This window comes from Streptomyces sp. NPDC002573 (assembly GCF_042889625.1).
In the GTDB taxonomy this organism is placed as follows: Bacteria; Actinomycetota; Actinomycetes; order Streptomycetales; family Streptomycetaceae; genus Streptomyces; species Streptomyces gibsoniae.
In genome coordinates this window covers 57,672-153,264 of sequence record NZ_JBIARC010000016.1, presented here as the reverse complement: position 1 = coordinate 153,264, position 95,593 = coordinate 57,672, and the positions used below count along the sequence as shown (strand labels likewise).

The window sequence follows — 95,593 nt, the reverse complement described above, 5'->3', positions numbered from 1 at the left end:
TCAGCGACCTGCTGAGGGTGGCCTCGGCCCCCGACTACACCCGCTGGGAAGACCAGATCCGCCGCACCGGCGGCTGCGCCGACCCCATCCACCTGACCGGCTGGACCCTCCACAAAGACAAGACCACCGGCCAGACCCTGCACCACTACACCACCGAGAACGAGCCCGGCGGACGCCTCCGCGTCGCCTGCGGCAATCGCCGCGCCTCCCGCTGCCCGGCCTGCGCCTTCACCTACGCAGGCGACACCTACCACCTCATCCGCGCCGGACTCGCGGGCGACGACCGCCGGGACATCCCCGCCACCGTCCGCGATCACCCGCGCATCTTCGCCACCCTCACCGCCCCGTCCTTCGGCCCCGTCCACAACCGCCCCGACCGTGGCACCTGCCGCTGCGGCACCAGCCATTCCGCTGACGATCCCGCCCTCGGCACCGCCCTGGACCCGACCACCTACGACTACGCGGGCGCCGTCCTGTTCAACAACCACGCCGGACAGCTCTGGCAGCGCTTCACCAACCGGCTCCGCCGCGAGATCGCCGCCCGCGCCGGCCTTTCCCAACGGGAGTTGAAGGAGTGCGCGCGGCTGTCGTACGGCAAGGTCGCCGAGTTCCAGAAACGCGGCGCCGTGCACTTCCATGCAGTGATCCGCATCGACGGCCCGGACGGACCCGATACCCAGCCCCCGTCCTGGGCAACGGTCGGCCTCCTCACCGACGCGATCCGTGCCGCCGCCGCCCACTCGTACACCTCGGTCTCCGTCCCGGCCGCCGGGGACCAACCGGGCCGCACGTTCCGCTGGGGTATCCAGCTCGACGTCCGGCCCGTGAAGGCCTTCGGCGACGGCTCCGAGATCACCGAACAGGCCGTGGCCTCCTACGTCGCCAAGTACGCCACCAAGGCCGCGGAGAACACCGGCACCCTGGACCGCCGCATCGGCGAACTCGCCGAACTCGACCGCCACCAGGTCCCCGACCACACCCGCCGACTCATCGAGGCCTGCAAGAAGCTCGACCCCCTCTACCCGGACCGCCGTCTGTGGGCCTGGGCCCACATGCTCGGCTTCCGCGGCCACTTCTCCACCAAGTCCCGCCAGTACTCGACCACCCTCGGCGCCTTACGCCAAGAACGCGCCGACTACCGCGCCACCCAGGAACGCGCCGCCCTCGGCCTGGACGACGTCGAGCCGGACACCGTCCTGGTCCTCGTTGACTGGCAGTACGCCGGCCACGGCCACACCCCCGGCGAATCCGCCCTCGCCGCCACCATCGCCCGCGACCTCCAACTCAACCGCGAAACCGCCCGCCAAGCCCTACGCGACCAACTCGACGACGAGAGGGAGTGCTGACCATGGCCTCACAGCTGCCGAACCGGTTCCTGACTCCGGAGGACCTGGTCGAGATGTTCGAGCTTCCTAGCGTCGAGACGGTCTACCAGTGGCGCCGGAAGCACACCGGTCCCCGCGGCTTCCGGGTCGGCCGTCACCTGCGCTTCGACCCTAGTGACGTGCGGGCCTGGGTGGACTCCCAGCTTGGTGAGGCTGCCTGATGGCTGGCCACGTCCAAGACCGCTGGTACAAGACCGAGACCCGACCGAACGGCAAGCCGGTCAAGGTCAAGAGCGAGCGCTTTGGCACTGGCATGCGCTATCGCGCTCGGTATATCGGGCCCGACGGCACCGAGAAGTCCAAGAGCTTCCCGGATCGGCAGAAACGCCTCGCTGAGCAGTGGCTGACCGACATTGCGTCGGACATGTCGCGCGGTCGGTACATCGACCCGCACGCGGCTCGGATCACCTTCAAGAGCTACGCCGAGAAGTGGCTCAAGACGCATGGCATCGACCCGGCTAGTCAGGTCGTGGTCGAGCAGCGGTTGCGCCTGCACGCATTTCGGCTGATCGGCTCTCGGCCGCTGGACTCGTTCCGCCCGGAGCACATCCGGGGCCTGGTGAGCGCGCTGGAGAACGACCCGGCCGTGAGCGGTGGCTATGCGCGGAACATCTACGGTGACGTGCGGGCCGTACTCAGTGCGGCGGTTGACGACGGGCTGTTGCCTCGCAACCCGTGCTCCGCGAAGTCTGTCCGCCCGCCGGCCGCCGAGCAGCGCCGTGTTGTGCCGTGGCTGCCTGCCCAGGTTCAGGCGGTCCGGGCAGCACTCCCCCAGCGCTATCAGCCCATGGTGGACGTGGGTGCTGGGTGCGGGCTCCGTCAGGGCGAGATCGTGGGACTGGCTGAGGATGCGCTCGACTACGACAGCGGCATCATTCGGGTGGTCCGGCAGGTGAAGCTGATCCGGGGCAAGGCCGTGTTCGCTCCTCCGAAGTGCAACAAGGAGCGGGACGTACCGTTGCCGCCGTCGGTGGCTGAGGCCCTGCGGGTCCACATGGACGCCTTCAAGCCGGTTGAGATCACGTTGCCTTGGCGCAAGCCGGACGGCCCGAAGGTGTCGGCCCGCCTCCTGTTCACGAACAGGGCGAGCGGTCTCGTCTGGCGCAGCAACTTCAACATCCAGGACTGGAAGCCCGCCCTGGCGGCGGCTGGCCTGATCGCGGAAGCCGGTGACGACGGTAAGTACGAGTCGGCTCGTGAGCACGGCATGCACGCGCTGAGGCACTTCTACGCCTCGGTGTTGCTGGACGCTGGCGAGAGCATCAAGGCCGTGAGTGAGTATCTGGGGCACTCCGACCCTGGGTTGACGCTGCGGGTGTACGCGCACCTGATGCCGTCGAGCCAGGAGCGTACGAGGAAGGCGGTGGATCGGGTGCTTCTGCGGGCCCCGCGCGAGCCTGACGGCCCAGAGACGGCCCAGTGACTCACGCCAGGCCCCCTATCCGTGCCGAACGCGCTGGTAGGGGGCTTGTTGCTGCCCAACTATTGCCAGTTCTCCGGGCTTAGGCATGGCCTTACCAGTGTCGCAGATCCAATCGGGTGACCCGCTGCTGTCCACACGTAGGCAAGATGAAGGCACCCGGGGCCGACGAGTGCCGAAGGGCCCGCCGTTGTGGACGGCGGGCCCTTCAGTGAGTGGATCGCGCGGGGAGACGATTCCTCAGCCGCTGCCGACGAAGAGCACGAGCAGCAGCCAGACCACCGGAGCGGTGGGCAGCAGGGAGTCGAGCCGGTCCATGATGCCGCCGTGGCCCGGCAGCAGCGTGCCCATGTCCTTGATGCCCAGGTCACGCTTGATCATGGACTCGCCGAGATCGCCCAGCGTGGCGCTGGCGGCGACGGCGAGACCCAGCAGCAGGCCCTCCCACCACGTGCCGCCGTCGATCAGATACTGCATGCACAGCGCGCCCGCCCCCATGGCGAAGGCCACCGCTCCGACGAGGCCCTCACGGGTCTTGCCGGGGCTGATGCGCGGAGCGAGCTTGTGGCTGCCGAACCGCCAGCCGACCGCGTAGGCGCCCGTGTCGCTGACGACCGTCAGCAGCAGGAAGGTCAGGACGCGCTGCGGGCCGTCGTCGGCCGCCAGCATCATGGCGACGAACGTGGCCAGGAACGGCACGTAGAACGCCGCGAAGACACCCGCCGTGACGTCCTTGAGATAGCCGTCCGGTGGTTCCGTCATACGCCAGACCAGGACCGCGAGCGCGGTGAGTGCCATCGCCACCCAGGCACCCTCGGCGCCCCGCACATACCCGGCCACGACCATCGCCGCACCGCCGACCGCGAGCGGCACGAGGGGCGCCTTGATGCCCTTGCGCTCCTCCAGCCGCTTCGTCAGCTCCCACAGGCCCACCACGACGGCGACCGCGACGACACCGACGAACACGGCCTTGACGATGAACAACGAGACGACGATCACGACGCCGAGCCCGACCCCGACCCCTATGGCCGCGCCCAGGTCGCGGCCCGCGCTCTTCTTCTGCGGCGCGGGCGCCGGCTGCTGGGCGTCGGGCATGGGCTCCGGATTCTGCGAGGCCGCCCAGTGGGACGGCGCCTGCGGCGTGTCGTCGCGGACCAAGGGGCCGCTCAGCCGAGCGGCCCCTTGGTCGTCATCCTGGTCTCCGCCTTGTGCGGGCACGTCGGGCACGATGGGCATGGGGCGAGTCTGCTGGGCGTCATGCGCATCGTATGCGGGACCCGCCGGGCCGGTCCGACGGCCCGGACCTGCTGCGCTGGGCCCCCAGTACCCGGCCTGTGGCGGCGCCCCCCAGGAAGAGTCGTTCATCAGACCTCGAGGAGCTCCGCTTCCTTGTGCTTGAGCAGCTCGTCCACCTGCGCGACGTACTTCGCGGTGGTGTCGTCGAGCTCCTTCTCCGCACGGCGGCCCTCGTCCTCGCCGACCTCGCCGTCCTTGACGAGCTTGTCGATGGCGTCCTTGGCCTTGCGGCGCACGGAGCGGATCGCGACCTTGGCGTCCTCGCCCTTGCCCTTGGCGACCTTGATGTACTCGCGGCGCCGCTCCTCGGTGAGCTCGGGGAACACCACGCGGATGATGTTGCCGTCGTTGCTCGGGTTGACGCCCAGGTCGGAGTCGCGGATCGCCTGCTCGATGTTGCGCAGCGCGCTCTTGTCGAACGGCGTCACCACGGCCATGCGCGGCTCCGGCACCGAGAACGAGGCCAGCTGGTTGATCGGCGTCGGTGCGCCGTAGTAGTCGGCCACGATCTTGTTGAACATCGCCGGGTGCGCACGACCGGTGCGGATCGCGGCGAAGTCCTCCTTGGCGACCACGACGGCCTTCTCCATCTTCTCCTCGGCCTCGAGGAGGGTCTCTTCGATCACCACTTGCTCCTGCGTGTCTTGAGTAGGCCCGGCAGCTGTCACTCGTCGGTCCGCGGCCGGCTGCGTCGCGTCTTCTTCCTGCACGGTTCCGGACCGGCAGGTCATTGTCCATCCCCCGGTCAGGGTGCGCCGCCCGCAGGGGCGCCCCGCACCGGTCGGCGTCGGGTCAGCCCCGGCTGCCTTGGTCTCCCACGAGTGTGCCGATCTTCTCACCCTTGACGGCCCGGGCGATATTGCCCTCCGCCAGCAGCTCGAAGACCAGGATGGGCAGCTTGTTGTCCCGGCACAGCGTGATGGCGGTCATGTCGGCGACCTTGAGGTCTCGGGTGATGACCTCCCCGTAGCTGAGCGCGTCGAACTTGACGGCCTCGGGGTTGGTCTTCGGGTCGGAGTCGTAGACCCCGTCCACACCGTTCTTGCCCATGAGCAGGGCCTCGGCGTCGATCTCCAGGGCACGCTGGGCGGCGGTCGTGTCGGTCGAGAAGTACGGCATGCCCATACCGGCGCCGAAGATGACCACGCGGCCCTTCTCCAGATGGCGCACGGCACGCAGCGGGATGTACGGCTCGGCGACCTGACCCATGGTGATGGCGGTCTGCACGCGCGAGTCGATGCCCTCCTTCTCCAGGAAGTCCTGGAGGGCGAGGCAGTTCATGACCGTGCCGAGCATGCCCATGTAGTCGGAGCGGGCCCGGTCCATGCCGCGCTGCTGGAGTTCGGCGCCGCGGAAGAAGTTGCCGCCGCCGATCACGACGGCGATCTGGGATCCGTCGCGCACCACAGCCGCGATCTCACGGGCGATGGCATGCACCACGTCCGGGTCGACGCCGAGTCCGGTGCCGCCGGAGAACGCCTCTCCGGACAGTTTCAGCAGAAACCGGCCGCGTACTTTGCCGTCGTCGCTCTTCTCGGGCTTGGTGGTCATTGAGATCCCGCCTCTTTCACGTGTTGCACATACGAAGAAGGCCATTGCCGATGGGGTGTGTTTCGCATCCCATACACGGCAATGGCCTCCTCGTCATATCTGCGTCCGTCACGCGCGCGTGCGGGACGGCACACGCGGATGACGCGGACGACTGCTTTCGACTTTCGACCCTATCCGGGTCTTCCGTCGATCGCGGTACGGACTCAGATGCCGACCTTGATGCGCGTGAAGCGCTTCAGGGTGACACCCGCCTCGTCCAGAACCTTCTGGACGGACTTCTTGTTGTCCAGCGCGTACGGCTGGCCGAGCAGCGTGGCGTCCTTGAAGAAGCCGTTCAGACGACCCTCGACGATCTTGGCGATCGCGGCCTCGGGCTTGCCCTCGGCGCGGGTGGTCTCCTCGGCGATGCGGCGCTCGGACTCGACGACCTCGGCCGGGATCTCCTCCTGGGAGAGGTACTTCGGCGCGAAGGCGGCGATGTGCTGGGCGATGCCCTTGGCGACCTCGGAGTTCGGCTTGTCCAGCTCGACGAGGACACCGATCTGCGGGGGCAGGTCGGGCATCGTGCGGTGCATGTAGGCCGTGACGAAACCGTCGGAGAACTGCGCGAAGCGGTCCAGGACGATCTTCTCGCCGAGGTTGGCGTTGGCCTCGTCCACGAACGCCTGGACGGTCTTGCCGGGCTCGATCTCGGAGCCGAGCAGGGCCTCGAGGTCGGCCGGGGAGGTCTTCGCGACGTGCTCGGCGATCGCCTGGGCGGCGGCCTGGAACTTCTCGCCCTTGGCGACGAAGTCCGTCTCGCACTTCAGCTCGACCAGGACACCGGAGGAGTTGTCGTCGGCGATGATGGAGACCACGGCGCCGTTCTCGGCGGAGCGGCCCTCGCGCTTGGCGACGCCCTTCTGGCCCTTGATGCGGAGCGCCTCGACGGCCTTCTCGACGTTGCCCTCGGCCTCGTCCAGCGCCTTCTTGCAGTCCATCATGCCGGCGCCGGTCAGCTCACGGAGCTTCTTGACGTCGGCGGCGGTGTAGTTCGCCATGATCTGTGAATCTCTTCTCGGAGTTCGAAGTCTCGAAGTCGGCGGCCGCCACGCGTCGTACGGGCGGCCGCCAAAGATCTACGGGCTACGAAGATCTAAGGGCTGCGGGTGAACGGCGGATGGCGCGATCGGCGCCACCCGCCCTCACATCAGCCGAACGGCCCTGAGGTCAGGCCTGCTCGCCCTCGGCAGCCGGCGCCTCGGCGGCCGGAGCCTCGGCGGCAGCGGCCTCGGCCGGAGCGGCCTCCTCGGTCTCGGCCTTCTTCTCACCCTCGAGCAGGTCACGCTCCCACTCGGCGAGCGGCTCGGCAGCGGCCTTCTCGCCCTTGTCGCCGGTGGCGACACGGGAGCGGGAGATGAGGCCCTCGGCGACGGCGTCGGCGATCACGCGGGTCAGCAGGGTGACGGAGCGGATCGCGTCGTCGTTGCCCGGGATCTTGTAGTCGACCTCGTCGGGGTCACAGTTGGTGTCGAGGATGGCGACGACCGGGATGTTGAGCTTCCGGGCCTCACCGACCGCGATGTGCTCCTTCTTGGTGTCCACGATCCAGACGGCGCTCGGCACCTTCTGCATCTCGCGGATACCACCGAGGGTCTTCTCCAGCTTGGCCTTCTCGCGCGAGAGCACGAGAAGCTCCTTCTTGGTCAGACCGGACGCGGCGACGTCCTCGAAGTCGATCTGCTCGAGCTCCTTGAGGCGCTGCAGACGCTTGTAGACGGTCGAGAAGTTGGTGAGCATGCCGCCCAGCCAGCGCTGGTTGACGTAGGGCATGCCGACGCGGGTGGCCTGCTCGGCGATGGCCTCCTGCGCCTGCTTCTTGGTACCGACGAACATGACCGTGCCGCCGTGGGCCACGGTCTCCTTGACGAACTCGTAGGCGCGGTCGATGTACGACAGCGACTGGAGCAGGTCGATGATGTAGATGCCGTTGCGCTCGGTGAAGATGAAGCGCTTCATCTTCGGGTTCCAGCGACGGGTCTGGTGACCGAAGTGGACGCCGCTCTCCAGCAGCTCCCGCATCGTGACGACGGCCATGGCCGTTCTCCTTGAGTTTTCTCGGTTGTGCCGCGGGTGCCGGATGGCACTCGCGCCTGACGCCCGCGATGCGCCGTGCCGCGAAGGACCGAGGAGCGCTGACACCGGCCCGGTGATGGCCTGGTGTCGGGGCGTGCGAAGTCGACCCGGTGACCCGGATCGCCACAAGAAGTGTACGGGACCGGCGGAGCGGCGGGTGACGCCGCTGTCCACAACGGGCCGGTTGTCCACAGATCCCAGCCATGATCACCCGAGGTGCGGGACCGTACTCCCATGCGAGCTGAACGACATGCGCGACGGTGGCCCGCGGCCCTGCCACTGCTGGTGGCGGTGGGCGTGGCGGCCCCGGTCGCACGAGCGGGACCACAGCCGTCTACGGCGTGGGCGGGGGCGTCGGACCGTACAGATGCGGTCATGGCCGAGCCGCGGGGTGCGGTCACACCGGGTCAGGTGACGACGGGCGGGGTGACGACGGGCGCGTCAGGTTCAGTCAGGGCGGCCACACGGGGCCCCGGCGCGGCGGTGCCGGCCGTCGCGCGGCTGTGGCCGGTGGGGGTTCGCCCACTGGTTCTACGGGGCTGGGAGCCGCCGGCGACGCCCTACGGGCCGGGGCACCGGGGCGTGGACCTGGCGGCGGCTCCGAGCGCTCCGGTGCGGGCGGTGGCGGCCGGGCGGGTCGTCTTCGCGGGGCGGGTGGCGGGACGGGGTGTGGTGTCCGTGGAGCTGGCGGGCACGGGCTCACCACCGTTACGGACGACCTACGAGCCGGTAAGGGCGTCGGTGCGGGAGGGCGACACCGTCCGGCCCGGCGAGGTGCTGGGCGTGCTGGAACCGCCGACCGCCCACTGCGCGGGAGCCTGCCTGCACTGGGGGCTGCTCCGCGGGGAGGCGTATCTGAATCCGCTCTCCCTGCTGCCGCCCTGGCTGCTGCACGCGGGGCCGTCGCGGCTGCTGCGGGTGGAGGGGGTGCCTTTGCCGTAGGCGGGGGCTGGGGGTTGCGGGGGGGAGGGAGGGCCCCCGGGGACAGGATCAGCCTCGGACGCCCCGCAGAGCCATCCCCACCGCCGCCTCCGTGATGGCTGCCGGGTCCTCCGCGGCGCCCAGTTCGATGCGCCGTACCGCGGCGTCGACCACGCCCTGGAGCAGCATGGCCGTGAGCCGGGGCTCGTCGTGTCCCATCGCGCCGAGCGTGTCGGCGATCATCGTCACGAGCCCGCCGTGCGCCGCGCGGATCTTCTCGCGTGCCCCGGCGTCGAGTTCGCTCGCCGAGATCGCGACCACGGCACGGTGGCGCCGGTCCCCGACCAGGGCCAGCTGCTGCCGCACATACGCCTCGATCTTCGCCTCGGGGCCGTCCGCCGCAGCCATGGCCGCCTCGACCTCCGCCGCCCAGACGGGGAAGTCGACCGCGCACAGCTCTTCGACGACGGCGGCGCGGGAGCGGAAGTACTCGTACACGGAGGAGCGCGCGAGGCCCGTCCGCTCGGCGAGGGCCGGGAACGTCAGGGCTTCCGTACCGCCCTCGGACAGGAGGGATCGTGCCGCGTCCAGCAGGGCGGCTCGCTGCATCGACCGGTGCTCGGCCACAGAGGCCGCTCGAATCCTTGGCACGTCAACCACTGTACGGACGGAGCGCCTCCCGCGGGAGCCACTCACCTGTGCGCGCCGCTCACCTGGGCCACTCGTGCTCCGTACGCCGGTGCCGGGCTCCGCGCGCGCGGCGCACAGCCACCGGCCGGCTTCCCGCGCCCGCCAGGCCGCCGGTATCGCGCGTCAGCGTCCGAACGCGGCCAGCTTGGCCCGTAGCTGGAGGACGGACTTCGTGTGGATCTGGCTGACCCGGCTCTCGGTCACACCGAGCACATTGCCGATCTCGGCGAGGGTCAGGCCCTCGTAGTAGTAGAGCGTGACCACGGTCTTCTCCCGGTCGGGCAGGGTGTTGATCGCCCGCGCGAGGAACCGTCGCAGCTCCCGGCCCTCGGCCACCTCCACGGGATTGTCCGCGGCGGTGTCCTCCAGGGTGTCCATCAGGCTGAGGCGGTCGCCGCCCTCGCCGCCGACGTGCAGCAGTTCCTCCAGGGCCACCACGTTCGCCAGTGACAGCTGGCTGAAGACGGCGTGCAGTTCCTCGACGCCGATGCCCATCTCGGCGGCCACCTCCCCCTCGGAGGGGGTGCGTCGAAGCCGCGCCTCCAGGGTGGCGTAGGCGCGCTCCACGCTGCGTGCCTTCTGCCGCACCGAGCGGGGGATCCAGTCCAGCGCCCGCAGTTCGTCGATCATCGCGCCGCGGATCCGTGTGATCGCGTACGTCTCGAACTTGATCTCCCGGTCGATGTCGAACTTCTCGATCGCGTCGATCAGCCCGAAGACCCCGGAGGACACGAAGTCCGCCTGCTCCACATTGGCCGGCAGGCCCACGCTCACCCGACCCGCCACGTACTTCACCAGCGGCGAGTAGTGCAGGATCAGCTGCTCCCGCAGCCGCTCGTCCCCCGTCTCCTTGTACGTCCGCCACAACTCGTCGAGCGTCGAGGGAGCGGTGGGGCGCACGCTGCCGCCGTCACGGGCGGCTGGGGGATGCGCCGCCCGGTCGGGCCCGGAGGTGTGCTGGGGCATTCGTCGCCTTGTGCCGTTCTGCCGTGGGCTGGGGATGGCTGGGTGAGCTGTCGGTCTGATGTCGAGATGCCTTCTGACTCGGGATCCTCGTGAGCGTAGCGTGACTGTGGTGTCGCAGTGTGCGAAGGGCAAGGCATCACCCGTGCGCGAAGGGGTCTGGTGGGACCCCTGCCGCGACCACGACCGTCGCCCTGAGTGATCGCCGGAAAGGGTCAACTGGTGGAATTGCCAAGGGCGTCGGGGGGTCGCCCGGACGGCCGAACACGCTCGGTCAACACTGAACGTGATCTTGTCGGACCGAGGTCACCGCCTGGCGTGTCAACTTCCAGCCATCGCTGTGTCGTTCGACGAATCCAAGTGATCGGAGTTCGTACAGTCTCCCGACGGCGTCGTCCTCGGTGGTCTGCGCGCCGCGCGCGACCTCGTCCGCCGACGCCGTACCGGACCCGGGGAGCGCCGCGAGGACGCGCCGGGCGGCCGGTTCCAGGAGGTCGCGTGGGAGCACCGGGCCGCGCCGGTCCGGCGCCAGCTGCCCGATGTCACCCACCAGTTCGACGATGTCGGCGGCGTCCGTTACCAGCACCGCCTCGCCGCGCAGCAGTTCGTGGACTCCCGCGGAAAGTCCGCTGGTGGCCGGTCCCGGCACCCCCATGGTGAAGCGGCCCAGCCGCTGCGCCGCACGGGCCGTGACCAGCGAGCCGCTGCGGAGGGCGGCCTCCACGACCACGGTGCCGCGGGTGAGGGCCGCGATGACCCGGTTGCGTACGAGGAATCTGCTGGGGGTCGGGTGGTCCCCGGGCGGCAGTTCCCCGATGACGAGTCCCTGCTCGGCGATTCTGGTGATGAGGCCGGCGTGGCCGCGCGGATAGGGCCGGTCGACTCCGCAGGCCAGTACGGCGACGGTGGCGCCCGCGGCTGCGAGCGCTCCGCGGTGTGCCGCGCCGTCGATGCCGTAGGCGCCGCCGGAGACCACGATCCAGCCGCGCTCCGCGAGGCCTGCGGAGAGGGTGGCCGCCATGTGGGCGCCGTACTCGGTGCAGGCGCGGGAGCCGACGACTGCGACGGACCGCAGGGCCCACAGCCGCAGGCCGGGCTGTCCGCGCACCCACAGTCCGATGGGCCGGGCGTCTCCGAGGTCGTCGAGCTGTGCCGGCCATTCGGCGCCGCCGGGGCACAGGAACCGCACCCCTGCCGCCTGGGCGGCGGCCCGGTCCCGCTCCGGGTCGGCTCGTGCGGCCCGTGCGAGCAGCCCGGCCCACCGTTTCTCCGACACCCCCGGCAGCCGTGGCCCTGGGTCTCGCAGCCGCCGGGCCACCTCCTCGGCGCCGTACTCCCGCAGCCAGCGTCCGGCGATCTCGTCGCCGGGTTCGACGACCCGGGTGAGGAAGATGCGGGTGAGGTGTTCGGGGTCCTGGGGTCCGTCCGTGCTCATGCCGGTGTCCCGATGGTGATGGGCACGCCTCGCGGCACCCCGGTGCGCAGCTGCAGCGCCAGTGCGACGTCCGTGGCGTCGGGCCGGGCGTGGCCCGCGAGGTCCGCGACGGTCCAGGCGACGCGCAGCACGCGGTCCAGTCCTCGGGCCGTCAGCATGCCGCGTTCCAGACTGCGCTCGGCCTCGTCCATGGCGCCGCCGGCGGGCTGCCAGCGGTTGCGCAGCTCCCGGCCCGGTACGTCGCTGTTGGTCCGCCAGGGGGTGCCCGTCAGTCGTGTCGCCGCCCGCTCCCGGGCCTCCCGCACTCGGGCGGCCACGGTGGCGGTGGAGGCGCCTCCGGGGCCGCGGCCGGTGAGTTCGGCGCGGGTGACGGCGTCCACCTCGACGCGGAGGTCGACCCGGTCCAGGAGTGGACCGGAGAGCCTGGCCTGGTAGCGGCGGATGGCGGAGGGCGGGCACTCGCACTGGGTGTCGCGCAGTGAGAAGCGGCCGCAGGGGCAGGGGTTGGCGGCGAGGACCATCAGGAACTTCGCCGGGAAGCGCACGACTCCCGCGCTGCGTGCGATGACGACGTGTCCGGCCTCCAGCGGCTGGCGCAGCGCGTCGAGGGTCTGGGTGCTGAACTCGGGGGTCTCGTCGAGGAAGAGGATTCCGCGGTGGGAGAGCGAGACGGCGCCGGGGCGGGCGATGCCGGGTCCGCCGCCGACGAGTGCCTGCATGGTGGCGGAGTGGTGCGGGGCGCAGTAGGGGGCGGTGTCGATGAGGGGTTTGCCCACGGGGAGCAGTCCGGCCACCGAGTGCACCGCTGTGACCTCCAGCGATTCCTGTCGGGTGAGTTTCGGCAGGACGGCGGGCAGCCGCTCGGCCAGCATCGTCTTTCCGGCGCCGGGCGGTCCTTCGAGGAGGAGGTGGTGTCCGCCTGCTGCTGCGACCTCCACGGCTGTGCGGGCGGCGAGCTGACCCACGACGTCGGCGAGGTCGTGGTGCTGGTCGTGCTGTGCGGCGCCGACGCTGTGCATGCCGGTCGCGGCGCCGGTGCCCGGTACGCGCAGACCGGCGAGGAGCGGGTCGGGACGGCCCTGTTCGTCCGGTTCCTCCTCGGGTACGGGTTCGTCGGCGAGGACGGCGATCAGCTGGCGCAGGGTGCGGACGCCGAGCACGGACACGCCGGGGACGAGGGAGGCTTCGGCGGCCGCGCACTCGGGTACGACCACCTGTTCGTATCCGGCGTCCGCGGCAGCGAGGACGGCGGGCAGGATGCCTCGCACGGGCCGGACGCGTCCGTCCAGGCCCAGTTCGCCGATCATCACGATGTCGGCGAGCACGCGGGGGTCGATGCGTTCCGCGGCGCCGAGCACGGCGCAGGCGACGGCGAGGTCGAATCCGCTGCCGGCTTTCGGTACGGACGCGGGGCTGAGGCCCACGGTGAGTTTCTTGGACGGCCAGGTCGCGCCGGAGTTCACCACGGCCGCCCGGACCCGGTCCCGGCTCTCTGTGAGGCTCTTGTCGGGGAGGCCCACGAGGGTGAAGGCCGCGACGCCGGGTTCGAGGTCGGCCTGGACCTCGACCACGACGCCCTCGACGCCGACCAGCGCCACGGAGCAGGTGCGCGCGAAGCCCATCACGCCACCCCCCGTGCGTGCTCGACCACGGCGGCGCCGCGGTCGGGCAGCAGGACGCCTACGACGTCGACGCGGACCCCGCCCGGTGGTGCGCCGCCGTGGCCCTGGATCCAGCGTTCGGCTAGGTCGCGCAGGCGGTCCGCCTTCGCGGGAGTGACGGCGGCCATGGGGTGCTCGAACGAGCCGCCCCGGCGGGTCTTCACCTCGCAGACCACCAGCACGTCGCCGTCTCTGGCGACGATGTCGATCTCACCGGTGCGGCCGCAGCGCCAGTTGCGCTCCAGGACCGTCATGCCGGCCGCGGACAGTCGCCGGGCGGCCAGTTCCTCTCCGTACCTGCCCAGGGCACTGCGTGCCTGTTGTGTGTTCATGTCGGCACCACCTCCGGCGCCAACCGTCACGCATCAGGCTTCCCACTGTGGATCTTGGTGGACAGTGCGGTGGTTGTGGACAACTCCGTCACCCGGGCGGGTGAGGAGATGCCCTCGCTCACCCGCCGGGCAGTTCCAGATCGGTCTTGTTCAGCTCCTCGATGTTCACATCCTTGAACGTGAGAACGCGTACCTGCTTCACGAAGCGTGCGGGCCGGTACATGTCCCAGACCCAGGCGTCGGCCATGGACACCTCGAAAAACACCTCACCCTGAACCGAGTGCACCTGCATCTCGTAGTCGTTGGTGAGGTAGAAGCGCCGCTCGGTCTCGATCACGTATTTGAACAGACCGACGACATCGCGGTACTCCCGGTAGAGCTTCAGCTCCATCTCGGTCTCGTACTTCTCGAGGTCCTCGGCGCTCATGGCATGTTCCCCTTCAGCCGTGCGGTCCCACCATTGTGCGCCAGTCCCGTGAGCCCCTAGACGATTTCGGTGTCAAGGACTTCTGGACCGGCCGGGGGACCTTCGTCGAGCAGCCTGCGGAGCAGCTCGGCGAGTCTCGTCGGATACACCGTCTCATGCGACTCGACCAGTTCCCGGCACGTCCACCACCGCGCTCCGACGACGCTGCGCTTTTCCAGCTCGGTCAGGGCCTGCGCGGCCGTGACGGTCTGGGACGTACGGGCCAGGTAGTACCACTCGTCCTGGTTCCAGCGGCGGCCCGCGAACGGGAAGGAGCACCTGCGCTGCCACAGCACCGGGCCGAGCTCGACATCCGTGATGCCGGTCTCCTCGGCCAGCTCGCGCAGCGCCGCCTGCTCACGGCTCTCGTCGCCCTCCACGCCGCCTCCGGGCGTGAACCACCAGTCGTCGGCCGGGTCGTCCGGCTCGTGCCCGTGGAGCAGCAGGATGCGGTCCCTGGGGTCCAGCAGCACCACCCGGGCCACCTTCCGCGACCGGGCCTCGTCCCACTTCCCCGTCCCGCCCTCGTCGGCGTACGGCTCGTTCCGCTCGTCCGGGCCGGGGAGGGAGGACGGCGCCTCAGCGGGCACCGGCCGGCTCCGTCCGTACGGCGTTGCTCCGCCTGCGGGCCGCGCGCTGGGCGATCGGCCCATAGGCCCCGCCCGCCATCACCAGGACCGCGCCCGCCACGATCGCGGCGAGGATCAGCCGCAGCGGCCCCGGCGAGGAGATCGGCCCGAGTTCCTCGAAGCCCGTCGGGCGGGCGAGCATGCCGTTCATGGGCCACGCCACGGCGTCCACCCGGGCGTCCACGGAACCGCGCGACACCGTGCCGCTGAAGGCCTCCGTCAGGTGGGCCGTGGAGTCCAGCGAGCCCATGCGTTCGTCGCCGAGGAGGAACAGCCGGTCCTTGGGGACCGTGATCTTGGGGATCTGCTTGAGCTCGGCGACCTGTCCCTTGGCCAGGTACGTCTCGTGGATCTCCTTGCCGTCGACGGTGAGCTTGCCGTCGGTGCAGCAGGCGACGGTGTCGCCGCCGATCGCCACGACCCGCTTGACGATGGGCATGTTGCCCCAGGTCTTCTCCCGGAAGACGACGACGTCGCCGCGCTTGATGTCCGCGGCGTCCACGCGCTGGGCGAGGACCCGGTCACCGGCGGCGATGGTGGGCGTCATGGAGTCGGTGGGCACGGTGTAGGGCTTGTAGACGACGGCGCCCCAGGCGAACCCGCCGACGAAGAGCACACAGCCGAGGGCCACGGCCAGTCCCGACAGCGTGCTGCCGAGCCGTCCGCGGCCCTCTTCCGTACGACCAGTCCCACTCATCCCAGTGCTCCCCAGTTCGGAGATGCGACCTTCGCGGCCGCCCGGGGCGGCGGAAGATCGGCGATCTGGGACGGCACCCTACCCGGCGGTACCGCTGCCGGGAACCCGAGGGTTTCCGGCGGTAAGCCGCGCGGTGATGCGGCGCCGGCGCCACAGGACCAGCGGGACCGCGCCCGTCAGGCCGAGGGCGGCGGGAGCCGCGGAGCCGAGCCCCTGGTCGAAGGTGTCCGGGATCGGCAGCGTGTTCCAGCGGGTCGGCGGCCAGGCGACCACGATCGCGCGGCCCACCACGTTCCCCACCGGCACGAAGCCCTGGTACCGGTCCTGCTGGTGGTAGCGGGAGTCCAGCGAGTTCTGGCGGTGGTCGCCCATGACCCAGATTTTGCCCGGGGGAACCGTGACCTTGAACTGGCCGCCCTGGTCGTCGACGCTGCAGGGGGTGTTGCCCGGGTACACATAGGGCTCGTTGAGCGCCTTGCCGTTGACCAGCAGGGGCCCGGTGTTGCGGCACTCGATCGTGTCACCCGCGACACCGATCACCCGCTTGATGAGGTCCTTCTCCTCCGCGGACGGCATCAGACCGATCCAGCTCAGGACCGTCTGGAGGGCGTTCGGGCTGGCCGTGGGCTCGCCGGCCAGCCAGTTGTCCGGGTCGTGGAAGACGACGACCTCGCCGCGCGAGGGCTCGGAGCCGAACCACGGGGTCAGCTTGTCCACGAGGACGCGGTCGCCCTGCTGGAGGGTGTTCTGCATCGAGTCCGAGGGAATCGAGAACGCCTGCACCAGGAACGTCTTGATCAGCAGCGCGAGGACCAGCGCGATACCGATGAGGAGCGGGAGTTCCTTCCAGAAGGAGCGCTGCTTCGGCGGGCGGGGGGTCTGCCCGTCGCTGCCGTGTGCGCCGCCACCACCGCTCGAGGGGTCACCGCCGGAGCCGGGGAGGTCGTCCGCGGCCGGGGCGGCCGAGTCGTCGGGGCGCTGCGGCCTCTCTTCTGGACCTTCGTGTCCGGATCGTGCGCCGACCGCCAAATCCCCCACATCCACTCCTCACTCCGTACCACCGCCGACGCCTCAGCCGGCGCGGGCCCACCACTCCCATAACGAGCGGGAGTTCCGCAGGGCTCGGGAGGGGGATCAATCCGTATCGATCCGCGGAGGCCACCCTATGCGACGGACCGAGCGCGGTGGTCGACCCGCTCGGCACCGACGCGTAAGTGTCTGGCTCTCTCAGGCGGGTCCAGTGCCCGACGGGCCAGGCGATGACCATGGCGCGGCCGACGACGGACTTCTCTGAAACGGTACCGCTGTACGCCTCTGTGCGGTGGTAGCGCGAGTCCGCCGAGTTGGCCCGGTGATCTCCCATGACCCACAGCCGGCCCGGAGGCACGGTCACCTGGAAGGAGAAGTCCGAAGGTTTGTTTCCCGGGTGAAGGTACGGCTCGTTCAGGGGCATCCCGTTGACCGTGACGCGTCCCTGGGTGTCGCAGCACTTGACGGTGTCCCCGCCGACCGCGACGACCCGTTTGATGAGGTCCTTGTCGTTGTCGGAGGGCAGCAGGCCGATCCAGGTGAGCCCTTCCTTGACCTGCTTGATGACGACCGGGTCGTTCTTCTTCGTCGTCTTCTCCCCCGCGAGCCAGTCGCCGGGGTCCTGGAAGACGACGACGTCGCCGCGCTGCGGCTTGGAGCCGAACCACGGGGTGAACTTGTCCACTAGGACGCGGTCGCCGACCTGGATCGTGTTCTCCATGGAGCCCGACGGGATCACGAAGGCCTGCACCAGGAAGGTCTTCAGGACCAGGGCTATGAGGACGGCGACGCCGACGAGGAGGGGTATCTCCTTGACCGCGGAACGCCTCCGCTTGCGTTTGACCTTGCGCTGCAGCTTGCGCCGTTCGGCGCGGCTGCGGCCGGTGGGGCCGGCGACGGCGGTACGCCGTGCGCCGGTGGGCAGGAGGTTCTGCGCGACCGTGTCGGACGGCAGGTCGCGCGGCTTGCCGCGGTTACCCATGAGCGCCGTCCGCCTTCCCCTGCGCGCTCGCCGCCGCGGCCGGCACGCGCGCGTAGGCGCCGGGACGGGACAGGTGCCGGAGGTCCACCGAGGGCCGGATCACCCAGTCGGCCCTGCCGATCACCGCGCCGAGCGGGATCATGCCGCCGCCGGGCGAGCCCAGATGGTCGCGGGAGTCACTGGAGTCCTTGCGATGGTCGCCGAGCACGAACAGCGTGCCGGCGGGCACGACGACGTCGAAGGGGACGTCGGAGGGGCTGTTCCTCGGGTACAGAAACGACGACTCGTCGACCGACCGGCCGTTCACCTCGAGCCTCCCCTCTCTGTCGCAACAGACCACATGGTCTCCCCCCACACCAACTACCCGCTTTACGTAGTCGGCGCTCCCGAAGTACCCGGTGCCGTCGAACACGACGACGTCTCCCCGCTCTGGTTTCGATCCGAAACGGTACGCCAACTTATTTACGAGCACGCGGTCCCCAACCCTCAATCCGGGTTCCATGGAACCGCTCGGGATGTCAAAGGGCTGTATGACCCAGGTGCCGAAGCCGAGCAGGAAGACCAGACAGACCAGGACGGTCAGGGTGATCCGCCCTCCGGGCAGCCGGTCGGTGATGCGGGACACCAACGCGAAACGCGACCGTGCCTCCGCACCCGGACTGTCCGAGGTCTCCTCGGAGTCGGCTGGGCGGGAGGAGCGGTCGCGCTCCGTCTGCTGTGCTTCGGTGTCCATGGGGGCCAGATGTTATCCGGCCCCGCTGTGGGCCCCGGGAGGCGCTCAGTTCTCGCGCTTCTCCTTGATCTTCGCCGCCTTGCCGCGCAGCTCGCGCAGGTAGTACAGCTTGGCGCGGCGCACGTCACCCTTGGTGACGAGCTCGATCTTCTCGACGATCGGGGTGTGCACCGGGAAGGTGCGCTCGACGCCGACGGAGAAGGAGACCTTGCGGACCGTGAAGGTCTCGCGCACGCCCGAGCCCTGGCGACGGATCACAACGCCCTTGAACTGCTGCACACGGGAGCGGTTGCCCTCGATGACGCGGACGTGGACGTTGACGGTGTCACCGGGGCGGAAGGCCGGGAGGTCGCTGCGCAGCGACGCGGAGTCGACGGAGTCGAGCAGGTGAGACATTTCGTCTGCTTTCTTCGCCCATGCCACAGGTCATGAACGGTAGGTAGTTCTTCGGTAAGAGAGTCGCCGGCCGGGTCGGGGCGGGCGTCGTGTCCCCCTGTGGCAGGGGCGCGCGCCGGACCTCGGACAACAGCCGCCTATTCTTCCACGTCCTCGGTCCTGCGCCAAAATCGGCCGTGCGGCGTGCCCTGCGGGTCCGGCGCCCAGCCCAGGATGGAGAGCATCTCGCGGTCCTTCTTGTCGAAGGCGGCGGGCTCGCAGTGCTCGATCAGATCGGGCCGGTGGGCCGTCGTACGCCTGAGGGCCTCGTCCCGGCGCCAGCGGGCGATCTTGCCGTGGTGGCCGCTGAGCAGCACCTCCGGGATCTCGCGTCCACGCCAGGCCGGCGGCTTGGTGTAGACGGGCCCTTCCAGGAGGCTGGCCATCGCGCCGGGGGCGAAGGAGTCGTCGCGGTGGGACTCGGCGTTCCCGAGGACCCCGGGCAGCAGCCGGGCCACCGCCTCCGTGATGACGAGGACGGCCGCCTCGCCGCCGGCCAGGACGTAGTCGCCGATGGACACCTCGTACACGGGTGTCCGGGTGGCGTACTCGTCGATGACGCGGCGGTCGATGCCCTCGTAGCGGGCCGGGGTGAAGATCAGCCAGGGGCGCTCGGAGAGTTCGACGGCGAGCTTCTGGGTGAAGGGGCGGCCGCTGGGGGTCGGGACGATCAGCGCCGGGGCGCCGTAGCCGGACTCGTAGCCGTCGGCGAGGACGTCGTCCAGTGCGTCGCCCCAGGGTTCGGTCTTCATGACCATGCCGGGGCCGCCGCCGTAGGGGGTGTCGTCGACGGTGTTGTGCCGGTCGTACGTCCAGGACCGCAGGTCGTGCAGATGCACGTCGAGCTGTCCACGCGCGCGTGCCTTGCCGACGAGGGAGACGTTCAGCGGCTCCAGGTACTCGGGGAAGATGGTGACGACGTCGAGCCGCATCATGCCTCGTCTCGCGAGGACGCGATCTCGGCCCTGTCGTCGATGAGTCCCGGCGGCGGGTCGATGATCGCCCGCTGCTCCTCGAGGTCGATCTCGGTGACGATCTCCTCGACGAACGGGATCATCACCTCGGTGCCGTCGGCACGCTCCACGACGAACAGGTCCTGCGAGGGCAGGTGCGAGATCTCGGTGATGCGGCCCACCTCCACGCCGTCCTTGGTGACGACGTCGAGGTCCATCAGCTGGTGGTCGTAGTACTCGTCCTCGCCCTCGGGGAGCTCGTCGGGGTCGATCTCGGCGATCAGGAGGGTGTTGCGGAGGGCCTCGGCGGCGGTGCGGTCGTTCACGCCTTCGAACCGCAGGAGCAGGTTGCCGCTGTGCACCCGGCCGGTGGCGATGGTGAGCGGCCCCGCGGAGGCGGGGTCGGTGGCGAGCACGGCGCCGGGCGCGAGCCGCAGTTCCGGCTCGTCGGTGCGTACCTCCACGGTGACATCGCCCTTGATGCCGTGGGCGCGGCCGATCCGTGCGACTACCAGCTGCACTTGGAAAGATCTCCTGTCGTAACGGCCACGGGCCGGGGACGGCCCATGGCCCTCCCCGGCCCGTGCCGGTGCTGCGTTGCGTTCAGCGGACTTGGTCCACGTCGACGAGGTCGACGCGGACACCGCGGCCGCCGATGGCGCCCACGACGGTGCGCAGGGCGCGTGCGGTGCGGCCGTTGCGGCCGATCACCTTGCCGAGGTCGTCGGGGTGGACCCGAACCTCGAGCACTCGCCCGCGGCGCAGGTTGCGCGAAGCCACCTGCACATCGTCAGGGTTGTCGACGATGCCCTTCACGAGGTGCTCGAGAGCCTCCTCGAGCATGCTCAGGCCTCGGTCGACTCGGCCGAAGCGGACTCGGCCGCGGCCTCGTCCTTCTTCTCAGCCTTCTTCTTCTGGGTGATCGCCTCACCCTTGCCCTCGTCCTCGCCGCCGAGCGCCTCGAACGTCGGACGGGCGGCCTTGGGCTGGGCCACGAGCAGCGGCGCCGGGGCGGGCTCGCCCCTGAACTTCTGCCAGTCGCCGGTCTTCTTCAGGATGGCGAGCACGGGCTCGGTCGGCTGGGCGCCGACACCGAGCCAGTACGCCACACGCTCGGCGTCGACCTCGATGACCGACGGGTTGTACGTCGGGTGGTACTTGCCGATCTCCTCGATGGCCCGGCCGTCACGGCGGGTACGGGAGTCGGCGACGACGATGCGGTAGTGAGGCGAACGGATCTTGCCCAGACGCTTCAGCTTGATCTTGACTGCCACGGGAGTGGGTTCTCCTGGATTTGACGTGGTTGGGCACAACGAGATGCCGCGTGGGGTTGCGGTACCCGAGTGGCCCGATGGACGCGTCAGCCGGAGGAGAGAGGGGTCCTGTGCGGCTGTCGAGTACAGCTAGCCATTGTGCCACACCTCGCGGGGCGTCCCGAGCCGGAGGGCCGGGGCGTGTGTGCGGGCATGCCGAAGAGACACCCGGCGCCGGGGTCCCCCGGGCATGGATCACGCCCGCCCGGCGCTCACTGGGTGCCGTCGTCAACTGCGGACCGAGCCGAGCACGGCTGCCACGAGCAGCCGTCCGGTCAGCTCGCCGCCGCCCCCACCGGTTCGGGGATGCGGAACGGCTTGCCGCAGCCGCCGCACATGATCGGGGCCTGGGCCAGCACCGACGGCACGACGCGGACATTGCGGCCACAGTCACAGACCGCCTTGACCCGGACACCGCCTCCGGAGGATCCGTGCCGTGCGGCCGGGCCCCGGAAGGTGCGGGCGGTGTCCGCGGCCGTCGCCGCCGAGTGGGCCTTCAGCGCACGCTGCAGCCGCTCCATGGTCGGGCGGTAGCGGCGCTTCGCCTCGGGGCTGAGCGTCACCAGTGAGAAACCGCTGCTCGGGTGCGGCTCCTCGGGGTGGTCCAGGCCCAGCTCCTCGGCGATCGCGAGGAATCTGCGGTTGTGGTAGCGGCCGGCCCGGGAGGTGTCGCGTACCCCACGGGCGGCTGCGATGCCGTGGACTGCTTCATGAAGCAGTCGCTCGAATGAGAGTTCGTGTCCGCAGGCGGACGACGACTCTCCGATCAGGGACTCCGGCGCGGCGAGATCCGGCAGTTCGGGGTGGTGCCGTTGAATGTCGGCCCACGCCTCTGCCAGCTCTGCGGCGAGAACAGGTGGTGTCGTGCTCACGTAATGAGAACGAGCCTGAGGGCTCCCGTGTTCCTATTCCGGGGCATCCCAAATATTTTGCACGTACCCGTCAGTTGCGACTGATGCGTCCTGACGAGGGCGGGTGCGCTGATCTGCCCAGAAGCCTCACAGCTCCTACCAAGCCGGTGCGTAGTAACGCGTACGACCCGGCGCGTAGAGGAACTCCGCACGCCGGGGCGCCTGGGCCCTGCAGATGCGCAAGAGGCGTTTCGGTCGCTCTTCCCGCTATCTCAATAAGCGCGCGCGACGACCGCGACGTTACCCGGTGCGTCATCGGCCTCGGGCACCGACCCGTCCTCGGCGACCAGACACCGTACGGTCACCGCGTGTTCGGCGAGCTTCGACTCGCCCTCCTCGCCGAGCACCGCCCACGGGATGCGCGCCCAGCCCCCGGCGCTCGCCGCCTCGACGGCCTCCCCGATGGTCGACACCTCCGCCGTCCGGGACTCGCGGCGCTCACGGGACTGCGCCAGCAGCAGGGCCTGGTCCTCCTCGAGGATCCCGGGCAGGACGCTCGCGAGCCTGTCGAGCGCCACCGGCTCCTTGCCCCCGCGGATGCGGCGGACCAGCATCGCGGTGCCGTTCTCCAGGTCACGGGGGCCGATCTCGACCCGCACCGGCACGCCCTTGAGCTCCCAGTCGACGGCGCGACGGCCGAAGGGGACGTCGGTGTGGTCGTCCGCCCGGACGCGCAGACCGGCCGCCCTGAGCCGGTCGCCGACCTCGCGGACCCTGGCCAGAACCGATGCGTCGTCCTTGATCGCGAGCACGACGACCTGGATGTGCGCGAGACGCGGCGGGACGCGGAGTCCGTCGTCGTCGCCGTGCGCCATCACCAGGGCGCCGATCATGCGGGTCGTCGAGCCCCAGGAGGTCTGCCACACCAGTTCCTGCCGGCCCTCCCGCGACAGATACCGCGTGCGGAAGGCCCGGGCGAAGTTCTGGCCGAGTTCATGGCTGGTGGCCATCTGCAGGGCCTTGCCGTCGCCCATCATCCCTTCGAGGGTGAGGGTGTTGACGGCGCCCGCGAAGCGCTCCTTGGCCGTCTTGCGGCCGGGGACGACGTCCATCGCGAGGACGGTGCGCAGAAAGTCCTCGTAGACCCGCCGGTGGACATGGGCGGCGAAGTCGCGCGCCTCCTCGTAGGTGGCGTGCGCGGTGTGCCCCTCCTGCCACAGGAACTCGGAGGTGCGCAGGAACAGCCGCGGCCGCAGCTCCCACCGCACCACGTTCGCCCACTGGTTGATGAGCAGCGGCAGGTCGCGGTAGCTCTGGATCCATTTGGAGAAGTAGTCGTTGACGATGGTCTCGGAGGTGGGGCGGACGACCGCGGGCTCCTCCAGTCGGTGGCCGCCGCCGTGCGTGACCACGGCGAGTTCCGGCGCGAAGCCCTCGACGTGGTCGGCCTCCCGGGTGAGGTACGACTCCGGGATCAGCAGCGGGAAGTACGCGTTCTGGGTGCCCGTCTCCTTGATCCGGGCGTCCATCTCCGCCTGCATCCGCTCCCACAGTCCGTACCCGTACGGTCGGATGACCATGGTGCCGCGCACCGGCCCGTTGTCGGCCAGTTCGGCCTTGCCGATCACGTCCTGGTACCAGCGCGGGAAGTCGTCCGCCCGGGGTGTGAGAACGGGTGTTTTCGCCATGGCGCGATGGTAGGGGGACACCCTGCAGCCTCGGGAACCATTTGTTACAGGGGGTGCCCGGGGGCGCACGGACGGCTCACAAGGAGTGCGCCACACCCCCTGGACGCCACGACGGGCGCGGAGTTACCTGGCATACGGAGGGGAACGGGGGAAGTGCGCAACGTCACGGGGGGCCGAGGAACCGATCAGAGTGACAACCGACGGCGATTGGGGCGCTTTCGATGACACCTACGCTCGCGGGGCAGCACCTCCTCCATACGGGGGCGGCTCCCCGCGTGGACCGGCGTGCACGCGCGCGTGACTGGGCCGAGATACAGGAGCGCATGCTCGTCCCGCTCTACGAGGCCGTCTACGACCGGCTCGAAGTGGGCTGCGGAACACGGCTGCTCGCGCTCGGGTGCGGCAGCGGTCTCGCTCTGCTGCTGGCCGCCTCCCGGGGCGCCGAGGTGACCGGGGTCGACTCCGGTGCGGACGAACGGCTGACGCTCGCGCGCGAACGGCTGGGCCCTGTGGGCCGGCGTCCACGCGCGCGTGGAGCAGTCCGGATCGTCGACGGCTCCCCGAGGGACGCGGTCCCCGTGCCCGGGGCGCCGGCGTACACCCTGCTGACCGTGTTCGGGCCGGCCGGGCACACGGCCTGCGGCGACGCGGAGAGCCTCGAGGAGCAGCTCGCGGCGGCGACACCGCTCACCCGGCGGGGGGTGCCCGTGGTGCTCGCCGGCTGGGGTCCGCCGGAGCGGTGCAGCAGCACGTCGGTGCTGCGCGTCGCGGTCAAACTCGCCGACTCCGGGGCGGAGGCGGAGCGTCCGTGCCCCGCCGGGCGCGACGACCTGGAGGAGACGGCGTTGCGTGCGGGCCTGCGGCCGGACGGATCCGGGCGGGTCGCCTGTCCGTTCGGGTACGCGGACGTGGACAGCGCCGTACGGGGGATGCTGTCGACGGGCTTCTTCGACGCCGCGGTCGAGGCGACGGACCCGGAGCAGGTCGGCAAGGAGCTGGCGGAGGCCCTCCATCCGTACCGGCGGGCGGACGGAACGGTGTGGATGCCGAATGTGTTCCGCTATCTGATCGCACGCGTCCCCTAGCAGCGATGGGTAGTACCGCTGGTACCGCGGCTGGTACCGCGACCGGCCGGACGTGCTCGGAGGCCCAGGGCCCGGGATCGCTCAGTCGTTCTTGCGCACCCGCAGCACCCCGGCGATCCGGTACGCCTCCGCCTCCTCCAGCGTCTCGTTGATCAGCAGCGCCTCGGCCAGCGCGTCCAACTGGCTCCGGTGGTCCTGGAGTTTGCAGCACGCCTCCTCGTAGCACTCGTCCACGATGCGCCGCATCTCGATCTCGATCACGTCCAGCGTCTGCGGGGCGGCCGCCAGGCCGTACGCCTGCTGCGCGTCGCTCGGCAGCGCCGACAGACGGCCCACCCGCTCGCTCATGCCCCAGCGGGCGACCATGCCCCGGGCGATGTTGGTGACCTGTTCGAGGTCGCTCTCGGAGCCCGTGGTGATCACCTCGTAGACGACCCGCTCCGCCGCCATGCCGCCGAGGGCGCCGATGATGCGGCCGCGGAGGTACTCCTCGGTGTACGCGTACTTGTCGGACTCGGGGGTCGACAGCGTCACGCCGAGCGCCCGGCCGCGCGGCACGATCGTGATCTTGCGTACCGGGTCGGCGCCCGGCTGGAGCATCCCGAGCAGGGCGTGCCCGCTCTCGTGGTACGCGGTTCTGCGGCGCTCCTCCTCCGGCATCACCAGTGACCGTTCGGCGCCCAGCTGCACCTTCTCCAGGGCCTGGGAGAAGTCGGTCTGCGTCACCTGCTGCTGCTTCCGCTTGACCGCCAGCAGGGCCGCCTCGTTGGCGAGGTTGGCCAGCTCGGCACCGGTCATGCCGGGGGTCGTACGGGCCACCTGGGCCAGGTCCACGTCCGGGGCGAGCGGGATGTCCCGGGTGTGGATCCTGAGGATCGCCTCGCGTCCTGCGCGGTCCGGCGGGGAGACATGGACCACGCGGTCGAAGCGGCCGGGCCGGGTCAGCGCGGGATCCAGGATGTCGGCCCGGTTCGTCGCCGCGATGACGATCACGCCCTCAGAGCCGGTGAAGCCGTCCATCTCGGTGAGGATCTGGTTGAGGGTCTGCTCCCGCTCGTCATGGCCGCTCACCGAGGCGCCCGCGCCGCGCGCCCGCCCGATCGTGTCGATCTCGTCGATGAAGATGATCGACGGGGCCACCTTGCGGGCCTCGGCGAACAGCTCGCGCACCCGGGAGGCGCCGACGCCGACGATCATCTCGATGAACTCGGAGGCGGAGGCGGAGAAGAACGGCACATCCGCCTCGCCCGCCACCGCCCGCGCCAGCAGCGTCTTGCCGGTGCCCGGCGGGCCCGTGAGCAGCACCCCGCGTGGCGCCTTCGCGCCCATCCTGCGATAGGCGTCGGGATGCTCCAGGAAGTCGACGACGTCGTCCAGCTCGCCCTTGACCTCGTCGATGCCGGCCACGTCGGCGAAGGTGGTGCGCCGGATGCCGGGCCGCAGCTCCACCGGTCTGGGCGGGGTCTTGCGGCCGAGCATGCCGCCCGGGCCGGTCAGGCCCCCGATGCGCCGGGCGAAGAAGACCCAGACGACCACCAGGATCACCAGGGGCGCGAGCGAGAGCAGCAGATTCGACAGGAAGCTGCGCTCCTGGACCACCGGCTGGGCGGTCACCGTCACCTGGTGCTTGTTCAGGTTCTGCCAGAGCTTGTCGTCCGCGAAGGCGGGGCGCTGGGTCTTGAACTTGGTGTACTTGCCGCCGCCGTGGGGCTTGGCCTGGGCGTGCTTGAGCTGCCCCTGGATGGCATCGCCCTTGGAGTAGATCGTCTTGACGTTGCCGTCGTTGATCTGCCGGCTGAACTCCGTGTACGAGATCGTCGGCTCGTTGCCCCGGTTGTAGTAGGACACCGCGCCGTAGGCGATCAGGAAGACGATCACCGCGGCGACGACCAGTCCCCACCAGCCGCCGCGCGGCCTCCTGCCCCCGGGCCACTTGGTCGGCTCCTCCGGCGTGCCCTCGGTGCGCCACGGTTTCTCCGGGGTCTTGCGTGGAGGCGCGGCGTTGCTCATACATCGGACGGTACGGCACCCGGGGGACCCCGGCATGCGCTGAGGGCGCCCCCGGGGAGGGGCGCCCTCAGCGTCGTGGCCCACCAACCGTAAAGCGGGCCGGGGAACCGTCCGGGCCGGTCGGCCCGGGTCAGCCCATGAACTTCTTGAACTCGTCCGGCAGCTCGAAGTCCTGATCGGCCTGCTGCGGCAGGCCGAGGGCGCCCTGGCCCTGGGCCGCGGCGGCGCGCCGCGCGGCCTCCTCCTGCTCCTGCTGCTTGCGCTTCATCGGGTTGCCGGAGCGCTGCTTGCCCTTGGCCTTCTTCGGCTGCTTCTTCGTGCGGCCGGGGCCGCCGCCCATCCCCGGGATGCCCGGCATACCGGGCATCCCGCCACCCTGGGCCATGCGGGACATCATCTTGCGGGCCTCGAAGAACCGCTCGACCAGGTTCTTGACCGCGCTGACCTCGACGCCGGAACCCTTGGCGATACGGGCGCGGCGCGAGCCGTTGATGATCGTCGGGTCCTGGCGCTCGCCCGGGGTCATCGACTTGATGATCGCGGCCGTGCGGTCGACGTCCCGCTCGTCGAGGTTGTTGATCTGGTCCTTGATCTGGCCCATGCCCGGGAGCATGCCGAGCAGCTTGGAGATCGACCCCATCTTCCTGACCTGTTCCATCTGGGACAGGAAGTCGTCCAGGGTGAAGTCCTGGCCCTTCTTGGACGCCAGCTTGGAGGCCATCTTCTCGGCCTCTTCCTGGCTGAACGTCTTCTCCGCCTGCTCGATCAGGGTGAGCAGGTCACCCATGTCGAGGATGCGGGAGGCCATCCGGTCCGGATGGAAGGCGTCGAAGTCGTCGAGCTTCTCGCCGTTCGACGCGAACATGATCGGCTTGCCGGTGATCTGCCGGATCGACAGGGCCGCACCACCACGGGCGTCACCGTCGAGCTTGGAGAGGACCACACCGTCGAAGCCGACGCCGTCGCGGAACGCCTCCGCGGTGTTGACGGCGTCCTGACCGATCATCGCGTCGACGACGAACAGGATCTCGTCGGGCTGTACGACGTCGCGGATGTCCGCGGCCTGCTGCATCATCTCCTGGTCGATGCCGAGGCGGCCGGCGGTGTCCACGATCACGATGTCGTGGACCTTGGACTTCGCGTAGTCGATGGAGTCCTTGGCGACCTTGACCGGGTCGCCGACGCCGTTGCCCGGCTCGGGCGCGTAGACGGCGACGCCCGCGCGCTCGGCGACGACGCTGAGCTGGTTCACCGCGTTGGGGCGCTGGAGGTCGGCGGCGACCAGGAGCGGCGAGTGGCCCTGCTCCTTGAGCCACCGGCCGAGCTTGCCCGCGAGGGTGGTCTTACCGGCACCCTGCAGACCCGCGAGCATGATCACGGTCGGGGGCTGCTTGGCGAAGCGGAGGCGGCGGGTCTCGCCACCGAGGATCGTGACCAGCTCATCGTTGACGATCTTGAGGACCTGCTGGGCAGGGTTCAGGGCCCTGGAGACCTCGGAGCCGAGGGCGCGCTCCTTGACGTTCTTGATGAAGGTCCGGACCACCGGCAGAGCCACGTCGGCTTCGAGCAGCGCGATACGGATCTCGCGCGCGGTGGCGTCGATGTCCGCCTCGCTCAGCCTGCCTTTTCCGCGGAGGCTCTTGAAAGTCGCGCTAAGGCGGTCGGAGAGGGTATCGAACACGGCGGCGTCGGTCCTCGGGGTCGGGGGCGTTTTGGACTGCCCTCCAGGGTATCCGGCCGCGCGGGTAATGCGTCCCCGCCCACCGGACACAGCGACCGGGGACACATTTCACGGCGATGGTCCCGGTCACCCCTCGGCCACGCCTTCGGGCCTGGCCTCGGGCTTGTCGCGAGGCACGCCTTCGCGCATGTCCCGGTCACGCCCGCAGCGTCTCCTCCAGCAACCGCGCCACCGAGGCCGCCTCCTCGCCCGGCAGCGGGTCGCCCGCCCCACCGGTCACGTAGAAGGCGTCCACGGCGTTGGAGCCCAGCGTCGACACATGCGCGCTGCGCACCCGCACCCCCGCCTTCTCCAGCGCCTGCCCGATCCGGAACAGCAGCCCCGGCACGTCCTGGGCCCGCACCTCGATCACCGTGGCGTGCCGGGAGGCGGCCGGGGCCACGGTCACCCGTGCCGGGGGCGGCACCACGCCCCGGCGGCGTGGGTAGGCCGCGTCCCGCTCGGCGAGGCGCGCCGCGATGTCCAGGGAGCCGTCCAGGGCCCGTACCAGGTCAGCGCGCAGCCGTGCGGCCTGCGGCAGGGAGCCGTACTGTGCCGCGACCCGCCAGTCGAGCAGCAGGACCGAGCCGTCGTGGACGCCGTCGGGCAGCCTGAGGGCCCGTAGCTCCGCCGTGCGGACGGTGAGGCGATGCACGGCCAGGACGCCCGCCACCGCGGGCAGCACGCCGGGCTGGTCGGGTACGGCGACGAGCAGCTCCACGCCGAGGGGTTCCGGCTCGCCGCCCGCGCTCTCGGCGGGCGGCTCGGTCTGCGCGCGCAGCGCGAGCACGGGGCCGCCCGTGCGGTGCGCCTCGATGGCGAGCCGTTCCTGTTCCGCGGTGGGGGCGCCGGCCTCCGGGGCGTCGGGTTCGTCTCCGGCGAGCAGTGCCGAGACCCGTTTGACCAGGTCGGAGACCAGTGCGCCGCGCCAGGACGACCAGGCGGCGGGGCCGGTGGCCAGCGCGTCCGCCTCGGTGAGCGCGTGCAGCAGTTCCAGGGTGCCCGGTGAGCCGACGGCCTCGGCGACCAAGCGCACAGTGGCCGGATCCTCCAGGTCGCGCCGGGTCGCCGTCTCCACGAGCAGCAGATGGTGGCGTACCAGGGTGGCGAGCACGGCGATGTCGTCGCGGTCGAAGCCGATGCGGCCGGCCACGTCCCGGGCGATGATCTCGCCCGCGACGGAGTGGTCGCCGGGCCAGCCCTTGCCGATGTCGTGCAGCAGCGCGGCGACCAGAAGGAGATCGGGCCGGCCGACCCGGCGGGTCAGTTCGGAGGCGCGCACGGCCGTCTCGATCAGATGCCGGTCGACGGTCCACAGGTGCACGGCGTTGCGCTGCGGGCGGCAGCGCACGCGTTCCCAGTCGGGCAGCAGCCGGGTGATGAGTCCCTCGGCCTCCAGGGCCTCCCAGACCTCGACGGTCGGGCGGCCGGAGCCCAGCAGGGTCACCAGCTGTTCGCGGGCCTCGGCGGGCCAGGGCGTGGGCAGCGGGCGCACGACGGCGGCCATGCGCCGTACGGCGTGCAGGGAGAGCGGGAGGCCGGCCTGCGCGGCGGCCGCGGCCGCGCGCAACGGGAGCACGGGGTCGCGCTCGGGGCGCGCGGTCCGGGCGAGCACCACCTCGCCGTCCTGTTCCACCACGCCCTCGGCCAGCGGGGACCGCTCGGCGACGGGCCTGCCGCCGCCCAGCATGGCGCGCAGCCGGGGCCGGGCGCCGCGCGAGCGCAGCACGCGCCCCACTTCGCGCCAGGTCACATCGCTGGCGTACGAGATCACGCGCGCCGCCTCGTACACCTGGCGCAGCAGGGTGTCGGCGTCCAGCAGGTCCAGCTCGGCGGCGACCTGGTCCTGTTCCTGGAGGGCGAGCCGGTCGGTGGCGCGTCCGGTGGCCAGATGCAGCGCGTCCCGTACGTCCAGGAGTCCGCGCCGGGCGTCGGCGAGCCCCTCGCGCGGGGCGTCCGCGAGCCAGGAGGCGGCCACCGCGCGCAGGGCCGTGGCGTCGCGCAAGCCGCCGCGTGCCTCCTTGAGGTCCGGTTCCAGCAGGTACTGCAGTTCGCCCTGGCGGGCGGCCCGCTCGGCGCACAGTTCCTGGAGTTCGGGGAGGCGTTTGGGCGCCTGGTTGCGCCAGTCGGCGAGGACGGCTGTCCGCAGGCCCGCGGTCAGCGCGGCGTCGCCCGCGAGGTGCCGGGCGTCGAGCAGGCCGAGCTGCACCTTGAGGTCCTCGCCCGCGGTCTTACGGGCCTCCGCGGGGGTGCGGACGGAGTGGTCGAGGGCGAGGCCGAGGTCCCAGACGGGGTACCAGACGCGGTCGGCCAGGGCGGCGACCGCCGTGCCGTCGCCGCCGTCGTGGAGCAGGAGCAGATCGAGGTCGCTGCGGGGAGACAGCTCACCGCGGCCGTAGCCGCCGACGGCGACCAGGGACACCCCGCGCAGTCCCTCGGCACCGGCGGTGAACAGGCCGGCGAGCCAGCCGTCCGTCAGGTCGGCCAGGGCGGTACGGCGCGGCGGCCCGGACCGCGCCTCCTCGGTGAGGAGGCGCAGCCGGGCCGCCGCGTAGCCGCTGGGTCCCACGCTCTCTGCTTCCGTGTGCACGTCCGTACCCGTCACCCGGCGACTCCTTGTTCCGTAGGTGCCTTACAGCGCGTCGGGTCCGCGCTCGCCGGTCCGGACCCGGACGGCCGTCTCGACCGGGACGGACCAGACCTTGCCGTCTCCGATCTTGCCGGTGCGGGCCGCCTTGACGATGACATCGACCAGTTGCTCGGCGTCGTCGTCCTCGGCCAGCACCTCGATACGGATCTTGGGGACGAGGTCGACCGTGTACTCGGCACCCCGGTAGACCTCGGTGTGTCCCCGCTGCCGACCGTAGCCGCTCGCCTCGGTGACCGTCAGTCCATGCACCCCGAAGGCCTGGAGGGCCTCCTTGATCTCGTCGAGGCGGTGAGGCTTCACGACGGCGGTGATGAGCTTCATGCGTCCACCTTCTTGCTCTGCGGGGCGGCCAGGGCCGTGGCGGAGCCGATGACGCCGCCGCCCGCGCCGCTGAAGTCGTATGCGGTCTCGGCGTGCTCGGCCTGGTCGATGCCCGAGATCTCCTCGTCGTCGGTCACCCGCATGCCGATGCTCTTGTCGAGGAGGAAGGCGAGGATCGCGGAGGCGATCAGGGAGTAGGCGAGCACGGCGAAGACTCCGGCGCACTGCTTCCAGAACTGGTCGAGGCCGCCGCCGTAGAAGAGACCCTTGACGTCGGACTGGCCCCTGCCGCTGGCGAAGAGGCCGATGAGCAGGGAGCCGGCTATGCCGCCGACCATGTGGACGCCGACGACGTCGAGGGAGTCGTCGTAGTTGAACTTGTACTTCAGGCCGACGGCCATGGCGCACAGGACACCGGCGATGGCGCCGACGGCGATCGCGCCGAGCGGGGAGACCGCGCCGCCCGACGGCGTGATCGCGACGAGGCCGGCGACGGCACCGGAGGCGGCGCCCAGCGTGGTGAACGCGCCGTGGCGGATCTTCTCGTAGGCGAGCCAGGCGAGCATGGCCGCGCCGGTGGCGACCTGGGTGTTCACGAACATCAGCGGGCCGACGCCGTCGTCGTTGCCGAGCCAGGAACCGGCGTTGAAGCCGAACCAGCCGAACCACAGCAGGCCTGCGCCGAGCATGACCAGGGGGAGGCTGTGCGGACGCATCGGGTCCTTCTTGAAGCCGACGCGCTTGCCGATGACGAGGATCACTCCGAGGGCCGCCGCACCGGCGTTGATGTGGACCGCCGTACCGCCGGCGAAGTCGATGACCCCCAGCTCGTAGGCCCAGCCGCCGGTGCCCCAGACCCAGTGGGCGACCGGGAAGTACACGATCGTCACCCACAGCACGAGGAACAGGGCCCAGGCGCTGAACTTCACCCGGTCCGCGAGCGCCCCGCTGATCAGGGCGGGTGTGATGATCGCGAACATCAGCTGGAAGACGGCGAAGACGAAGACCGGGATGGTGTAGCCGGGCCAGAGGTCCATCTTGCCGATCCCGCTGAAGCCGACGTAGTCGGAGGTCCAGCCGACGATGGAGCCCTTGTCGTTGCCGAAGGCCATGGAGAAGCCGTAGAGCACCCACAGGATGGTGACGATGCCCAGGCTGATGAAGCTCATCATCAGCATGTTCAGGGTGCTCTTGACGCGGACCATGCCTCCGTAGAAGAAGGCCAGGCCCGGGGTCATGAGCATCACCAGGGCGGAACAGATCAGCATGAAGCCGGTATTGGCGGACGACAGCTTGGGTGCGTCTGCCGCAAGCATGATGGCTGGTGCCATCGGCGTCTCCTCGTCGGTTGGTACGGCCCCGTGCGGGCGAAGCCTGAGAGCGGTCCGGTCATGAGGGGCGGGCCGGTTATGCGCCATGAGGTTGACGCAGCGCGGTTTCGGTCGTTGCCCCTCGATGTTTCGCCGCAGTGACGAAGGTGCCGAGCGTGTTACGCGTTGATGAACCGCCGGAGGCCGGCCCGGTTGATCGTCATCGTGGCGCAACCTTCGGTGAACGGCATCGCGGCGATGACGTCGCGGCCGTCTTCCGCGCGGGCCCGTGGTGGTCGACGGGGTTCGCGGGTGTCACGCCCTTCCGGGCGGGGAGGACCATGCGTCCGGCCGCGACAGCCATCCGATGACCTGGCATGGGGGAGCCGAGTCGGGCAGTTCGGGATGGCGGCCGCGGCCGGGGTCGTGGGTGCCCTGGTGGTCCGGTGGGCCGGAGGTCAGCCCGCCTCGGCGGTCTCGGGCAGATGGGTGGCGAGGTGATCGGTCAGTTCGACGACGTCGGCGAGATCGCCGAAGTCGCGCAGAGCCGTGTCGACGGTCTTTCGAATACGAGTGTTGACCCGTTCGGACCGCACTTTTCTGGCGATGTCCATGGCCTGCCGGGCGAGCACCGCGCTCTGTTCCGGCTCCCGCTGGAGGAGGTGCACGGTGGCCATGCCGATCAGATTGAGTGCGTACGACCGCTGGTGCTCGCTGTCCTCGGCGAAGCCGTCGACGGCCTTCTGCATCAGCGGCTGGGCGAGCGAGGCGTAGCTGGGGCTGCGGCCCGCGACATAGGCGAGGTCGCGGTAGGAGTGGGAGTTCTCGGCGTGCAGCTCGGCCTCGGAGAAGAAGCGGATCCAGTCGGGCTCGGGCTCGTCGAAGTCGTCGGCGTCGGAGAAGGTGGCCTCGGCCATCCGGACGGCACGCTGGCACTTGCCGGGCTGGCCCATGTTGGCGTAAGCCCGGGCCTCCATCGCGTACAGCATCGCCTGGGTGCGCGGGCTCGCGCAGTCCCGGCTGCCGTACTGGGCGAGGTGGATGAGTTCCAGGGCGTCGTCGGGCCGGCCCAGGTGGATCATCTGGCGGCTCATGCTGGAGAGGATGTACGAGCCGAGCGGTTTGTCGCCGGCCTCCTTGGCCGCATGCAGGGCGAGGACGAAGTACTTCTGCGCGGTGGGCTGCAGTCCCACGTCGTAGCTCATCCAGCCCGCCAGCTCGGCCAACTCGGCGGCGACCTTGAACAGGCGCCGGGCGGTGGCATCGGACTGGGGTTCCTGGAGGAGGTCGGTCACCTCGTGCAGCTGTCCCACGACGGCCTTGCGGCGCAGTCCGCCGCCGCACTGGGCGTCCCACTTGCGGAACATCACGGTGGTCGCCTCGAGGAGGTCCAGCTCGGGCCGGGACAGCCTGCCTCGGCGCCCGGACCCGGCGGGCTCGGGCTCCTCGCGCGGGGCGGCGGGGCTCGGCACGAGCCAGCGCTGCATGGGTTCGATGAGGGACGGGCCCGCGGACAGGGCCAGCGAGGCACCGAGGAAGCCGCGCCGCGCCAGCATCAGGTCGCTGCGCGAGTACTCGCTGATCAACGCCACCGTCTGCGGGCCCGTCCAGGGCAGGTCGATTCCGGCCACGGAGGGTGACTGATGGGCGGTGCGCAGCCCCAGGTCCTCGATGGAGACCACACAGCCGAAGCGCTCGGAGAACAGCTCCGAGAGGAGGCGCGGGATCGGCTCGCGCGGGTTCTCCCCGTCCAGCCAGCGGCGCACCCGGGAGGTGTCCGTGGAGATGTGGTTGGCCCCCAACTGGCGGGCTCTGCGGTTCACTTGACGCGCCAGCTCGCCCTTCGACCAGCCACTGCGCACGAACCATGAGCCGAGCAGCTCATTGGGGCGCTTGTCAGCGTTCGTCCCGCTTCCGCCGTTGCCGCCCACTGGACGCCCCCATCCCTGAATCCACCTGTGCGCTGTGTGCGCCAAGCCTTACCAGAATGCCGGTGACGCGGCCCCGCGTCCGGCGGTTCTCGGCCGCCGGCCGGAAACCTGGCTTGCCTCCGGCATACCCACGAGTGCATGCGTCCCCAGGAACCGTGCACTCAAAGTAGTCCTACGATCACCCGCCCAGCCATGGCGAATCCATAAGCGCCACCATTCGCCACCCCTTTGAATGAACTCGCCCTCGCCCGGGCGCGATTCACTTGACACATGACAGCCGGAAGTGGATGGGCCGAAGTATTCAACGGCGCGCGCCACTCGACTCACGACCCCGTGCGCCACCGGGTACGCCCCGGCGAGAACGCGGAGACACAGGACGCAGAGTCACGATCTGATTCCGAGGCGTAACCATCGGTGCGCTGAACCCGTTGGAGGGGGCATGGGCTTCACGATCGGCGGCACGCGGAGCATCCGCGAGATCCGCCCCGGCGCCCGACGCCGGGGCCGCTCTTCGGAGTGCCTCGCTGTGGCCGAGTACACGGGACTGTGGGGCTGGGACGTGGTACCGGGCGCACGGACGGCCGCGGGGGCCTGCTCGTGCGGTGACACCGGTTGCGCCACCCCCGGCGCGCATCCGCTGAGCTTCACCCCCATGGTGCGGGCCGGCGCGACGCTCGACGAGGCGTGCGAGACCTGGGCCGAGGTGCCCGGCGCGGCGGTGCTGCTGCCGGTGGGCCGCGCCTTCGACGTGATCGAGGTCGCCGAGGCGGCGGGGCGCCGCGCCCTGGTCCGGCTGGAGCGCATGGGCATCCCGGTCGGCCCGGTCACGGCGACCCCGGACGGCCGCGCCCAGTTCTTCGTGGCTCCGGGGTCGGCGGCCGAGCTTCCCTCGCTGCTGTACCGGATGGCGTGGGACGACGCGGACCTCGATCTGCACGCCCTGGGTCCGGGGACGCACATCACGGCCCCGCCCTCGGACCTCGGCGGTCGCGGCCCGGTCCGCTGGCTGCGCGCGCCCGCGCTGGACTCGGCGACGAGACCGCCGGCCGCGCGTCTGCTGATCGGCACGCTGGCCTATGTGGCCCACCGCTCCCGGGCCTGAGCGGCGTCCGACACTCCGTAGAACGACGATCCTTGCGAAGGGCCGCGCGACGGGCCAAGGGCCACCGCCATGCGGCGGGGGCCCTTCTTGCGTGCCCACGCCGACGGGCCCTTCTTGTGCGCCCACCCGGAAAGGCCGCCCCGGCTCAAAGACAGCGCCCGTCCCCCGGCACATCGTGGGGGGCGGGCGCTGTCTCTGTATAGGGAGAGACCGGGGGGCGAGGGTCGTACTCCGCTAAGTGGTCAGTCTCCGATGAGGGCGTCAACGAACGCCTCCGGCTCGAACGGTGCCAGGTCGTCGGGGCCCTCGCCGAGACCGATCAGCTTCACCGGGACGTCCAGCTCGCGCTGGACCGCGACCACGATGCCGCCCTTGGCCGTGCCGTCCAGCTTGGTGAGCACGATGCCGGTGATGTCCACGACCTCGGCGAAGACACGCGCCTGGACGAGACCGTTCTGTCCGGTGGTGGCGTCGAGGACCAGCAGCACCTCGTCCAGCGGGGCGTGCTTCTCGACGACGCGCTTGACCTTGCCCAGCTCGTCCATGAGGCCGGTCTTGGTGTGCAGGCGTCCAGCCGTGTCGATGAGGACGACGTCGGCGCCGATCTCCTTGGCCTCCTTGACCGCGTCGAAGGCGACCGAGGCGGGGTCTCCGGCCTCCGGGCCGCGCACGATGTGGGCGCCGACCCGCTCACCCCAGGTCTGCAACTGGTCGGCCGCGGCGGCACGGAAGGTGTCGGCGGCACCGAGGACGACGGTACGGCCGTCGGCCACGAGGACGCGGGCGAGCTTGCCAGTGGTGGTGGTCTTGCCGGTGCCGTTGACACCCACGACCATCACGATGCCGGGCTTGCTGGTCTCGGGCTCGGTGCGGACGACGCGGTCCATGTCGGGGCCGATGAGCTGGAGCAGCTCCTCGCGCAGCAGCCCGCGCAGCTCCGCGGGCGTGCGGGTGCCGAGCACCCGGACCCGCTCGCGCAGCCGCTCGACCAGCTCCTGAGTGGGCTGTACGCCGACGTCGGCGGTGAGCAGCGTGTCCTCGATCTCCTCCCAGGTCTCGTCGTCGAGATGCTCGCGGGACAGGAGCGTGAGCAGCCCCTTGCCCAGTGCGTTCTGCGAGCGGGACAGGCGGGCGCGCAGACGGACGAGACGGCCGGCGGTGGGCTCCGGGATCTCGATGGGGGGCGCCTCGACGGTCGGCGGCTCCTCCACGGCGACGGGAGCGGAGGCCGCCGGGAGGTCCACCTCCTCGATCGTCCGGCGCTCCTCGTCGCGCGGTGTCTCGGCCTCTTCGCCGACGTGCGGCTCGGCCGGAGGGGCGGTGATGTCGGGCGTCGTGGGGGGCGCCGGGGGCAGCGGCTTCTTCCTGCGGCTGCCGACGACGAGCCCGACCACGCCGAGCACGACCACGGCGATGACTACAGCAAGGATGACGAATTCCATAACGGGTCCAGTATGCGCGACCGGCCTGCGGGCGGTTCGGCGGCGGCTCCGGGTGTGGAGGCCTGGTTGTCTGACGGCCCGTCAGCTACGGTCCTCGTGGCAGACCCGCCGGCGAAGGTGAAGGGGGCCTCTCCCATGCCCGTCTCGGTCGTACGTCTCAACCTCGTCGAACCCGGCGCGACCCCCGCCTCGCTGGGGGCGCGCTACCGCGCGGCCCTGGAGATGGCCACGTACGCCGACGACCGCGGGATCACCACGGTGCAGACCGAGGAGCACCACGGGGTGGCGGACAACTGGCTGCCGTCGCCGTTCGCCTTCGCGGGTGCGGTGCTCGGCGCGACCCGCCGGCTCACGGTCACGGTGTCGGCGGTCATCGGCCCGCTGTACGACCCGCTGCGGCTGGCCGAGGACATCGCCGTCCTCGATCTGCTGAGCGGCGGCCGGCTGGTCACCGTCGCGGGCATCGGCTACCGCCCCGAGGAGTACGCCCTCTTCGACGTCGAGTGGACGCGGCGCGGACGGCTCCAGGACGAACTGCTCCAGACCCTGCTGAAGGCGTGGACCGGCGAGGAGTTCCGCCACCGCGGCCGTACCGTGCGCGTCACCCCGCGCCCGTACACCCAGCCGCACCCGCTGCTGCTGGTCGGCGGCTCCTCGAAGGCGGCGGCCCGCCGGGCCGCACGTCTGGGGCTGCCCTTCTTCCCGAGCGCGCATCTGCCGGAGCTGGAGGCGTACTACAAGGAGCGGCTCGTCGAGTACGGCACCGAGGGCTGGACGATGATGCCCGCCGCCGAGACCCCCCTGCTGCATGTCGCGGAGGACCCGGACCGGGCGTGGGCCGTCTACGGCGGGCGCTTTCTGCACGAGGCGCGGACCTACGCCGCCTGGCAGTCCGGCGGCATCCGCTCGGCGGTGCGGTCGGCGGCCACGACGGTGGACGAGCTGCGCGCGGAGGGGGTCTATCGCATCCTGACGCCCGAGGCCTGCCTGGCCCTCGGCCTGGACAGCTACGTACTGCACCCGCTGGCGGGCGGGATGCCGCTGGACGAGGGGTGGCGCGGTCTGCAGCTGTTCTGCGAACGGGTGCTGCCGCGGCTCGGCGACTGACCGTCCGCCACCGCGGCGGTCCCGGCAGCGCGAGCGGGCCGGAGCACACGCACCGCCGCCCGGCTCGGGCAGTGGCCGAGCCGGGCGACGGAAGGGTGTCGAGGAGAGAGGCAGCGGGGACTTGGCCTTTCTCCCCGAGTTCGGGGTGGGCGTCAGCCCATCTCCTCCAGGGACTTGCCCTTCGTCTCCTTCACGAACTTCAGGACGAACGGGATGGAGAGCGCGGCGAAGACCGTGTAGATCACGTAGGTCCCGGAGAGGTTCCAGTCGGCCAGCGACGGGAAGCTCGCGGTGATCGCCCAGTTGGCGATCCACTGCGCGGCGGCGGCCACGCCCAGGGCGGCGGCGCGGATCCGGTTCGGGAACATCTCACCGAGCATGACCCAGACGACCACACCCCAGGACAGGGCGAAGAAGAGGACGAACACATGGGCGGCGATCAGGGCGACCCAGCCCTGGGTGCTCGGCAGCTTGCCGTCGACCAGGTGGGACGAGAACGCCCAGGCCTCCAGGGCGAGGCCGACGGCCATACCGACCGAGCCGATGAGGGCGAGCGGCCTGCGGCCGACACGGTCCACGAAGATCATCGCGATCACGGTGCCGACGATGTTGATGATCGACGTCGTGAACGAGTAGAAGAAGGAGTCCGACGGGTCCACGCCGACCGACTGCCACAGCGTCGAGGAGTAGTAGAACGCGACGTTGATGCCGACGAACTGCTGGAAGACCGACAGGCCGATGCCGACCCAGACGATCGGCTTGAAGAAGAAGCCGCCGCCGAGCAGGTCCTTGAAGGAGGACTTGTGCTCGCTCTTCATGGCGTGCTCGATCTCGGCGACGCGGGCGTCCAGACCGGCGTGCTCGCCCTCGACCTCGGCGAGGATCGCCCGGGCGCGGTCACGCTTGCCGACGGAGAGCAGGAAGCGCGGGGACTCGGGGATGGCGAAGGAGAGCAGCCCGTAGAGAACGGCCGGGACGACCATGACGCCGAGCATGACCTGCCAGGCCTCCAGGCCCATCAGCTTGCCGCGCTGGTCGCCGCCGGCGGCGTTCAGCAGACCCCAGTTGACCAGCTGCGAGATGGCGATACCGACGACGATCGCCGCCTGCTGGAAGGAGCCGAGCCGGCCACGGTAGGCGGGCGGGGCGACCTCGGCGATGTAGGCGGGGCCGATCACGGAGGCCATACCGATGGCGAAGCCGCCGATGATGCGCCACAGGGCGAGGTCCCACAGCGCGAAGGGCAGTGCGGAGCCGACGGCGCTGATGGTGAAGAGGACGGCGGCGATCTGCATACAGCGGATACGGCCGATGCGGTCGGCTATGCGGCCCGCGGTGGCGGCACCGATGGCACAGCCGATCAGGGCGATGGCGATGACCTGGGCCAGCGCTGCGGAGCCGATGTCGTAGCGGCTCCGGATGGCCTCGACGGCGCCGTTGATCACGGAGCTGTCGTAGCCGAACAGGAAGCCGCCCATCGCGGCCGCCGCCGCGATGAAGATGACATGCCCGAGATGATCGGGCTGAGCCGTCCCGGCTCCTGACTTGGGTGCCTGCGCTGTGCTGGTCACGAATAACTCCTCGGGCCACCGGCAACGCTGCCGGGGTGGGGGTGAGCCCTTTCAGGGCATGGCGTCGCCATCCAAGTACCCGGGGAGCATTGGATAAGCCGCCGCTCACACCTGAAGGTAAAAGCAACGTTGCAGAGACTATGCCTTCAAGTGTCGAAGTCAAGAGGTCGATGTTGGCCGGGTGTGACGCAGGACGCGCGGAGCTTGTGTTCAGAAGTTGAATTTTCGAGGAGCTGCAGGTCAGGACCGGTGTAGGCCCCATCCATCTACCGCAGTCGCTGGGAGATGACCTTCGACACACCGTCGCCCTGCATGGAGACGCCGTACAGCGCGTCGGCGACCTCCATCGTCCGCTTCTGGTGCGTGATCACGATCAGCTGCGAGGCCTCCTGGAGCTCCTGCATGATGCGGATCAGCCGCTGGAGGTTGGTGTCGTCGAGGGCGGCCTCGACCTCGTCCATGACGTAGAACGGGCTGGGCCGGGCCTTGAAGATGGACACGAGCAGCGCGACGGCGGTCAGCGACCGCTCCCCGCCGGAGAGCAGGGACAGCCGCTTGACCTTCTTGCCCGGCGGCCGGGCCTCGACGTCGACGCCCGTGGTGAGCATGTTGTCCGGGTCGGTCAGCACCAGCCGCCCGTCGCCGCCGGGGAACAGCCGGCTGAAGACACCCTCGAACTCCCGGGCCGTGTCCCGGTACGCCTCGGTGAAGACCTGCTCGACGCGCTCGTCGACCTCCTTCACCACCTGCAGCAGGTCGGCCCGCGTCTTCTTCAGGTCCTCCAGCTGCTCACTGAGGAACTTGTGCCGCTCCTCCAGCGCCGCGAACTCCTCCAGCGCGAGCGGGTTCACCTTGCCGAGCTGCTGGTAGGCCCGCTCGGCCGCCTTGAGCCGTTTCTCCTGCTCGCCGCGCACGAACGGACGCGGCTGGTTGCGCGGGTGCGCCGGGTCCTCGGGCAGCTCCTCGCCCTCGGCGGGCGGCGACGGCGGTACGGGCTGGTCGGGGCCGTACTCGGCGACCAGGCCCGCCGGCTCGACGCCGAGTTCCTCGAGCGCCTTCGTCTCCAGCTGCTCGATACGCATCCGCTTCTCGGCGCCGAGCACCTCACCGCGGTGGACCGAGTCGGTGAGCTTGTCCAGCTCGGCCTTGAGGTCGCGGCCCTCGGTGCGGGCGCCGGTCAGCTCCTGCTCACGGCGTGCCTTGGCGGCCTCGGCGGCGGTGCGCTCGGCCTCCGCCCGGCCCAGGGACACCTCGACATGGGCGAGGAGCTGCCGGGCACCGGAGGCGACCGCCTCGGCGACGGCCGCCTCGTGGCGCAGCCGGGCCCGCCGCTGTTCGGCACGCGCGCGTGCCTCACGTTCGGCGCGGGCGCCGCGATCGAGGGCATCGGCCCGTCCGGCCAGTCCCTTGACCCGCTCCTCGTGGGTACGGACCTGGAGCCGGGCCTCCATCTCGGTCTGCCGCGCGTTCGCCCCGTCGGCGGCGAGCCGGTCGCGTACGGAGGTGTCGGGCTCCTCCTCCACCGGCATCTCCTCGGCGACGGCGAGCCGCTCGGCGAGCTCCTCGGCCTCCAGCAGGGCCTTCTCCAGCGCCTCCTGCGCGCGGGCCGCGGCGGCGGTGGAGCGCTCGGCCTCCCCGGCGGCGGCCCGGGCCTGTCCGCTGAGCCGTCCCAGCTGCTGGGCGACCGCGGACTTCTCCCGTTCGGCCGCCCGCCGCCGCTCCCCCAGTTCCTCCACGAGGGCCGCGCACCCCCTGCGGCGCTCCCCCGCCAGCTGCTGTGCCTCGGCCAACCCTTCGCAGCGGACGGCGAGTTCCTCCAGCTCCGCCGCGGCCTCGTCGACCGAGGCCTGCACCTCCAACAGGCTCGGCGCACCGGCGGACCCGCCGTGCGCGAAGTGCGCCCCGAGCAGATCGCCCTCGGCGGTGACGGCCGTCAGGTCGGGCCGCGCCTCGACCAGTTCCTCGGCGTCCTCCAGGGTGCCGACCACGACGATGCCGCGCAGCAGCCGCCGCACGGCGGGCATCAGCGTGTCGGGACCGCGGACGAGTTCGGCGGCGAAGGGGAGCCCGTCGGGAGCGGACTGCCGGGAGGCGTCCCGTCCCTCCGGATCGGCGGACCCCTCGGGAGCCGGCTTCTTCGGCGGCACGGCCAGCACCAGGGCCGCCCGTCCCGCGTCCTGCTTGCGCAGCAGGCGGATCGCGTCGGCCGCCGAGGAGGGGTCCGTCACCGCGATCGCGTCCGCGGCGGCACCGAAGGCCGCCGCCAGCGCCACCTCGTGCCCGGAGGTCACCGTCAGCAGTTCGGCCGCCGGGCCCAGGAGGCCGGAGAGGCGGTCCTTGGCCCCGAGCAGGACGCCCGTGCCGTCCTTGCGGCGCAGCCCCAGGGCGAGCGCGTCATGCCGGGCTGCGACCGCCGCGCGCTTGCGTTCGGCCGCGGTGGCCGCCTCGCGGGCGGCCGACAGGCCAGCCTCCGCCTCGGCCAGGCCCCGCTTCGCCGTCTCGTGCTGCTCGGTCAGGTCCGCGTCGCCCGCGTCCAGACCGTCCACCTCCGTCTTGAGGGCCTCGTACTCCTCCTGTGCGGCGACCGCGCGCTCCTGTGCCTCGTCGCGTGCCGCGGCGAGCCGGTCGATCTCGGCCTGGGCGGAGGCCGCGCGGGAACGGGCCGCGCCCACCTTCCCGTTCAGCCGGGCCAGATTCTCGCGGCGGTCGGCGATGGCGCGCGCCGCGTCCTTCAGGCGCCGTTCCTCCAGGGCCAGTTCGCGTTCCAGCTCGGCCCGGTGCGCGACGGTGTCCTCGAGTGCGCGCTCGGCCGCCTCCAGCGCGGCCTCCAGTTCGGCCTCCTGCTCGCGGACGCGGGCGGCCTCGCGCTCCATGTCCTCGGGGTCGCGTCCGCGCCGCTCCTCCGGGGGCGCGGAGGTGGCGCTCTTGACCCGGGCGTCGGCCAGCGAGATCGTGCCGCGCACCCGCTCCGCGAGCTGAGACAGCTCGTACCAGGTCTGCTGGGCGCGCCCCAGACGGGGCGTCAGCCGGCGCACCTCGTCCTCGAGCAGCGCCTCGCGCTGGAGCGCCTTCTTCAGTTCGGCCTCGGCGGCGTCCTTGCGTTCCTTGAGCGCGGCCTCATCCGCGACCTCGGTCTTCAGCGCCTGCCGCAGCCGTACGAGATCGTCGGCGAGCAGACGCAGCCGGGCGTCCCGCAGGTCGGCCTGGATGACGGCGGCCCGGCGGGCGACCGCTGCCTGCCGTCCCAGCGGCTTGAGTTGGCGGCGCAGCTCGTCGGTCAGGTCCTGGACGCGGGCGAGGTTCGCCTGCATGGCGTCCAGTTTTCTGAGCGCCTTCTCCTTGCGCTTGCGGTGCTTGAGGACGCCGGCGGCCTCCTCGATGAAGGCGCGGCGGCCCATGGGGTCGGCGTGCAGCACCGAGTCGAGCTGGCCCTGGCCGACGATCACATGCATCTCGCGGCCGATGCCGGAGTCGGAGAGAAGCTCCTGGATGTCGAGGAGGCGGCAGGTGTCGCCGTTGATCTGGTACTCGCTGCCGCCGTTGCGGAACATGATCCGCGTGATGGTGACCTCGGAGTACTCGATCGGGAGTGCGCCGTCGGAGTTGTCGATGGTGAGGGACACCTCGGCGCGGCCGAGCGGCGGGCGCCCGGTGGTGCCGGCGAAGATGACGTCCTCCATCTTGCCGCCGCGCAGCGACTTGGCGCCCTGCTCGCCCATGACCCAGCTGAGCGCGTCCACCACATTGGACTTGCCCGAGCCGTTCGGCCCCACCACGCACGTGATCCCCGGCTCGAAGCGGAGCGTGGTCGCGGAGGCGAACGACTTGAACCCGCGGAGGGTCAGGGCCTTGAGGTGCACGCCGCTGGACTCTACCTTCCGCCGGTATCTCACACTATGAACCCCGACACCCCTGCGGTTTCACAGTTGAACGCGCAGGGCACACCATCCGTTAAAGAGGATGAAAGGGTGCACGGGGGCAAGAAAGAAGGGACGCCGAGGCGTCCCTTGCGAACTGTGACAACTGAGCGGTTGATGCGGGCAGCCCTTGGTAGGGGCAGCCATCCACTGCTTGTGCCTTGTGGAGCGATGCAGTGATCAGGTGAGCGCAGGCTCCGCCTGGTGTGCGTCGATGCTCTCCATGATCCTGTCGTGAGAAGCGGCAGCCGTCAGCGCGTCGTTCTCCGCCTGGATCCGTACGAGCTCGGACTCGAGCTCCTGGACGCGCTGCTGGAGCCGTCGCATCTCGGCGAGGAGTCGCGGGTCGGAGCCGCCGACGTAACCGAGAAGCGCCTTTGCCATGATGGATGGTCCTCCACACTGAGTGACCGACCGATGCGGTGTGGGTCGTGAGGGATTCGCACCCGCGGTGCTTGGCAATCTTCAGTTCTTGCGCCGTTCTTACATGCCAAACAGCTAAGGTGCGCGGGGCTTTCAGCGTCTCACCAAAAAGTTTGACGGTCAACACGATCACACCCCACGATGGCGGGCGTCCCGGGGGCGCGCGGCCTTCGACGGGCGGCGCTGCCACTCCTACGGGGCCCGGAGGGTGTGGCGATCATTCTTGGGTCCGGAGCCTGCCACGGAGCGCCCTTCTTGGCAACCACCTGGGCCTTTCTGCTGCGCGCAGGTGCCGGTGGCATGCCCCTCCGCTTCCGCCCTGGCGCCCCGCGCCCCGCACTCAGCGGATCGCGAAGCCGTCGTAGCCGCCGCGGGGCGTGTCCCAAATCTCAGTGACGCCATCCACCCTCCCGGGTGTGTCGTCGCCCCGGAGCCAGTCCAGCAGCCCCTCGCAGTTCCCCCGCGTCCCCTCGGCGACCACCTGGACCCGTCCGTCGTCGAGGTTGACGGCGAAGCCCCGCAGGCCACCGATCTCCAGCGCCTTGGCCCGGGTGAACCAGCGGAAACCCACGCCCTGAACACGTCCGCGCACCCACGCGACGAGTCGTGCATCGTCGTTCATGGCTGCACGCTAACCGGCCAATGTCCCTCCGGGCACTTCCTCCACTCGCGTCATGCTGTAGCGTCCCCCCTCATATGAATCTGTCGTGAAACTCACTCGATCGAGCGAGTTTCGATTCAGTAGCGCTGACCGCAAGACCAGGAAGGCCTGCAGATGGGACGCCACCGACGCTCCGCCGCCGGACGCGCCGCCACCGGCCGCGCGGCCCAGGTGACACAGAATCACCATACCGCCACGGAGCGTTACGGCCCCGAGAACCTCTACGGCTTCGCCGAGGTGCTGGAGGCCGAACGGCAGGCGACTCGCTCACGCCGCAAGAAGAAGGCGCCCACCCCGGTGCGCACCGGCCTGCTGGGGGTCTCGGCCGCCGTCGCGCTGGGCACCGTGGCGGTCGCCACGGGCGTGCTGCCCGGCGGCAAGAGCTTCACGGTGAGTGGCGACGCCGGCGATGTACAGGCCTCGGGCACCAGCCCGACGGGCTACGCCCATGAGCAGGGCGGCACGAGCGGGACGGCCGACGGCCGCGGCTCGACGTCCACGAGCCGCGGCCACGAGCGCGGGAGCGCCACCGCGCCGGCCGTGACACCCTCGGCCCCGGCGTCCTCGACCGCTCCGACGCAGGAACCGTCGCAGTCACAGTCGCCGTCCCCGGCCGCGACGCAGACGGCGACGACCGCTCCGCCCGCGAAGAAGCACGAGAAGAAGCCCAAGACCCATGTTCCGGCGCAGAAGTCCGGGGCGACCGCGACCGCGGTCGCGGTGCTCGACCTCGTCAACCAGGAGCGGGCCAAGGTCGGCTGCACCCCGGTGACCGCGAGCAACGAGCTGACGAAGCTGGCTCAGGCCTTTAGCGATGACATGGCCACGCGGAACTTCTTCGACCACACGGACCCGGACGGCAAGGACCCGTGGGACCGGGCCGCCGTGCTCGGCATAACGGACCTGGGCGGCGAGAACATAGCGCGCGGCCAGACCACCGCCCAGGACGTGATGGACGCCTGGATGAACAGCCCCGGCCACCGGGCGAACATACTGAACTGCGACTTCAAGACGCTGGGCGTCGGTGTCCATCTGGGCACCGGCGGCCCCTGGTGGACGCAGGACTTCGGTTACTGAGAATTCCGCAGGTCAGGGGCCCTATGAGGTCTCTCGGGCCGTCTCGGGGCTGTCATCGGTAGCCGAGTCAGGTCCACAGACCGCCCGACGCGCCGGACTCTTACGGGGCCGTGATCATTTGCGCCGGAACAGCTGCCGGCCGAAGTCGCTACGCCGACCGCTGGATACGGTGCACGCATGAATCCTGGCGAGCCAGCCTCACGTGCTCACCATGATCCGCTCCTGAGCACCCAGCCAAGTCGCAGGTCGCAGCGTTGATCGATTACACCGCCGCAGGTCACAGGCCGAGTCCTTCACTTCTTCGGCCACTGAGAACCCACGACTCGGTCAGCCGCCCAGCAATGTGCTCGGGAACGCGATGGCCACGCAGGGCGCCGCGCCCAGAAGCAGGATGATCCCTGCCTGACCGAGTCGGAGTCCTACGAGGCCCACGCGGCCGGCGCGGAGTTCGGGGCGGCCGGTGGGGTTCGCCCGGGAGGCGAACCCGGCCCCGGCAGAGACGAACAGGGCCATGCCCAACAGCGTCAACTCCGCGTGTCCCTCCGCGCGGGCCGGGCGCCGCCGGGTCCTTGGAGCGGCCGTCGTCCGACCGGAAGGTGCTGGTGCACCAGATCCCGGGCCTCCGAGCGGGCCTGGACCTGGGGCCACTGGGGGCCACTCGGGGACGCCTCCCCCGCCTACGCGCGTGCCCCCGCCCGGTCTCTTCCGGGCGGGGGCACGGTCGTGTCCGGGGGCTACGCGGCCGCGCGGCCCAGTGCGTACAGCCGGGCGGTCTCGGCGACGCGGCGGCCGAGGTGACGGGCGGTCTCGACGTCGGCCTTGTGGACGGCCTCGGGGCCCTCGTCGATGTTCGTCTGCGCGGCGGCACCCAGGAAGACGCCGAGGCGGTTGAGGTCGTGCTCGGAGCCGGTGCTGCTGTTCCAGCCCGGGTGCAGTCCGAGGCTGATCCAGTTCATGCCGTGCTGCGCCGCCAGGATCTGGAAGAACTGCAGGGTGTGCAGCTTGTCGCCGCTCTTGGACCCCGAGTTGGTGAAGCCGGCGGCCAACTTGTCCTTCCACTCCTGCGTGAACCAGCGCTTGGAGGAGGCCTCGGCGAAGCCGTGGAAGGCGGCGGTCGCGGTGCCCATGTAGGTCGGCGAGCCGAAGACGATCGCGTCGGAGCCGTCGAGGGTCGCCCACTGCTCGTCGGTGATCTCGTCGACCTTGATCAGGTGCACCTGGGCTCCGGCCTCGGCGGCACCTTCGCGCACGGCCTCGGCGAGGACGGCGGTGTGGCCGTGGCCCGAGTGGTAGGCGATGGCGACAACAGCGTTGGTCACGTGGGTACTCCTCGTGGAAGGGGAAGGGCGTCCGTGAGGGACGGGAACGAGGGGCGGAGAACGCGACGGAGTGGCGCCTCTCGACCCTGCGACATCCAAAGGAAAGCACTAACTTTCAGTTAGCGCAACCCGCCGTATAGCGCTGCGCTGGAGTACGCTTCGGCCATGACCATCACGCAGCAGGAGGACCTCCCGTACGACGTGTTCTCCAAGGCGTGCCCGTCGCGGAGCACGCTGGAGCATGCGACGGGACGCTGGGGGGCGCTGACGCTCGGCGCGCTCCACGAAGGTTCGTTCCGCTTCAACGAGCTGCGCCGCCGGGTCGACGGGGTGAGCGAGAAGATGCTGTCCCAGACCCTGCACGCACTGGAGCGCGACGGTCTGGTGCACCGCGACGCCCAGCCGACGAACCCCCCGCGCGTGGACTACGAGCTGACCCCGCTGGGGCACGAGGTGGCCGAGCGGCTGCTCGGCCTCATCCACTTCGTGGAGGGCCGGATGGACGACGTGCTGGAGGCCCGTCGCCGTTACGACGACGCCCAGACGAACTGAGACTCCCGGGCGCTACGGCGAGACCCGAGCCCTCGGTACTTCTACGGCATCGCGCGCGACGTCGCGATGCGCGGCGCCCGCTGGCACTTCGGGCAGAAGTAGCTGGACCGGTTCATCCAGGGGCGGCGGCGCACGGGCGTCGCACAGCGCCGGCAGGGCATGCCCTCGCGGCCGTACGCGTCGAGCGACCGGTCGAAGTAGCCCGACTCCCCGTTGACGTTGACGTAGAGGCTGTCGAAGCTGGTGCCGCCGACGGCGAGCGCGGCGTCCATCACGTCCCGTACATGGCCGAGGAGTTCGGCCGTGCGCGGGCGGGTGAAGTGGGCCGTGGGGCGCTCGTAGTGGACGCCGGAGCGCCACAGGGCCTCGTCGGCGTAGATGTTGCCGACGCCGCTGATCAGCGACTGGTCGAGCAGGGCCCGCTTGATGGTGGTGCGCTTGCGGCGCAGGGCGTCGTGGAAGGCGGCGTCGTCGAAGAGCGGGTCCAGGGGGTCGCGGGCGATGTGCCCGATCACGTCGGGCAGCCCGTCGAGGGTGGTGTCGTGCAGCGAGAGCCCGCCGAAGGTGCGCTGGTCGACGAAGCGCAGCTCGGTGCCGAGACCGTCGTCGAACCGGAGGCGGATGCGCAGATGCTTCTCGTCGTCGGCGTCGTACGGCTGCACGAGGAGCTGGCCGCTCATGCCGAGGTGGGCGAGGATCGCCGTGCCCGTCGTGTCGACCGGGATCCAGAGGTACTTCCCGCGGCGGCTCGGGGTGCCGAGGAGCTGCCCCTTGAGGCGGTGCGCGAAGTCCTCGCCGCCCGCGGTGTGCCGCCGGACGGCGCGCGGGTGCAGCACCTCCACGTCGGCGACGGTCCGGTGGGCGACCCAGCGCTCCAGTCCGCGCCGCACGACCTCGACCTCGGGCAACTCGGGCACGGGGCTCCTCAGGAGGGAACGGGGGGCGACGTCCGCAGCGTACCTCGCGGGACCGGTCGACGGGCCCGGCCCGGGACACCGGTCCCGAGAGCCTCCGAGGAGACGGGACCGCCGCGAAAAAACGAACCCCGCCGCGGCGGTGACGCCGGGGCGGGGTTCGGTGAAGGATTCAGGCCGTGGCCGTGTCGCTCGACGGGGCCGTGACGGATTCGTCGGACCCGTCGGGGGACCCCGCCTCGGCCGCCGCCTTGGCTCGCTCGTCCGCGGCGGCGCGGATGGAGCGCCAGGCCGACTCCGCGGCCTGCTGCTCCGCCTCCTTCTTGCTGCGGCCGGTGCCGGTGCCGTACGAGACGCCTCCGACGCGGGCGGCAGCAGTAAAGGTCTTCTCGTGGTCCGGGCCGGTCTCCGTGACCAGGTACTCGGGCACACCGAGCCCCTCGGTCGCGGTGAGCTCCTGGAGACTGGTCTTCCAGTCCAGGCCGGCACCCAGATTCGAGGACTTTTCGATCAGCGGGTCGAACAGGCGGTGCACCAGCTCCGCCGCCGAGTCCAGCCCCTGGTCGAGATAGACAGCGCCGATCACCGCTTCGAGGGTGTCGGCGAGGATGGACGCCTTGTCCCGGCCGCCCGTGCCCTCCTCGCCCCGGCCGAGCCGGATGAAGGAGCCGAGATCGAGCCCGCGGCCCACCTCCGCCAGCGCACGCGAGTTGACCACCGCGGCCCGCAACTTGGCCAGCTGGCCTTCGGGCAGGTCGGGGTGGGTGCGGTACAGCGTGTCCGTGACGACGAGGCCGAGCACGGAGTCCCCGAGGAACTCCAGACGCTCGTTCGTCGGCAGACCGCCGTTCTCGTATGCGTACGAGCGGTGGGTCAGCGCGCGCACCAGAAGGGCGGACTCGACCTTGTAGCCGAGCCGCCCTTCCAGAAGCGTGTGGGACGAGGCTGTGTTGTCCGCCGGACCACCCCCGCTGCGGCGGGGACTGCTTTTGGCGTCAGACATCAGACCTCTCACCAGCCGATCAGACCTCGAGGACCTGGCGCTTGTTGTAGGTGCCGCACGAGGGGCACGCGATGTGCTGCTGCTTGGGCTCGTGGCAGCGCTCGCACGCAACCAGGGTGGGGACCGCAGCCTTCCACTGCGACCGGCGGTGGCGCGTGTTGCTGCGCGACATCTTCCGCTTCGGAACAGCCACGGCTACTTCTCCTGCTTCTCGTCGACGCCCGCTTCGGCGCCGCTCATCTCGTCCTTATCGCCGTCTTCGATTGAATCGGCGAGTCCCTGCAGTGCCGCCCAACGGATGTCGACGGCGTCGTGGTGGTGGTCCGGGTCGTCCATGAGCCGTGCTCCGCACTCGGAGCACAGACCCGCACAGTCTTCCTGGCACACCGGCTGCATCGGCAGTGCGAGCACCACCGCATCGCGCAGCAGAGGTTCGAGGTCGAAGAGTCCGTCCTCGAGGAAGAACCTGTCCTCGTCGTCCTCGGCGTCGTCGCCCGGCTCCGCGATCACGCGGCCCCGGTCGTCGGCGTCAGGGTACGAGAACAGCTCCTGGAAGTCCGCTTCGAGCTCCAGCTCCAGCGGCTCCAGACACCTTACGCACTCCCCCTCGGCCGATGCACGGGCGGTGCCTGTGACGAGCACCCCTTCCATGACCGACTCGAGCCGGAGGTCGAGCTCCACCGGGGCGCCTTCCGGCACTCCGATGACCCCCTGGATACCGAAGTCCTTGGGGGCGTCGATCGTGCGGGTCAGGCGCTGCAGCGCACCAGGACGCCGCCCCAGCTCGTGCGTGTCGAACACGAGGGGGTTGCGGTGGTCGAGGCGGGCGTTCAGAGCCATTCCTGCTTTCGGTCTCGAAGCTCGGGGGACGCTGTTCCGTGATGTTCCGGGCAGCGTGGATCGCGAAGGGTACGCGCGACCGAAGAGCCAGGATACTGGACCTTTCCCTCATGGCCCAATCCGGTGCACCCGGAAGCCCTGGGAACCCGCGCGTCCGGCACGTTCAGTGACCGCCGCGCCCCTGTTCGTAGGCCCGGAGCTGCTCGGCGCTGATCATGCTGGTGTCGAAGAGGCTGGTCTCGTCGAGGGCGTTGCCCTGCTGGTAGCCGTGCCCCCCCTGATCGTACGCCGCCTGCTGGTCGTACGCCTGCGCCTGGGGGTAGGCGGCGTACGGGTCCGCCTGCTGGTAGCCGTAGGCGTCCTGCTGCGCGTAGGTCTGCTGGTAGCCGTACTGGTCGGGCTGCGCGTACCCGTACGGATCCTGCTGCTGCGCGTAGGCGGGCTGGTTCTGCTGGGCCGGGATCACGGGCGTCTGGGCGGGCGCGACGGGGGCCTGGGCCGGGGTGTCGGCGAGGCCCGCGAGGTCGGCGAGGTAGTCGGCGTCGCTGGAGTGCTGGACGGTCGTCAGGTCCCCGGCGAGGGCGCCGAGGTCGTCGGTGGCGATCCGGCCGTGCAGCTTCTGCCGGCCCTTGCCGACGGCCTCCAGGGTCTTGGCGAGCACGGCCTCGAAGGCGCCGAGCTTGGTGTCCACGTACGCGTCCGCGTCCCGGCGCAGGGTCTCGGGGTCGTGGCTGCGCTCGGGGGCGTCCTCGTCCTCGTAGCCCTGCTCGTCGAGGCCGGGACCGGTGCCGAGGAGCTTCTCGCGGCCGCGGCCGACCGAACCGAGGGTCTTGGTGAGGACGACCTCGAAGTTGGCGAGCTTGGAGTCGACGTAGTCGTCGGCCTCGGCGCGGACCTCCTCGGCCTCCTGGCGGGCCTCGGCGAGGATGCGGTCGGCCTCGTTCTGGGAACGGCGGGCGACCTCCGTGTCGGAGATCAGGGAGCCGCGCTCGGCGTGCGCGCTCTCGATGATCCGCTCGGCCTCCTGGCGGGCCCGCTCGACCATCTGCGCCTGGTCGCCGATCACCTCCTGGGCCTGGGCCAGGGAGTCGGGCAGGGCCGCGCGCACCTCTTCGAGCATCGAGAGCAGCTCGGCGCGGTTGACCACGCACGAGGCCGACATGGGCATGGACCGGGCGCCGGAGACCATCGAGACGATCTCGTCGAGCTTCTTCTGCACGTCCACCGTGTGCTCGCCACTCTCTACAGCTGTATTGGAGACGGACGGGTCGACTGTACGGGCACTTCCGTCCCGGCCGACACCGGCTGACGTGCTGTCAGAAAACGGGGAGTGCGCCGCGGGTCCGCTCAACCCTTGCCGAGGCGCTCACCCAGGGCGTCCAGGACGACCGGCGGCACCAGGTGGGAGACGTCTCCGCCCCAGGCCGCGACCTCCTTGACGAGCGAGGAGGACAGGAAGCTGTAGGTGGGGTTGGTGGGGACGAAAAGGGTCTCCACACCGGTGAGGCCGTTGTTCATCTGGGCCATCTGCAGCTCGTAGTCGAAGTCGCTGACCGCTCGCAGGCCCTTGACGATGGCGGGGATGTCGCGCTGCTTGCAGAAGTCGACGAGGAGGCCGTGGAAGGACTCCACCACGACGTTGCCGAACTCGGCGGTGACCTCGCGGATCAGCTCGATCCGCTCGTCGATCTCGAAGAGGCCCTTCTTGGACTGGTTGATCATCACCGCGACGTACACCTCGTCGTACAGCTTGGAGGCGCGGGCGATGATGTCGAGGTGTCCATTGGTGATCGGGTCGAACGACCCGGGACAGACGGCGCGGCGCACTTGTGTTCCCTCGCTCTCCGGTCCGGTCATCGTGCGTCTTCGCACGTAGAGGCGGCGCGACCGTACCAAAACGTCCCTTCCCCGTAACGACGGGCCCTGATCGCCTCGAAGCCGTCCGGCCACCTGAACTCTCCGCCTCTGGTGCTGCGCTCCACGGTGACGAGGGCGTCGGCCGCGAGCCACCCCTCCGTGCGGAGTGTGAGGAGAATCTCGCGAAGATCGTCGTCGGAGACCGCGTACGGCGGGTCCAGGAAGACGAGGTCGTACGGCTGTTCAGGTGCCGGGGTGCGGATGATCTGTTCCGCTTTGCCCGCCCGGACCTCGGCGCCGGGCAGACCGAGCGCCCTGACGTTCTCGCGGACGATGCGGGCGGCGCGGGCGTCGGCCTCGACCAGGAGGGTGTGCCCCGCGCCACGGGACAGGGCCTCCAGGCCGACGGCGCCCGAGCCGGCGTACAGGTCGAGGACCCGCTCGCCCCCCAGGGGGCCGCCGAGGAGGGACTGCCAGGTGGAGAAGAGGCCCTCGCGCGCCCTGTCGGAGGTGGGGCGGGTGCCGTTGCCCGGCGGGACGGCCAGTCGGCGTCCGCCGGCCCGGCCGGCGATCACGCGGGTCATCTCTGCGGTCCTTGTCGGTGTGCGGGCGGGTGCCCTGTGTCCAGGGCGGGTGTGCGTCTCCAGTCTCGCAGCCCGGCGGCCGTCGGCGCGCGGTCTCCCCCGGTCACCTCGGCTCCCCGGGCACCGCGGCCGCCTCCGCGCCCGCTCGCCGCGTCCTGTCCCCTGCCGTCAGCCCTTCTCGAGGTACTGCTCCCGCTCCTCGTCCAGCAGCGCCTCCAGGGCCGTGCGCAGGCCGGGCAGCCGCTCCAGCTCCGGGTCGGCGGCGACCACCGCGGTGGCCTCCTGGCGGGCCTCGGCGATGATCTCCTCGTCCTCGATGACCGCGAGCATGCGCAGCGAGGTGCGGGCACCCGACTGGGCCTGGCCGAGGACATCGCCCTCGCGCCGCTGTTCCAGGTCGATGCGCGAGAGCTCGAAGCCGTCCAGGGTGGAGGCGACCGCGGTCAGCCGCTGCCGGGCCGCGCTCGCCTCGGGCATCTCGCTCACCAGGAGGCACAGACCGGGCGCCGAGCCACGGCCCACCCGGCCCCGCAGCTGGTGGAGCTGCGAGACCCCGAAGCGGTCGGCGTCCATGATCACCATGGCGGTGGCGTTCGGGACGTTCACCCCGACCTCGATGACCGTCGTCGCAACCAGGACATCGGCCTCGCCGGCGGCGAACCGGCGCATCACCGCGTCCTTGTCGTCGGGGTGCATACGGCCGTGCAGCACCTCGACCCGAAGGCCCGTCAGGGGGCCCTTGGCCAGTTGGCCGGCCACGTCGAGCACGGCGAGCGGGGGCCGCTTCTCCGCCTCGTCCTCGGGCGACTTCGCGGCCTTCTTCGGGTCGCCGGGCTCGTCGATGTCGTCGCCGATCCGGGGGCAGACGACGTATGCCTGATGGCCCTTGGCGACCTCCTCGCGCACCCGCTCCCAGGCGCGCGCCAGGAAGTGCGGTTTGTCCGCGGCCGGCACCACATGGCTGGCGATCGGCGAGCGCCCGGCCGGGAGCTGGTCCAGGACGGAGGTCTCCAGGTCGCCGAAGACCGTCATGGCGACGGTCCGGGGGATCGGTGTGGCGGTCATGACCAGCAGATGCGGCGGCTGCTTGCCCTTGCTGCGCAGCGCGTCGCGCTGCTCCACCCCGAACCGGTGCTGCTCGTCGACCACCACCAGGCCCAGGTCGTGGAACTGGACCTTGTCCTCGATCAGGGCATGGGTGCCGATCACGATCCCGGCCTCCCCGGTGACCAGATCGAGCAGCGCCTGCCGGCGCCCGGCCGCGCCCATGGAGCCGGTGAGCAGCACCACCTTGGTGCCCTGCTCGGATCCGCCCAGCATCCCGCCCTCGGCCAGGTCCCCCATCATCTCGACGATCGAGCGGTGGTGCTGCTGGGCGAGCACCTCGGTGGGCGCGAGCAGGGCGGCCTGGCCGCCCGCGTCCACGACGGCGAGCATGGCGCGCAGGGCGACCAGCGTCTTGCCGCTGCCGACCTCGCCCTGGAGCAGGCGGTGCATCGGGTGCTCGGTGGCCAGGTCGGCGAAGATCTCGTGGGAGACCTTCTGCTGGCCGTCGGTGAGCGTGAAGGGGAGCTTCTCGTCGAAGGCCGTGAGCAGGCCGTCCGGCGCGGGGACGCGGGGCACCGCCGGAAGCTGGCCGTCCGCGTGCCGGCGGCGGGCCAGGGCGACCTGGAGGACGAAGGCCTCGTCCCACTTGAGGCGGGAGCGGGCCTCGGCGATGTCCGCCTTGGTGTGCGGGCGGTGGACCTTGAGGAGTGCCTCGGGGAGGGAGACCAGGCCCCGGCCCGCGCGCAGCGAGTCCGGCAGGGGGTCGACCGCCTCCTGGGCGCTCGGCAGGACCGTCTGCACCGACTTGGCGATCTTCCAGGACTCCAGCTTGGCCGTCGCCGGGTAGATCGGGATGAGGGCGCCCGCCCAGCTGTCGACCGTCTCGGTCACGTCGTCCTCGCCGCGCAGCAACTCGTAGGCGGGATGGGCCAGTTGGAGCCTGCGGTTGAAGACGGAGACCTTGCCCGCGAACAGCGCGCGTGTGCCCGGCAGGAGTTCCTTGTGGGGCTTGTGCACGCCGTTGCCGAAGAAGACCAGTTGGAGGCGGCCGCTGCCGTCGGTGATCGTGACCTCCAGGCGCTGGCCCTTGCCGCGGGGCGCCTTGGCCGAGGCGAAGCTGTGCAGCCGGGCGTCGGCGACCTGGGCGACCACCGTCACGTGCTCGTCCATGGGCAGGTCGGCGAGGTGGGTGAGCTGACCGCGCTCCTCGTATCTGCGCGGGTAGTGGTGGAGGAGGTCCGAGACGGTGTGCAGGCCGAGGTGCTCGGCCATCACCTTCGCGGTGGCGGGGCCGAGCGCCTTCTTGAGCGGTTCTTGCGGTGCGGGCACGAGATCCATTGCACACCACACCACTGACATCGCCGTATACGTCTTGCAAATCCGCTGGTCAGCGGGGTGGCTCCAAGCCTAGGATGACCCGATCCTTCCCGGCTCGCCCCGCGGTCACCGCCCCACCGGGACCGCCCGACCCCGCGCCGTCGACCGTCCCCCACCCACGGCGCCGTGACGATGGACTCCCAGACCTCACAGGCATCCCAGGCACCTCAGTCACCCCAGTCACCTCATACGTTTCAGGTCGACCTGCGCGGTCTGGTGGACCTGCTCTCCCATCACCTCTACTCCAGTCCCAAGGTCTATCTGCGCGAGCTGCTGCAGAACGCCGTGGACGCGATCACCGCCCGCCGCGCCGAGCAACCGGACGCGCCGGCCCGGGTCCGGCTGTATGCGGACGGAACCGGTCTGCGCGTCGAGGACACCGGCGTCGGGCTCACCGAGTCCGACGTGCACAGCCTGCTCGCCACCATCGGGCGCAGCTCCAAGCGGGCCGAGGGGCTCCAGGAGGCCCGCTCCGGCTTCCTCGGACAGTTCGGCATCGGGTTGCTGGCCTGCTTCGTCGTCGCCGAGCGCATCCGGGTCGTCAGCCGCAGCGCCCGTACGCCGGACGCGCTCCCGGTGGAGTGGACGGCCGCCGACGACGGGTCGTACGTCGTACGGACGCTGCCGCCGGACGCCCGTCCCGAACCCGGCACCACGGTGCACCTGGTGGCGCGTCCCGGTGCCGGGGACTGGCTCTCGGCGGACCGGGTGCGGTCCCTGGCACGGGACTTCGGCTCGCTGCTGCCGTACGACGTGCGGGTCGGCGACGAGCCGATCTCGGACCTGCCGGCGCCCTGGGACCGCGCTTACCCCTCCCCCGCGAGCCGGCGGGTGGCCCTGGCGCGCCACTGTCACGACCTGTTCGGCTTCACTCCGCTGGACTCGATCGACCTGGACGTGCCGCTCGCCGGGGTGCGGGGCGTCGCCTATGTGCTGCCGAGCGCGGTCAGTCCGGCGCAGCGGGCGAGCCACCGGGTGCACCTGAAGGGCATGCTGCTGACGGAGCGGGCCGAACAGCTGCTGCCCGACTGGGCGTTCTTCGTGCGCTGTGTGCTCGACACGGACAGTCTGCGGCCCACGGCCTCACGCGAGTCGTTGTACGAGGACGAGACCCTGGCGGCCGTGCGCGACGCCCTCGGGGAGCGCATCCGGTCCTGGCTGACGGGACTCGCGGCCGGTGACCCCGAGCGGCTCGCCGCCTTCCTGTCCGTGCACTACCTGGGCGTCAAGTCGCTCGCCCGGCACGACAAGGAGCTGCTGCGCACGATGCTGCCGTGGCTCCCCTTCGAGACCACGGACGGGCGACTGTCCCTGGAGGAGTTCGCACAGCGGCACCCCGTCGTGCACTTCACCCGGACGGTGGAGGAGTACCGCCAGGTCGCGCCGATCGCCTCCGCGCAGGGCATCGGAGTGGTCAACGGCGGCTACACCTACGACAGCGAGCTGGTGGAGTCGCTGCCGTCGGCGCGCCCGGGGACGGTGGTCGCGGAGCTGGACGCGGACACCGTGACCGCCCATCTGGACGCGGTCGACCCGGCCGAGGAGCTGGCGCTGGCGGGCTTCCTGAGCGCCGCACGCGCCACGCTCGACCCGCTCGGCTGCGATGTCGTCCTGCGCGCGTTCCATCCCCTGTCCGTGCCCGCCCTGCATCTGGACGACCGGGCGGCCCGCCATGAGCAGGCGCGCGCCGAGGCCGAGGAGCAGGCCGACGACCTGTGGGCGGGGATCCTCGGTTCGCTGCGGGGCAGCGCGCCCCGGGCGCGTCTGGTCCTCAACCACCTCAACCCGCTGATCCGCAGGATCGGCTCCCTGGGCGACGCTGAGCTGATCGGCACGGCCACCGAGTCCCTCTACGGGCAGGCCCTGCTGATGGCCCAGCGTCCGCTGCGGCCGGCGGACTCCGCGCTGCTCAACCGCGCGTTCATCGGCCTGCTCGAATGGGCCACCCACTCCAACTCCCCCAAGGACGGCTCCCGATGAGCCAGGCCATGGACTTCGACTCACTGCGCCGTGCGATGGCGGACAACTACGACGAGCCGGAGGGCCCGGCGCGCAACGCGCGTGCGGAGCAGCTGCTCGTGGCGGCGGAGAAGCTGAACATCCCGCTGGCAGTGATCGAGGCGCTCGGGCACCAGCTGAAGGTCTACAACTACAGCTCCGAGAAGGACAAGATGTTCGTCCCCTTCGCGCGCCTGCTGCGCATGTGGGACGAGCGCCCCGAGGACTTCGACGAGTACGAGACCCACTCGCTGCACTGGGTCTTCAAGTGGATGTCGGCGGGCATGCTGGGCCAGCCGCACATCCCGCTCGCCGCCATGGAGAAGTGGCTCGCCGAGATGGAGCACCGCTACCGGCTGGCCGGGCACTCCGAACGCGCCGTGCGCAGCGCCGAGTTCAGCGTCGCCGCGCACATCGGGGATCTGGCGCGCGCCGAACGGGCGTACACCGCGTGGCTGGCCGCCGACCGCGACACCATGGCCGACTGCCGCGCGTGCGAGCTGCACGACCAGGGGTGGTGGCAGGCGCGCACGGGCGAGGACGAGCGGGCGCTGGAGCTGTGGGCGCCGGTGCTGGAGGGCGAGTACGTGTGCGCGCACGAGCCGCACGCCGTGCTGGCCTCCTCGCTGCTGTCGCTGCTGCGCCTGGGCCGTCTCGACGAGGCACGGGCCCACCATCTGCGCGGGATCCGACTCGTGCGGGGCATGGAGAGCATGCGCGGCTCGTACGCGGACCACGTGGAGTTCTGCGCCCTGACCGGCAACGAGGCGCGCGGCCTGGAACTCCTGGCCGAGCGCCCGCAGTACTTCACGGACTCCGGGGAGCCGCGCAGCAAGCTGGACTTCCTGGCCGTGGTGACGCTGCTGATGGACCGGCTGGTCACGCTGGGGTTCGGCGAGCAGACGGTGCCGGGACCGGCGGGCCGGGAGTGGACCGCCCGGGAACTCTCCGCCCACGCGCGCGAGGAGGCGCTGGCGCTCGCCGCCCGCTTCGACGCGCGCAACGGCACGCCCTACGTCGGTGAGCGCACCCGGGAGCGAATGGACCGCGCTCCCCTGGTCGACCGGCTGCCGCTCGGCGTACGGACGGTTCGCCCGGCTCCGCGGCCGGCGCCGGTGTCCGCCGTGACGACCGCGGACCCGGACCTTCCGGCGCTGCTCGCCGAGGCGCGGCGGCTGTCGGAGGCGCTGCACCCGGACGCCGTGGAGGCGTGGGCCGCGGTGGCGCGCGCGGCGGAGGGCCATGAGCTGGGCCCCCGGGACCGTGCGGAACTCGTCGACCACGAGGCGATCGCCCGGGGCCCGGAGGGCGCCGAGGTCTTCGAGCGCGCGGCGGGACTGTACGCGGCGGCGGGCGACCCCGGGGAGGCGCTGGCGGCACGCACGCGTGCCGCGTTCGTGCGCGCCCTGACGGGCGACGCCGACCGGGCGCTGGAGGAGATCACCGGGCTGCGCGCGGAGGCCCTCGCCCTCTTCGACGAAAGCGGTACGGGCGTACGGCAGACGGCGTCCGTCCTGGTGGGACACGCGCGCGTCCTGATGCACCGGCTGGAGGAGGACGAGAGCTCCACCGGGACCGCCGAGGAGGCCGTACGGGAGCTGCTGGCGTTCGCCGAGCCGCACACGGCCGAGGTGCGTCTCGCGTCCCGGGCCGCGGAGGCCAGGGCCATGCTCGCCGAGCTGACGGGGCGTGCCGGGGACGCGGAGGCGGCGGCGGAGCTGCTGGCACGGGCGGCCGAGGAGTACGTGGCGGCGGGCCTGCCGTGGTTCGCGGTGGAGCACGAGGCACGGCTGTCCCGCCTCGCCCGGCAGCTCGGCGACACGGAGAGCGCCGAGCGGGCGGCCCGCGCGGCCCTGGAGCACGGCCAGGGGCAGTTGGAGCCGTTCGGGCAGGCACAGCTGCACCTCGGGCTGGCGGAGGTGCTGGGAGCGTCGGGGCGGTTCGCGGAGGCCGCCGAGCACGCCCTTCAGGCCGCGCACTGGGCCGACGAGGCCGGCGAGGGCCCGGCGCTGGGCGCATGGGCGCGGCACCAGCTGGGCGGTCTGCTGCTGCGGCAGGGCCGGTTCGCGGAGGCGGCCGAGGTGCTGGAGTCGGCACTGCCCGATCTGACCGCCGAGACGCATGGCGACGGGGCTCTGGTGCAGACGCAGTGGTGGCTCGGCGACTGTCACACGGAGCTGGGCGAGCACCGCGCCGCCGCCGAGCGGTGGCTGCAGGCCGCGGAGATCGCCCGGCACTGGCCGGAGCAGCGGGACCACGCCATGCTGGCGCACCTGGCCGCGGAGGCACTGGGCCACGCGGAACTGCCCGCGGAGGCGGACCGGGCCTACGCCCGCGCCGCCGAACTGTGGCGCGGCCTCGGCAACACCCATGGCCTGGTGCGCGCCCTGCGGGCCCGTGCCTGGCTCGCCGCGCGCGAGCGGGCGGATCTGGACGCGGCGCGGGAGCTGATGGCGCAGGCGGCCCAGGTGTGTGCCTCCGGCTCGCCCGAGGACCACGAGGCGCGGGTCCGGCTGGCCGGCGAACTCGGCCACACCCACCGCCAGTTCGGCGAGCTGATCGCCCGCTCGGCCGGTGAGGACGCGGACGAGGAGGCGCGGCGGGCGGCCTTCGAGGAGGCGCTCGGGCACACCACGGAGGCCGTCGCGGTCTTCGCGGCCCTCGGCCCGGACGCCCTCGACGCCCGTACCGGCGCCGAGCTCGCCGCGGGCCGGCTGGCGGCCGACCTGCGCCGTCCCGACGCGGCGGCGGCACACGCGCGTGCGGTGCTGTCGGCGTACGAGGGACCCGAGGCGGCGGACGGCGACGCCGAGACGGCCCGGGCCCGGCGGGCGGAGGCGGAACGGCTGCTGGAGTTCCTCGAGGCGCAGCGGGAGCGGTGACGCCCGTGCCGGGTGCCCGTCGTCGCGGACGGGCACCCGGCAGGCACCGCCTGCCGGGTGCCGGGGGCGCCGTGCGGGGAGACGCACCGCCGCGGCCCCGGACGGTGTCACTCCACGCCGATGAGCAGCAGCGGCCCCTGGCGGCCGCCCTGGTAGACCACGGTGTCGACCGCCAGGTACGACTCGCGTACCCGGGACTCCAGGTGCGTCGCGACCGACTCGGGGGCGTCGTCGCCGAGGACCAGGGTGACCATCTCGCCGCCCGCCGCGAGCATGCGGTCCAGGACCGTCTCGGCGGTCTCCGTGACGTCCGAGCCGATGACCGCGACATCACCGTCGATCAGTCCGAGGACGTCCCCGGCCTGGCAGATGCCCGCCATCGTCCAGGACTGCCGTTCGGCGACGGTGACCTCGGCGTACCGGGTCGCCCCCGCCGCCGACGTCATCGCCACGACGTCCTCGTCGAAGCGCCGGTCCGGCTCGTGGACCGCGAGCGCCGCTATGCCCTGCACGGCGGACCGGGTCGGGATCAGTGCCACGCGGACGCCCTCCGTACGGGCCTGCTCGGCCGCCGCGGCCGCGGTGTGGCGCAGATCCGCGTCGTTGGGCAGCAGCACCACCTCGCGCGCGTGCGCCCGCCGTACCGCCTGCACCAGCTCCCCGCTCGCCGGCGGTTCCCCGGGCCGGGCGAGCACGGTGGTCGCGCCGGCCTCCTGGTACAGCAGGGCCAGGCCCTCTCCCGGCACGACCGCCACGACCGCGCGCTGGACCGGCTCGCGCGGCGGCCGCCCGGCACGGGTGGTGTGCACATCCCCGGCGGCGAAGTGGGTGATCCGGATCCGGTACGGCCGCCCGGCCTCGACGCCCGCCTCGACGGCGGCGCCCGCGTCGTCGACGTGCACATGGACGTTCCACAGCCCGTCCCCGCCGACCACGACCAGGGAGTCGCCGAGCGCGTCGAGCCGGTGCCGCAGCCGTGCCACGGCCGCGTCGTCGGCCTCCAGGAGATAGATCACCTCGTAGGCGGGTCCGGCCCCGTCCGCCGGGGCTCCGGCGCACTCCTCGGAGACGCCCCGGGAATCGCCGTGCACACGCGCGTAGGTGTCGTCGTCGTGCACGCGCGCGTGGGCGTCGTCGACGGACATGCCGGGATGGGCGTCCCCGCGCGCGTGGGTGCCGCGCCCCGGCCCCTCGGCCCCACGTGGGCTCTCCCCCGTGAACGTCTCCACCAGTGCCGCGAGCACCGCCACCAGGCCCCGGCCGCCCGCGTCGACCACTCCGGCGCGCTCCAGGACGGCCAGCTGGCCGGGGGTCGCCGCGAGGGCGGCCCGAGCCCCCTCGTACGCGGCCCGGGCGACGCCGGCGCAGTTCTCCTCCGCACCGGCCTCCGGGCCGGTGGCCGCGTCGGCGGCGGCCGAGGCGACGGTCAGCACGGTGCCCTCCACCGGGTGGGCGACGGCCTCCCGGGCGGAGTCGGCCGCCTGCCGGAGCGCGAGCCGCAGCCCCTGGGCGTCGGTGTGAGCGGTCTCACCGTCGGCGGCGAGCACCTGGGCCATGCCGCGCAGCAGCTGCGCGAGGATCGTCCCCGAGTTGCCGCGGGCCCCGATGAGGGCGCCGTGCGCCATGGCCCGCACCGCGTCGGCGAGCGTCGGCCGCTGGGTGCCGCCGGCCTCGTAGCCGGCGAAGACCGCCTCGACGGCCGCGGCGGCCGACTCCACGGTCAGATAGAGGTTGGTGCCGGTGTCCCCGTCAGCCACGGGATAGACGTTGATCGCGTCGATCTCCTCGCGCGCCCGTCCCAGCGCCTTGAGCGCGAGACCGCACCAGGTGCGCACCGCGAGAGCATCCAATGGCTGCGGCACCTGCGCCACCTGCGCCTCCTTGAGCTGCTGGACGTGGGACGCAGCGTAGACCCAGCGCCCGTGCTGCCCTGAAGAGGGCCGGGCGCCCACCCGGCACCGGGAGGCCCCGGCGCGGCCGGATCCCGGAGCTGGCGGCCGCCGGGGCCCGAGCGGGGGGCGCGGCGGAGGGCGGGAGGGCCGTGGTAGTTTCGTTCTACGGGAGCAGGCGTTGTATGCTGCTCCGGTTGCCCGATCCAGGTCGGGCTTTCCCCTGGCAGAGCCACTCAGATCCTACGATCTCGATCCCGGCATGCCGGGATCAACCGTAAGTGCATCTGAAGTCTTTGGAGTGACCCGTGGCTGCCAACTGCGACGTCTGCGGCAAGGGGCCGGGCTTCGGCAACAACATCTCGCACTCGCACCGCCGTACGTCCCGCCGCTGGAACCCGAACATCCAGCGTGTGCGTACCGTGGTGGGCGGGACGCCGAAGCGCGTGAACGCTTGCACCTCGTGCATCAAGGCCGGCAAGGTCTCGCGCTGACGTCCTGTTAAGCGCGCGGCCACAGCTGGTTCGCCGCACAAAGCCGGTCCACTGACGTGGGCCGGCTTTCTGCTGTGCCCGCGCGGGCACGCCCTGTCAGAATCCCCGGCATGCACTTCGGCATCCTCGGCCCCCTCGACGTCCGCACCGAGGACGGCACCCCCCTCGACCCGGGCGGCCCCCGCCCCCGCGCGCTGCTGACGCTGCTGCTCCTCGACGCCGGCCGGACCGTGTCCGCGGAGCGGCTCGCCGACGGCCTCTACGGCGACGAGCCGCCCGCGGGCCGGGCCAACGCGCTCCAGTCGCAGATCTCCCGCCTGCGCAGGCGGCTGGCCCCGCACACGCGCATCGAGGCGACCGCCACCGGATACCGGCTCTGCGTCTCCCCCGAGGTGGTGGACGCCCACCGCTTCGAGCGGCTCGCCCGCCAAGGCTCCGCGGCCCTGGCGGGCGGCGACCACCACGAGGCCGCGGCCGTGCTGCGGGAGGCGCTCGCCCTGTGGCGCGGCCCCGCCCTCGCCGATCTGCCCGGCACACCCGGTGGGCGGGCCCGACTCGAAGAGCTGCGGCTGGCCGCCGAGCAGGACCGCGCCGAGGCCGGCCTCGCCCTCGGCGCCGGCCCCCGCCTCGTCCCCGAGCTGCGTGAGCTGCTCGGCGCCCATCCGCTGAGCGAGCGGCTGTACGCGCTGCTGATGCGGGCCCTGCACGCGAGCGGGCGGTCCGCCGAGGCGCTCACGGTCTACGAGGAGGCCCGGCGCACGCTCGCCGAGGAACTCGGCGCCGATCCCTCGCCCGAGCTGTCCGTCCTGCACCGGGAACTGCTGCGGGGCACAGGACCGACCCCGGGCGCGCGACTGCCCGCGCAACTGACCCGCTTCGTCGGCCGGGCCCCGGAACTCGCCCGCATCCACGCCCTGCTCGCCTCGTCCGACACCCGCCTGGTCACGCTCACCGGTCCGGGCGGCGCGGGCAAGACCCGCCTGGCGACCGAGGCGGCCCGCGCCTACGCGGAGGGCCAGGGCGGCACTCCCGCACCCCCCGGGGCGAGGGGGCACGCCACCGCCCCCGAGGTCCGGTTCGTCGAACTCGCGCCCCTGACCGACGGCTCCCGGATCCCGTACGCGGTGCTGGCCGCGCTCGGGGCGCGCGAGGGGCTCCGCGGTCCCGCCGCCGACCCCGCCGACCGGCTGCTGGCGGTCCTGGAGGACCGGGAACTGCTGCTGGTGCTCGACAACTGCGAGCACCTCGTCCAGGACGCGGCACGGTGGGCCGCCCTCGTCCTCGCCTCCTGCCCCGGCGTACGGATCCTCGCGACCGGACGCGAGGCCCTGGGCATCACCGGTGAGGTGCTGTGCCCGGTGCCGCCGCTGCCCCCGGAGCACGCGCTGCGATTGTTCCTGGACCGGGCCAGCGCCGTACGCCCCGGCTTCGACGGGCACACGCGCGTGGCGGACGTGTGCGCCGCGCTCGACGGGCTGCCGCTGGCCATCGAGCTGGCCGCGGCCCGGCTGCGCACGCTGACCCCCGAGGAGCTGGCCGACCGCCTGGACGACCGGTTCCGGCTGCTGTCCCGGGGCGACCGCACCAAGGCGCCCCGGCACCGCACCCTGCGCGCGGTCGTGGAGTGGAGCTGGGAGCTGCTGGACGACGAGGAGCGGGAGCTGGCCCGGCGGCTGTCCGTGTTCCCGGCCGGTGCCACGCTCCCCGCGGTCGAGGAGGTGTGCGGGGTGCCGTACCCGGAGGACCTCCTGGCGTCGCTGGCGGAGAAGTCCTTCCTGGAGGTGGCCGACGGGCGCCACCGGATGCTGGAGACCATCCGGGCGTTCGCCGCGGAGCATCTGGTCGCGGCCGGGGAGCGGGACGGGCTGCGGGACGCGCACGCGGCGTACTTCCTGCGGCTGGCCGAGCGGGCGGAGCCGGGTCTGCGCGGTGGGGAGCAGCTGCCCTGGCTGGAGCGGCTGACCGCCGAGCGCGGCAACCTGGACGCGGCCCTGCGCCACCTCGTGACCACGGCTCCCGGGGACGGCCTGCGGCTGATGGCCGCCCTGTCCTGGTTCTGGCGGCTGCGCGGTCCGCACGGCGAACAGGCGGAGGTCGCCCGTGCGCTGCTGGCGGCGGCGGGCGACGAGCCGCCCGAGGGGCTCGCCGAGGAGTACGCCCTGTGTGCGATGAACACGGCCACCGGGCGCGGCGACGACCCGGCCGAACCCGGCCTCGTCGCGCGTGTGTCGGAGATCATGCGCGCCCTGGACCGGCCGCTGCGGCTGCCGTTCACGCTGGTCCTGTGGACGCTGTGGAGAGGCCCGTTGGACGCCTCGGACACGGAACTGCCGGTCGTCCGGGTCACACACGACCCATGGGGCCGCGCGCTGCTGGATCTGGGCCTCGCCTACCAGGCGCAGTTCGAGGGCCGCCCCGCCGACTCCGAGGCCGCCTTCGACCGTGCCCTGGCCGGGTTCCGCACGACCGGTGACCGCTGGGGCATGGCCAACTGCCTCGACCCGCTGGGCGGCTTCGCCGACGGGCGTGGCGACCACGGGCGGGCGCTGGAGCTGTTCGACGAGGGCCTCGCGCACGTCCGGGAGCTTCAGGCGCCCGAGGAGACCGCGGACCTGCTGCGCTCCCGGGCGACCGCGCTGCTGCACCGGGGCGACGTCGAGGAGGCGGCCGAGCACTTCGAGCAGTCGGCGGCCCTCGCCCGCACCGTCGGTGTCCCGGACAAGGAGGCGAGCGCCCGCCGCGGCCTCGGCGATCTGGCCCGGCTGACCGGGAACACCGCCCACGCGCGCGTGGAGTACGAAAAGGCCCTCCAGGCGTGCGCCGCCAACTGGTTCAGCGCCGGTGAGAGCGTCCGGATCCTGATCGGTCTCGGCCGCAACGCGGCCGCCGAGGGGCGGGCGGAGGAGGCCCGCGAGTGGTTCGGGCAGGCCGCCGGTCTGGCCACGGAGAGTCCGGGGGTGCTGGAACTGGCCGCGACCGCCGAGGCGTTGGCGTCGGTCGCCGAGTCCCCCGAGCGCGCGGCCGAGCTGCTCGGCGCCGCCACGGCCCTGCGGGGCGCGCCGCTCCCGGGCGACCCCGATGTCGTACGCACCGAGCGGGCCGCGCGCGCACGGCTGTCCCCCGAAGCGTACGAAGAGGCCTTCGGCCAGGGACGACGTCTTCGGTCAGCCGCGGTCAGCGCACGGTAGGAGCACGGTCAGCGCCACCGCCGAGGCTCTTGCCCATGACGAACACACCCGGCCTCGGCCACCTCACCGTCCTCGTCTCCGGCGCCAGCGTCGCCGGACCCGCCGCCGCCCTGAACCTCGCCCGCTACGGCGCCCGCGTCACCGTCGTGGAGAAGGCGCCCGCCCTGCGCGAGGGCGGCTTCGCGGTCGACTTCCGCGGCCATGTGCACCGCAGGGTGCTGACCGCGATGGGCATCTGGGACGCCGTCCACGCCCACCAGACCCATATGGGCCGGCAGACCGTGGTGGGAGCCGACGGCACCCCGCGGGTGGACCTGCCGGCCGAGATGATGAGCGGCGACGTGGAGATCTTCCGCGGCGACCTCGCGCGGATCATGTACGAGCGCACCAAGGACCGGGTGGAGTATGTGTTCGGCGACTCGATCGCCACCCTCACCGACACCCCCGACGGCGTCGACGTGACCTTCGAGCGGGGCGCCCCCCGCCGCTTCGACCTGGTCGTCGCCGCGGACGGGCTGCACTCGCACACCCGCCGTCTGGTCTTCGGCGACGAGTCCCGCCATCTGCGCTTCCTGGACCACTACGTCGCCGGGTTCGGCATCCCCAACCACCTGGGGCTCGACCGCACCGGCCGCCTGTACAGCGAGCCGGGCCGCGCGCTGGTCATCGGCAACTACGACGGCGACCCGGACCGCGCGGGCGCGCTGCTGGTCTTCCGGTCGGAGCCGCTCGCCCACGACCGCCGGGACGTCGCCGCCCAGAAGAGGATCCTCGCCGAGCGGTTCGCGAGGATGGGCTGGGAGGCGCCCACGGTGCTGAAGGCCCTGGAGAAGGCCGACGACCTGTACTTCGACGCGATCGCCCAGATCCATGTCGACCGTCTGGTCAAGGGGCGTGTGGTGCTCCTCGGTGACGCCGGGTACGGCGCCACGATGGGCGGGATGGGCACGGGGGTGGCGGTCGTCGCCGCGTACGTCCTGGCCGGCGAACTCGCCCTCGCCCACGGCGACCACCGCACCGCCCTGGCCGCGTACGAGGCGCGGATCCGGGACTTCGCCAAGGGCTGCCAGAAGATCTCCGGCAACGCGGGCCCGTTCTTCGCCCCCGCGAGCGAGCGGCGGATCCGCAGCCGGGACCGGGTGTACCGACTGCTGGCCTCGCGTCTTCTCGCCGGGTTCTTCAAACGGCTGACGGAGAAGGCGGCGACGGACATCGACCTCCCGGCGTATCCGGCCTGAGGCCGCCCGGGCGGAGCGGGCGGCCACGCCCGCCGGGCGGCTGGTGCTGTGGCGCTAGGCCTCGATGTCGCCGAAGTGGTCCCAGCCGCCCTTGCTGGTCCACGGTGCCCCGTCGACCGTGACCTGGGGCAGCGCCGAGGGGTTGAGCACCTCGCCGATCACCTTCCAGCGGGCGGGCAGTTTCACCTCCGGCGGGAAGGTCGCCACGATCGCGTGGTCCTCGCCGCCCGTGAGCACCCACTGGATGGGGTCGACGCCCACGGCCTGCCCGATGTCGTTCATCTGGGAGGGGATGTCGATGGCGCCGGAGCGGATGTCGATCCGCACCTTGCTGGCCTCCGCGATGTGCCCGAGGTCGGCGATGAGCCCGTCGCTCACGTCGCACATCGCGGTGGCGCCGAGCCCGGCGGCGGCCGGTCCCGCGTGGTACGGCGGTTCGGGGCGCCGGTGCGCCTCGACGAACGCGCGCGGCGAGCGGAAGCCGCGGGAGAGGACCGCGTGCCCGGCCGCGGACCAGCCGAGCCAGCCGGTGACGGCGACCACGTCGCCGGGCTGGGCACCGGCCCGGGTGACCGGCTCGTGGTTGCGCAGATCGCCGAGCGCGGTGATCGAGATCATGATGGTGTCGCCGCGTACGACATCGCCGCCCACCACGGCCGCGCCCGCGACCTGGCACTCGTCGCGCAGCCCGTCCATCAGCTCGGTGGGCCAGGTGACGGGCAGTTCGGCGGGGACGACGAGACCGAGCAGCAGCGCGGTGGGCACGGCGCCCATCGCGGCGATGTCCGCCAGGTTCTGCGCGGCCGCCTTGCGCCCGACGTCGTACGCCGTCGACCAGTCCCGGCGGAAGTGCCGGCCCTCCAGGAGGATGTCGGTGCTCGCCACCACCCGGCGGTCGGGAGCGGCCACCACCGCGGCGTCGTCGCCGGGGCCGATCCGGACCGCCGGGGTGGTGGTGAGCCGTGCGGTGAGCTCTCTGATGAGCCCGAACTCGCCCAGCTCGCCCACGGTGCCCTTCATCGTCGTACATCCCCTTCTCTCGCCTGCCGCGCCCGGTCGCGAGCCGTCATCGTCGCCGGTACGGTCGAGTCGACCGTCAACTTGTGTGGCGGGTGTTCGCCGGCACTCACGCCACAGTCTCCGCGGGTCTCCCCGCGGCGAGCGGCGACGCGATACCGTGGCGTCCCTTCTCCCCCCCCATGATCCTCGTGGCCGCCCTGGAGGTTCCGTGGTACAGGCGTACATCCTGATCCAGACGGAGGTCGGCAAGGCGTCGACCGTCGCCGAGACGATCGGGCAGATCCCTGGAGTCATCCAGGCCGAGGATGTGACGGGTCCCTACGACGTCATCGTGCGCGCCCAGGCCGACACCGTCGACGAGCTGGGCCGCATGGTGGTCGCGAGGGTCCAGCAGGTGGAAGGCATCACCCGCACCCTGACCTGCCCGGTGGTGCACCTTTAGCCCCCGTCTACCCTTGGCCGGTGACGTTCTTCCGCCGCCGGCTTCTCGGACTGCCCGCTCTCGCCCTGCTGATCGCCGCGGCGGGCTGTTCCTCAGATCACGGCAGCCCCTCGGCGACGGTTCCCAGCCCGGACGCGAAGGTCGCACAGCTGTGCCGGAACCTGGACAAGGTGCTGCCGCAAAAGGTCGACGGCCTCGAACAGAACGATCCCGAGCCCCGGTCCGCACTGACGGCGGGCTGGGGAAGCCCGGCGATCATACTGCGCTGCGGTGTGGTGAGGCCCGCGGAGATGGACGACCCGGAGGCCGACGGCATGGAGGTCAACGGCGTCGGCTGGCTGCTGCAGAAGCAGAACGACGGCTCGTTCCGCTTCACCACCACGCTGCGCCGGGCGTATGTCGAGGTGAGCCTGCCCAAGGCGCACACCGGTAACGGGGTGGCACCGCTCGTCAGCCTGGCGCCCGCCGTGAAGAAGGCGATCCCCGAGGGGATCGCCGACTGAGAGACTCCGGCGGGCGCGGGCCCTGGGGTCGGCCCTAGCGCAGACCGGTGGAACGGTTCAGCGCCGCCTGGATCAGACGGTCCACCAGCTCGGGGTAGCTGATGCCGCTCGCCTGCCACATCTGCGGGTACATCGAGATCGGCGTGAAACCGGGCATGGTGTTGATCTCGTTGATCACGAACTTCCCGTCCTCGGCGAGGAAGAAGTCCGCGCGGACCAGGCCCTCGCAGGACGCCGCCTCGAACGCCAGCACGGCGAGCCGCTGGACCTCCGCGGTCTGCTCGTCGGTCAGCGGCGCGGGCACGATGCCGGGGGTCGAGTCGATGTACTTGGCGTCGAAGTCGTAGTACGCGTGCGTGTCCGGCGGCGGGATCTCGGCCGGCACCGAGGCGCGGGGGCCGTCCTCGAACTCCAGGACACCGCATTCGATCTCGCGTCCGCGGACCGCGGCCTCCACGAGGATCTTGGGGTCGTGCCGCTGGGCCTCGGTGATCGCCTCGTCGAGCCCGGCGAGGTCGTCGACCTTGGTGATGCCGATCGAGGAACCCGCGCGCGCGGGCTTCACGAACAGCGGCCAGCCGTGCTCACCGGCGAAGTCCACGATCTTCTTGCGGGCGGCGGCCTGGTCGCGCTCCCACTCGCGCGGGCGGATCACCACATACGGGCCGACCTCCAGCCCGAACGAGGTGAACACGCGCTTCATGTACTCCTTGTCCTGGCCGACGGCGGAGGCGAGGACACCCGAGCCCACATAGGGCACGCCGGACAGCTCCAGCAGGCCTTGCAGGGTGCCGTCCTCGCCGTAGGGGCCGTGCAGCACCGGGAAGACCACGTCGACCTCGCCCAGCGCCTTGGGCACCGAACCGGGCTCGCTGTAGACGACTTCGCGGTTCGTGGGGTCGACCGGCAGGACGACACCGCCCTCGTGCGACTCGGCGAGCTCCTCGACGCTCGGCGTACGGCGGTCGGTGATCGCCATCCGCTCGGGTTCGTCGGCGGTGAGCGCCCAACGGCCGTCCCGGGTGATGCCGATCGGCAGGACGTCGTACTTGGTCCGGTCGATGGCGCGCAGCACGGCACCGGCCGTGACCACGGAGATGCCGTGTTCGGAGCTGCGCCCGCCGCAGACGACCGCGACGCGCGGCTTACGAGGGGGCTGCCCAGGGCTCTGGGGGAGGTTCTCGGTGCTCATATCGCGATGAGAGTACCCGGTGGTAGGGCCCTGACACAGCGTCCGTGGGGCTGGGTCGCTCAGCGTCGTTCGGGCTTCGCGCTGCGCGACATCAGCTCCTTGAGAGCGACGACCGGCGGCTTGCCCTCGTGGACGATGCCGACGACCGTCTCCGTGATGGGCATGTCGACGCCGTGCCTGCGGGCCAGATCCAGCACGGACTCACAGGACTTGACGCCCTCGGCGGTCTGCCGGGTGACCGCGATGGTCTCCTCCAGCGTCATTCCCTTGCCGAGGTTGGTGCCGAAGGTGTGGTTGCGCGACAGCGGCGAGGAGCAGGTCGCCACCAGGTCGCCGAGACCCGCGAGCCCGGAGAAGGTCAGCGGGTCGGCGCCCATCGCGAGCCCGAGCCGGGTGGTCTCGGCGAGCCCGCGGGTGATGAGCGAGCCCTTGGCGTTGTCGCCGAGGCCCATGCCGTCCGCGATGCCGACGGCGAGGCCGATGACGTTCTTGACCGCACCGCCGAGTTCGCAGCCGACCACGTCGGTGTTGGTGTACGGCCGGAAGTACGGCGTGTGGCAGACGGCCTGGAGGCGCTGGGCGACCCTCTCGTCGGTGCAGGCGACCACGGCGGCGGCCGGCATCCGGGCGGCGATCTCCCGGGCCAGGTTGGGGCCGGTGACCACGGCGACGCGTTCCGGGGCGACCTTGGCGACGTCCTCGACGACCTCGCTCATCCGCATGGCGGAGCCGAGTTCGACGCCCTTCATCAGGGAGACGAGGATCGTGTGGGGTGCGAGCAGCGGCGTCCACTCGGCGAGGTTCCCGCGCAGGGTCTGCGAGGGGATCGCGAGTATCGTGAAGTCGGCCTCGTGCGCGGCCTCGGCCGCATCCGTGGTGGCCCTGAGGTTCTCGGGCAGATCGACGCCCGGCAGGTAGTCCGGGTTCGTACGGGTGGAGTTGACGGCCTCGACGAGTTCGGCGCGGCGTGCCCACAGGGTGACCTCGCACCCGGCGTCGGCGAGCACCATGCCGAAGGCCGTCCCCCACGATCCCGCCCCGAACACGGCCGCCTTGACCGGCTTGCTCACTTGCCCTGCCCCTCCTTCTGGCGCGCCTTCTCCTGTGCGGCACTGCGGCGGCGCTGCTGGATGCGCACCTCACGCGGGTCGTAGCGCTTCTCGGGCGCCTTCTCGCCGCGGAGCTCCTCCAGCTGGCGGGTGATGGCCGCCATGATGACCTCCGTCGCCTCCTTCAGGAGCTCGGGGGACATCTCCTTGTCGTAGAAGCGCGTGAGGTCCACAGGCGGGCCCGCGAGCACGTGGTGGGTCTTGCGCGGGAAGAGGTTCGGCTTCTTGGCGTAGGGCGGCAGCAGCTCGTTGGCCCCCCACTGGGCGACGGGGATGACCGGGCACTTGGTCTGCAGCGCGACGCGGGCGGCACCGGTCTTGCCGGTCATCGGCCAGCCGTCCGGGTCGCGGGTGAGGGTGCCCTCCGGATAGAAGGCGACGCACTCGCCGCGCTCCACGGCGTCGATCGCGGCCCGGAAGGCGCTGAGGGCGTCCGTGGTCTCGCGGTAGACGGGGATCTGCCCGGTGCCGCGCATCGTGGCACCGACGAATCCCTTCTTGAAAAGACCGCTCTTGGCGAGGAAACGAGGAACGCGCCCGGTGTTGTACTGGTAGTGCGCGTAGGCGAACGGGTCCACATGTGAATTGTGGTTCACCGCCGTGATAAATCCGCCTTCGGCCGGAATGTTCTCCATTCCGCGCCAGTCCCGCTTGAGCAGAACCACCAGCGGCGGTTTGCAGAGGACCGCTGCGAAGCGGTACCAGAAGCCGATTCTGCGGCGGGGCACGCGGACACCTTCCTCTAGGGACCTCGGGACCTGGACGTCAGGCCCTGGGCTGGGGCTGTGGCTGTGGGCCGCACAAGTGTCGCCCCGGGCCGCCCGTCTGTCGAGAACACCGTACGCCCGCCTGTCTCCCGGGACGGCCCTTGCGTGGGGCTTCGCACACCTTTTCCACGCGCCGACCGCCGGGCAGGCCGTCGGTCACCCACGGGGTCCGGGTGACAATGGACGCGCCAGGACAGGGACGGAGCGCTCGTGCAGTGGACTGTGGTCGTACCTCTGAAAGCCTTGGCGCGGGCCAAGAGCAGACTCTCGGACACCGCGGCCGACGGACTGCGTCCGGGGCTCGCCCTCGCCTTCGCGCAGGACACGGTGGCCGCCGTGCTGTCGTGCGCCGCGGTGCGTGATGTGGCGGTCGTCACGGACGACCCGCTGGCCGCCCGGGAACTGGCGGCCCTGGGGGCCCGGGTCGTCGGGGACGAGCCGGCGGACGGCCTGAACGCCGCGCTCGCCCACGGGGCGGCGGTCGTACGGCAGAGGATGCCCGGTGCCGCCGTGGCCGCACTGAACGCCGATCTGCCGTCACTGCGTCCGCCGGAATTGGCCCGGGTCCTGGACGCGGCCGCCGAATTCCCGCGTGCTTTTCTGCCCGACGCCGCCGGAATCGGTACGACGCTGCTGGCGGCGGGTCCCGGCCGGGAATTGCTGCCCGCTTTCGGTACGGATTCGCGGGCGCGGCACCGCGCCTCGGGTGCGGTGGAAATCGCCCTCGCCGAGGTCGACTCCGTACGGCAGGACGTGGACACCGGGGACGATCTGCGCGCGGCGCTGGCGCTGGGCGTGGGCCCGCGCACGGCTGCGGCGGCGGCCCTGCTGCTGATCCCGGAGTAGCCGGCGGACTGACCCGGGCCGGGGGCCGGTCGGTAGGCTGCGGTCATGCAGGCGACCGCGTACACCTACGACCCCGAGACCCGCACCGGCCAGGTGCTGCTCGACGACGGCACCCCCGTCCCCTTCGACGCGCCCGCGTTCGACGCGGGCGGGCTCAGGCTGCTGCGCCCGGGACAGCGGGTGCGGATCGAGACCGAGGGCGAGGGCGAGGCCCGGCGGATCACGCTGGTGACGCTGCAGACGTTCTGAGTGCGCTCCCGGGCGTCCGGAGCGCCCCGAACACACCGCGGGTCGGGCTCCCTCTGGGAGCCCGGCCCGGCGCGTGAGTGCCCGTGCGCCCCGTTACCTGCGGGCGGTGGTCTTCTTGGCGGTGGTCTTGCGGGCCGTCGACTTCTTGGCCGGGGCCTTCTTGGCCGCCGCCTTCTTCGCGGTGGCCTTCTTGGCCGTGGTCTTCTTCGCGGCCGCCGTGGTCTTCTTGGCGGTCGTCTTCTTCGCGGTGGCCTTCTTCGCCGCCGCCGTGGTCTTCTTCGCGGGGGCCGCCTTCTTCGCGGTCACCTTCTTCGCGGGGGCCGCCTTCTTCGCGGCGACCTTCTTGGCCGCGGCCTTCTTGACCGTGGCGGCGGCACCGCCGGTCAGGCTGCCCTTGGGCGCCTTCTTCACCGCGACCTCGCCACCGCGCGGCAGCTTCTTGGTGCCACTGACCAGGTCCTTGAAGCCCTGACCTGCGCGGAAGCGCGGCACAGAGGTCTTCTTGACCCGAACCCGCTCGCCCGTCTGGGGGTTACGGGCGTACCGGGCAGGACGCTCCACCTTCTCGAACGAACCGAAGCCGGTGACCGAGACCCGGTCGCCTCCGACGACCGCGCGGACGATGGCGTCCAGGACCGCGTCGACAGCATCGGCGGCCTGCTGGCGACCGCCCATCTTGTCGGCAATCGCTTCTACGAGCTGCGCCTTGTTCACGTCTTCCCCTTCGGAGACATCGCCAGAACGAAAGTGTTCAAGCTTTTTCGCACGTTAGGCAGATATATACCGCAAATCAAACACGAAACGGGCTAATCACCCTTGTGCCGCAACCGACTCGGCCGCCTCAGAGTTCCTCTTCGGGGATTCGCCCCTGGTCGAGGTCGGTCGCGAACCGCTTGAGACGCCTGGCGGCTTCGGCGGGATCGTGCTTGGCCGCGGCCGTAATGACCAGCAGCTTCCGGGTCAGCGCCATCCGTACGCCCTCCGGGACTTGCAGTGCGCGCACCTTGGAGTGCGCTTCCTTGAGTTGGGCCGCGACCGCCGTATAGAGCTCGAGTTGGCCGTCGTTGTCCATGCACAGATTGTGCCATCTGGGGCGAGTTGTCGCCCCCGCTGGGGGCAACTGCCGCCTCCCGGCGGCCCTCCCGGGACCGGAGCACGCGGTGCCTCCCAGCGGCGGCTACCTCCGCAAAGACCTTTGTAATCAGCGGTGTTGGCACTCACGAAGGCGGCACGCCGGGGGTGTCCGGGGGCGGAAACGGCTGTACCCCCAACCGTCCACGATTGGGGGTACAGACAGGTGTTGCGGTGGCCGAAACCAGCCCTTGCGGGCGGGCCCGGGATCAGACCTGGAGCGTCCGCGGCTTGTAGGCGGGGCGCTCCGCCTCGTACGCGGCGATGTCGCCCTCGTTCTGGAGGGTGATGGAGATGTCGTCCAGGCCGTTCAGCAGCCGCCAGCGGGAGTTCTCGTCCAGCTCGAAGGCCGCGGTGATGCCCTCTGCGCGCACCTCGCGGGCCTGGAGGTCGACCGTGATCTCGGCCTGCGGGTCCCGCTCCGTGAGCTCCCACAGCGCGTCCACGATCTTCTGCTCCAGCACGACCGTGAGCAGGCCGTTCTTGAGCGAGTTACCACGGAAGATATCGGCGAAACGGGCGGAGATGACGGCCTTGAAGCCGTAGTTCTGCAGCGCCCAGACGGCGTGCTCACGGGAGGAGCCGGTGCCGAAGTCGGGGCCTGCGACCAGGACGGTCGCCCCCCGCCGCTCGGGACGGTTCAGCACGAACTCGGAGTCCTTGCGCCAGGCCTCGAACAGCCCGTCCTCGAACCCGTCGCGGGTCACCTTCTTGAGCCAGTGGGCGGGGATGATCTGGTCGGTGTCGACGTTGCTGCGGCGCAGCGGGACGGCCCGGCCGGTGTGCGTGGTGAATGCTTCCATGACTTCTCAGACTCCAGCGGGCGTACGAGTGTCGGCGTCGGACAGGTCGGCGGGGGACGCCAGGTGGCCCAGGACCGCCGTCGCGGCGGCGACCTGCGGCGAGACCAGGTGCGTACGGCCGCCCTTGCCCTGCCTGCCCTCGAAGTTGCGGTTGGAGGTGGACGCGGAGCGCTCACCCGGGGCCAACTGGTCGGGGTTCATGCCGAGGCACATCGAACAGCCCGCGTGCCGCCATTCGGCGCCGGCCTCCTTGAAGACCACATCCAGGCCCTCGGAGACGGCCTGAAGGCCCACGCGCGCGGAGCCCGGCACGACCAGCATCCGCACGCCGTCGGCGACTTTGCGCTCCTTGAGGATCGCGGCCGCGGCGCGCAGGTCCTCGATACGACCGTTGGTGCAGGAACCTACGAAGACGGTGTCCACCTTGATGGAGCGCAGTGGCTGCCCGGCCGCCAATCCCATGTACTCCAGGGCCTTTTCGGCGGCGAAGCGCTCCGAGGCGTCCTCGTACGAAGCCGGGTCGGGGACGGCGGCCGAAAGCGGAGCGCCCTGGCCCGGGTTGGTGCCCCAGGTGACGAACGGCGAGAGCGCGGCGGCGTCGATGCGGACCTCGGCGTCGAATTCCGCGTCGTCGTCGGTGCGCAGGGTCTTCCAGTACTCGACCGCCGCGTCCCAGTCGGCGCCCTCGGGGGCGTGCGGGCGGCCCTTGAGGTAGGCGAAGGTGGTCTCGTCGGGGGCGATCATGCCGGCGCGGGCACCGGCCTCGATGGACATGTTGCAGATGGTCATCCGGGCCTCCATCGAGAGCTTCTCGATGGCCGAGCCGCGGTACTCCAGGATGTAGCCCTGGCCGCCGCCGGTGCCGATCCTGGCGATGATCGCCAGGATCAGGTCCTTGGCGGTGACGCCCTCGGGCAGCTCGCCGTCGACCGTGATGGCCATGGTCTTCGGGCGGGCCATCGGCAGCGTCTGGGTGGCGAGCACATGCTCGACCTGGGAGGTGCCGATGCCGAACGCCAGCGCGCCGAAGGCGCCGTGCGTGGAGGTGTGGGAGTCGCCGCAGACGACGGTCGTGCCGGGCTGGGTCAGACCGAGCTGGGGGCCGACGACGTGCACGACACCCTGCTCGACGTCGCCCAGCGGGTGCAGCCGGACGCCGAACTCGGCGCAGTTCTTGCGCAGCGTCTCCAGCTGGGCCCGGGAGACCGGGTCCGCGATGGGCTTGTCGATGTCGAGGGTGGGGGTGTTGTGGTCCTCGGTCGCGATGGTGAGGTCGAGCCTGCGCACCTGGCGGCCGCTCTTGCGCAGGCCGTCGAAGGCCTGCGGGCTGGTCACCTCGTGCAGCAGGTGCAGATCGATGTAGAGGAGGTCGGGCTCGCCCTCGGCGCGCCGGACGACGTGGTCGTCCCAGACCTTCTCCGCGAGTGTCCTACCCATCGCTTTCCCTCCGGCCGGCAGAGAGTGCACCGACCCAACTAGAGATCTTGCGGTGGCAGCGCCCGTACCCCTGGTGACCGGGCGTGTGCCGCCGGGCCCGTTGGTACGCGGGCCGCCGTGTCTTCCAGGGTGGCGGGTTCCACGGAAAATTGAACTTGCGTTTCACAGAGTGAGACGTGAGTATCGTTGCATGGACAACAGTAGCGGCGTCGGCGTTCTGGACAAGGCGGCCCTCGTCCTGAGCGCTCTGGAGTCCGGTCCGGCCACCCTCGCGGGTCTGGTCGGCGCCACCGGACTGGCACGACCCACGGCCCACCGCCTGGCCGTGGCACTGGAACACCACCGTATGGTGGCGCGCGACATGCAGGGCCGCTTCATCCTCGGCCCCCGGCTGGCGGAGCTGGCCGCGGCGGCGGGCGAGGACCGCCTGCTGGCCACGGCGGGTCCGGTGCTGACCCACCTGCGCGACGTCACGGGCGAGAGCGCGCAGCTCTATCGCCGTCAGGGGGACATGCGCATCTGTGTCGCCGCGGCGGAACGGCTGTCCGGTCTGCGGGACACGGTGCCGGTGGGATCCACGCTCACGATGAAGGCCGGCTCCTCGGCACAGATCCTGATGGCCTGGGAGGAGCCCGAGCGGCTGCACCGCGGCCTGCAGGGCGCCCGCTTCACGGCGACGGCCCTGTCGGGTGTACGGCGCCGGGGCTGGGCCCAGTCCATCGGGGAGCGCGAGCCGGGCGTGGCGTCCGTCTCCGCGCCCGTACGCGGCCCCTCCAACCGTGTGGTGGCCGCGGTGTCCGTCTCCGGCCCCATCGAGCGTCTGACGCGCCACCCGGGCCGGATGCACGCCCAGGCGGTCATCGACGCGGCCGCCCGCCTGTCCGAGGCACTGCGCCGCTCCGGCTGACCGTCCGGCGACCGGGCAACAGGAGAGGGCCGCCTCAACGCCGCGGCAGGCCCTCTTCCGGGAGACACGGGCAGGACGCCCGAGCCCGACCCACTCGCCACATGAGAAACATCAGCCCCAGATGCAACAGCAGCCACGGCTGGGACACCGAAGTCCTGGTTCTGTACCCGGAGTTGGTCCGCCGAGACGGCCGGCGACGCGCACCGCACCACGCCGGGGCGCACCGGGCCCGGAAACACCGCAGGGCCTCCACCGAGGTGGAAGCCCTGCCTATCGTGTACCCCCGACCGGATTCGAACCGGCGCTACCGCCTTGAGAGGGCGGCGTGCTAGGCCGCTACACAACGGGGGCGAGGATCTTACGTTTCCGCAGATCCGAGCTGGTCTACCTGGACTCGAACCAAGACTAACTGAACCAGAATCAGTCGTGCTGCCAATTACACCATAGACCAATGTGGTTTAGACCAGACCGTACCCCCGACCGGATTCGAACCGGCGCTACCGCCTTGAGAGGGCGGCGTGCTAGGCCGCTACACAACGGGGGCCCTAGCGATCCTGCATCGAGAGCGGCGGGAGCGACCCAGCTGTCCTCGCGGGAAGGATCTGTACCCCCGACCGGATTCGAACCGGCGCTACTGCCTTGAGAGGGCAGCGTGCTAGGCCGCTACACAACGGGGGCTTGCGGATGAGATCCGCGCGTGCAGATGAGCTCTGCGAGCTGGCCTACCTGGACTCGAACCAAGACTAACTGAACCAGAATCAGTCGTGCTGCCAATTACACCATAGGCCACTGGAACGCAAGCCCCTAAGGGGCTCTTGTTCTAGCTCGCGCCTCCGGTTTCCGGCCTTTCGGCCCGCTCCCCGGCGGCGCAGGAAGAACATTACCCGAAGGTGGACGGCGCTCCAAAACGGGTATCCGCGCCGAGGACCGCGGGGAGTTCGTCGAGGGAGGCGATCCGGTGCAGGCCGGCGGGCTCTTCGAGCCGCGCGGCGGGCTCCCCGTCCGTGACGACACGCACACCCGCACGGTCGATCCACACGGACAGCAGCCCGGCCTCGGCCGCGCCGCGGCCGTCGATCTCCGGGTGGTCACCGACGTAGGCGACCTGGCGCGGGGTGAGCCCGAGCGCGTCGCAGGCGGCGCGGAAGGCCCGGGCGTCCGGCTTGGAGACGCCCAGCTCGGCGGCGCACAGCACGGCCTCGAAGCGGTCGCGGACGCCCAGGGTGCGCAGCTTGTACTCCTGGATGTGGACGCTGGAGTTGGACAGCACCGCGTGCCGATGGCTGGCGGCGAGGGCGTCCAGGACGGGCAGGACGTCCGGGAAGAGCGCCCAGGCGGCCTCGTAGTGATCCCGATAGCGCCGGAACCAGGCGTCCGCCTCGTCGTCGCTCAGCGGCCGGTCGAGGAAGACCCGTACGCGGTCCCGGCGCTGCCCCTCGAAGGAGACCTCCCCGGCCGCGTACCGGGCCCACTGCAGATCGGTGATCCGCCGCCACCGGTCGAGGGCCTGCTCCACGCCCCCGAACCCGGCGAGCAGTCCCTCGGTGGCCAGATGCCCGCGCATCCCGGCGCGGTCGGCGGCGGTGTAGTCGAAGAGGGTGTCGTCGACGTCCCAGACGACGGCCTTGATCCGCACGCGGTTCACCTCCGGCTCATGGCCCTGACCGGCCTCTGACGACGGTAGCCGGTCAGCCGGTGGCGGCGGCAGTCCCGCTCGGCTCCTCGGCCTCGGACGGGTCGGGAGCGACGAAGAAGTCGGTGACGAAGCAGGTGACCTCGCCGGCCGCCGTACGGCCGATCCAGGTGGGGTAGCAGCCGTCCCCCCATCCGGAGGTGAAGGCGGCCACGGTGTGACCGGTGTCCGGCGCGGTGACGACATGGGGGCCGGGGGCCCAGTCGCTGTACTCGAAGACGTCCCACAGCGGACCCTCGTCGCCCTCACCCTCCTGGAAGGTGCCCTCGGCCGCGGCGTCGTGGAAGCAGCCGGTGCCGGCGTCCACGCCGTAGCCGTAGAACTCGTCCTCGCCGAGTTCGTCGGCGTCCTGGCCCGGCAGCAGGGCGGGCTCCCACACGGCGGTGGGCTCGTCGCGGATGACCAGGCGCGCCGCGGCCACCCGCAGATGGGGCCGCTCGGCCGGCGGCTCGTCCGGCTGGGTGAGCGTCGCCACGGCGGCGTCGACGCGGTAGCGGCCGGGCGCGACGGAGACGGTGAAGGGCTCCATGTCGTCCTGGCCGAGGTAGACGAACGGGTCGCAGGCCACGACCCGGCCCGTGGGCAGCCACAGCTCGCCGCCGTCGGCCACGCCCATCGTGCCCACCGTTCCGGACTCGTAGCGGAACGTGCTGCCGGGGGTGAAGAGCCACGCGTAGTCACGGGCGGGCATCGGCATGAGGGCGCCTTTCCATCAGGGCTGTGCGGGAGTCGGATCCGCAGGCGGCCCGGGGGACTTCGGCCCCGCGACGGCCGCGCGTCTGCGATGCCCGAACGGTAGTCCCCGGGACTGACACGCGCGGCTCCTCGGGGAAAGTGGAAGGGCGCAGGCGGGGAAACCGCAGGGCGGCAGCCGTGATGGCTGCCGCCCTGCGGGTCGGCGTCCGACGGTGCCGACGCCCGCCGCGTGTGCGCCTACGCCGTCAGCCTCGCCAGCGCCGCGTCGATGCGGGCGAGCGTCTTCTCCTTGCCGAGAACCTCCAGGGACTCGAACAGGGGCAGGCCGACCGTGCGGCCGGTGACGGCGACGCGGACCGGGGCCTGGGCCTTGCCGAGCTTGAGGCCGTGGGCCTCGCCGGCGGCCAGGACGGCCTCCTTCAGGGACTCGGGGGACGTCCAGTCGGCCGCGTCGAGCTTCTCCCGCGCGGTGCGCAGCAGCTCGTCGCTGCCCTCCTTCATCGCCTTGGTCCAGGAGGCCTCGTCGAAGACCGGCTCCGGCAGGAACAGGAAGTCGACGTTCTCCGTGATCTCGGAGAGGACCTTGACCCGGGTCTGGGCATGCGGGGCGATCGCCTGCCACTGCGCCTCGTCGAAGTCCTCCGGGGCCCAGGGCGCGAACGGGGCCTTCAGCCACGGCCGGCAGCGCTCCGTGAAGTCCTTCACCTCGAGGAGGCGGATGTGATCGGCGTTGATCGCCTCGGCCTTCTTCAGGTCGAAGCGGGCCGGGTTCGGGTTCACCTCGGCGATGTCGAAGGCGGCGACCATCTCGTCGACCGAGAAGATGTCGCGGTCCGGCGCCAGCGACCAGCCCAGCAGGGAGAGGTAGTTGAGCAGGCCCTCCGGCAGGAAGCCGCGCTCCCGGTAGAGGTTCAGCGACGACTGCGGGTCACGCTTGGACAGCTTCTTGTTGCCCTCGCCCATGACGTACGGCAGATGCCCGAACGCGGGCACGGACTTCGCCACGCCCAACTCGATCAGCGCCTTGTAGAGCGCGACCTGGCGGGGGGTGGAGGAGAGCAGGTCCTCGCCGCGCAGGATGTGGGTGATCTCCATCAGGGCGTCGTCGACCGGGTTCACGAGCGTGTACAGGGGCGCACCGTTGGCTCGCACGATCCCGTAGTCCGGCACGTTCTCCGGCGTGAAGGTCAGCTCCCCGCGGACCAGGTCCGTGAAGGTGATCGTCTCGTCGGGCATGCGGAAGCGGACGATGGGCGCCCGGCCCTCGGCCTCGTACACCGCCACCTGCTCGGCGGTGAGGTCGCGGCAGTGCCCGTCGTAGCCGGACGGCTGCCCGGCGGCGCGGGCGGCGTCGCGGCGGGCGTCCAGCTCCTCCGTCGTGCAGTAGCAGTGGTAGGCGTGTCCGCCGTCCAGGAGCTTCTGGGCGACGTCCTTGTAGATGTCCATCCGCTGGGACTGGCGGTACGGCATGTGGGGGCCGCCGACCTCGGGGCCCTCGTCCCAGTCGAAGCCCAGCCAGCGCAGCGAGTCCAGGAGCTGGAGGTAGGACTCCTCCGAGTCCCGGGCCGCGTCCGTGTCCTCGATACGGAAGACGAACGTGCCGCCGGTGTGACGGGCGTACGCCCAGTTGAACAGGGCGGTGCGGACCAGGCCCACGTGGGGGTTGCCGGTCGGGGACGGACAGAAACGTACGCGGACGTTCGCGTTAGCCACGCTTGATCACCTTGTTGGTGAGAGTGCCGATGCCTTCGATGGTGACGGCGACCTCGTCGCCGACGTTGAGGGGGCCGACCCCCGCGGGGGTGCCCGTGAGGATCACGTCGCCGGGGAGCAGCGTCATGGCCTCGGTGATGTTGACGATCAGATCCTCGACCGAGTGGATCATCTCGCTCGTTCGGCCGAGCTGGCGCTGTTCGCCGTTGACCGTGAGCTGGATGGTGAGGTCACTCGGGTCGAGGTCGGTCTCCACCCAGGGGCCGAGGGGGCAGGCCGTGTCGAAGCCCTTGGCCCGGGCCCACTGCTTCTCCCGCCGCTGGACGTCGCGCGCCGTGACGTCGTTGGCGCAGGTGTAGCCGAGGATCACGTCCTTGACGCGTTCGCGCGGCACCTCGCGGCACATGCGGCCGATCACCACGGCCAGCTCGGCCTCGTGGTGCAGTTCCTCGGAGAAGGACGGGTAGGCGATCTCGTCGCCGGGGCCGATCACGGAGGTGGAGGGCTTGAAGAAGGCGAACGGGGCCTCCGGGACCTCGTTGCCGAGCTCGCGCGCGTGCTCCGCGTAGTTGCGGCCGAAGGCCACGACCTTGTTGGGGAGCACCGGCGGCAGCAGCCTGACCTTGCTCAGCGGCACCTTCGTGCCGGAGAGCTCGAATTCCGCGAACGGGATGCCCTTGATGATGTCGAGAACGAGCTCGTCCGGCTTGTCACCCTCGACCACGCCGAAGGCGACGTTCCCGTCGATGGAGAATCTGGCGATGCGCACGGGATCCTTGCGCCCCTTAACTGAGCTGGCTGGAGTCTGACGCTCCAGGCTAACGCGGCAGCAAGGGGGGACCCCGCGCATTTACCGCCGACGCCACCGGGGCCGTGCGAGGAGACGGGCTCCGGACGCCGCCCGGCTTCTTGGCCGGGGTGCGTGGGCGATCGGCTACGGAGAGCGGCCGGCCGGTGGGCCGCGGTGCGGCCGTCGTGGGGGCGCTGAGCAAGTGGCGCCCGGCGCGCGTATTAAGCGGTGACGGAGGCCTTGATCGGTGGCTCCGCGGCCCTGGACCGGTTACTCCGCGGCGGCGGCCTGGACCGGGACCTTCATGAGGACGGTGCGCTTGGGATTGGCGGTCTGGGTGGGAAGGTCGACGGAGTGCTCCGGAGTCGCCGGGGCCTGCAGCTCCTCGGCGTCGGCGAGGTGCGCCAGCGTCGTGCGCCGCGGGTTGGCTATGGTGCGGAACATCATCGTGGTCTTCACTGTTGTCGTTGACCTTGTCGTGAGGGGCGCCGGGCGGGCGGCACGGGCCGCCACCGGGGCGCGAGTTGTCGGATTCGCCATCCCTGTAAAGCGTCAGGCTAAACATGCAATTCCCCACCGAAGCCGTGAAGTGGCCGTGATCGCCGTGTGAGTTTCCTCACTGGGTCGCGGATAAATGGGTCAATTCACTCCGCCTTCACGCCACGACAAAACGGACATTGCTTGATTGAACCCTGCATTCCGCTCCTGATCATGTCGACTGGGACACCTGACCCACCTCAATAACTCGTGGGCATACGTCCGTTATATGCGAGATCACTTTCTACGCCTGGTGACACAGCGCTCACAAGGTGTCACGGAGGTCACAGCCTCGCCCGTTGGCCTTGTTGGAGATCCGGCACTGTGCTGGAATTCCACGGACCGCCGCGGGATCGCACCGGCGCGCAGGGGGCGCAACGCAGCGCCGGGCAGCGACGGGGAGGGGGAGCCAGCGCCGGTCACTCACGACCACCCGGGGGGCGTAATTCAGGACGCCCCTCAAGACGCCGACACCGTCCCGTCCGTTCACGCGGGGGGACGCCTGGTCCAGAGGTTGCGACGCTAGTGCAGGGACGTTTCAAGAGGGATGGCAGCGCTTCGGCCGAGCCGGAGCCGCATGGCGGGACCGACCGCGGTTCCTCGCCCCAGCACGCCCAGAACCCAGGACCGGCCCCGGCCGGCAGTGGTCCCGAGCGGTCCGGGCGCCCCACCACGCCCGCGGCGGGCCCCACGGCACCCACGCCGCCGGCCCCGCCGAAGACGAAGACATCACTCGACCCGGGCACGCGCATAGCGCTGCGCAACTGGCGCATCTCCACGCGCCTGGTGTCGCTGCTCGCGCTCCCCGTGGTCGCCGCCACCTCGCTGGGTGCCCTGCGCATCAGCGACAACATGGACCAGATCCAGCAGCTCGACAACATGAAGCTGCTGACGGACATGACCAAGCAGGCGACCCAGCTGGCCGCCGCGCTCCAGGAGGAGCGCGACCAGTCCGCCGGTCCGCTCGCCCACGGCGCCACGGCGTCCGACTACACGGTCAAGGGTGTCCGCGACAAGACCAACCGGGCCCGCTCCTCCTTCCTGGAGGGCACCCAGGAGATCGGCGACGCCTCCGACAGCGGCCAGCTCTCCGGTGTCCGCGACAGCGTCGTCGGCATCGCGAGCGAGCTGAACAACCTCAGCGCGATCCGGGCCACCGCCTACAAGGACCCGAAGAACTCCACGCAGACGGTCGAGGCGTACCACCGTCTGATCACGCAGCTGCTCAGCCTCTCCCAGGACATGGCGGAGGCCACCAGCAACCCGGAGATGATCCAGCGCACCCGCGCACTGGCGGCCTTCTCCACCGCCAAGGAGTACGCCTCCATGCAGCGTGCGGTGATCGCCGCCGCCCTGCCCGCGAACATCGACACGTTCGGCACCCTCTCCGAGAACGACCGGCAGTACGCCCTGTCGGCCCTGGAGAGCCAGGACTCCGAGCTCGACAGCTTCCGCAGCATCTACGGCGACGGCGCCGAGGACCTGACGAAGCCGATCGACCAGGGCAGCCCGACGATCGAGGCCGCCGACCAGTACGCCAGCCGCGTCCTGAAGAGCACGTCCGGTATGCGCAACCAGGACAAGCGCTCGTACAAGGACTGGGTCGACGACGACTCGACCAAGCTCGAGCAGATGAAGAAGATCGAGGGCACGCTGCTCGAGCAGATGGAGCAGAAGGCCCGCGAGCTGAAGAGCGCCTCCCAGAACGAGGCGATCATCTCCGGTGCGCTGGTCCTGCTCGTCCTCGGTGTCTCCCTCGTCGGCGCCTTCGTCGTGGCCCGCTCCATGATCCGCTCGCTGCGCCGTCTGCAGGAGACCGCCACCAAGGTCGCCCAGGACCGGCTGCCCGAGCTGGTCAAGCAGCTGTCCGAGTCCGACCCGCAGGACGTCGACACGTCCGTGGAGTCGGTCGGTGTCCACTCCCGGGACGAGATCGGCCAGGTGGCCGCGGCCTTCGACGACGTGCACCGCGAGGCCGTCCGCCTCGCCGCCGAGCAGGCCCTTCTCCGGGGCAACGTCAACGCGATGTTCACCAACCTCTCGCGCCGCTCCCAGGGTCTGATCCAGCGCCAGCTGTCGCTGATCTCCGAACTGGAGTCCCGCGAGGCCGACCCGGACCAGCTGTCCTCGCTGTTCAAGCTCGACCACCTCGCGACGCGTATGCGCCGTAACGGTGAGAACCTCCTCGTCCTCGCGGGTGAGGAGCCCGGCCGACGCTGGACCCGCCCGGTCCCGCTGGTCGACGTGCTCCGTGCCGCCGCGTCCGAGGTGGAGCAGTACGAGCGCATCGAGCTCGCCGCGGTGCCGACCACCGAGGTCGCCGGCCGCGTCGTCAACGACCTCGTGCACCTCCTCGCCGAGCTGCTCGAGAACGCCACCTCCTTCTCCTCGCCGCAGACCAAGGTCAAGGTCACCGGTCACGCGCTGCCCGACGGCCGCGTCCTGATCGAGATCCACGACACGGGTATCGGTCTGTCCCCCGAGGACCTCGCCCAGATCAACGAGCGCCTCGCCTCGCCGCCCACCGTGGACGTGTCGGTGTCCCGGCGCATGGGTCTGTTCGTGGTCGGTCGTCTGTCGCAGCGCCACGGCATCCGCATCCAGTTGCGGCCCTCCGACTCCGGCGGCACGACCGCGCTGGTCATGCTGCCGGTCGACGTCGCCCAAGGCGGCAAGAAGCCCGCTCCGGGCAAGCCCGGTGCCCCCTCCTCGGGCGGTCCGGCCGCCGCGCAGGCCGCCGCGGGCGCGGCGGCGGCGCGTCGCCAGGCCCAGCAGAGCGGTTCGTCCTTCGGTACCGGTTCGTCCGGCGGCTCCGCACTGGGTGCCGCCCCGCAGCGCGGGCAGGTGGGCCCCGGAGCGGGCCCGCGCGCCGCGCTCCCCGGCAACACCCCCGGCGGCCGTCCCGGAACCCCGCAGCAGGGCCGCCCGGGCTCGGGCGCCTTCGGTCAGGGCGGCTCCTTCCAGGACTCCACCTCCCGGCAGGGCGGTTTCGGCGACGGCGGCTTCGGCGAGAGCACCCCGGGCACGCGTCCGGCGGGCTTCGGTGACAGCACCCCGGCGGCCGCTCCGCAGCAACAGCCACAGCAGCCGCAGCAGAAGCAGAAGCAGCCCAAGGAGCGCGGCGGGCGACGCCGTCCGCAGCTGCCCGGCCGCGGCGGTGCCCGTGCCGAGCTGCCCGGTGGCGACCAGCAGCAGCGCACCCCGAGCTGGAGCGACGAGAACGCGCAGCCGCCGGTGCCGCGTGCCTCGCTGGACGCCCCGCGCGGCCACGAGGAGCCGGACGCCCTGACCTCGACGTCCCCCATGCCGCGGATCGACGACCGGCAGGGCCCGGGCGCGACGGCCGAGATCCCGCGTTTCGACGACCGCCAGGGACTCCCCGCCGCTCCCGAGTTCCCGCGCCCGGACGCCAACGCCGCCCAGAACGGCGGCCAGTTCGTCCGCCAGGACATCTTCGGCAGTGGGAACCCGGGCGGCGCGACGGGCCAGTTCCCGGCTCAGGGCCGTGGCCAGGACACGGGCCAGTTCCCGATGCCGGGCCGTGGCCAGGACACCGGACAGTTCCCGGCCCAGGGCCGTGGCCAGGACACGGGCCAGTACCCGATGCCGGGCCGTGGCCAGGACACCGGACAGTTCCCGGCCCAGGGCCGTGGCCAGGACACGGGCCAGTACCCGGCGCCCGGACGCGCCCAGGACCCGGCCGCCACCGGCCAGTACCCGGCCCAGGGCTACGACGCCTCCGGCACCGGTCAGTTCGCCGCCCCGGGCTACGGAAACCGCCAGGACTCCACCGGCACCGGCCAGTTCGAGCGCCCGCAGCCGGCGGGCGACGGCTACGGCACGTCCCTGCCGCCGGCCCAGCACCGTCCGCAGCAGCCGCCGCGCCGCCAGGAGCCTGAGGCGCTGCCGCCGGCGCCGGGCCCCGGTGACGGACGTACGCCGCTGTACGACACGCTGGAGACCAACTGGTTCCGCGGCGGGCAGGGTCAGGGGCAGCAGCCCGGCAACGGCTCCGCGCCGCAGGCCCGGCAGCAACCGCAGCAGCAGTCCCCCGCGGCACCCCAGCGTCCGGCCGCCGCCAACGCGGCCTGGCGCACCTCGCCGAACGACGAGCTCGTCCGCCAGGCCGAGCGCGTGCGGCAGCCCGCCGCGGGCGGCATCACCACCTCCGGCCTGCCGCGCCGGGTCCCGCGTGCGAACCTCGTGCCGGGCACGGCTCAGCAGCAACAGCACCAGACCGGTCCGCAGGTCTCGCGTTCGCCTGACGACGTACGCGGCCGGCTGACCAATCTCCGACGGGGCATCGCTCAGGGTCGCCAGGCCGGTACCGGCCAGACCGGCAGCTTCCCCAGCCCCACTCACCAGCAGGAGCGTTAGTTGAGCCCGATGAGCCAGGCGGCACAGAACCTCAACTGGTTGATCACCAACTTCGTGGACAACACCCCCGGGGTGTCCCACACCGTCGTCGTGTCCGCCGACGGACTCCTTCTGGCGCTGTCGGAAGGCTTCCCGCGCGATCGCGCCGACCAGCTGGCGGCGGTCGCCTCCGGGCTCACCTCGCTGACCGCGGGCGCCTCCCGGATCTTCGAGGGCGGCACCGTCGCACAGACGGTCGTCGAGATGGAACGCGGGTTCCTCTTCCTCATGTCCGTCTCGGACGGCTCGTCGCTCGCCGTGCTCGCCCACCCCGAGTGCGACATCGGTCTCGTCGGCTACGAGATGGCGCTCCTGGTGGACCGCGCGGGGGCGGTCCTCACGCCCGACCTGCGCGCCGAGCTCCAGGGCAGTCTGCTCCACTGATAGGTCCCGGCACCACCCACCTCACCAAATCACCGTCCGGCCGCCACAATCCCCCCACCGGCCCCGTCAGACGGCACGACTGACCGACTTGCTGTCCCGCCCGGAGGATTCATGACCCCGCCCACCGCCCATCATGATCCGTACGCCGAGCCGTACGGGGACGAGGGCGACCAGCCGCTGGTACGTCCCTACGCGATGACCGGCGGCCGGACCCGGCCGCGTTATCAGCTCGCCATCGAGGCGCTGATCAGCACGACGGCCGACCCGGCCCAGCTGATGGGACTGCTGCCGGAGCACCAGCGGATCTGCCACCTGTGCCGCGAGGTGAAGTCGGTGGCCGAGGTGTCGGCGCTGCTCGCCATGCCGCTCGGTGTGGCCCGGATCCTCGTCGCGGACCTCGCGGAAGCCGGCCTCGTCGCGATCCACCAGCCGGGTGGCGACGAGAACAACGGCGGCGCGCCGGACGTGACACTGCTCGAAAGGGTGCTCAGTGGACTTCGCAAGCTCTGACGGCGGGCGGGCGACCACCTCCGCGAAGATCGTGGTCGCGGGCGGCTTCGGCGTGGGCAAGACCACGTTCGTCGGCGCCGTCTCCGAGATCAACCCGCTGCGCACGGAGGCCGTGATGACGTCCGCTTCGGCGGGCATCGACGACCTCACCCACACCGGGGACAAGACCACCACCACGGTGGCCATGGACTTCGGCCGTATCACCCTGGACCAGGACCTGATCCTGTACCTGTTCGGCACCCCCGGCCAGGACCGCTTCTGGTTCATGTGGGACGACCTCGTGCGCGGCGCCATCGGCGCCATCGTCCTGGTCGACACCCGCCGTCTGGCCGACTGCTTCCCGGCCGTGGACTACTTCGAGAACTCGGGCCTGCCCTTCGTCGTGGCCCTCAACGGCTTCGAAGGGCACCAGCCCTACACGCCCGACGAGGTCCGCGAGGCGCTGCAGATCGGACCGGACACCCCGATCATCACCACCGACGCCCGCCACCGCGCGGACGCCAAGAGTGCCCTGATCACCCTGGTCGAACATGCCCTCATGGCCCGTCTGCGGTAGATCAAGTCGTCGGCGCCATACGGCAGTTGTCGTAGATATGCGGGAGCCGACTGTGGCGTTTGACACGGTCGGCCCCGCTGTTCATAACGTTTCGACAGAGAAATCCGGTGGTATCGCCACGCGTCGCGGTCACTCGGTGTCGCTGCGCTCACAAAAGCCCCGCCTTTTGGCGGGGCTCGCTCTTTATGACCGTTTTATCTGGCGCTTACAGCGGGCGGAACTCCCACTTCCGAGTGTTTGGAATCGCGCAGGTTGACGTGCTGGAATGCCTGAACTGCCCAGTAGTCAAGGACGTACCAGTCTCAGACAGGGCTCTGGAGACACCGCGGCACGACGTAGGTGCCGTCGCCGAGAGGTTGTTGGTCGAGTGAGGCGAAGCAAGAAAAGTCCCGAGCCGTCGGCACGGGGCAACTTCACCCCGCCGCCGCGCGGAGCGGCACCCGCACAAGTGCCCGGTCCGGAGCCGACGGCTACGCCGCCCAGTGGCAGCCGCTTCTCCCCGCGCAACTGGCGCGTGCCGACCAGGCTGAACGCGATCCTGCTCATACCCGTGCTGGTCGGCCTGGTCATGGGCGGCTTCCAGGTGAAGAGCTCGATCGACACCTGGCAGCAGGCGCGCGACGCGGAGAACACGGCCCGTCTCGTGCAGGCCTCCCTGGCCTATGCCGACCGGCTCTACGAGGAGCGCGACGGCTCCGCCCAGTACCTGCTGAACCCCACGAGCGGCGGCCAGAAGAACCCGACCGTCCTCCAGCTCTACGCCGCCACCGACAAGGCCGCCCAGGCCTTCGACGAGGCCGCGAAGAACATGCCGCACAAGTCGGGTCTGGAGCGGCGCCTGGCCATCTTCCGCCAGACCGAGACCAAGCTGCCGGCGCTGCGCAAGCAGGCCTACTCCGCCGAGGTCAAGGGTGTGGGGACCGAGGAGGGCTACGTCGGGGTCGCGCACCCGCTGATGGAGTTCGCCAACGAACTCGGTCTCGGCACCGGCAACATCACCAGCTACGGCCGTACCGTCTACGCCATCTCGCTCACCAAGGCCGCGCTGTCCCTGGAGCGCTCGATCGGCATGCACATGCTCATCGAGCAGAACGTCAAGCCCACCGACCTCGGCGCGCAGCGCGTCGCCCTGTCCTCGTACGCCTACCTCGAGGGCATCGCCGTCGAGGAGTACCTCGGTGGCGGTACCGCGGCGGACGCCAGGAAGCTGGACGAGGCCACGCAGCAGGTGCAGGCGGAGGGCAAGGCCCAGGCCGAGCAGGCCGCCGCCGACGCGAAGGCCAAGGGCCAGACCTTTGTGCCGCCGCCCTCCGACAAGACCATGGTCACGGACCTCGCCACGGCACAGTCCGCCAGCGCGACGGCCCGCGCCGAGCTGGCCCAGCAGGGCGTCACCGCCCCGAACTGGTGGGCGGTCAACACCCTCAAGTACAACGCCTACCGCCAGCTCGAGTTCAACCTGGCCGACAAGGCCGTGTCGGACGCCTCGACCATCGCCGACAACGCCCAGCAGTCCGCGTTCATCACCGGTGCCATCGTCGTCGTCGCCCTGCTCGCCGCGTTCATCATCGCCGGCCTCATGGCCCGCCAGATGAGCCGCTCGATGCGCCAGCTGCGCAATGCCGCCTTCGGTGTCGCCGAGCAGCGCCTGCCGATGCTGGTCGACCAGCTCTCGCGGACCGACCCGGGCCGTGTCGACACCCGTGTCGCGCCCATCCCGATCGCCACCACGGACGAGATCGGCGAGGTCGCCCGCGCCTTCGACCAGGTCCACCGCGAGGCCGTCCGGCTCGCCGCCGAGCAGGCCCTGCTGCGGGGCAACATCAACGCGATCTTCACCAACCTCTCGCGCCGCAACCAGTCGCTGATCGAGGGCCAGCTGACCCTGATCACCGACCTGGAGAACAACGAGGCCGACCCGGACCAGCTGGAGAACCTCTTCCGCCTGGACCACCTGGCCACCCGTATGCGCCGCAACGGCGAGAACCTCCTCGTCCTCGCGGGCGAGGAGCCCGGCCGCCGCTGGGACCAGCCGGTCCCGCTGGTCGACGTGCTGCGCGCCGCCTCCTCCGAGGTGGAGCAGTACGAGCGCATCGAGCTCTCCGGCGTTCCGGAGGCCGAGATCCACGGCCGCGCCGTGACCGACCTCGTGCACCTGCTCGCCGAGCTGCTGGAGAACGCGACCACGTTCTCCTCGCCGCAGACCAAGGTCCGCGTGACCGCGACCCGTCTCCCCGACGGCCGCGTCATGGTCGAGATCCACGACAAGGGAATCGGCCTGACCGCCGAGGACTTCGCGGACATCAACCACAAGCTGGCCAACCCGCCGACCGTGGACGCCGCGATCTCCCAGCGCATGGGTCTGTTCGTGGTCGGCCGGCTGTCCGACCGGCACGGCATCCGCGTCCAGCTGCGTCCCTCCGGCGAGCAGGCCGGCACCACCTCGCTGGTCATGCTCCCGGACGCCATCACCCACGGTGGTGGCGGCGAACAGCCGCTGGAGCGCGACGAGTTCACGGTCTCGCAGATCATCCCGGAGCAGCAGTTCCAGGGTGAGAACTTCGGGTCGGCGCAGCCGCTGCGCACGGCCGCGGAGCTGGGCTTCGACGACAGTCGCTACTCCGAGGTCCCGGACGACGTCCGGGGGCTGGACCCCGTCGGCCGCTCGCTGATGCGCGAGGGGCGCCGTGCGGCCCTGGAGGCCCAGGCGCACGTCCACGACAGGCCGCAGGAGCAGCAGGAGCCCGCGCCGGGCTACCGGGAGAACTTCGAGGCTCCCCAGCCCGCGTTCGGCAACGCGCAGCAGACGTACGACGACGGCCGGCAGGCGTACGACACCGGGCAGCACGCCTACGGCGACCAGCAGGCCGCGTACGACCAGCGGACGGCGTACGAGGAGCCCCAGCAGCCGGCGTACGAGGACCAGTACTTCTCGCAGAACGGCACCCTGTCGCAGAGTGACGGCTTCCCGTCCGGCGGCGGCTACCCGGAGCCCGGCTATACGGAGCCGCTCCAGCAGAACCGCTCCGCGGGCCAGGCCACCGCGTCGAATGCGTTCGCTGCCTTCGACGAGTCGCCCTACCAGGACGACTTCCAGAACGGTTACCGGGCCGATTACGCTCCGGAAACGGAATCCACGCAGGCCGCTGACGCAAGTGAGCAGGACCGCGTAGGCTTCGACCGTCCGGGACCGACTCCCTCCGCCGGTCACGCGCTGACCGACTCCGGACTGCCCCGCCGCGGCTCCACCGCGAACGGCGCGGCCGGCCGGCCGCAGCCCGTGACGCAGGAACCGCCGGCGGCCACGGAGAACAGCGACGACTGGCGCTCCGCCAACGATCAGCGGTGGCAGCAGGCGTCGCAGCTCCGGAAGCCCAAGGCGGGCGGAGTCACCTCCTCCGGTCTGCCGCGGCGCGTGCCCAAGGCGAACCTGGTGGAGGGCGCCGCGGAGACGACCCCACAGGGAGGCCCACAGGTCTCCCGCGCCCCGGAGGATGTCCGGGGCAGGCTGAGCAACCTGCGTCGAGGCGTCCAACGCGGACGCAGCGCAGGCAGTGAAACGAACGGCCAGGGCTTCGGTCCTGACAGCACCTACGACCAGGAGCGTTAGTGTGAGCCCGATGAGCCAGGCGGCACAGAACCTGAACTGGTTGATCACCAACTTCGTGGACAACACCCCCGGTGTGTCCCACACGGTGGTGGTCTCCGCCGACGGACTCCTTCTGGCGATGTCCGAAGGCTTCCCGCGCGATCGCGCCGACCAGCTGGCGGCCGTCGCGTCCGGACTGACCTCGCTGACCGCGGGTGCCTCCCGCATCTTCGAGGGCGGCAGCGTGAACCAGACGGTTGTGGAGATGGAGCGAGGATTCCTCTTCATCATGTCCATCTCCGACGGTTCGTCGCTCGCGGTTCTCGCACACCCGGAGGCGGACATCGGCCTCGTCGGGTACGAAATGGCCCTCCTGGTGGACCGTGCGGGTACGGTCCTTACTCCGGACCTTCGTGCGGAGCTTCAGGGAAGCCTTCTCAACTAACAGACGAACGGTGTGTCTTGGCGTCCCGGCACCGTAAGGTTTCGGGACGCGGCTTCCACAGGGATGGGTGCCCAGCGCAGTCGGAGGAGGAGAGAACGTGGCAACACCCCCAGGCGGTTCGCCCGCGGGTAATTGGTCCTATGGCCCCGGCCAGGGCCAGGGTGAACAGAACCGGTACAACTTCCCCTCCACGCCGAGCCAGCGGCGTCAGCCGTACGCGCCTCAGGGTCCCGGCCCGTCGCCGTACGACCAGCCGCCGGCGCCGCGTATCCAGCCTGTGCAGCCGCAGCGCCGCTCCCCCGAGCCGGCGCCCGCTGGGTCGTCGAACAACCCTCTGGTGCGTCCGTACGCCATGACGGGCGGCCGTACCAGGCCGCGCTACCAGCTCGCCATCGAGGCGCTGGTGCACACCACCGCGCAGCCGCACCAGATGCAGGGCCAGCTGCCCGAGCATCAGCGGATCTGCAACCTCTGCCGGGAGATCAAGTCGGTGGCCGAGATCTCGGCGCTGCTCACGATTCCTCTCGGCGTGGCCAGAATCCTCGTCGCCGACTTGGCGGAGGCGGGTCTGGTCGCCATCCATCAGCCCGGCGGCGACGAGAACGCCGGCGGCCAGCCAGACGTGACACTGCTCGAAAGGGTGCTCAGTGGACTTCGCAAGCTCTAGCGGCGGTCCTTCCCGCTCCACCACCTCCGCGAAGATCGTGGTGGCGGGCGGCTTCGGCGTGGGCAAGACCACGTTCGTCGGCGCCGTCTCGGAGATCAACCCGCTGCGCACCGAGGCCGTCATGACGTCCGCTTCGGCGGGCATCGACGACCTCACCCACACCGGAGACAAGACCACCACCACGGTGGCCATGGACTTCGGCCGTATCACCCTGGACCAGGACCTGATCCTGTACCTGTTCGGCACCCCCGGCCAGGACCGCTTCTGGTTCATGTGGGACGACCTCGTGCGCGGCGCCATCGGCGCCATCGTCCTGGTCGACACCCGCCGTCTGGCCGACTGCTTCCCGGCGGTCGACTACTTCGAGAACTCGGGCCTGCCCTTCGTCATCGCCCTCAACGGCTTCGACGGCAACCAGCCGTACAACCCCGACGAGGTCCGCGAGGCGCTGCAGATCGGACCGGACACCCCGATCATCACCACCGACGCCCGCCACCGCGCGGACGCCAAGAGTGCCCTGATCACCCTGGTCGAGCACGCGCTGATGGCCCGCCTGCGCTAGGCGGACACCAGTCTTCGGGGAAATCCCCGCGCCCTTTGGGGCGCGGGGATTTTCGTTGCGTGCGTGTGCGCCGGGACGTCCGTGTCCGACCGCGTCCGGGCCTCTGCACGCGTCCGGACATCGAGAAGGGCCCCTCCGGCGGTGGAGGGGCCCTTCTCGTATCGCTGAAGCGGCGTGAGACTAGCTGTGCCAGCTGTGGGGCGCCCGGAAGCCGGGCTCGCGGTCCAGGCGGCGCCAGCCGGCCTTGGCGCGGCGCCGGTGGACCGGGGAGACGGCGGGCCGGGCGGCCGCGCGGGCCAGGAGGACGGCCGTGATGGCGGCGACCTCCTCGGGCTCGGCGTGGCCCTTCTCGACGCGGATGTCGGGAGCGTTCATGGGTGTCAGTCTCCGTAAGAGAGGGGTCCGCGGGATTACCGCGATGGATCCGCTCGGTTACTGCGGGGGGTTGCCGTGCTTACGGGCGGGCAGGTCCGCGTGCTTCGCCTGCAGCATCGCCAGGGACTTGATCAGCACCTCGCGCGTCCGGGCCGGGTCGATGACGTCGTCCACCAGGCCCCGCTCCGCCGCGTAGTACGGATGCATCAGCTCGGACTTGTACTCCTTGACCATCCGGGCCCGCATGACGTCCGGGTCCTCCGCGCCCGCGATCTGACGGCGGAAGATGACGTTGGCGGCACCCTCCGCGCCCATCACGGCGATCTCGTTGGTCGGCCAGGCGTAGGTGAGGTCAGCGCCGATGGACTGGCTGTCCATGACGATGTACGCACCTCCGTACGCCTTGCGCAGGATCAGCGAGATCCGCGGCACGGTCGCGTTGCAGTAGGCGTACAGCAGCTTCGCGCCGTGACGGATGATTCCGCCGTGCTCCTGGTCGACCCCGGGCAGGAACCCGGGGACGTCCAGGAGCGTCACCAGCGGAATGTTAAAAGCGTCACACATCTGGACAAAGCGCGCAGCTTTTTCCGAGGCCTCGATGTCGAGGACACCGGCGAGGGTCTGCGGCTGGTTGGCGATGATGCCCACGACCTGGCCGTCCAGCCGGGCCATCGCGCAGATGATGTTGCGCGCCCAGCGCTCGTGGACCTCCAGGTACTCGCCGTCGTCGACGATCTCCTCGATGACCTTGGCCATGTCGTACGGGCGGTTGCCGTCGGCCGGGACCAGGTCCAGCAGGACGTCGCTGCGGCGGTCCACGGAGTCCGTGGGCTCGACCCGCGGCGGGTTCTCGCGGTTGTTCTGCGGGAGCAACGACAGCAGGTAGCGCACCTCGGCGATGCACGTCTCCTCGTCGTCGTACGCGAAGTGGCAGACGCCGGAGGTCTCGGCGTGCACATCGGCGCCACCCAGGCCGTTCTGGGTGATCTCTTCGCCGGTGACGGCCTTGACCACGTCCGGGCCCGTGATGAACATCTGGGACGTCTCGCGGACCATGAACACGAAGTCCGTGAGGGCGGGGCTGTAGGCCGCGCCGCCCGCGCACGGGCCGAGCATCACGCTGATCTGCGGGATGACGCCGGAGGCCTTGGTGTTGCGCTGGAAGATGCCGCCGTAGCCGGCGAGCGCGCTGACGCCCTC

General features: G+C 71.1%; 87 protein-coding genes and 5 tRNA genes (1 of these 92 running past the window's edge). 27 read left to right on the top strand and 65 right to left on the bottom strand.

Annotation, left to right across the window (positions count from 1 at the left end; all coding sequences use genetic code 11):
• Positions 1–8: 8 nt before the first annotated feature.
• The 3 genes from repSA to ACFYX0_RS17880 are packed head-to-tail and all read left to right on the top strand — an operon-like array spanning position 9 to position 2,808.
• The gene (repSA, locus tag ACFYX0_RS17890) at positions 9–1,346 is read left to right on the top strand and encodes a replication initiator protein RepSA (protein ID WP_388971226.1); all 1,338 of its coding nucleotides are present in this window, start codon (positions 9–11) and stop codon (positions 1,344–1,346) included.
• Positions 1,347–1,348: 2 nt separating this feature from the next.
• Entirely contained in the window at positions 1,349–1,546 is a 198-nt protein-coding gene (locus ACFYX0_RS17885; RefSeq protein WP_388971217.1) for a helix-turn-helix transcriptional regulator, read from the top strand.
• Positions 1,546–2,808, top strand: coding sequence for a tyrosine-type recombinase/integrase (locus tag ACFYX0_RS17880; RefSeq protein WP_388971215.1), 1,263 nt, complete (start codon positions 1,546–1,548; stop codon positions 2,806–2,808). The genes ACFYX0_RS17885 and ACFYX0_RS17880 overlap by 1 nt, the downstream gene beginning before the upstream one ends.
• A gap of 237 nt (positions 2,809–3,045) precedes the next feature.
• Here the strand turns inward: ACFYX0_RS17880 and ACFYX0_RS17875 are convergent, their stop codons facing one another.
• From ACFYX0_RS17875 to rpsB, 5 genes are all read right to left on the bottom strand, one after another.
• Positions 3,046–4,170 carry a phosphatidate cytidylyltransferase gene (locus tag ACFYX0_RS17875; RefSeq protein WP_388971214.1) on the bottom strand — a complete coding sequence of 375 codons (1,125 nt, stop codon included), beginning with the start codon at positions 4,168–4,170 and terminating at the stop codon, positions 3,046–3,048.
• Positions 4,170–4,727: a ribosome recycling factor gene (gene frr / locus ACFYX0_RS17870; protein ID WP_059129097.1), complete on the bottom strand. Its 558-nt coding sequence runs from the start codon at positions 4,725–4,727 to the stop codon at positions 4,170–4,172. The genes ACFYX0_RS17875 and frr overlap by 1 nt, the downstream gene beginning before the upstream one ends.
• 166 nt (positions 4,728–4,893) lie before the next feature.
• Positions 4,894–5,652 (bottom strand): UMP kinase, encoded by a 759-nt coding sequence (gene pyrH, locus ACFYX0_RS17865; RefSeq protein WP_311701515.1) that lies wholly within the window; start codon positions 5,650–5,652, stop codon positions 4,894–4,896.
• A 203-nt stretch (positions 5,653–5,855) separates the two neighbouring features.
• On the bottom strand, positions 5,856–6,692 hold the full coding sequence (gene tsf, locus ACFYX0_RS17860; protein ID WP_388971212.1) for a translation elongation factor Ts: 837 nt from the start codon (positions 6,690–6,692) through the stop codon (positions 5,856–5,858).
• A gap of 169 nt (positions 6,693–6,861) precedes the next feature.
• Positions 6,862–7,728, bottom strand: coding sequence for a 30S ribosomal protein S2 (rpsB, locus tag ACFYX0_RS17855; RefSeq protein ID WP_388971210.1), 867 nt, complete (start codon positions 7,726–7,728; stop codon positions 6,862–6,864).
• A gap of 414 nt (positions 7,729–8,142) precedes the next feature.
• On the opposite strand from rpsB, the gene ACFYX0_RS17850 reads away from it, so the two are divergent.
• Positions 8,143–8,709 (top strand): peptidoglycan DD-metalloendopeptidase family protein, encoded by a 567-nt coding sequence (locus ACFYX0_RS17850; protein WP_388971208.1) that lies wholly within the window; start codon positions 8,143–8,145, stop codon positions 8,707–8,709.
• A 48-nt stretch (positions 8,710–8,757) separates the two neighbouring features.
• Here the strand turns inward: ACFYX0_RS17850 and ACFYX0_RS17845 are convergent, their stop codons facing one another.
• From ACFYX0_RS17845 to proS, 18 genes are all read right to left on the bottom strand, one after another.
• Entirely contained in the window at positions 8,758–9,315 is a 558-nt protein-coding gene (locus ACFYX0_RS17845; protein WP_355905196.1) for a helix-turn-helix domain-containing protein, read from the bottom strand.
• Between the two features lie 186 nt (positions 9,316–9,501).
• Positions 9,502–10,344, bottom strand: a complete 843-nt coding sequence (gene whiG, locus ACFYX0_RS17840; protein ID WP_388971206.1) for an RNA polymerase sigma factor WhiG — start codon at positions 10,342–10,344, stop codon at positions 9,502–9,504.
• Between the two features lie 271 nt (positions 10,345–10,615).
• Entirely contained in the window at positions 10,616–11,776 is a 1,161-nt protein-coding gene (gene dprA, locus ACFYX0_RS17835; protein WP_388971204.1) for a DNA-processing protein DprA, read from the bottom strand.
• Positions 11,773–13,398 (bottom strand): YifB family Mg chelatase-like AAA ATPase, encoded by a 1,626-nt coding sequence (locus tag ACFYX0_RS17830; RefSeq protein ID WP_388971202.1) that lies wholly within the window; start codon positions 13,396–13,398, stop codon positions 11,773–11,775. The genes dprA and ACFYX0_RS17830 overlap by 4 nt, the downstream gene beginning before the upstream one ends.
• Positions 13,398–13,799, bottom strand: a complete 402-nt coding sequence (locus ACFYX0_RS17825; RefSeq protein ID WP_388971200.1) for a YraN family protein — start codon at positions 13,797–13,799, stop codon at positions 13,398–13,400. The genes ACFYX0_RS17830 and ACFYX0_RS17825 overlap by 1 nt, the downstream gene beginning before the upstream one ends.
• Before the next feature lie 88 nt (positions 13,800–13,887).
• On the bottom strand, positions 13,888–14,196 hold the full coding sequence (locus tag ACFYX0_RS17820) for a DUF2469 domain-containing protein (protein WP_008745401.1): 309 nt from the start codon (positions 14,194–14,196) through the stop codon (positions 13,888–13,890).
• Between the two features lie 56 nt (positions 14,197–14,252).
• Positions 14,253–14,825, bottom strand: coding sequence for an NUDIX hydrolase (locus ACFYX0_RS17815; RefSeq protein ID WP_388971198.1), 573 nt, complete (start codon positions 14,823–14,825; stop codon positions 14,253–14,255).
• Positions 14,815–15,561, bottom strand: coding sequence for a signal peptidase I (gene lepB / locus ACFYX0_RS17810; RefSeq protein ID WP_388971196.1), 747 nt, complete (start codon positions 15,559–15,561; stop codon positions 14,815–14,817). Before lepB (ACFYX0_RS17810) ends, ACFYX0_RS17815 begins: the two co-directional genes overlap by 11 nt.
• A 78-nt stretch (positions 15,562–15,639) precedes the next feature.
• The gene (gene lepB / locus ACFYX0_RS17805; RefSeq protein ID WP_355904954.1) at positions 15,640–16,599 is read right to left on the bottom strand and encodes a signal peptidase I; all 960 of its coding nucleotides are present in this window, start codon (positions 16,597–16,599) and stop codon (positions 15,640–15,642) included.
• Complete coding sequence (gene lepB / locus ACFYX0_RS17800) at positions 16,484–17,572, bottom strand: signal peptidase I (protein WP_388971194.1); 1,089 nt, start codon at positions 17,570–17,572, stop codon at positions 16,484–16,486. The genes lepB (ACFYX0_RS17805) and lepB (ACFYX0_RS17800) overlap by 116 nt, the downstream gene beginning before the upstream one ends.
• The gene (gene lepB, locus ACFYX0_RS17795; protein WP_388971193.1) at positions 17,565–18,305 is read right to left on the bottom strand and encodes a signal peptidase I; all 741 of its coding nucleotides are present in this window, start codon (positions 18,303–18,305) and stop codon (positions 17,565–17,567) included. The genes lepB (ACFYX0_RS17800) and lepB (ACFYX0_RS17795) overlap by 8 nt, the downstream gene beginning before the upstream one ends.
• A 45-nt stretch (positions 18,306–18,350) precedes the next feature.
• Positions 18,351–18,701 (bottom strand): 50S ribosomal protein L19, encoded by a 351-nt coding sequence (gene rplS, locus ACFYX0_RS17790; protein WP_311694945.1) that lies wholly within the window; start codon positions 18,699–18,701, stop codon positions 18,351–18,353.
• 137 nt (positions 18,702–18,838) lie between these two features.
• On the bottom strand, positions 18,839–19,672 hold the full coding sequence (gene trmD, locus ACFYX0_RS17785; RefSeq protein WP_388971224.1) for a tRNA (guanosine(37)-N1)-methyltransferase TrmD: 834 nt from the start codon (positions 19,670–19,672) through the stop codon (positions 18,839–18,841).
• The gene (rimM, locus tag ACFYX0_RS17780) at positions 19,672–20,214 is read right to left on the bottom strand and encodes a ribosome maturation factor RimM (protein ID WP_355904946.1); all 543 of its coding nucleotides are present in this window, start codon (positions 20,212–20,214) and stop codon (positions 19,672–19,674) included. The genes trmD and rimM overlap by 1 nt, the downstream gene beginning before the upstream one ends.
• Positions 20,215–20,296: 82 nt before the next feature.
• The gene (locus ACFYX0_RS17775; RefSeq protein ID WP_014176063.1) at positions 20,297–20,536 is read right to left on the bottom strand and encodes an RNA-binding protein; all 240 of its coding nucleotides are present in this window, start codon (positions 20,534–20,536) and stop codon (positions 20,297–20,299) included.
• 2 nt (positions 20,537–20,538) lie between these two features.
• Complete coding sequence (rpsP, locus tag ACFYX0_RS17770) at positions 20,539–20,967, bottom strand: 30S ribosomal protein S16 (RefSeq protein WP_388971191.1); 429 nt, start codon at positions 20,965–20,967, stop codon at positions 20,539–20,541.
• A gap of 314 nt (positions 20,968–21,281) precedes the next feature.
• Positions 21,282–21,878 (bottom strand): hypothetical protein, encoded by a 597-nt coding sequence (locus ACFYX0_RS17765; RefSeq protein ID WP_311694949.1) that lies wholly within the window; start codon positions 21,876–21,878, stop codon positions 21,282–21,284.
• 251 nt (positions 21,879–22,129) lie between these two features.
• Positions 22,130–23,545 (bottom strand): proline--tRNA ligase, encoded by a 1,416-nt coding sequence (proS, locus tag ACFYX0_RS17760; RefSeq protein WP_388971189.1) that lies wholly within the window; start codon positions 23,543–23,545, stop codon positions 22,130–22,132.
• 221 nt (positions 23,546–23,766) lie between these two features.
• Between proS and ACFYX0_RS17755 the strand changes: the two genes are divergently transcribed.
• Complete coding sequence (locus ACFYX0_RS17755; RefSeq protein ID WP_388971187.1) at positions 23,767–24,630, top strand: SAM-dependent methyltransferase; 864 nt, start codon at positions 23,767–23,769, stop codon at positions 24,628–24,630.
• An 81-nt stretch (positions 24,631–24,711) separates the two neighbouring features.
• Here ACFYX0_RS17755 and ftsH read toward each other — a convergent pair whose 3' ends face one another.
• From ftsH to ACFYX0_RS17725, 6 genes are all read right to left on the bottom strand, one after another.
• Positions 24,712–26,640 (bottom strand): ATP-dependent zinc metalloprotease FtsH, encoded by a 1,929-nt coding sequence (gene ftsH, locus ACFYX0_RS17750; RefSeq protein WP_388971186.1) that lies wholly within the window; start codon positions 26,638–26,640, stop codon positions 24,712–24,714.
• A gap of 130 nt (positions 26,641–26,770) precedes the next feature.
• Complete coding sequence (gene ffh / locus ACFYX0_RS17745) at positions 26,771–28,321, bottom strand: signal recognition particle protein (RefSeq protein WP_311694955.1); 1,551 nt, start codon at positions 28,319–28,321, stop codon at positions 26,771–26,773.
• Between the two features lie 196 nt (positions 28,322–28,517).
• The gene (locus ACFYX0_RS17740; protein ID WP_388971184.1) at positions 28,518–30,965 is read right to left on the bottom strand and encodes a [protein-PII] uridylyltransferase; all 2,448 of its coding nucleotides are present in this window, start codon (positions 30,963–30,965) and stop codon (positions 28,518–28,520) included.
• A gap of 27 nt (positions 30,966–30,992) precedes the next feature.
• Complete coding sequence (locus ACFYX0_RS17735; RefSeq protein ID WP_311694958.1) at positions 30,993–31,331, bottom strand: P-II family nitrogen regulator; 339 nt, start codon at positions 31,329–31,331, stop codon at positions 30,993–30,995.
• The gene (locus tag ACFYX0_RS17730; protein WP_388971182.1) at positions 31,328–32,662 is read right to left on the bottom strand and encodes an ammonium transporter; all 1,335 of its coding nucleotides are present in this window, start codon (positions 32,660–32,662) and stop codon (positions 31,328–31,330) included. The genes ACFYX0_RS17735 and ACFYX0_RS17730 overlap by 4 nt, the downstream gene beginning before the upstream one ends.
• Before the next feature lie 437 nt (positions 32,663–33,099).
• Complete coding sequence (locus tag ACFYX0_RS17725; RefSeq protein ID WP_388971181.1) at positions 33,100–34,572, bottom strand: hypothetical protein; 1,473 nt, start codon at positions 34,570–34,572, stop codon at positions 33,100–33,102.
• A 439-nt stretch (positions 34,573–35,011) separates the two neighbouring features.
• Here ACFYX0_RS17725 and ACFYX0_RS17720 point away from each other — a divergent pair, with 439 nt between their 5' ends.
• On the top strand, positions 35,012–35,674 hold the full coding sequence (locus ACFYX0_RS17720; RefSeq protein ID WP_388971179.1) for a bifunctional DNA primase/polymerase: 663 nt from the start codon (positions 35,012–35,014) through the stop codon (positions 35,672–35,674).
• 242 nt (positions 35,675–35,916) lie between these two features.
• Here the strand turns inward: ACFYX0_RS17720 and ftsY are convergent, their stop codons facing one another.
• On the bottom strand, positions 35,917–37,116 hold the full coding sequence (gene ftsY, locus ACFYX0_RS17715) for a signal recognition particle-docking protein FtsY (protein WP_388971177.1): 1,200 nt from the start codon (positions 37,114–37,116) through the stop codon (positions 35,917–35,919).
• A gap of 135 nt (positions 37,117–37,251) precedes the next feature.
• Between ftsY and ACFYX0_RS17710 the strand changes: the two genes are divergently transcribed.
• Positions 37,252–38,223, top strand: a complete 972-nt coding sequence (locus ACFYX0_RS17710; RefSeq protein ID WP_388971175.1) for an LLM class flavin-dependent oxidoreductase — start codon at positions 37,252–37,254, stop codon at positions 38,221–38,223.
• Between the two features lie 152 nt (positions 38,224–38,375).
• On the opposite strand, the gene ACFYX0_RS17705 is transcribed toward ACFYX0_RS17710, so the two are convergent.
• From ACFYX0_RS17705 to ACFYX0_RS17690, 4 genes are all read right to left on the bottom strand, one after another.
• Positions 38,376–39,794, bottom strand: coding sequence for a sugar porter family MFS transporter (locus ACFYX0_RS17705; RefSeq protein WP_355904912.1), 1,419 nt, complete (start codon positions 39,792–39,794; stop codon positions 38,376–38,378).
• A 266-nt stretch (positions 39,795–40,060) separates the two neighbouring features.
• Positions 40,061–43,654, bottom strand: coding sequence for a chromosome segregation protein SMC (gene smc / locus ACFYX0_RS17700; protein WP_388971173.1), 3,594 nt, complete (start codon positions 43,652–43,654; stop codon positions 40,061–40,063).
• 237 nt (positions 43,655–43,891) lie between these two features.
• Positions 43,892–44,095, bottom strand: a complete 204-nt coding sequence (locus tag ACFYX0_RS17695) for a hypothetical protein (RefSeq protein ID WP_043444185.1) — start codon at positions 44,093–44,095, stop codon at positions 43,892–43,894.
• Positions 44,096–44,474: 379 nt separating this feature from the next.
• Positions 44,475–44,756: an acylphosphatase gene (locus ACFYX0_RS17690; protein ID WP_311694968.1), complete on the bottom strand. Its 282-nt coding sequence runs from the start codon at positions 44,754–44,756 to the stop codon at positions 44,475–44,477.
• Positions 44,757–44,909: 153 nt separating this feature from the next.
• Between ACFYX0_RS17690 and ACFYX0_RS17685 the strand changes: the two genes are divergently transcribed.
• Positions 44,910–45,872: a CAP domain-containing protein gene (locus ACFYX0_RS17685; protein ID WP_388971171.1), complete on the top strand. Its 963-nt coding sequence runs from the start codon at positions 44,910–44,912 to the stop codon at positions 45,870–45,872.
• Positions 45,873–46,199: 327 nt separating this feature from the next.
• Here the strand turns inward: ACFYX0_RS17685 and ACFYX0_RS17680 are convergent, their stop codons facing one another.
• Entirely contained in the window at positions 46,200–46,385 is a 186-nt protein-coding gene (locus ACFYX0_RS17680; protein ID WP_355904905.1) for a hypothetical protein, read from the bottom strand.
• A gap of 221 nt (positions 46,386–46,606) precedes the next feature.
• Positions 46,607–47,191, bottom strand: a complete 585-nt coding sequence (locus ACFYX0_RS17675; RefSeq protein ID WP_388971169.1) for a flavodoxin family protein — start codon at positions 47,189–47,191, stop codon at positions 46,607–46,609.
• Between the two features lie 165 nt (positions 47,192–47,356).
• On the opposite strand from ACFYX0_RS17675, the gene ACFYX0_RS17670 reads away from it, so the two are divergent.
• Complete coding sequence (locus tag ACFYX0_RS17670) at positions 47,357–47,743, top strand: winged helix-turn-helix transcriptional regulator (protein WP_388971167.1); 387 nt, start codon at positions 47,357–47,359, stop codon at positions 47,741–47,743.
• 41 nt (positions 47,744–47,784) lie between these two features.
• On the opposite strand, the gene mutM is transcribed toward ACFYX0_RS17670, so the two are convergent.
• The 8 genes from mutM to recG all read right to left on the bottom strand — a co-directional run bounded on the left by mutM (position 47,785) and on the right by recG (position 55,326).
• Positions 47,785–48,660, bottom strand: a complete 876-nt coding sequence (mutM, locus tag ACFYX0_RS17665; RefSeq protein WP_388971165.1) for a bifunctional DNA-formamidopyrimidine glycosylase/DNA-(apurinic or apyrimidinic site) lyase — start codon at positions 48,658–48,660, stop codon at positions 47,785–47,787.
• A 169-nt stretch (positions 48,661–48,829) separates the two neighbouring features.
• Positions 48,830–49,660, bottom strand: coding sequence for a ribonuclease III (gene rnc, locus ACFYX0_RS17660; protein WP_311694975.1), 831 nt, complete (start codon positions 49,658–49,660; stop codon positions 48,830–48,832).
• A 19-nt stretch (positions 49,661–49,679) separates the two neighbouring features.
• Positions 49,680–49,853: a 50S ribosomal protein L32 gene (gene rpmF, locus ACFYX0_RS17655; RefSeq protein WP_003951102.1), complete on the bottom strand. Its 174-nt coding sequence runs from the start codon at positions 49,851–49,853 to the stop codon at positions 49,680–49,682.
• Positions 49,854–49,855: 2 nt separating this feature from the next.
• Positions 49,856–50,500, bottom strand: coding sequence for a YceD family protein (locus ACFYX0_RS17650; RefSeq protein WP_355904896.1), 645 nt, complete (start codon positions 50,498–50,500; stop codon positions 49,856–49,858).
• A 163-nt stretch (positions 50,501–50,663) separates the two neighbouring features.
• Positions 50,664–51,725, bottom strand: coding sequence for a cell division initiation protein (locus ACFYX0_RS17645; RefSeq protein WP_388971163.1), 1,062 nt, complete (start codon positions 51,723–51,725; stop codon positions 50,664–50,666).
• Positions 51,726–51,847: 122 nt separating this feature from the next.
• Positions 51,848–52,327 carry a pantetheine-phosphate adenylyltransferase gene (gene coaD, locus ACFYX0_RS17640; protein ID WP_311695122.1) on the bottom strand — a complete coding sequence of 160 codons (480 nt, stop codon included), beginning with the start codon at positions 52,325–52,327 and terminating at the stop codon, positions 51,848–51,850.
• Between the two features lie 26 nt (positions 52,328–52,353).
• The gene (rsmD, locus tag ACFYX0_RS17635; RefSeq protein ID WP_388971161.1) at positions 52,354–52,941 is read right to left on the bottom strand and encodes a 16S rRNA (guanine(966)-N(2))-methyltransferase RsmD; all 588 of its coding nucleotides are present in this window, start codon (positions 52,939–52,941) and stop codon (positions 52,354–52,356) included.
• A 168-nt stretch (positions 52,942–53,109) separates the two neighbouring features.
• Positions 53,110–55,326, bottom strand: coding sequence for an ATP-dependent DNA helicase RecG (recG, locus tag ACFYX0_RS17630; protein WP_388971159.1), 2,217 nt, complete (start codon positions 55,324–55,326; stop codon positions 53,110–53,112).
• Positions 55,327–55,497: 171 nt separating this feature from the next.
• Here recG and ACFYX0_RS17625 point away from each other — a divergent pair, with 171 nt between their 5' ends.
• Together ACFYX0_RS17625 and ACFYX0_RS17620 are read left to right on the top strand one after the other, a co-directional pair.
• Positions 55,498–57,345, top strand: a complete 1,848-nt coding sequence (locus tag ACFYX0_RS17625; RefSeq protein ID WP_388971222.1) for an HSP90 family protein — start codon at positions 55,498–55,500, stop codon at positions 57,343–57,345.
• Positions 57,342–60,245, top strand: coding sequence for a tetratricopeptide repeat protein (locus ACFYX0_RS17620; protein WP_388971157.1), 2,904 nt, complete (start codon positions 57,342–57,344; stop codon positions 60,243–60,245). The genes ACFYX0_RS17625 and ACFYX0_RS17620 overlap by 4 nt, the downstream gene beginning before the upstream one ends.
• A gap of 107 nt (positions 60,246–60,352) precedes the next feature.
• On the opposite strand, the gene ACFYX0_RS17615 is transcribed toward ACFYX0_RS17620, so the two are convergent.
• Positions 60,353–62,116 (bottom strand): DAK2 domain-containing protein, encoded by a 1,764-nt coding sequence (locus ACFYX0_RS17615; RefSeq protein WP_388971155.1) that lies wholly within the window; start codon positions 62,114–62,116, stop codon positions 60,353–60,355.
• A 326-nt stretch (positions 62,117–62,442) separates the two neighbouring features.
• Here ACFYX0_RS17615 and rpmB point away from each other — a divergent pair, with 326 nt between their 5' ends.
• The 3 genes from rpmB (at position 62,443) to ACFYX0_RS17600 (ending at position 67,054) form a co-directional block, all read left to right on the top strand.
• Complete coding sequence (gene rpmB / locus ACFYX0_RS17610; RefSeq protein WP_003993230.1) at positions 62,443–62,628, top strand: 50S ribosomal protein L28; 186 nt, start codon at positions 62,443–62,445, stop codon at positions 62,626–62,628.
• A 110-nt stretch (positions 62,629–62,738) separates the two neighbouring features.
• On the top strand, positions 62,739–65,816 hold the full coding sequence (locus tag ACFYX0_RS17605; RefSeq protein WP_388971153.1) for a BTAD domain-containing putative transcriptional regulator: 3,078 nt from the start codon (positions 62,739–62,741) through the stop codon (positions 65,814–65,816).
• Positions 65,817–65,851: 35 nt separating this feature from the next.
• The gene (locus ACFYX0_RS17600) at positions 65,852–67,054 is read left to right on the top strand and encodes an FAD-dependent monooxygenase (RefSeq protein WP_388971151.1); all 1,203 of its coding nucleotides are present in this window, start codon (positions 65,852–65,854) and stop codon (positions 67,052–67,054) included.
• Between the two features lie 54 nt (positions 67,055–67,108).
• Here the strand turns inward: ACFYX0_RS17600 and ACFYX0_RS17595 are convergent, their stop codons facing one another.
• Positions 67,109–68,074: a thiamine-phosphate kinase gene (locus tag ACFYX0_RS17595; protein ID WP_355904876.1), complete on the bottom strand. Its 966-nt coding sequence runs from the start codon at positions 68,072–68,074 to the stop codon at positions 67,109–67,111.
• Between the two features lie 208 nt (positions 68,075–68,282).
• Between ACFYX0_RS17595 and ACFYX0_RS17590 the strand changes: the two genes are divergently transcribed.
• Both ACFYX0_RS17590 and ACFYX0_RS17585 read left to right on the top strand, forming a co-directional pair.
• Positions 68,283–68,516 carry an Lrp/AsnC ligand binding domain-containing protein gene (locus tag ACFYX0_RS17590; RefSeq protein ID WP_311694987.1) on the top strand — a complete coding sequence of 78 codons (234 nt, stop codon included), beginning with the start codon at positions 68,283–68,285 and terminating at the stop codon, positions 68,514–68,516.
• A 20-nt stretch (positions 68,517–68,536) separates the two neighbouring features.
• Positions 68,537–69,019: a DUF3515 domain-containing protein gene (locus tag ACFYX0_RS17585; RefSeq protein WP_388971149.1), complete on the top strand. Its 483-nt coding sequence runs from the start codon at positions 68,537–68,539 to the stop codon at positions 69,017–69,019.
• A gap of 34 nt (positions 69,020–69,053) precedes the next feature.
• On the opposite strand, the gene ACFYX0_RS17580 is transcribed toward ACFYX0_RS17585, so the two are convergent.
• The 3 genes from ACFYX0_RS17580 to ACFYX0_RS17570 are packed head-to-tail and all read right to left on the bottom strand — an operon-like array spanning position 69,054 to position 72,048.
• Entirely contained in the window at positions 69,054–70,211 is a 1,158-nt protein-coding gene (locus ACFYX0_RS17580; RefSeq protein WP_311694989.1) for a D-alanine--D-alanine ligase family protein, read from the bottom strand.
• Between the two features lie 59 nt (positions 70,212–70,270).
• Complete coding sequence (locus ACFYX0_RS17575) at positions 70,271–71,281, bottom strand: NAD(P)H-dependent glycerol-3-phosphate dehydrogenase (protein ID WP_388971146.1); 1,011 nt, start codon at positions 71,279–71,281, stop codon at positions 70,271–70,273.
• Positions 71,278–72,048 carry a lysophospholipid acyltransferase family protein gene (locus tag ACFYX0_RS17570; protein ID WP_355904865.1) on the bottom strand — a complete coding sequence of 257 codons (771 nt, stop codon included), beginning with the start codon at positions 72,046–72,048 and terminating at the stop codon, positions 71,278–71,280. The genes ACFYX0_RS17575 and ACFYX0_RS17570 overlap by 4 nt, the downstream gene beginning before the upstream one ends.
• A 249-nt stretch (positions 72,049–72,297) precedes the next feature.
• Between ACFYX0_RS17570 and cofC the strand changes: the two genes are divergently transcribed.
• Both cofC and ACFYX0_RS17560 read left to right on the top strand, forming a co-directional pair.
• Positions 72,298–72,933: a 2-phospho-L-lactate guanylyltransferase gene (gene cofC, locus ACFYX0_RS17565; protein WP_388971144.1), complete on the top strand. Its 636-nt coding sequence runs from the start codon at positions 72,298–72,300 to the stop codon at positions 72,931–72,933.
• Positions 72,934–72,978: 45 nt separating this feature from the next.
• Positions 72,979–73,182, top strand: coding sequence for a hypothetical protein (locus ACFYX0_RS17560; RefSeq protein WP_355904859.1), 204 nt, complete (start codon positions 72,979–72,981; stop codon positions 73,180–73,182).
• Between the two features lie 93 nt (positions 73,183–73,275).
• Here the strand turns inward: ACFYX0_RS17560 and ACFYX0_RS17555 are convergent, their stop codons facing one another.
• The 4 genes from ACFYX0_RS17555 to leuC form a co-directional block, all read right to left on the bottom strand.
• Positions 73,276–73,896 carry an HU family DNA-binding protein gene (locus ACFYX0_RS17555; protein WP_388971142.1) on the bottom strand — a complete coding sequence of 207 codons (621 nt, stop codon included), beginning with the start codon at positions 73,894–73,896 and terminating at the stop codon, positions 73,276–73,278.
• A gap of 127 nt (positions 73,897–74,023) precedes the next feature.
• Positions 74,024–74,254, bottom strand: coding sequence for a hypothetical protein (locus tag ACFYX0_RS17550; protein WP_388971140.1), 231 nt, complete (start codon positions 74,252–74,254; stop codon positions 74,024–74,026).
• A gap of 268 nt (positions 74,255–74,522) precedes the next feature.
• On the bottom strand, positions 74,523–75,116 hold the full coding sequence (gene leuD / locus ACFYX0_RS17545; protein WP_355904853.1) for a 3-isopropylmalate dehydratase small subunit: 594 nt from the start codon (positions 75,114–75,116) through the stop codon (positions 74,523–74,525).
• Positions 75,117–75,122: 6 nt separating this feature from the next.
• The gene (gene leuC / locus ACFYX0_RS17540) at positions 75,123–76,553 is read right to left on the bottom strand and encodes a 3-isopropylmalate dehydratase large subunit (RefSeq protein ID WP_355904850.1); all 1,431 of its coding nucleotides are present in this window, start codon (positions 76,551–76,553) and stop codon (positions 75,123–75,125) included.
• Positions 76,554–76,743: 190 nt separating this feature from the next.
• On the opposite strand from leuC, the gene ndgR reads away from it, so the two are divergent.
• Entirely contained in the window at positions 76,744–77,460 is a 717-nt protein-coding gene (ndgR, locus tag ACFYX0_RS17535; protein WP_009320373.1) for an IclR family transcriptional regulator NdgR, read from the top strand.
• A gap of 278 nt (positions 77,461–77,738) precedes the next feature.
• Here the strand turns inward: ndgR and ACFYX0_RS17530 are convergent.
• From ACFYX0_RS17530 to ACFYX0_RS17485, 10 genes are all read right to left on the bottom strand, one after another.
• Positions 77,739–77,811, bottom strand: a tRNA-Glu gene (locus ACFYX0_RS17530).
• 28 nt (positions 77,812–77,839) lie between these two features.
• Positions 77,840–77,911: transfer RNA gene (locus ACFYX0_RS17525), tRNA-Gln, on the bottom strand.
• Between the two features lie 20 nt (positions 77,912–77,931).
• Positions 77,932–78,004: transfer RNA gene (locus ACFYX0_RS17520), tRNA-Glu, on the bottom strand.
• 61 nt (positions 78,005–78,065) lie between these two features.
• Positions 78,066–78,138, bottom strand: a tRNA-Glu gene (locus ACFYX0_RS17515).
• 39 nt (positions 78,139–78,177) lie between these two features.
• Positions 78,178–78,249: transfer RNA gene (locus ACFYX0_RS17510), tRNA-Gln, on the bottom strand.
• A 91-nt stretch (positions 78,250–78,340) separates the two neighbouring features.
• Positions 78,341–79,096, bottom strand: coding sequence for an HAD family hydrolase (locus ACFYX0_RS17505; RefSeq protein ID WP_388971138.1), 756 nt, complete (start codon positions 79,094–79,096; stop codon positions 78,341–78,343).
• Between the two features lie 52 nt (positions 79,097–79,148).
• Positions 79,149–79,850 (bottom strand): DUF4241 domain-containing protein, encoded by a 702-nt coding sequence (locus tag ACFYX0_RS17500; RefSeq protein ID WP_388971136.1) that lies wholly within the window; start codon positions 79,848–79,850, stop codon positions 79,149–79,151.
• Between the two features lie 236 nt (positions 79,851–80,086).
• Positions 80,087–81,562 carry a glutamate--tRNA ligase gene (gltX, locus tag ACFYX0_RS17495; protein ID WP_388971134.1) on the bottom strand — a complete coding sequence of 492 codons (1,476 nt, stop codon included), beginning with the start codon at positions 81,560–81,562 and terminating at the stop codon, positions 80,087–80,089.
• The gene (locus tag ACFYX0_RS17490; protein ID WP_355904839.1) at positions 81,555–82,331 is read right to left on the bottom strand and encodes a fumarylacetoacetate hydrolase family protein; all 777 of its coding nucleotides are present in this window, start codon (positions 82,329–82,331) and stop codon (positions 81,555–81,557) included. The genes gltX and ACFYX0_RS17490 overlap by 8 nt, the downstream gene beginning before the upstream one ends.
• A gap of 291 nt (positions 82,332–82,622) precedes the next feature.
• Positions 82,623–82,811 carry a hypothetical protein gene (locus ACFYX0_RS17485; protein WP_311695012.1) on the bottom strand — a complete coding sequence of 63 codons (189 nt, stop codon included), beginning with the start codon at positions 82,809–82,811 and terminating at the stop codon, positions 82,623–82,625.
• Between the two features lie 603 nt (positions 82,812–83,414).
• Between ACFYX0_RS17485 and ACFYX0_RS17480 the strand changes: the two genes are divergently transcribed.
• From ACFYX0_RS17480 to ACFYX0_RS17445, 8 genes are all read left to right on the top strand, one after another.
• Positions 83,415–87,266: a nitrate- and nitrite sensing domain-containing protein gene (locus ACFYX0_RS17480; protein ID WP_388971132.1), complete on the top strand. Its 3,852-nt coding sequence runs from the start codon at positions 83,415–83,417 to the stop codon at positions 87,264–87,266.
• A gap of 9 nt (positions 87,267–87,275) precedes the next feature.
• Complete coding sequence (locus ACFYX0_RS17475; protein ID WP_311695124.1) at positions 87,276–87,689, top strand: roadblock/LC7 domain-containing protein; 414 nt, start codon at positions 87,276–87,278, stop codon at positions 87,687–87,689.
• Positions 87,690–87,800: 111 nt separating this feature from the next.
• Positions 87,801–88,199 carry a DUF742 domain-containing protein gene (locus ACFYX0_RS17470; RefSeq protein WP_055493544.1) on the top strand — a complete coding sequence of 133 codons (399 nt, stop codon included), beginning with the start codon at positions 87,801–87,803 and terminating at the stop codon, positions 88,197–88,199.
• Positions 88,180–88,755 carry an ATP/GTP-binding protein gene (locus tag ACFYX0_RS17465; protein ID WP_311695014.1) on the top strand — a complete coding sequence of 192 codons (576 nt, stop codon included), beginning with the start codon at positions 88,180–88,182 and terminating at the stop codon, positions 88,753–88,755. The genes ACFYX0_RS17470 and ACFYX0_RS17465 overlap by 20 nt, the downstream gene beginning before the upstream one ends.
• Positions 88,756–89,122: 367 nt before the next feature.
• On the top strand, positions 89,123–92,365 hold the full coding sequence (locus tag ACFYX0_RS17460; RefSeq protein WP_388971130.1) for a nitrate- and nitrite sensing domain-containing protein: 3,243 nt from the start codon (positions 89,123–89,125) through the stop codon (positions 92,363–92,365).
• A gap of 10 nt (positions 92,366–92,375) precedes the next feature.
• On the top strand, positions 92,376–92,789 hold the full coding sequence (locus tag ACFYX0_RS17455; protein ID WP_033321188.1) for a roadblock/LC7 domain-containing protein: 414 nt from the start codon (positions 92,376–92,378) through the stop codon (positions 92,787–92,789).
• 97 nt (positions 92,790–92,886) lie between these two features.
• Positions 92,887–93,456: a DUF742 domain-containing protein gene (locus tag ACFYX0_RS17450; RefSeq protein ID WP_355904829.1), complete on the top strand. Its 570-nt coding sequence runs from the start codon at positions 92,887–92,889 to the stop codon at positions 93,454–93,456.
• Entirely contained in the window at positions 93,437–94,018 is a 582-nt protein-coding gene (locus ACFYX0_RS17445; RefSeq protein ID WP_026248371.1) for an ATP/GTP-binding protein, read from the top strand. The genes ACFYX0_RS17450 and ACFYX0_RS17445 overlap by 20 nt, the downstream gene beginning before the upstream one ends.
• Before the next feature lie 180 nt (positions 94,019–94,198).
• Here the strand turns inward: ACFYX0_RS17445 and ACFYX0_RS17440 are convergent, their stop codons facing one another.
• Positions 94,199–94,393 carry an acyl-CoA carboxylase subunit epsilon gene (locus ACFYX0_RS17440; protein WP_355904826.1) on the bottom strand — a complete coding sequence of 65 codons (195 nt, stop codon included), beginning with the start codon at positions 94,391–94,393 and terminating at the stop codon, positions 94,199–94,201.
• A 57-nt stretch (positions 94,394–94,450) separates the two neighbouring features.
• Positions 94,451–95,593: the 3' portion of an acyl-CoA carboxylase subunit beta gene (locus ACFYX0_RS17435; protein WP_388971128.1), read on the bottom strand. 450 nt of this gene lie beyond the right edge of the window; the window shows 1,143 of its 1,593 coding nt (coding positions 451–1,593); the start codon falls outside the window, past its right edge; it ends in the stop codon at positions 94,451–94,453.

Bases quoted from the DNA above. Each gene is read 5' to 3' on its own strand.
- ACFYX0_RS17885 (WP_388971217.1), top strand. From the start codon at position 1,349: ATGGCCTCACAGCTGCCGAACCGGTTCCTGACTCCGGAGGACCTGGTC.
- ACFYX0_RS17880 (WP_388971215.1), top strand. From the start codon at position 1,546: ATGGCTGGCCACGTCCAAGACCGCTGGTACAAGACCGAGACCCGACCG.
- ACFYX0_RS17875 (WP_388971214.1), bottom strand. From the start codon at position 4,170: ATGAACGACTCTTCCTGGGGGGCGCCGCCACAGGCCGGGTACTGGGGG.
- pyrH (WP_311701515.1), bottom strand. From the start codon at position 5,652: ATGACCACCAAGCCCGAGAAGAGCGACGACGGCAAAGTACGCGGCCGG.
- tsf (WP_388971212.1), bottom strand. From the start codon at position 6,692: ATGGCGAACTACACCGCCGCCGACGTCAAGAAGCTCCGTGAGCTGACC.
- rpsB (WP_388971210.1), bottom strand. From the start codon at position 7,728: ATGGCCGTCGTCACGATGCGGGAGCTGCTGGAGAGCGGCGTCCACTTC.
- ACFYX0_RS17850 (WP_388971208.1), top strand. From the start codon at position 8,143: ATGGCCGAGCCGCGGGGTGCGGTCACACCGGGTCAGGTGACGACGGGC.
- whiG (WP_388971206.1), bottom strand. From the start codon at position 10,344: ATGCCCCAGCACACCTCCGGGCCCGACCGGGCGGCGCATCCCCCAGCC.
- dprA (WP_388971204.1), bottom strand. From the start codon at position 11,776: ATGAGCACGGACGGACCCCAGGACCCCGAACACCTCACCCGCATCTTC.
- ACFYX0_RS17830 (WP_388971202.1), bottom strand. From the start codon at position 13,398: ATGGGCTTCGCGCGCACCTGCTCCGTGGCGCTGGTCGGCGTCGAGGGC.
- ACFYX0_RS17820 (WP_008745401.1), bottom strand. From the start codon at position 14,196: ATGAGCGCCGAGGACCTCGAGAAGTACGAGACCGAGATGGAGCTGAAG.
- lepB (WP_388971196.1), bottom strand. From the start codon at position 15,561: ATGAGTGGGACTGGTCGTACGGAAGAGGGCCGCGGACGGCTCGGCAGC.
- lepB (WP_388971194.1), bottom strand. From the start codon at position 17,572: ATGGGTAACCGCGGCAAGCCGCGCGACCTGCCGTCCGACACGGTCGCG.
- lepB (WP_388971193.1), bottom strand. From the start codon at position 18,305: ATGGACACCGAAGCACAGCAGACGGAGCGCGACCGCTCCTCCCGCCCA.
- rplS (WP_311694945.1), bottom strand. From the start codon at position 18,701: ATGTCTCACCTGCTCGACTCCGTCGACTCCGCGTCGCTGCGCAGCGAC.
- trmD (WP_388971224.1), bottom strand. From the start codon at position 19,672: ATGCGGCTCGACGTCGTCACCATCTTCCCCGAGTACCTGGAGCCGCTG.
- ACFYX0_RS17775 (WP_014176063.1), bottom strand. From the start codon at position 20,536: ATGCTCGAGGAGGCTCTCGAGCACCTCGTGAAGGGCATCGTCGACAAC.
- proS (WP_388971189.1), bottom strand. From the start codon at position 23,545: ATGGCGAAAACACCCGTTCTCACACCCCGGGCGGACGACTTCCCGCGC.
- ACFYX0_RS17755 (WP_388971187.1), top strand. From the start codon at position 23,767: ATGACACCTACGCTCGCGGGGCAGCACCTCCTCCATACGGGGGCGGCT.
- ftsH (WP_388971186.1), bottom strand. From the start codon at position 26,640: ATGAGCAACGCCGCGCCTCCACGCAAGACCCCGGAGAAACCGTGGCGC.
- ACFYX0_RS17735 (WP_311694958.1), bottom strand. From the start codon at position 31,331: ATGAAGCTCATCACCGCCGTCGTGAAGCCTCACCGCCTCGACGAGATC.
- ACFYX0_RS17730 (WP_388971182.1), bottom strand. From the start codon at position 32,662: ATGGCACCAGCCATCATGCTTGCGGCAGACGCACCCAAGCTGTCGTCC.
- ACFYX0_RS17720 (WP_388971179.1), top strand. From the start codon at position 35,012: ATGGGCTTCACGATCGGCGGCACGCGGAGCATCCGCGAGATCCGCCCC.
- ftsY (WP_388971177.1), bottom strand. From the start codon at position 37,116: ATGGAATTCGTCATCCTTGCTGTAGTCATCGCCGTGGTCGTGCTCGGC.
- ACFYX0_RS17710 (WP_388971175.1), top strand. From the start codon at position 37,252: ATGCCCGTCTCGGTCGTACGTCTCAACCTCGTCGAACCCGGCGCGACC.
- ACFYX0_RS17695 (WP_043444185.1), bottom strand. From the start codon at position 44,095: ATGGCAAAGGCGCTTCTCGGTTACGTCGGCGGCTCCGACCCGCGACTC.
- ACFYX0_RS17690 (WP_311694968.1), bottom strand. From the start codon at position 44,756: ATGAACGACGATGCACGACTCGTCGCGTGGGTGCGCGGACGTGTTCAG.
- ACFYX0_RS17685 (WP_388971171.1), top strand. From the start codon at position 44,910: ATGGGACGCCACCGACGCTCCGCCGCCGGACGCGCCGCCACCGGCCGC.
- ACFYX0_RS17680 (WP_355904905.1), bottom strand. From the start codon at position 46,385: ATGGCCCTGTTCGTCTCTGCCGGGGCCGGGTTCGCCTCCCGGGCGAAC.
- ACFYX0_RS17670 (WP_388971167.1), top strand. From the start codon at position 47,357: ATGACCATCACGCAGCAGGAGGACCTCCCGTACGACGTGTTCTCCAAG.
- rnc (WP_311694975.1), bottom strand. From the start codon at position 49,660: ATGTCTGACGCCAAAAGCAGTCCCCGCCGCAGCGGGGGTGGTCCGGCG.
- ACFYX0_RS17650 (WP_355904896.1), bottom strand. From the start codon at position 50,500: ATGGCTCTGAACGCCCGCCTCGACCACCGCAACCCCCTCGTGTTCGAC.
- rsmD (WP_388971161.1), bottom strand. From the start codon at position 52,941: ATGACCCGCGTGATCGCCGGCCGGGCCGGCGGACGCCGACTGGCCGTC.
- recG (WP_388971159.1), bottom strand. From the start codon at position 55,326: ATGGATCTCGTGCCCGCACCGCAAGAACCGCTCAAGAAGGCGCTCGGC.
- ACFYX0_RS17625 (WP_388971222.1), top strand. From the start codon at position 55,498: ATGGACTCCCAGACCTCACAGGCATCCCAGGCACCTCAGTCACCCCAG.
- ACFYX0_RS17620 (WP_388971157.1), top strand. From the start codon at position 57,342: ATGAGCCAGGCCATGGACTTCGACTCACTGCGCCGTGCGATGGCGGAC.
- ACFYX0_RS17605 (WP_388971153.1), top strand. From the start codon at position 62,739: ATGCACTTCGGCATCCTCGGCCCCCTCGACGTCCGCACCGAGGACGGC.
- ACFYX0_RS17600 (WP_388971151.1), top strand. From the start codon at position 65,852: ATGACGAACACACCCGGCCTCGGCCACCTCACCGTCCTCGTCTCCGGC.
- ACFYX0_RS17595 (WP_355904876.1), bottom strand. From the start codon at position 68,074: ATGAAGGGCACCGTGGGCGAGCTGGGCGAGTTCGGGCTCATCAGAGAG.
- ACFYX0_RS17580 (WP_311694989.1), bottom strand. From the start codon at position 70,211: ATGAGCACCGAGAACCTCCCCCAGAGCCCTGGGCAGCCCCCTCGTAAG.
- ACFYX0_RS17560 (WP_355904859.1), top strand. From the start codon at position 72,979: ATGCAGGCGACCGCGTACACCTACGACCCCGAGACCCGCACCGGCCAG.
- ACFYX0_RS17550 (WP_388971140.1), bottom strand. From the start codon at position 74,254: ATGGACAACGACGGCCAACTCGAGCTCTATACGGCGGTCGCGGCCCAA.
- leuD (WP_355904853.1), bottom strand. From the start codon at position 75,116: ATGGAAGCATTCACCACGCACACCGGCCGGGCCGTCCCGCTGCGCCGC.
- leuC (WP_355904850.1), bottom strand. From the start codon at position 76,553: ATGGGTAGGACACTCGCGGAGAAGGTCTGGGACGACCACGTCGTCCGG.
- ndgR (WP_009320373.1), top strand. From the start codon at position 76,744: ATGGACAACAGTAGCGGCGTCGGCGTTCTGGACAAGGCGGCCCTCGTC.
- ACFYX0_RS17500 (WP_388971136.1), bottom strand. From the start codon at position 79,850: ATGCCGATGCCCGCCCGTGACTACGCGTGGCTCTTCACCCCCGGCAGC.
- ACFYX0_RS17475 (WP_311695124.1), top strand. From the start codon at position 87,276: ATGAGCCAGGCGGCACAGAACCTCAACTGGTTGATCACCAACTTCGTG.
- ACFYX0_RS17470 (WP_055493544.1), top strand. From the start codon at position 87,801: ATGACCCCGCCCACCGCCCATCATGATCCGTACGCCGAGCCGTACGGG.
- ACFYX0_RS17455 (WP_033321188.1), top strand. From the start codon at position 92,376: ATGAGCCAGGCGGCACAGAACCTGAACTGGTTGATCACCAACTTCGTG.
- ACFYX0_RS17440 (WP_355904826.1), bottom strand. From the start codon at position 94,393: ATGAACGCTCCCGACATCCGCGTCGAGAAGGGCCACGCCGAGCCCGAG.